The organism is Pradoshia sp. TA40_28, from assembly GCF_059694525.1.
This window is the reverse complement of the sequence record NZ_JCATZO010000002.1, coordinates 346,028-428,339: the sequence shown is the minus strand read 5'-3', so window position 1 is coordinate 428,339 and position 82,312 is coordinate 346,028. Positions and strand designations below refer to the sequence as shown.

Below are 82,312 nucleotides of genomic sequence, written 5' to 3'. Positions count from 1 at the left end.
TCAGACTGAATTTGGTTCAGCTGGACGCGATTTAACTCACCAGCAGAAAAATGATATTGAAGAATTAAATTTACCGGGAATAACCTTTGTCAAAGATACAAAAAGATTTTATCCTAATGGCATCTTTTCATCTCATGTAATAGGCTTTGTTGAAAATGATGAAGAAACTGGGAAAACAACTGGAGCTTTAGGACTCGAAAAAGAATTGGATCAGTACTTGCAGGAAAAGGATGGTTCAATCAAGTTCGAGGGTGATCTTTGGAGAAATATTCTTCCGAATAAAGAGACGGTAGTGAACGAACCTTCGGATGGAGCATCTGTTCAGTTAACGCTGGATAAGAAGATTCAAATCTTTTTAGAGGATGCGATGTCAGAGGTCAATAAGAAATACAGTCCAACCAAAATGATTGGGATTGTAGCGGATCCAAAAACAGGGAAAATATTGGCTATGTCGCAGCGGCCTACATTTGATTTAAACACACGTAATGGTTTAGCAGATACTTGGCAAAATCTGGCTGTTGAAGAGTCTTTTGAGCCAGGGTCTACAATGAAGATTTTTACGTTGGCTTCTGCAGTAGAAGAAGGGGTATTTAACCCTAATGAAAAATTTAAATCCGGCAGCTATAAGATTGAAGGTTCAAAACCGATAAGAGACCATAATGGCGGAGCAGGCTGGGGAGAGATTACCTATCTGGAAGGGGTGCAACGCTCTTCCAATGTTGCTTTTGCTAAATTGGCTGAAGATAAGATTGGTACAGATAAACTTTTAACCTACTTTGAGAGCTTTGGATTTGGTAAAAAGACTGGAATCGATCTGCCGAGTGAAACAACCGGAAAATTTGTCTATAAATATAAATCCGAAAAAATCACAACTGCTTTCGGACAGGGATCAACTGTAACACCGATACAAATGATTCAGGCGGCGACCGCCATTGCAAATGATGGTAAAATGATGAAACCTTATGTGGTAGATGCGATTAAGGATGCTAATACCAATAAAGTAATAAAAGAAACGAAACCTACTGTTGTCGGAACTCCTATTTCGAAAGAAACAGCTACTGAGGTTCGTGATATATTAGAAACGGTCGTAACCTCGAAAAACGGAACAGGAAAGCCGTATAAATTAGACGGATATGATGTTATCGGGAAAACTGGTACAGCGCAAATTCGCAGTCAAAGCGGAGCCGGCTATGCTACAGGCCATCAAAATTATCTATTTTCTTTCTTAGGTATGGCACCAAAAGATAATCCTGAGGTTGTCGTTTATGTTGCTATACAACAACCTCAGATTAAAGAAAGTGAATCGGGCTCTGCACCGGTTTCTCAAGTTTTTAACTCAGTAATGGAAAATACATTAAAGTATTTAAATATTAAGTCGGATGATACGAAGAAAAAATCTACAAGTGAAGTACCTGATCTAAATGATACGAATGTGGAGACAGCTAAAGCTCAGGTTGATGAGCTTGGTTTGGCACCTATCGTAATAGGTAATGGGACCAGAGTAACTAAACAATCGCCGAGTGCCGGAACCAAAATGATACAAGGGGAGAAGGTTCTTCTTCTGACAGATGGTGATTTAACGCTACCTGATTTTACGGGCTGGTCAATCAGGGATGTTATGAAGGCAGCTTCTTTAATGGATGTCGAGTTGAATACTTCAGGATCCGGCTATGCTATGACTCAAAAACCAAAAGCAGGCACGAAATTGAAGAAAGATGCGTTCCTGGTTGTCCAATTTGAGGATCCAGAAACGATTTATGAAAAATCAAAAGAGAAATCATCCAAAACAAAAGAAAAGGATGAAGTATCCGATTAGAACGACCATTCAAGGGCCTGACAGCCATTCTCAGCTGTCAGGCCTATTTTCTTTTCCTAATTATTTTGCATAGACATAAAGTGAAGTGTACAAGCATACAGTGAAAAAGGAGTCATGCATTGGAGGAGAGAAGGATGAGAGCATCAAATATTACTGTTCGTAAACGATTAATTGCGACACTGGTGATAGGATTGCTAGTATTTTTAGTTATTATTATCAGACTTGGATATGTTCAGTTTTATTTAGGTGATTTTTTGACTGGCTTAGCTAAAGATTCATGGAGCAGAAATGTACCATTTGAACCTAAACGAGGAGAAATTAAGGACAGAAATGGGGTGGTGTATGCGACAAATAAATCTGCTCCTACTGTCTATGTAGTCCCTCGTCAAATAGGAAATGCAGCGGAAACAGCTAAAGAGATTGCCTCAGTTCTAAATATGAGAACAGATAAAGCATTTAAACTAATAACATCAAATACGTCCATAGTCAAAATACCTGAAGGTCGAAAGATCAGTCATAATAAAGCAAAGCAAATAAGAGACTTAAACTTAAAGGGAGTTTATATTGCGGAGGATTCAATCCGTTATTATCCAAAAGGGTCAACACTGGCTCATGTCCTGGGATTTGCGGGTATTGATAATCAGGGATTAATGGGCCTTGAGCTGGCTTATGATGATGAGCTGAAGGGCCAAAAAGGATATGTGAAGTTTTATGCGGATGCCAAAGGTAAACGGATGGAAAATATGGCTGATGACTATAAGGCTCCGGAAAATGGATATGATTTAAAATTAACGGTGGATAACCGAATACAAACCATCATTGATCGAGAACTTGAAATCGCTCAGGAAACATATAATCCGGATGGTATCGTGGCCATTGCTGTGAATCCCAATACAGGTGAAATACTGGGGATGTCAAGTAGACCCACATTTAATCCGACAAACTTCAGAAATGTGGCGCCAGAGATTTATAATCGGAATCTGCCTGTTTGGAGTACCTACGAACCGGGATCTACATTTAAGATTATTACGCTGGCGGCAGCACTTGAAGAAGGAAAAGTAGATTTGAAAAATGATCATTTTTATGACCCGGGGTATACGAAAGTAGGCGGTGCTAGTTTAAGATGCTGGAAGCGCGGTGGTCATGGATCTGAAACCTTCCTCGAGGTTGTTCAAAATTCCTGTAACCCGGGATTTGTGGAGCTTGGTCAAAGACTGGGAAAAGAAAAACTATTTGATTATATTCATGATTTTGGATTCGGAGAGAAAACAGGTATTGATTTGCAGGGAGAGGGAAAAGGGATATTATTTAATATTGATCGAGTGGGGCCGGTTGAACAGGCAACAACTGCTTTTGGACAGGGTGTCTCGGTTACGCCAATCCAACAAGTTATGGCGGTGTCAGCTGCGGTAAACGGTGGTACACTTTATACTCCATACATTGCCAAGGAAATTGTCAATCCCTCTACCGGAGAGACCATCATTAAAAAAACGCCAAAGGCGAAAAGAAATGTCATATCCAAAGAAACATCAAAGGAAATACGTGAAGCCCTGGAAACAGTAGTGGCACAAGGATCAGGTAAAGGTGCTTTTGTCGATGGTTATCGAGTCGGAGGAAAAACTGGTACAGCCCAAAAAGCTCAAAATGGGAGATATTTAGAAAACAATTTTATCGTCTCGTTTATTGGCTTTGCGCCAGCAGATGATCCGCAATTAGTGATTTATTTAGCAATTGATAATCCAAAAGGGACAGTTCAATTTGGGGGAGTTGTAGCTGCTCCAATTGTAGGAAGAATGATGAAGGATAGTTTACCGGCCCTTGGTGTTGAACCGCGTAAAAATCAAGTAGAGAAAGAAAAAAACTATTTAGATCCAAGGATGGAAAAGGTTCCTGACTTGATTGGGATGACATTAAAGGATTTGGGTGAGCAATATTCTACGTTTAAAGTAGAAAAGTCGGGAAGCGGGAACCGAATTGTGCAGCAATCACCGGCTGCGGGTGTTAAGTTAACAGAAGGGTCTACGATACGAATTTATCTGGAGGAAGATGCTGCAGATGAATAACAGTGTCTGCATAGTACACACATGGCGGCTGATATTGTTTCCTTCAGCTGCCTCTTCGTTCATTAAAAAAAGATGAAAGCGGTTTTCTTTTAACCTGACGGAAGATTATATACTTTATTATTTCTAAACGCCTTGAATTACGATACAATAATGAAGATTGCTTTAAAAAAGAAAGGAACAGTTTTATGAAACTCGATGAATTAATCTCAAGAATACCGTTTAAACAGAAACAGGGAGAGGGAAACCCTCTTATTTCATCCGTTGAGAATGACCACCGTAGAGTAAAAGAAGGCAGTTTGTTTATCTGTATTAAGGGATATACTGTCGATGGTCATAATCTTGCAGAAGAGGCGGTTAGAAATGGAGCGGTCGCTATTCTTTCAGAAAAGCCGCTATCTCTAAATGTACCCGTTGTAATTGTGAAAAGCACCCAAAAAGTAATGGCTTTATTGGCCGATTTCTTTTATGGGCATCCTACTCAAAAGCTTAATCTGATTGGTATTACCGGTACTAATGGAAAAACAACAATTAGTCATCTGGTTGAAAAAATATTTCAGGATGCAGACTATACAACTGGTTTAATTGGAACCATGTATACGAAGATTGGATCTGAGAAATACGAAACCAAAAATACAACACCTGATAGTCTGACATTACAAAAAACATTTGCAGATATGGTTAATAATCATGTACATACTGCAGTTATGGAAGTGTCTTCACATGCACTCGATATGGGGCGTGTATTTGGTTGTGATTACGATATTGCTGTTTTTTCAAATTTAACCCAGGATCATCTTGATTACCATGGAACGATGGAGAATTATCGCTACGCGAAGAGTTTATTATTTTCTCGTTTAGGAAACACCTATCTCGATAATCAACCCAAATATGCTATCTTAAATGCAGATGATTCAGCATCCATTATGTTTGAAAAAGTAACTTCTGCCAGTGTAGTGACATATGGCATTATTCAAAAAGCAGATGTAAGAGCTACTGATATTGTCATTTCGGCAGAAGGAACAAGATTCACTTTGACAACGCCAGATCACAGTTGCCCAGTTACAATCCCGATGATTGGCAAATTCAATGTATATAACTGTTTGGCTGCAGTTGCTGTTGGATTGGTTTCAGGGCTATCAATTCAACAAATCCTTTCATCATTGCAGGATATTAAGGGAGTTACAGGCCGTTTTGAGCCGGTATATGGCGGACAGGAATTTACTGTTTTAGTCGACTATGCCCATACTCCGGATAGCTTGGAAAACGTTCTGAAGACGATTAATGAATTTGCTGCTAAAAAAGTGTATACCATAGTGGGATGCGGCGGCGATCGAGATCGTAGCAAACGTCCTATTATGGCAAGGGTGGCATGTGAATATAGTTCAAATCCAATTTTCACATCTGATAATCCGAGAAGTGAGGATGCCTTATCCATTCTTGCTGATATGGAAAATGGAGTGGCCGGTTATAATTACAAGGTAATTGCTGACCGTAAGGAAGCAATCTTTGATGCGATCCTCAGGGCAGAACCTGGTGATGTTGTCTTGATTGCCGGCAAAGGCCACGAGAATTACCAAATTATTGGTAAGGAAGTCCTTCACTTTGATGATAAGGAAGTAGCACTTGAAGCACTTGAACAAAAATTACATTTGAACCGAAAAGAAGAAAGGGAGTAGAACCATGCTGGAGCAAGTTTTATTTTTTACTATACTCGTATCATTCTTAATAACGGTTCTTCTTTCTCCTATTTTTATTCCGTTCCTGAGACGCTTAAAATTTGGCCAAAGTATTAGAGAAGAAGGACCAAAATCACATCAGAAAAAAACAGGCACCCCTACTATGGGTGGCGTTGTATTCTTATTATCGATCCTTGTTACAACTCTTGTGATGACAGGAAAATTTGGTGAACCAAGCACTGAAACTTATTTATTGTTATTTGTAACCATTGGGTTTGGGTTACTTGGCTTTCTAGATGACTTTATAAAAATCGCCATGAAGAGAAATCTTGGTTTAACATCCAGGCAAAAACTAATTGGTCAGATTGTGATCTCTTGTATCTTTTATTTCATTATGAGGCAAAGTAATATGTCTACTGAAATTAGTATCCCATTGACTGATTACAGTATCGATTTTGGCTGGTTTTACATTTTTATTATTATATTCTGGTTAGTTGGTTTTTCAAATGCTGTTAATTTAACGGATGGTCTTGATGGTTTAGTATCAGGGGCTTCTGCCATAGCATTTGGAGCATTTGCTGTATTAGCCTGGAATTTAAAAGAATACGATATTGCTTTATTCTGTGTTGCGGTCGTCGGAGCTGTACTGGGATTCCTTGTTTTTAATGCACACCCTGCAAAAGTATTTATGGGGGACACAGGATCACTTGCCTTAGGCGGAGCAATAGCCACAGTAGCTATCTTACTGAAATTAGAATTACTTCTCGTTATTATTGGCGGTATCTTTGTGATTGAGACTTTATCCGTTATTATTCAGGTAGCTTCTTTTAAAACAACAGGCAAACGTATATTTAAGATGAGTCCACTGCACCATCATTATGAATTGAGCGGTTGGTCAGAATGGCGCGTAGTTGTAACGTTTTGGACGGTTGGATTACTTTTCGCTATCTTGGGAATCTACTTAGAGGTGTGGTTATAATATGAAGCAAATCAACGATTATTTAAGAAAAAAAGTACTTGTCCTTGGATTGGCGAAGAGCGGTGTGAGTGCGGCTTCTCTTTTGCATAAACTAGGTGCATTTGTGACGGTAAATGACTTTAAGCCTTTGAATGAAAATCCAGAGGCTCAAGGGTTACTTGAAGAAGGCATTAAAGTAGTTTGCGGCAGCCATCCAATTGAATTGTTGGATGAAGGGTTCGAATTAATTGTAAAAAACCCTGGAATCCCTTATACAAATCCGATGATACAGGAAGCTCTAAAAAAGAATATAGAAATTATTACTGAGGTTGAGCTTGCCTATCGCATTTCTGAAGCCCCATTTATCGGGATCACCGGAACGAATGGTAAAACAACGACGACGACTTTGATCTATGAAATGCTTGAGCGTGGTGGAAAAAAGCCTCTAATAGCTGGAAACATTGGAACCGTGGCGAGTGGGGTTGCCCAGGAAGCTAAGGAAGATAATGTGATTGTGATTGAATTATCATCGTTTCAACTAATGGGTATTCAAACATTCAGACCGCATATTGCAGTCTACTTAAATCTTTATGATGCCCATCTGGATTACCATGGCACGAAAGACGAATACTCTTTTGCCAAAGCGCAGATAACGAGTAATCAAAACAATACGGACTTTTTTATTTATAATGCTAGCCAGGTGGATACAAGAAAAGCGGCTGAGCATTCAAATGCTGTTTCCATTCCATTCAATACAGAAGTCGCTGATGAAACTGGAGCTTATACGAAAGACGGATATATTTGGTTCAGGGATGAAAAAATAATTGCCCTTGATGAGGTTGTATTACCTGGTAAGCATAACCTCGAAAATGTTTTGTCCGCTGTTGCCGCAGTTAAATTGTATGGAGTATCAAATGAAGCGATTCAATATGTCTTAAAAACATTCAGAGGCGTTAAACATCGTATGCAATATGTTGCAGAAATAGATGGGCGGAAATTTTATAACGATTCAAAAGCGACGAATATTTTAGCTGCATCTGCTGCTATATCTTCGTTTAAAACTCCTTTAATTCTGTTAGCAGGGGGCTTGGACCGTGGTAATGATTTTGATGAATTAATTCCGCTCCTTACTCATGTTAAGGCGATGATCGTGTTTGGAGAAACAGCTGAAAAATTAACGGAAACTGCACAGAAAGCAGGGATAGCTATAATCAAACATGTCGATAATGTAGCTATAGCCGCCAATGAGGCATATAAGCTGTCTGAAATTGGTGATACTATTTTACTTTCACCGGCATGTGCTAGTTGGGACCAATATAAAACTTTTGAAGTCCGTGGAGACATGTTTATGGATGCCGTGCATAAGTTAAAATAGGGGCTTGTTCAAGAGAACGGTATTTCTTGGGAAATGGACTGCTTTTAGAGCAATAGAGACGATTTTTAGAAGTCGTCTCTTTTTGTTAGCATTCTCTTACCAAGATATACTTCCCTAATTTAAAACAAAGAGGTGCATGGAAGTGCCTGCAAAAAAATCTACTCCTGACTTTATTTTAATCATTGCTATGCTTTCTTTACTTTCAATAGGGCTGGTTATGGTATACAGTGCCAGTGCAATATGGGCTACTTATAAATTTGATGACACCTTCTTCTTTGCGAAAAGACAGTTATTATTTGCAGGTGTAGGGATTGTAGCCATGTTTGTTATTATGAATATCGATTATTGGAATTGGAGAAGGTGGGCAAAGCCTTTAATCATTATTTGTTTTGTGTTGCTGGTTGTCGTGTTGATTCCTGGAATAGGGACACTTAGGAACGGTTCCAGGAGCTGGATTGGTGTAGGCGCATTTTCCATACAGCCGTCTGAATTTATGAAACTAGCGATGATTGTCTTTCTTGCCAAATTTTTATCCGAAAGGCAAAAGTACATAACAACACTTAAAAAGGGTTTAGTACCCTCCTTAGGACTGGTTTTCTTAGCGTTTGGGTTAATTATGATGCAGCCGGATCTTGGGACGGGCACAGTAATGGTAGGCACTTGTATAGCGATGATTTTTATCGCGGGTGCGCGGATCAGTCATTTCGTCGGCCTTGGTATGCTTGGGGTTGCAGGTTTCGTTGTACTAATTATATCCGCTCCTTACCGTATGAAGAGAATCACATCTTTTCTCGACCCATGGCAGGATCCCCTTGGGAGTGGTTTTCAAATTATCCAATCTCTTTATGCCATTGGGCCTGGTGGGTTGTTTGGACTGGGACTTGGCCAAAGCAGACAAAAGTTCTTTTATTTGCCTGAGCCGCAAACTGATTTTATATTTGCTATTCTTTCGGAGGAATTGGGTTTTATCGGGGGTTCTCTAGTTATATTGCTATTTTCTCTTCTGTTATGGAGAGGGATCAGAATTGCGCTTGGTGCACCTGATTTATTCGGAGCTTTTTTAGCAGTTGGGATTATTGTTATGATTGCGATACAGGTGATGATCAATATTGGAGTTGTAACAGGTCTAATGCCTGTTACAGGCATCACGTTACCATTTTTAAGCTATGGAGGGTCCTCATTAACTTTGATGTTAATGGCAGTGGGTGTATTACTCAATATAAGCAGATATTCTAATTATTAGAATGACAGGAAGCTGATTCATTAAGCTTCTTTTTTTTACAGGTCATTATTATTTAAGTATAATTGTGTTTTCAGCAATATATATAACGAAGAACCTATGTAAACCTGGTTTAGAGTGTAGTAGAATATGGGTAAACCCTATAGTTAGTAACAATGTAAGTGAAAGGTGAATCGATCATGAAAATAGTACTGAGTGGTGGTGGTACAGGTGGACATATCTATCCTGCACTTGCCATGGCAAGAGAAATTAAAAAATTAAATCCGGAGGCATCCTTTTTATATATAGGTACAGAAAAAGGATTAGAAAAAGACCTTGTCAGTCGTGAAGGGCTTGAATTTAAGGCAATTGAGATTACGGGATTTAAACGATCTTTAAGCTTTGAAAATGTAAAAACAATTTGGCGTTTCTTAAAAGGTGTTACGAATAGCAAGAAAATCATAAAAGAATTTAAACCAGATGTCGTAATTGGTACAGGTGGATATGTATGTGGCCCGGTTGTTTATGCAGCAGCCAAAATGAAGGTACCAACGATTATTCATGAGCAAAACAGTGTGCCGGGCTTAACAAATAAATTTCTAAGTCGATATGTTAATAAGGTAGCGATCAGTTTTGAAGAGGCTTCGCAGTACTTTCCAAAGGAAAAAGTTGTTCTAACCGGTAATCCGCGTGGTTCAGAAGTTGTATCACATATTGGCTCAAATGCAATTCAGCAACTAGGGGTAAAAAAAGGTATGCCTTCTGTCCTGATATTCGGAGGAAGCCGTGGAGCAAGAGCTATTAATGAAGCCGTTCTAAAAAATATTGAAGTATTGAAAGATAAACCATACCAAATTATTTATATAACAGGTGACGTCCATTACGAATCTGTAAAAGAGGAACTTGATTTAGTAGGGACACCGGATAATGTCATTGTAAAACCTTTTATACACAATATGCCGGAGATCCTGCCTTCAATTGATTTGGTTGTATCGAGAGCTGGAGCAACAACATTGGCAGAATTAACAGCATTGGGTATCGCCAGCATCCTTATTCCAAGTCCATATGTAACAAATAATCATCAGGAAAAGAATGCGCAGGCTTTAGTATCCAATGGAGCTGCGTTGATGATAAAAGAGAGTGAATTAAATGGTAGCTCTTTAATAAAAGCAATGGATGAAATTATACTGAATCAAATCAAAATTGAATCTATGAAAAAGGCAGCAAAGGAAATGGGCATGCCTGATTCTGCAGAACGTTTATTGCAAATCATTAAGGACTTGCAATAAAGATAAAGTAACAGAGCGGGGACGGATACAATTAAGATTAGAATAGTGGAGCATGCCAGTCATTTTTAATAAAGATTGGCATGGCTTTCGTTTGACGACTTACACGTAATCCTTTTCTTCCTTTGTGATTACGATCTGTTTAGTCGGGTCTTAACTCTTAACTTATGATTCGTACGTACTCTGTATAGCCTTAGAAATATTCGTATATCTATCCGCTTTTAAAAGTGAAGGTTTTTTTATCTTGACTCTTTTTATTTGGATAGTTTGGAAGAAGGAAGCATCATTCTCTCTTTTAAAAAAAGCAGAAAAAAGCAGGAGATTATATGTTATAATTTTCTCATAATTGATATCTGTATCGATTGTCTTTTTTTAGATGAATAGGATTAAATATTTGAACATAGAGTCTTCAACTATTCGATATTCATTGCGATAAGGTCATATATTATGGGATAAAATTACTATACGTATGTAATCCACCTGAAGGCATACAGATTCTTAGTTGTTGTTTAAAAAGAGGTGTTTGGATTGGATAAGAATTTGGTATCTCTTGAAGACCGGATTCCGAAATTGAAACAAATGAGGAAAAAGAAGGCAAACAGGCGCTTAATTGGACTTTTGGCGATCTTCTTTTTACTTATATTCAGTATTATCTATCTACAATCTCCATTAAGCCGAATTCAATCAATCCGTGTGGAGGGCAATACGTATTTGACGGATCAAGAAATCATTAAACAAAGCGGTTTGGAAATTGATGATAATATTTGGGAGATTAAAACGGACAAGATTGAAGCAGCGATAAAGAAACATACCGAGATAAAGGATGTTACGTTGCAAAAGAAGTTTCCTAACCATATAAAAATAAAAATCAATGAGTACGAATACACGGCTTATGTACAAAAAGGAAAGGAATATTATCCGGTTTTATCTAATGGGAAAATACTAGATAAGAAATTGCAGCATATTCCTGATTCCGGTCCGTTACTCGTATCTTTTAAAGAAGGGAAACCTTTGGCTATTATTATTGAGCAGCTTGAAGAAATGCCTGAGGATGTCATGAATTCAATATCAGAGATTCATCATAATCCATCGAAGACAGATAAAACGAAAGTAACACTTTATATGAATGATGGATATGAAGTGACTGCAAGCGGAGAAACTTTAGCTGACAAACTGGTGCATTATGCTGCCATTGTGAGTCAATTGGAGGAAGGCAGCAAAGGAATCATTGATCTTGAAGTTGGTTCGTATTTTCGTTCTTACAAAACGGACTCAAAAAGCGAATAAAGTATTCTAAAAGATGTGAAATACCATGTGCAGTAAGTCATCTAGTAAGGTATTAAATTCACTTATTATGGCAGCCCAATAAATAATCTATTTTATTGGGATATCATATTATATTAGTAGCTTCATCTTTCAATAATAAACCGAATCAGATTGAATAGATGTAAGAAAATTCATTTTTTATATAATTTAAGCTATAAATTTGACTTTTCTAGGCGTTCATATTGGTGTAGACTTGTATTTATCAAGGTAATTTGAAATCACAAAATGTTTTTCTGAAATATTGCTAATTTATTTAAAAACAAACACTCATTTATTAACCCTGATGTTTTTTAAGATAAAATGACAGGATAATAAGGTGTTTTGGCGAATAGTTGTTTTGTAGGGTTTAAAAGTCAATCATAATTAGATAGCTATTAAAGGAGGTGCCAAAGGGTGCACAACAATGAAATATATGTTAGCCTTGACATCGGTACATCCACTGTGAAAGTGATAATAGGAGAAATGGAGAATGACTCCTTGAACATAATCGGTGTGGGTAATGCAGCATCTGAAGGCTTGAGGAAAGGTCAGATTGTTGATATAGATGAAACTGTTAAATCCATTCGTAAAGCTGTTGAACAAGCTGAGAGAATGGTAGGTATGGAGATTCGTAAAGTGATTGTGGGAATAAGTGCCAATCATATTATGCTTCAGCCATGCCATGGAGTGGTCGCTGTTTCTAATGACAATCGTGAGATAACGGAAGAAGATAAAATCCGTGTGAGGGAACAGGCTGAGTTAGTTACAATCCCTTCTGATCGAGAAATTATTGATGTTATTCCGGTTCATTACAAGGTTGATGAAATAGATGAGATCAGTGATCCAAAGGGGATGACTGGAGTCCGTCTGGAAATGAGAGGCGTCTTGATTACAGGACTCAGAACCATTTTACATAATACGCTTCGTGCTGTTGAACACGCAGGACTAGAAATAACGGATATTGCTTTGCAGCCAATGGCAGCTGGCTCACTTGTATTGTCCAAAGATGAGCGGAATTTAGGAATAGCGCTTGTAGATATAGGTGGCGGTTCTACATCAGTTGCTGTATTTGAAGATGGAGAGCTGAAAGGTGCAACTGTTATCCCGCTCGGCGGTAATATTATTACGAAAGATATCAGTATTGTCCTGAAAACACCGACTGAGGTATCTGAGCAAATTAAAATCAGGCATGGCCATGCATTCATTGATGATGATGCGGAAGAAGAAACATTTACCATTCCTGTCATTGGCAGTGAAAAACAACAGACCTGCAATCAATTTATTGTTTCTGATATTATGGAAGATAGATTAACAGAGATTTTTGAACTGGTCGAAGATGAAATAGCTAAAATGGGTGTAAATGATTTGCTGGGAGGCTATGTTCTCACTGGTGGAGTAGTGAAAACCCCTGGTATACTAGATTTAGCGCAAAATATCCTGCAAAATCGTGTTCGTGGAGCAGAACCTAATTACATAGGTGTCAGAGAACCGCAGTATACAACCTCTGTCGGTCTTATCACATATGCATGTAATAAAGCCAGATCTCAAGGAATGAAACTAGGATCGCACACTGTTGCAGCAACTAAAGAAGTAACAGAAAAGCGTCCAACTAAAAACACAGCTCCAAAAGAAAAAGCACCAAAAGATCCGGAAGATAAAATGAGTACAAAAATGAAAAAATTCTTCGGAGTATTTTTCGAATAGGGGAAACACTTTACCGAAAATAATAGGAGGACTTTCCATGCTAGAATTTGATACAAATATTGATTCATTAGCAACGATTAAAGTAATCGGTGTAGGGGGTGGCGGAAATAACGCAGTTAACCGAATGATTGAACATGGTTTACAAGGAGTAGAATTCATTGCGGTTAACACAGATGCCCAAGCTTTAAATCTATCAAAAGCTGAAACAAAAATGCAAATAGGCGGTAAATTGACGCGTGGACTTGGTGCTGGTGCCAATCCTGAAGTTGGAAAGAAAGCTGCTGAAGAAAGTAAAGAGCAAATTGAACAAGCTCTTCAAGGCGCAGATATGGTATTTGTTACCGCTGGAATGGGCGGTGGTACCGGGACGGGTGCTGCTCCTGTAGTAGCTCAAATTGCGCGTGAATTGGGCGCTCTGACTGTTGGTGTTGTCACAAGACCGTTTACATTCGAAGGCCGCAAGCGTTCCACACAAGCACAAGGTGGAATTGCATCGATGAAAGAATCAGTTGATACTTTAATCGTCATTCCAAATGATCGATTATTGGAAATCGTGGACAAAAGTACACCGATGCTTGAAGCGTTCCGTGAAGCGGACAATGTTCTACGACAAGGTGTACAAGGTATCTCTGATTTAATCGCCGTACCGGGATTAATTAACCTGGATTTCGCCGATGTTAAAACAATTATGTCCAATAAAGGATCCGCTTTAATGGGAATTGGGGTTGCTTCCGGAGAAAGCCGTGCTGCAGAGGCAGCTAAAAAAGCAATTTCAAGTCCACTTCTTGAAACATCGATTGATGGTGCTCAAGGGGTGTTAATGAACATCACTGGTGGAACAAATTTAAGTCTATTCGAAGTTCAGGAAGCAGCTGATATTGTAGCTTCAGCTTCTGACCAAGAAGTTAATATGATCTTTGGATCTGTTATTAATGAGAATTTGAAAGACGAAATTGTGGTAACCGTGATTGCTACAGGCTTCAATGAAGTGGAACAACAGCGTCCAGCCACAGCACGTCCGAACTTTGGTCAAACACGCCCTGCTCCACAAAGCAACCCGGTTAAGCGTGAAGTTCCAAAACGTGAAGAGACCTATACATCAGAACCAAGCAGAAGTACCCAAGTGAGCAGCAATAATTCCGATGACACACTAGATATTCCTACTTTCTTAAGAAATCGGAATCGCCGCAGATAATATCATAAGAGGAAGATGTGAGCAACAGTATTTTGCCGAACATCTTCCTCTTTTTTATGTTTGACTGTTTTTCAAGCACCTTCGTTAACGAGCTTCCTTTAATCTCTATGTGAAATGCTCCTCCGGATCAATAATAAATTTTCTCCTATTCCTAATTACTTACCTAGTTTACTAGTTAAAACATTTTTCGAATGCGTCAGTAGTTTTATTGGTATTCAATAAAAAATATGGACTGATAAATAAAGAGAACATCTATTTGTGAATCTCTAAGAATACAGGGAAACTATCGACAAATATTGATGAAAATATAAATAAAAAACACTCTCTCCCATTACAGGAAGTGACAACCTTTTGGAGTCTGTCAGGTTATAATTTCTCATATGTTCTATTAAAAAAATTATGAGGACACAGTATGACTATTTATATGGATGCCATTTGGTTTCTCAATTGGATTTTTGATACGTGTTTATTGGTATGGACAGCTGTATTATTAAAGAATCAATTTAATTGGATCAGAATTGTATGCGGAGGTTTTATTGGTTCATCGATTGTTTGGCTCTATATCACTCCCTATTCCTATTTAGCTGACCAAGTTTGGCTAAAAAGTATGATTTCCATCCTAATGATTTTAACAGCATTTGGTTTTAAAAGTATTCGAGCTTTTATTAAGAAACTAATTATTTTATATGGTGTGACTTTTACTTGCGGTGGGATTCTGCTAGGCAGTCACTATTTTTTTAGTTTTAAGGTGACTGAATATTTTGACGGATTTGCGAATGGCTCTGGAAGTTTTGGCGATCCGGTCAGCTGGATTTTTGTCATGATTGGCTTTCCATTGGCCTGGCACTTTTCGAAAAAGCATATTAACATTCTGGAACTTGCCAAATGGAATAAGGAACAGCGGGTTACGATGAAGGTAGAAATCAATGGGGTATCATTTGATTGTGAAGGCCTTGTTGATACTGGAAACCAATTACTTGATCCAATATCTGGAGCTCCTGTGGCGATTATTTCTCTTTATGGAAGGGAAACGTTACTGCCAGTCCCTGTTACCAAATTAATTGAGAATGGTATACAAAATATGAACAGTGATTTTACAGGTTTTCCTGATGGATGGCAGGAAAAAATGAGGATTATTCCATGCAAGGTTGTAGGTAATGAAAGTCAATTATTAATAGCGTTTAAACCGGATGTCCTAGCTATTAAATCAGCTGATGATTATCGTACAGTTCAGAAATGCTTAATTTCGTTTTCAATGCAGGAATTATCCGGTGAAGGGCTTTTCGATTCTATTGTTCATCCGAAAATGGTAGCGGTCGTTGATTCAGCATCTGCCTCATAAGGTGATAGATACTTTACTAAATTCCAGAAAGAAATAGACTTTGAGGATTAGGAAAGGGGTTAAACAATTGAAGAATTTCCGCTTTAGATTATCATATTATTGGACAAAAGTATTGGTTAAATTAAAGCTGAAATCGGATGAAATATACTATATTGGCGGAAGCGAAGCCCTTCCACCGCCGCTTAGTAAGGAAGAAGAAGAAATTTTGATTCATAAACTGCCAAAGGGTGATGAAACGGCTAGATCCATGCTTATTGAAAGAAATCTTCGATTAGTTGTATACATAGCTCGTAAATTTGAGAATACAGGAATCAATATCGAAGATTTAATTAGTATTGGTACAATTGGACTTATTAAAGCAGTGAACACGTTCAATCCTGAAAAGAAAATAAAGCTGGCTACATATGCGTCAAGGTGTATAGAAAATGAAATTCTGATGTACTTGCGAAGAAACAGTAAAACACGTTCGGAAGTTTCATTTGATGAACCATTAAATATTGACTGGGATGGGAACGAATTGCTCCTCTCTGATGTACTTGGGACGGATGACGATATCATCACGAAAAATTTAGAGACAAGTATTGATAAAAAGCTCTTGGCTAAGGCGCTGGAACAATTAAATGATCGCGAGAAACAAATTATGGAACTGAGATTCGGTCTGGTTGGTGGAGAAGAAAAAACCCAAAAAGATGTTGCCGATTTACTAGGGATTTCCCAGTCCTATATATCGCGACTTGAAAAGCGGATTATTAAAAGACTAAGAAAAGAATTTAATAAAATGGTTTGAGGAATGGCAGAAAAATTTTTTATCAGGTAAACCTTTAAGTTATAAGGATTTCAGCATAAACACTATGCGGAAATAATTTTTATATGCATATAATTTCCTCCCGCGGAGATACTTTACTTTGTACAGCAGCTCCTGCTAGGAGGGAATGGATTGACACGAAATAAAGTAGAAATATGTGGTGTGGATACATCAAAATTACCTGTTTTAAAAAATGATGAAATGCGGGAATTGTTCAAACAGATGCAATCGGGAGAATCATCATCAGCGCGGGAGAAGTTAGTTAACGGTAATCTTCGACTTGTCCTGAGTGTCATTCAGCGTTTTAATAACAGGGGTGAGTATGTTGATGACCTCTTCCAGGTTGGGTGTATCGGTTTAATGAAATCCATTGACAACTTTGACTTAAGCCAGAATGTTAAATTTTCTACGTATGCTGTACCGATGATCATAGGGGAGATACGCCGTTATTTACGGGATAATAACCCGATTAGGGTTTCTAGGTCGCTAAGGGATATTGCGTACAAGGCGTTACAGGTCAGAGAGCGGTTAATGAGTGAAACATCGAGAGAACCTACATCAGAAGAAATTGCAAAAGCACTTGACGTTACTTATGAAGAAGTTGTGTTTGCCCTTGATGCAATCCAGGATCCGGTGTCTTTATTTGAACCAATCTATAACGATGGAGGCGATCCGATTTTTGTGATGGATCAACTCAGTGATGAAAAGAGCAAAGACAGCACTTGGATTAATGAGATTGCCTTAAAAGATGGCATGCGCAGGTTAAATGATCGGGAAAAAATGATCCTAAGGAAACGTTTCTTCCAAGGGAAAACACAAATGGAAGTCGCTGAGGAAATTGGAATTTCACAAGCGCAGGTGTCCCGTCTGGAAAAAGCGGCTATTCGCCAAATGAATAAAAATATCTAGCTGCTGATTATGAACTTATAATTAAATATGTTATGCCTTTTAAGCTATCCTCGTGGAGGGTGGCTTTTATTATTGTAAAGTCACTACGTTTCAGGTTCTTGTACCAGCTAATGATCAAGGCTGATTGTAAAGGTATCTTGAATATAAGATCATTCATCAGAATTAGTAATGATAGATTTATTGGTATAGTTAGGTGGGATCCGCAAATACAAATTACAATCCATAATCAAGATTTAATTAAAAAAGGACAGAAGATAGGCGGTTCTTTATTACTATATTTATTCATATAATGCCAGTAACCATAAAAATCCCGGTTGGGGGTAGAGACGAATGATAAAAATTTCGGAATTGCAGGTTAAAGAAATTGTAAATACATTGGATGGTAAACGTTTAGGAAATGTTGAAGATATTGAAATCAACCTTAGGACAGGTAGAATTGAAAGCATAACGGTAGCCAATAGTAAAATGCTTTCATTTATGAATAAAGATGAAGATATTGTCATTCCGTGGAATAAAATTAAAATGATTGGGGAAGATATTGTACTTGTGGAACACAAGGGAAATGGAAGTTTCAATGAATAGAAGAAAACTATATCCGTTTATGGTAAAATGAAAGAAAAATTGAGGGGTATTAATTTGGAACCATTTGTACAAACTTCCGAATCATTTTTGTCGATAAAAGATTGGAATGAACGGCATCCGAATTTATTGGCTGGTTTTACAGCAAAAAACGGCGGTGTTAGCGAATTTCCGTTTCATTCGATGAATACAGCTTTCCATGTCAATGATATGGATCAAAAAGTGATGGAAAATAGGCGTATATTGGCTAATCAAATCCATTTTCCTGTGGAAACATGGATTGGAGCGGAACAAACACATGAATCAACCATTAGGAAAATAGACAGAAAACATGCAGGGCTGGGGTCTATGGATTACCAAACGGCATTAAAAGCAACAGATGGCTTATATACAAAAGAGACTGGTTTATTACTGACACTTTGCTTTGCCGATTGTGTACCTGTTTATTTCGTTGCGCCAACCCATCATCTAGTTGGGATTGTACATGCTGGCTGGAAAGGTACAGTTGCTGGCATCAGCTCATCGATGGTTCGTATTTGGGCGCAAGCTGAAGGTGTGCAACCTAATGAGATATATGCAGCAATTGGGCCATCTATTTGCCAAAACTGTTATACGGTCGACAAAAAAGTCATTAACTTATTAGAGGTTATACTAGAAGAACAGACAAAAACCGCTTATAATCAAATTATGGAGAATAAATATCAGCTTGATTTAAAGATTGCAAATGCTTTAATTCTTCAGAAAGCTGGTATTTTACCAGAGAATATCATGACAACCAATTTTTGTACAAGTTGTGATGATTCTTACTTTTTCTCTCACCGACGTGATCAGAGGAAAACTGGTCGAATGATGGGGTTAATCGGCTGGAAGGAGGAGTAAGAGGATGGAAGTAGCGAAAAACCTGCATATAATCCAAGAAAAAATAGAAAATGCTGCAAAACGTGTGGGTCGAAATCCAAAGGATATTCAAATTATTGCTGTTACAAAATATGTATCAACAAAACGTGCTCAGGAAGCCTTAGAAGCTGGTATTACAAACTTTGGGGAAAATCGCCCCGAGGGATTAATCGCCAAACAAGAGGGTATAAAAGAACAACTAGTGTGGCATTTTATCGGATCCCTTCAAACGAGAAAGGTGAAGACGATTATAGATCGTGTGGACGTTCTTCATTCTTTAGACCGTTTATCTTTAGCTGAAGAAATAGAGAAAAGAGCATCTCGCCAGATTGACTGTTTTGTTCAGGTAAATGTAAGTGGTGAAGATACTAAACATGGGATACAGCCTCAGGATGCAATAGAGTTTGTACAACAACTTGCTGGATTTGAGAAAATTAGGGTAATGGGACTTATGACGATGGCTCCTTTAACAGATGATGAAGAAGAAATACGTACATGTTTCCGTAAACTAAAAGAATTGCAAGTGAAGATACAAAATAGGATGTTGCAAAATGCCCCGTGCACAGAGCTTTCAATGGGTATGTCTAATGATTATGAGATTGCCATTGAAGAAGGTGCAACCATGGTTAGAATTGGAACGGCCTTGGTAGGGAATGAATAAGAAAGAGGTGTAAATGATGTCAATCGTATCGAAAATGAAAACATTTTTTGCGCTCGAGGATGATGAATATGAATATGAAGAGCGATATGTGGAGGAAGAAACAGTTCCGGCAAAAGTAAATAAACAAACTCAACAGCAACAGAAACAACAAAATATAGTGAGTCTTCAAAGTATACAGAAATCGTCCAAGCTAGTGTTATTGGAACCAAGAGCATATGCAGATGCTCAGGAGATAGCCGATCATTTGAAAAATCGCCGTGGTGTTGTGGTAAACCTGCAAAGAATCTCACCCGACCAGGCCAGAAGAATCGTTGATTTTCTAAGTGGGACTGTGTATGCAATCGGCGGTGATATTCAGCGTATTGGATCGAACATATTCTTATGTACTCCTGAAAATGTTGATGTTTCAGGTTCCATTTCTGGATATGCGCAAGAAGATGATCTGGAGGATATAAGGTGGTAAGTAAATAATGGATATGTTTTTTTATATACTTTATAAAGCAGTGGACATTTATTCCTGGGCCTTGATTATATACATATTAATGTCATGGTTTCCAAATGCAAGGGAAACAGGAATTGGGTCGTTTTTGGCACGTATATGTGAGCCATTTTTAGAACCGTTCAGGAGAATCATACCTCCGCTTGGCATGATTGATTTATCTCCGTTGGTAGCGATTCTTGTCTTAAATATGGCTAGAGTGGGAATCAGTGCGTTGTCAGGAATATTTTAAAGGTAATAGTCAGCTCCCTTTTAAAATGAGGGAGCTGACTTATTTTTAGCTGGAGGATGTAAATGAATATTTATCAGCATTTTCGTCAGGAAGAACGCGAATTTATCGATCAGGTGCTTGGATGGGTTGAGCAGGTACAGGTGCAATATGCGCCAAAATTAACGGATTTTCTTGATCCCAGAGAATCGGAAATTGTCAGAATGCTAATTGGTACGAATGAAGATGTCCGAGTTTCCTTTTATGGAGGAAACGAAATGGCCGAACGCAGACGAGCATTCATTTACCCGGACTATTATGAACCTCAAATAGAAGATTATGAATTAACCATTTATGAATTATTCTATTCTGCCAAATTTACTACGCTTCAGCATAGGCAAATCCTTGGCACATTGATGTCGGTTGGACTGAAGAGAGAAAAATTTGGTGATATTTGGATTGAAGGCGAGCGGGTTCAATTTGTTGTAGCCAAAGATGTTGCGTCTTACTTGGAAATGAATATTTCTAAAATAGGCAATGCAGGTGTGAAGTTTAAGGAAATTCCTTCAGACAAAGTCATGAGGGTGACTGAGCAATGGAAAGAGAGCCAGGTTACGGTTTCTTCCATGAGATTGGACACCATTTTGTCAGCAATTGCGAATATTTCCAGACAAAAAAGCCAAATGCTCGTTCAACAGGGGCGTGTTAAGGTAAACTGGAAACAGGTTGAAAATCCTTCGTATGAAATCAGAGAAAGTGATGTACTATCCGCGCGAGGAATAGGGAGAATGAAAGTTTTTTCTATTGATGGAAAAACGAAGAAAGATAAATGGAAAATAAAGTGTGGTATACAAAAATAATCAGGAATTTAGAAGGAATATCACCATTCGTGTCGAAAGCATAGTATAATAATTAAGAGAAGAATCAGTATTCGGAGGTGCAGTCTATGCCATTAACACCGCTAGACATACATAACAAGGAATTCGGCAGAGGATTCCGCGGTTACGATGAAGATGAAGTAAATGAGTTTCTTGACCAAATAATTAAAGATTATGAGTTGGTCCTTCGCGACAAGAAAGATTTGGAAGCGAAAGTAGAAGAATTGGAACAACGTCTCGAGCATTTCTCCAGTATCGAGGAAACACTGAATAAATCGATCGTCATCGCTCAGGAAGCTGGCGAAGATGTCAAACGAAATTCTCAAAAAGAAGCTAAACTGATTATGAAGGAAGCAGAAAAAAATGCTGACCGAATTGTCAATGAAGCTTTATCAAAAGCAAGAAAGATTGCCATTGAGATTGAAGATCTTAAAAAGCAATCTAAAGTATTCAGAATGCGTTTTAAAATGCTTGTTGAAGCCCAGCTTGATTTATTAAACAGTGAAGATTGGGATAAACTTCTAAAATATGACGTTGATGCCACGGAACTTGACATCGACCTGCATGAAGAAGAAATGTAAGGTCTTGACTTTTTCGTGAATTATTGAATATAATATTTTAACAAATCTAATCCAAATAACATGTTAAATCGAAGACGGGAACAGTACATCAGATCAATCTTTTTATAGCGAGCCGGGGAGGGTGGGAGCCTGGTAAAAGAAACTGAATGGAAGATCGTCCCTGAGTCTGCTTTTGAACCCACTTTAGTTGGCATTAAAAAGCGGCGAGTCATTCACGTTACGAATACCAAGAGGAGTATTGATAAGTCAGTATTCTAAAAGGGTGGTACCGCGGAAATCTAGCCTTTTCGTCCCTTTACCGGGATGAAAAGGCTTTTTTGTATTTATTTAGCAGTAATGTTCAACGGAAACTTAAGGAGTGAATGTAATGGAATTTAAAGACACATTATTGATGCCTAAAACGGAATTTCCGATGCGCGGAAATCTTCCTAAAAGAGAACCGGAAGTTCAGGCAGCTTGGGAAGAAAAAGATCTATATAAACTAGTACAGGAACGCACAAAAGATTTTCCTAAATTCGTGCTTCATGATGGACCGCCATATGCAAATGGCAACATCCATATTGGCCATGCGATGAACAAAATTTTAAAGGATTTTATCGTCCGTTTTAAATCCATGAATGGATTTAATGCTCCGTATGTGCCGGGCTGGGATACTCATGGTTTACCAATTGAAACAGCTTTAACGAAAAATAAAAAAGTAAATCGTAAGGAAATGACGATTGCGGAGTTCCGTAAACTTTGTGAGGAATATGCATATTCGCAAATCGATCAACAGCGTAACCAATTTAAACGTTTGGGTGTAAGAGGAGATTGGGAAAATCCATATATCACACTAAAACCTGAGTATGAAGCTGAACAAATCAAGGTTTTTGGAGAAATGGCGAAAAAAGGCTATATCTATAAAGGACTTAAGCCAGTTTATTGGTCTCCTTCAAGCGAATCTGCCTTGGCAGAAGCGGAAATCGAGTACCATGATAAGAAGTCAGCATCCATCTTTGTTGCATTTGATGTAAAGGACGGCAAAGGAGTAGTGGAAGAAGGGGCTAAGTTCATCATTTGGACAACGACACCTTGGACAATTCCTGCCAACCTTGGGATAGCTGTTCATCCACGCCTGGACTATGTGGTCGTAAATGTAGAAGGTACAAAATATGTTGTTGCTGAATCATTATTGCCATCTGTTAAAGAAACGCTCGGATGGGAGAATACAATTGTTGAAAAAACGGTGAAGGGCAGCGAATTGGAATACGTAGTTGCCAAACATCCATTATATGATCGCGAGTCACTTGTTATCTTAGGTGAACATGTAACAACTGATGCAGGTACAGGCTGCGTTCATACAGCTCCAGGACACGGTGAAGATGACTTTATCGTAGGTCAAAAATACAATCTTGGTGTACTCTGTCCAGTAGATGGAAAAGGACATATGACTTCTGAAGCTCCAGGATTTGAAGGGTTATTCTATGATAAAGCCAATAAAGAAATCACAGATAAGCTTGAGGAAGTTGGGGCCCTGTTAAAGCTTGATTTCATTACCCACTCCTATCCGCATGATTGGAGAACAAAAAAACCAACCATTTTCCGTGCAACGGACCAATGGTTTGCATCAGTAGCTGATATTCGTGAAGAATTATTAGACAAAGTTAAAGAAACTAAATGGGTTCCCGCTTGGGGAGAAACCAGATTATATAACATGATTCGTGACCGCGGAGACTGGTGTATTTCCCGTCAGCGTGCATGGGGCGTACCAATTCCAGTGTTCTATGCAGAAAATGGGGAAGCCATTATTACGGATGAAACGATTAAACATGTATCTGATTTATTCGGTAAATATGGATCCACTGTTTGGTTTGAAAGAGAAGCAAAAGATCTTCTTCCGGAAGGATTTACACATGAAGGAAGTCCAAATGGTCAATTTACAAAAGAAACAGATATTATGGATGTATGGTTTGACTCCGGATCCTCTCATCAATCTGTCCTTGAAGCAAGAGAAGAGTTGAGAAGACCGGCAGACTTATACCTTGAAGGTTCTGACCAATACAGAGGTTGGTTTAACTCTTCCTTGATCACATCTGTTGCTGCTTCTGGTGAAGCTCCTTACAAGGAAGTATTAAGCCATGGCTTTACCCTTGATGGAGAAGGCCGCAAAATGAGTAAGTCCTTGGGCAACACGATTGATCCATTAAAAGTTATCAACCAAATGGGCGCTGATATTCTTCGTTTATGGGTGGCAAGTGTTGATTACCAAGCTGATGTGCGGGTATCCGATAATATCCTGAAACAAGTATCTGAAGTGTATCGTAAAATCCGCAACACATTCAGATTCCTGCTTGGTAATCTGAGCGGCTTCAATGCGGAGCGCGATTCCGTTTCTTACGAAAATCTACGTGAAGTAGACCAATATATGCTGATTAAATTAAATGACTTGGTCCGTCAAGTTAAACAATCCTATGACAATTATCAATTTGCCGATATCTATAATGGCATTAATAATTTCTGTACACAGGATTTAAGTTCCTTCTATCTTGATTATGCAAAAGATATTCTTTACTGTGATGCAGAGAATGGTGAAGAAAGACGTGCCATCCAAACTGTATTGCATGAATGTGTTATGAAATTAGTTAAATTGATTGCACCGATTCTTCCGCATACAGCTGATGAAGTATGGAGTTTTATCGAGGATAAAGAAGCGATGAGCGTACAATTAACAGATATGCCAGCTGAAGAAAACTATGCAAACAGTACAGCTGTTAAAGCGAAATGGGATCATTTTATGGATGTACGTGATGATGTTCTTAAAGCACTTGAAGAAGCAAGGAATGCAAAGGTGATTGGTAAATCATTAAATGCAAAAGTAGCCTTGTATGTAAATGAAGAAACAAAAGAATTGCTTGAGGGCATTGAAGAAAGACTTGAACAATTATTTATTGTATCTGAAGTGGAAGTGGCCGGCTCCATTTATGATGCACCAGAAGAAGCTATTAAATTAGAACATGCGGCTATTGTCGTAACGAAAGCAACTGGAGAGACTTGTGAACGTTGCTGGAATATCAGTGAAGAAGTTGGTACGGTTGAGAAGCATCCAACTTTATGTGAACGCTGCTCCACAGTGGTCGATCAGGAATATCCGGAACTTGGATAAGTGGGTTTAATCATTCAGGAGTAAAGGTAGGCTGTAGACTAATCAGCGTGACCAAGAAAGCCATACTCATCTGATTCCCCTTAAGTATGAAGGATAAGTGCTTGTGCAGTTATGGATTTATGACTGACTAGGGAATAATCCATGGACTAAAAACAAGCGATATACACTCAGGAGCTCAGTTCTCACATAGGCCCTTTCATCATATCGAAAGGGCCTGTATTTTTGTAGAAGTTCTCATCATTTGTAAGATAGGCTACACTTTTTTTACGAAATGGATATTCTAATCAGGTAGGGGGCACATGAATGGTATCTATTTATTATGTGATTGCATTACTGATCATTCTAATCGACCAATTCACCAAATGGCTAGTTGTTAAGTATATGACTTATGGGGAAAGCATACCGGTTATTGAAAACTTTTTGTATATTACCTCTCACAGAAACCGCGGGGCGGCCTGGGGGATTCTTCAAGGGCAAATGTGGTTTTTCTATATCGTAACAACCGCGGTTATTATTGGGATAGTTTATTACATAAAGAAATACAGTGCCGATAAGTTGACGGGAGTATCCCTTGGACTTATCCTTGGAGGAGCTATTGGTAATTTTATCGATCGGATTTTCCGTAATGAAGTAGTAGATTTTGTGCATACGTATATATTCTCATATAGTTTTCCTGTCTTTAATATAGCTGATTCTGCTCTTTGTATAGGAGTTGGATTATTGGTGATTGCTATGTTTTTGGAGGAAAAAAGAGCTAAGGAGTTAAATAATGGATAGTCAAAAACTGAACGTAACAGAAGAACATAAAGGTGCAAGGCTTGATAAAGTCCTTTCCGTATTAAATGAAGAATGGTCACGTTCTCAAATCCAGCAATGGATTAAAGAAGGTAACATCCTGGTTAATGGAAATCAAATAAAAGCGAACTATAAATGCCAGCCAGGCGACACGATTGAAATCACACCATCAGAGCCAGAGGAACTTGATGTAGTGGCTGAGAATATTCCTCTTGATATTTACTACGAAGATGCTGATGTCATCGTGGTGAATAAACCAAAAGGTATGGTTGTACATCCGGCGGCGGGACATGGATCAGGAACATTGGTGAATGCCTTGATGTACCATTGTAAGGATTTATCTGGAATCAATGGAATTATGCGACCGGGAATTGTACACCGTATCGACAAGGACACTTCGGGATTGCTCATGGTAGCCAAAAATGATATGGCGCATGAGAAATTAGTTAAACAATTAACGGAAAAAACAGTTACACGGAAGTATAAGGCACTTGTACACGGTATCATTCCACATGATGCAGGTACGGTAGATGCGCCAATTGGCCGTGATAAACGTGACCGCCAAAGCATGACGGTAACAGATGAAAATTCACGCCATGCTGTTACTCATTTTCATGTTCTGGAAAGATTTAAGGATTTCAGCTTTATTGAATGCCAGCTTGAAACTGGACGTACACATCAAATCCGTGTCCATATGAAATATATTGGTTATCCGCTTGCCGGAGATCCAAAATATGGTCCAAGAAAAACACCGGATTTAAATGGACAGGCCTTGCATGCAGCCGTACTTGGATTTGTTCATCCGCGAACAGAAGAATATTTGGAATTTGAGGCACCTTTACCATCCTATTTTGTCGATTTTTTAGAAACTTTAAGAATTGACTGTTGACAAGGGGTTCAATCCTAAAGTAATATAGAAACAACTTAATAAGGTCCTTTAATACAGTCCTGTGAGGCTGAGAAGGTACGTGATAAACATATGGAGAAAGTCTATCTATTTTTCTATGGTTCATTATATCCTTTTGCCCACACGGCAAAAGGATTTTTTAGTTTTTTAGGAAAGGAATGATCAAATGTTAGAGAAAGCAACCTTACTTGATGAGAAGGCAATCTCAAGAGCATTAACGAGAATTGCGCATGAAATCATCGAGAAAAATAAAGGTGTTGGTGACTGTGTATTAATCGGTATACGCACCCGCGGTATTTTTCTCGCGAAGCGCCTGCAACAAAGAATTCATGAAATTGAAGGAGCGGATATTCCGGTTGGTGAACTGGATATCACCCTGTACCGGGACGACTTAAGTACAAAGACAAAGAGTGGAGAGCCACTTGTAAATGGGTCAGATGTTCCTTTTAGCTTGAAGGATAAAAAGGTCATTCTCGTCGATGATGTTTTATACACGGGCAGAACAGTAAGAGCAGCCTTGGATGCTCTTGTAGACATCGGCAGGCCTGCTCAAATTCAATTAGCTGTCCTGATCGACAGAGGGCATAGGGAGCTTCCAATCCGTGCTGATTATGTAGGAAAAAATATTCCTACCGCCAAAAATGAAAAAATTGTCGTCAAATTAAAAGAAATGGATGACGGTGAACAAGTCTCCATTTTCGAATAAATAATTCCTTTTTAAATTCAGTCCAGTGAGGCTGAAAAGGGGGAGAAAATGATTCTAAACCAATGCTTTAGAATCATCTCCCTTCGAAACTCATTATTTCTTCAGGGAGGCAACAATTATGACTTCATCAGAAACAGTAACCAATCCTCAAATTAGATACGATGTCAATGAGAAACCAACTCCGAAGCAATGGCTTATATTAAGTTTGCAGCATTTATTTGCCATGTTTGGCTCGACCATTCTAGTACCGATTTTAACCGGTCTTGATCCGGGAATTGCCTTACTAACAAGCGGTATTGGTACACTGGTTTATATCTTGATTACGAAAGGGCAAATACCAGCCTATCTTGGTTCATCCTTTGCCTTCATCTATCCTATCACCTTATTAAATGAAAGCAGCGGAGTTGGCTCTGCATTAGTAGGCGGATTTTTAATCGGACTTGTGTATGCACTTGTAGCCCTATTGGTTAAAAAACTGGGTACTAAAACGATCCTGAAATTCTTACCGCCTGTTGTTGTAGGTCCAGTCATTATGGTAATTGGACTGGGTCTTGCCTCAACAGCAGTCAATATGGCGATGTATGAAAATCCAAATGCTGAAGTGCTTGTTTATAGTACAAAACATATACTAGTAGCATTAATTACGCTAGCAATCACCATAACATGCTGTGTCGTCTTTAAAAACTTCTTATCGCTTATTCCAGTTTTGATCGGTATTATTGGCGGATATATTGCAGCCTGTTTCTTTGGAATTGTAGATTTCACTCCAGTAAAAGAAGCAGCCTGGTTCCAGCTTCCAAACTTCACAGTGCCATTCGTGGACTATACGCCAGCATTAACATGGGAGATTATTCTGATCATGATTCCAATCGCCATCGTTCCTATATCAGAACATATCGGTGATCAATTGGTTCTTGGTAAAATAGCGGGACGTAATTTTGTTGAGAAACCAGGCTTGCATCGTTCGTTATTCGGAGATGGAGTTTCTATCATGATTGCATCCTGTCTGGGTGGTCCTCCGAATACAACCTATGGAGAAAATATTGGTGTTATGGGCCTTACAAGAGTATTCAGTGTTTATGTAATAGGTGGCGCAGCGGTATTTGCGATCCTGTTCGGATTTATTGGTAAAATTTCTGCTCTTATTCAATCCATTCCATCAGCCGTAATGGGAGGGGTCTCCATTCTTCTTTTCGGTATCATCGCATCAAGTGGTTTGCGTATGTTAATCGATAGTAAAATAGATTTATCTAAAAATAGAAACTTAGTCATATCCTCTGTCATTTTAATCATTGGTGTAGGTGGAGCAATGCTCAAAATCACCGAACATGCCTCCATTTCTGGAATGGCATTAGCCGCCATTGTAGGTGTCATCTTAAATCTTGTGCTTCCAGGTAAAGAAACCAACGAGAGTCAAGGTTGATAATAGATCATCCAATTCATAGACAGGGATTAGGTTAAGTAGAATAATTCCAATATCGTATGGGATCATTCGATAAATAAACTAAAACCCTGATTCGTCAAAGCGAATTAGGGTTTTTTTTTAGAATATAGGAGGCTGGTTGACTATGAAACACTTGCTTACGATGACGGATTTATCGAATGAGGAAATTTTAAATTTGCTTTCGGATGCGGAGGCATTTGCTAGTGGGGAGACATGGACGCCGTCAAAAAGGCACTTTGTAGCCAATCTATTTTTTGAACCAAGTACGCGGACAAAAGTCAGCTTTGAAATGGCAGAGCGGAAATTGGGTCTCGATGTAATCCCGTTTGAAGTGCAAACATCGAGTGTGCTAAAAGGTGAAAGTCTGACAGATACAGTGAAAACTTTAGAGGCACTTGGAGTGGAAACGGTAGTAATTCGTCATACGGAAGATAATTATTTTGCAAATTTAATACAAAGTGGTGTATATTTATCCATAATGAATGCTGGTGATGGATGTGGTCACCATCCTACGCAATGTTTACTTGATTTAATGACCATTAAGCAGGAATTCGAAACGTTTCAAGGATTAAAAGTAGCTATTATAGGCGATATAAGACATAGTCGTGTGGCACGCTCAAATACAGAAACATTAACGAGGCTCGGTGCAAGGGTAGTATTCTCAGGCCCACCCAATTGGGCTAACTTTGTAGGTAGCACTATTGCGTATGAACCCATTGATGATGTCATTAAAAATTCTGATGTAGTGATGCTGCTCCGCATCCAGCATGAACGTCATACTGAGGAAATGCCGATTAGCAAAATGGAGTACCTAAACAGATATGGATTGACAATTGAAAGAGAAAACCGCTTGAAGAAAGGATGTATAATTATGCATCCAGCTCCGGTAAATAGAGGCGTGGAGATCGATGATTCATTAGTTGAATGTGAGCGTTCACGAATATTTAAACAAATGGAGAATGGAGTATACGTGAGAATGGCTGCTTTAAAAAAAAGTATCGAGCATAGGGAAGGAGCGGTAAATCATGAATACAATTATCAAAAGCGCGCGATTTTTTTCTGAGGATGGCAGGCAAGTGACCAAGGATATTTTAATCAAAGATGGAGTCATCATCGATATCCAGGATGAATTGCATAATCAGCAGGCAAAGATCATCAACGCGGATGGATACTTGCTTGCTCCAGGGTTTATTGATTTACATGTCCACTTAAGAGAGCCGGGCGGAGAGCACAAGGAAACAATTGAAACGGGTACAAAAGCTGCTGCAAAGGGTGGTTTTACAACGGTTGCTGCTATGCCGAATACACGTCCTGTTCCGGATTCAGCCGAACAAATGCATTGGTTAAATACTAGAATACGAGAAACAGCAAGCGTAAGGGTATTGCCCTATGCCTCGATTACTGTGCGAGAACTGGGAAATGAATTAACTGATTTTGATGCTCTTAAGAGTTCCGGAGCATTTGCTTTTACAGATGACGGTGTCGGTGTTCAATCAGCTGGAATGATGCTTGAGGCGATGAAAAAAGCTGCCAAGCTTGATATGGCCATAGTTGCCCATTGTGAGGAAAATACGTTAATTCAGAAGGGATGTGTACATGAAGGAAACTATTCGAGGGAACATCATTTACCTGGTATCCCCTCAGTTTGTGAGGCTGTGCATATTGCAAGGGATGTTTTACTGGCTGAGGACGCTGGATGCCATTATCATGTCTGTCATATCAGTACAAAGGAGTCTGTAAGAACCGTACGTGAGGCTAAGAGGGCGGGTATTCGTGTTACAGCAGAAGTAACGCCCCACCATCTGTTATTGTCTGAAATGGATATAAAGGGGCTCGATCCCAATTTTAAAATGAATCCTCCTTTAAGAGGTGAGGATGACAAAATGGCTTTAATTGAAGGTTTGTTAGATGGAACGATTGATTTTATCGCAACCGATCACGCGCCCCATACAGAAGAGGAAAAATTACAGAACATTGAGCTGGCGCCGTTTGGCATTGTTGGCTTGGAGACAGCCTTCCCGCTGCTGTATACATATTTGGTGAAAAAGGGAGTAATGACCCTGAAACAATTAATTGATTTCTTAACAATCAAACCAGCGGAAGCATTCAACCTTGAATACGGAAAAATGAATATAGGGATACCGGCAGATCTCGTCCTGCTTGATTTAGAGGAGGAACAAGTGATTAATCCAGAAACCTTTCTTTCTAAAGGAAAGAACACCCCATTTGCGGCCGTGAGCTGTCAAGGCTGGCCTGTAATGACGATGGTGGAAGGAAATATAGTTTGGCAGAAAGGAAGATGATCTGAAGATGAAACGACAATTAATTTTAGAAGATGGAACTATTTTTATCGGTGAAGCATTCGGTGGAGAGAGCGATAAAATAGGAGAGATTGTATTTAATACAGGGATGACTGGCTATCAGGAAATTTTATCGGACCCATCCTATTGCGGCCAGATTATTACGATGACCTACCCTTTAATTGGCAATTATGGAATCAACCGTGATGATTTTGAATCCATTACCCCCAGCCTCAGTGGTTTAATTGTGAAAGAAGTGGCTGACTTTCCTTCTAATTGGAGAAGTGACTTTTCACTGGATGAATATATGAAATTAAAAAACATTCCCGGAATCGCAGGCATTGATACAAGAAAATTGACAAGGATGATCCGTGAAAAAGGGACGGTAAAGGGTGTTATTTGTTCAGTAACAAAAGATGCAGAAACAATGCTTCATCAAGTAAAAGCAACGGTACTTCCACGGAATCAGGTTCAGAAAGTTTCTGCCAAAAAAGCGTATCCAAGTCCAGGACGCGGTTATCGAGTAGTCGTGGTGGATTTTGGAATGAAGCATGGAATACTAAGAGAATTAAATAATCGAGATTGTGATGTAATCGTTGTCCCTTATAACACGACTGCTGAAGAAATACTGACACTCCAGCCGGATGGGATCATGCTGACCAATGGACCGGGAGATCCTAAAAATGTTCCGGAAGCGATTGAAATGATAAGAAAAATTATCGGAAAAGTTCCAATGTTCGGGATATGCCTTGGGCATCAGCTATTTGCTCTGGCATGTAATGCTGAAACTGAAAAATTGAAATTTGGGCATCGTGGCTCTAATCACCCAGTTAAAGATTTAACAACAGGTAAAGTAGCATTGACATCACAAAACCATGGATACACCGTAAAGGATGAGTCTATTGAGCAAACGGATTTGGAAGTTACCCATATTGCTTTAAATGATGGCACGATAGAAGGGTTAAAACATAAATATCACGAGGCGTTTACAGTGCAATATCACCCGGAATCATCCCCTGGCCCAGAAGATACAAACTATTTATTCGATCAGTTTATCACAATGATTGAAAGATCCAAGCTAAAGGAGACGGTAAAATGAGTAAACGCACAGATATTAAATCGATTTTGGTTATTGGATCCGGACCAATCGTCATTGGTCAGGCGGCAGAATTTGATTATGCAGGTACGCAAGCATGCCTGGCATTAAAAGAGGAAGGCTATCGTGTCATTTTAGTAAACTCCAATCCGGCTACGATTATGACAGACACGGAAATTGCTGATGCTGTATACATTGAGCCACTAACGTTAGAGTTTGTCAGCAAAATCATCCGTAAAGAACGCCCTGATGCCCTGCTGCCGACACTTGGAGGGCAAACCGGATTGAATCTGGCTGTAGAACTGTCCCAATCTGGAGTGCTTGAGGAATGCGGTGTAGAAATTCTGGGAACAAAGCTATCTGCAATTGAACAAGCTGAGGACCGTGAACTATTCCGAAGTTTAATGAAAGAGCTTAGTGAACCGGTTCCTGACAGTGCGATTATTCATACGTTGGAAGAAGCCCAGGTTTTTGTTGAAAGGGTGGGATATCCAGTAATCGTACGCCCCGCTTATACTCTTGGAGGAACAGGCGGCGGAATCTGTTCAAACGAAGAAGAATTACATGAAATTGTTGCAGGTGGGCTAAAGAGCAGTCCGGTAACCCAGTGTTTGCTGGAAAAAAGCATTGCAGGGTACAAGGAAATTGAATATGAGGTCATGAGAGACTCAAATGATAATGCGATTGTTGTTTGTAATATGGAGAATATTGATCCTGTCGGAATCCATACTGGGGATTCGATTGTAGTGGCACCGAGCCAAACGTTGAGCGATCGCGAATATCAATTATTGCGCAATGTTTCGTTGAAAATTATCCGTGCTTTAAAAATTGAAGGAGGCTGTAATGTTCAGCTTGCTCTCGATCTGGATAGTTTCAACTACTATATTATTGAAGTCAACCCACGGGTAAGTCGTTCATCTGCTTTAGCATCAAAAGCAACCGGCTATCCAATCGCGAAGCTTGCAGCTAAAATTGCAGTTGGTTTGACACTAGACGAGATGATCAATCCCGTTACGGGTAAAACCTTTGCCAGCTTTGAACCGGCACTTGACTATGTTGTAACAAAAATACCACGCTGGCCTTTTGATAAATTTGAGGAAGGTAATAGAATCCTAGGAACACAAATGAAAGCAACCGGAGAGGTAATGGCGATTGGTAGAACATTCGAGGAATCCCTATTAAAAGCAATTCGCTCCCTTGAGGTCGGGATCTTGCACTTTGAATTACCGAAGGGAGAAATGGTCACAAATGAAGAAATAGAAAACCAAATTAAAGTAGCAACGGACGAAAGATTATTTTACCTTGCTGAAGGGTTGAAACGTGGATTAACGATTGAGGAGATTCATAAATGGTCGGGAATTGATCTATTCTTCCTGCATAAGTTCTCAAAAATCATCGAAATTGAGAAAAAAATTAAACAGGCTCCATTTCATCCGGAATGTACACTCGAGGCCAAGAAACTTGGATTTTCTGATCATCGTTTAGCTAGTCTTTGGAACAGCTCTGAACTGGAAGTGTATCAGTGGAGGATAGAAAATCAAATTAAACCTGTTTTTAAAATGGTGGATACATGTGCGGCTGAGTTTGAATCTGAAACACCTTACTTTTATTCCAGTTATGAGGATGAGAATGAGTCAATTGTAACACCCAAAAGAAGTGTGGTCGTACTTGGTTCAGGACCGATTCGAATCGGGCAGGGAGTAGAATTTGATTACGCAACGGTTCATTCCGTTTGGGCGATTAAAGAAGCCGGCTATGAAGCAATTATTATTAACAGTAATCCGGAAACGGTCTCGACGGACTTTAGTATTTCTGACAAACTCTATTTTGAGCCATTAACGATTGAAGATGTCATGAATGTAATAGATTTAGAGAAACCAGAAGGAGTCATTGTGCAATTTGGCGGCCAGACTGCCATTAATCTTGCCTCAGCTCTTGTAGAAAGAGGAGTTAAGATACTAGGTACATCTCTTGAAGATGTTGATCGTTCTGAGAATCGTGATATGTTCGAGCATGCCTTAACAGAATTGAATATCCCGCAGCCAAAAGGAAAAACAGCCCTGTCAGTAGATGAGGCAGTGAAAGTGGCTGATGAGATTGGATACCCTATTTTAGTAAGGCCTTCCTATGTTCTTGGCGGAAGAGCGATGGAGATCGTAGATGATCGGGAGGATTTGCTTCACTATATGAAAAATGCTGTGAAGGTAAATCCAAAACATCCGGTTTTAATCGACCGATATTTAACAGGTAAAGAAATTGAAGTAGATGCGATTTCCGATGGGGAAACAGTTGTCATCCCTGGAATAATGGAGCATATTGAGCGGGCTGGTGTCCATTCAGGTGATTCTATTGCTGTCTATCCTCCGCAAGATCTATCAGAGGAAATAAAAGGGACAATCGTAGATTATACGATTAAACTCGCAAAGGGTTTAAATATCATTGGGCTGTTTAATATCCAATATGTTGTTTCCAACAATGAAGTATATGTGATTGAAGTAAATCCTCGTTCAAGCAGAACGGTACCGTTTTTGAGTAAAATCACGAATGTCCCGATGGCGAACTTGGCTACTAAAGTTATTTTGGGCCAAAAGCTTCAAGATTATGGGTTTGAAAATGGGCTCGTACCTGAAAAGGCGGGTGTATACGTGAAAGTCCCTGTATTTTCATTCGCTAAGCTTCGCCAAGTTGAAATTACGCTTGGTCCGGAAATGAAGTCAACTGGTGAAGTGATGGGGAAAGACAATACATTGCAAAAGGCACTATATAAAGGTTTGATTGCGTCAGGAATTCATATTAAACAATATGGATCTGTTCTCTTGACAGTGGCAGATAAAGATAAAGAAGAAGCAGCAAGACTGGCGGAACGCTTCAATGAAATCGGCTATCAAATTATAGCGACAGAGGGGACAGCGCAGGTACTGGATCAAGCAAATATCCCGTGCCAAATTGTTGGGAAAATTGGCAGTGAAGAGCCTAATTTATTGGATATGATTCATAATGGCAAAGCACAGTTGGTGATCAATACTTTTACGAAGGGCAAACAGCCTGAACGTGATGGTTTCCGGATTCGCCGGGAATCAGTTGAAAACGGGATTCCATGCTTGACTTCATTGGATACCGCCAATGCCATTTTAACCGTGTTGGAATCATTAACCTTTTCCACAACAAAAATGACTCATATGGAAGCGGCCAAGGAGGCAATCAGCCTATGATTCAAAAAGAAATGATGACCGTCATCAGCCACAATTCGATTGCTCCTAACATATATGAAATGACCATGGAGGGGACACTTGTCTCCTCCATGACAATGCCCGGGCAATTTGTACATATTAAAGTATCGAATGGAATGGATCCTTTGCTCCGCAGGCCAATCAGTATATGCCAGGTTGATCCTGAGCAATCCCGTTTCACGATTGTTTACAGAGTAGAAGGAAAAGGAACCAGAATTCTTTCTGAAAAAAGGCCTGGGGAAAAAGTGGACGTAATTGGCCCGCTTGGTAATGGATTTCCGGTAGGAGAAGTAAGCCGGGGAGGCAAGGCACTTTTGATTGGCGGAGGGATTGGGATACCGCCATTATTGCAGCTTTCACGGGACTTAATGAAAAAAGGTGTATCTGTAAGTCACATTTTGGGTCTTCGTACGGCAAAAGATATTTTTTATGAAAAAGAATTTGCTGAACTAGGGGAGACCATTATTACAACAGAGGATGGCACGTATGGAACAAAAGGGTTTGTAACGAGCGTTTCAGCTCCCTTTGATAGTGATGTGGTGTATACATGCGGTCCAACACCAATGCTGAAGGCGGTTATGGAGAAGTATAAGGGAAAAAAGATGTTTATCTCACTTGAAGAGAGAATGGGTTGCGGGATAGGAGCCTGCTTTGCCTGTGTATGCCGTACACCGGAAAATGGGTACCGGAAGATCTGCAGTGATGGCCCGGTATTTCGTTCTGAGGAGGTAGTTATATGAATAATCCATTGAGCATACAGCTGCCCGGATTAGATTTGAAAAATCCGATTATGCCGGCATCAGGTTGTTTCGGCTTTGGCAAGGAATTTAGCCAGTTTTATGATCTCGGCAAACTGGGTGCAATCATCATTAAATCAACTACTCTTGAACCGCGTTTTGGGAATCCGACCCCAAGGGTTGCGGAAACGAATGCAGGAATGCTGAATGCCATCGGGCTTCAAAATCCTGGTTTGGATAAGGTGATGAATGAGGAGCTTCCCTGGCTTGAACGTTTTGACGTGCCAATCATTGCAAATGTGGCAGGAACGATGATGGAAGATTATGTGGAAACAGCGAAACAAATCAGTAAAGTTTCAAATGTCCATGCTCTTGAATTGAATATTTCCTGTCCGAATGTGAAATGCGGGGGAATTCAATTCGGTACCGATCCGACTATCGCTAAAGAGTTAACAAAGGAAGTTAAAGAAGTATCCTCTGTGCCAGTCTACGTTAAATTATCTCCAAATGTAAGTGATATTGTTTCGATTGCGAAGGCAGTAGAAGAGGGCGGTGCCGATGGGCTGACGATGATTAATACCCTTATCGGAATGCGTATTGATCTTAAAACTGGGAAGCCCGTTTTAGCGAATCGGACCGGTGGCTTGTCTGGACCTGCCATTAAACCGGTTGCGATTCGAATGATTCATGAGGTGAGTTCACATGTTTCAATTCCCATCATTGGCATGGGTGGCATAGAAACAGCAGAGGATGTGATTGAATTCCTTTATGCAGGAGCGAGTGCAGTTGCGGTTGGAACAGCAAACTTTATTAATCCGTTTGTAATGTCTGAGATTATTGATGATCTGCCGGAACTTCTAACATCGCTTGGCATTGATCATATATCGGAATGTATAGGAAGGAGCTGGAGAAAGAATGCGCAATACACCGGTCATCGCGCTTGATTATCCGAATAGAGAGCTTACTCTGCATTTTTTACGAGAATTTAAGGATGAAAAATTGGCTGTCAAAGTAGGTATGGAGCTTTATTACGGAGAAGGTCCGTCCATTATTACCGCGATTAAAGACTTAGGGCATGACATTTTTTTGGACTTAAAATTACACGATATTCCCAATACGGTAGGGAAGGCGATGGAGAGAGTGGCAAGTTTGGGAGTCGATATGGTTAATGTTCATGCAGCAGGCGGAAGAAAGATGATGGAATATGCGCTGGAAGGTCTTGAGAAGGGAACGGTTTGGGGCGAAAAAAGACCGCTTTGTATAGCTGTTACGCAATTGACGAGTACAAGTGAAGAACAGATGCGAAGAGAGCAATTAGTTCAGGCAACATTGGCCGAAAGTGTCATTCAATACAGCCGATTAGCAAAAGAATCGGGCCTTGATGGCGTGGTTTGCTCCGTGCATGAAGTACAACAGATTAAAAAACAGCTTGGTCCGAACTTCTGTACAGTCACACCTGGAATTCGTCTTGCCGAGGATGCCACAGAGGATCAGAAAAGAGTAGGTACCCCATTTATGGCTAGTGAGCAGGGGAGTGATTATATCGTAGTGGGCAGAAGTATTACCATGGCTGAAAATCCGGTAGCGACTTATCATGAGATAGTAAAAGAATGGGAGAGATCAATGTGAAAAGACAAATAGCGGAACACTTATTATCTATTCATGCTGTGTCCTTACAGCCAAGCAATCCTTTTATATGGGCATCCGGTATCAAATCCCCCATCTATTGTGATAATCGATTAACGATGTCATATCCGGAAGTTCGGAAGGACATAGCAAAAGGATTGACTCAATTAATTACTGAAAAACTCCCTGAAACAGAAGTGGTTGCTGGAACAGCCACGGCAGGAATCCCGCATGCTGCTTGGGTAAGTGAACGGATGGAATTGCCGATGATTTATGTTCGTTCAAGTGCAAAGGGCCATGGAAAAGGAAATCAGATTGAGGGAAAAGTGGCAAAGGGGGATAAGGTAGTCATCGTAGAGGATTTGGTTTCGACAGGCGGCAGTTCAATTGCGTGTGTCCAAGCACTACGTAATGTCGGTTGTGATGTACTTGGGGTTGTATCGATTTTTACTTATGAAACGGAAAAAGCCAAGCAAGCATTTGCTGATATCGAGATTCCGTATTATTCCTTAAGTGATTATTCAACTCTTATTAATGTCGCAGAAGAACATCAGTATGTGACAAAAGAAGATTTGAATAAACTTCGCAAATGGAAGCAAAACCCTTATGATGAAAGCTGGATTCTTTAAATCTATACCGAACCGCCTGGATAAAGTCTAATCAATAGGGTTTTATCCCTATATTTTTATAGATGCAAGCTCCATTCTCTTTGCACTGCTAATAGTACCTATAAATATCTAAAATAGGCTGACTAATATCCTCTTCACTTTCATTATAATTATTTTGGAAATCAATAATCCGCCTATTTACAAGATTGTTAAATCTATTTATAATTTAAGTAATTACTTAAATACTTATTTACATCAAATACGGGGGAAATGAAATGAATGAGACTTTTAAAGCTTTATCAGACCCCACACGCAGAAAAATTCTTGATTTATTAAAAGATGGTGATTTAACAGCTGGGGAAATACATGAGCATTTTGATATGTCTAAGCCAAGCATTTCTCAGCATTTAAAAATTTTAAAAGGCGCGGGTTTGGTTCACCATATTAAAAAGGGGCAATATGTGTATTATTCTTTAAATACAACTGTTTTGCAGGATCTGATCAGTTGGGTATATGGAATTACTCAGCCCCCAAAAGAAGAAAGATGATAAAGGGATAGGGGATGAATATGAAAAAACATTTGTTTCCAATAGTTTTAATTGCAATTTCAGTGATTAGTTGGCTGGTCAATTTCCCATCGTTACCTGAAGAGGTGCCGGTTCACTGGGGGACGGATGGCGTGGATGGCTATCAATCAAAAGGAGCGGCCTTTATCAGCCTGCATGCCATTATGATTTTTATATATGTTTTAATGGTGGTTATTCCAAAAATAGATCCGAAAAAGAGAAATTATCACTATTTCTCAAAAGGTTATATAATCATTAATTATGCTCTTATTTCATTATTTTTTGTCATAAATACAATTATACTGCTTATTTGTCTGGGAATTAATATTCCAATGGAACGTTTGGCAGGTCCGTTTGTTGGAGTATTATTTATGATTTTGGGCAATTATCTTCAGCAAGCAAGGACCAATTATTTCATTGGAATTCGTACACCATGGACACTTAGCAATGATGAAGTTTGGAGGAAAACGCATCGGTTAGGCGGTAAATTATTTATGGGCGGAGGTCTGCTCATTTTCCTGACGTACTTTATGCCAATGGAATGGGAGTTTTATGTAATCATGGGTGTGGTTGCTATTATCGTAATTGTACCAACAGCTTATTCTTACTTTGTATTTAAAGCTCTTACAAAAGAATCCTAAAACAAAAGGAAAACGCAGCGGTTCTTATCCGCTGCGTTTTTATCTATGCTTTTAAGGATAAAATCACTTCTTCATCCGGCGTAACATAATAGGTTGTTTGATTATCATAGGTGACAAAGCCTGGTTTTGAGCCGGCTGGTTTTTTGACATGTCGAATTAAAGTGGAGTCAACCGGTACTCGGCTCGATTGGCGGGCCTTGCTAAAATAGGCTGCCAGGATCGCTGCTTCTGTTATGGTTTGTTCGGGAGGATTTGCATCGCGGATAACGACATGGGAACCCGGGATATCCTTCGTATGAAACCAAAGTTGATTTTTAGCTGCTAAGCGATTGGTTAAATATTCATTTTGCTTATTATTTTTACCGACTAGTATTTCAATACCGTCACTGGATAGATAAGAATCTAGGACAGGTTTTAACTCTTTTTTCTTATTCTGCTTTTTGGTATATCTTTTTTTCACATACCCGCCTTCTTCAAGCTCTTCGCGTATTTCCTGCAAATCTCTCGGAGATGCTGTGTTCATTTGGTGAATAAGATTATCGAGATATAGAATTTCTTCATTTGTTTTTCCGATTTGTTCGATTACAAATGATTTAGCATTCTTGGCTTTTTGATACTTTGAAAAATACCACTGAGCATTTTCAGAAGGTGTTTTTCTGGGATCAAGATCTATGGTGATCGCAGGTTGATTTTCATCATAGTAATCAATGACTTCGGCACTGTTCATTCCTTTATTTAAAGCATATATATAGCCGGTTATCAGTTCACCGTATTTCTTGAATATGTCCGCTTTCTCCGAATCCTCGAGCGTCTCTTTTAATTTAATCAATTTCTTTTCATTTTTTTCTTTTTCGTTTGAAAGAATCCGTTCCAGATCATGCGCCTGTTGTTTGACACGATCCCGATCTGCTTTTTGATAATAAAAGCGATCCAGAAGTGAGCTTAGTGAAGGGAAGCTTTTTGTACTTCCTTTCAGATGTTCAAGAGGTATGAGGTAGAAAGCTTCCTTATTACCTGCTACCAATGTCGGTGTGTATTGATGTGACTTTAATTGTTCAATCGTTTTCGTAAAACTGGCTGGAACAGTTTCTCTATTGACTAAGCCGGCCCGGTAGGTTACTTCTTTTGCAAGTAAGGGGGACACACCAGCAAACTGAGTGACTAGTTGTTTATCAATCTTTCCGGCCATATAGTCAATATATTGAAGGCCTTTCTCACTATCATGAAGCGGATTGAACTTGTTCTGATTTGGCGGCAAAACATAGGGATGACCTGGCAATAGTGTCCTGTAGCTGTTTAAAGCTGGGGGTACATGCTTGATACAGTCGATAATCATGTTCCTGTCTTTATCTACAAGGATGATATTACTGTGCTTGCCCATAATTTCGATGATTAGTAATTTTTGAGTGATGTCGCCAATTTCATTGCGTCCTCTAATTTCGAATGTAATGATTCTTTCCAATTCAGGTTGTTCGATTCTTTCTATGAAATACCCTTCCAGATGTTTGCGAAGGAGCATACAAAACATAGGGGCTTCTGAAGGGTTATCCGTATTTTCTGCCGTTAGTTGAACGCGTGCGTAACTTGGATGTGCCGATAAAAGCAGTTTATGATTGGTTCTGCCTGCACGAACAACCAATATTAATTCGTTTTTATAAGGCTGATGAATTTTAGTTATTCGTCCACCAGTTAATGTTTGGGAGAGCTCTTCAGTCATAGCTCTTGTGAAAAATCCATCAAAGGACATAAGTGTGACACCTTCTTCTATTAAATAAGTAATTTTTTGAGTTATAAATTCCAGTCTAACAAGTATAGCATTTTTTAGGACAACTCTGAATAAACATGTACAAAAGAAAGTTATTCGGATTGTCAAGGAGGTTGTAATCATCACATGAAGCTGGTAGAAATGGACAAAGATAAGCTGCAATCCGCTTTTGGGGTACATACAAACAAAGGGTTAAGTCACCAGGAAGCAAAAAAGAGGATCAATCAATATGGAAAGAATGAATTGGCAGAGGGAGAAAAGCAATCCGCTTTAATACTGTTTTTTCAACAGTTTAAAGATTTTATGGTGCTGATCTTACTTGCGGCCACCCTTGTTTCAGGGTTGTTAGGGGAGTATGTTGATGCGATTGCCATTATCATGATTGTCTTGATAAATGGTCTGTTGGGTTTCTTTCAGGAAAGGAAAGCAGAAAAGTCGATGCAAGCTTTAAAGGAAATGGCTGCACCGCAAATGATTATTCTGCGGGATGGTTTATGGTCAAAAATCCCTGCTAAAGACTGCGTGCCGGGGGATATTGTTAAGTTTTCCAGCGGAGACCGGATTGGTGCAGATATGAGAATTATCCATCAGTATAATCTAGAAATAGAAGAGTCTGCGTTAACTGGCGAATCTCTTCCTGTTGTTAAAACGGCAGATCCGAGGAGTGGTGAGCAAGAAGGAATCGGTGATCAGGTTAATATGGCCTTTATGGGAACGATGGTCACACGAGGATCAGGTGAGGGAATTGTTGTTGCAACAGGTATGAAGACTGCAATGGGTCAAATTGCAGATTTATTGCAAAAAGCCAATACTCAACAAACTCCATTACAGCTTCGTTTGGAACAATTGGGGAAAATCCTCATTATTGCTGCTTTGCTTCTGACTGTATTGGTTGTCGGCATCGGGGTTTTACAAGGCAATAATCTATATACGATGGTTCTTGCCGGAGTTTCTTTGGCTGTTGCTGCCATTCCGGAAGGGTTGCCCGCGATTGTTACGGTTGCTTTATCCCTTGGAGTCCAGAGGATGATTCGTCAAAAGGCCATTGTTCGTAAATTGCCGGCTGTGGAAACATTAGGGTGTGCATCTGTTATTTGTTCAGATAAAACAGGGACAATGACGGAGAATAAGATGATGGTGACCAAGGTATGGTGTTCTGGGCAGCAGTGGTCAGTATCCGGTAAAGGGTTTGATCCAACAGGTGATTTTGAAAGTTTGAGCGGTCATAAGGATGATACGGAGCTAAAGCAATTGCTCACCTACGGAATCCTATGTAACAATGCTGAGCTTAAATTAAAAAAGAAAAAGTATTATATAGATGGAGATCCCACGGAAGGTGCCATGTTGGTTGCGGCTATGAAAAAGGGGATCGACCGTCAACATTTATTCGAAAAATACACAATTTTAAAGGAATTCCCTTTTGAGTCGGAACGTAAATTAATGAGTGTACTTGTAAAAGATAACAACGGAAGGCAGTTTGTTATAACAAAGGGTGCCCCGGATGTTCTACTTGGAAAATGTACATCCGTTATGAGCAATGGCAGAGTGCAACATATGGATCAGCCCATCCTTGATTCCATTGTAAATACAACTGACCAACTGGCTGAGCAGGCACTGCGAACAATCGCGGTTGCTTATAAAAGTGTACCGGCCAATACAGCTATATTGGATCAAAGAGATGCGGAAAATGAATTGATATTCCTTGGTTTGGAAGGAATGATGGACCCTCCTCGACCTGAAGTGAGGAATGCGGTGATAGAGTGCAGGGAAGCTGGCATAAAAACGGTTATGATAACGGGTGATCATATGGTTACCGCAAAGGCAATCGGGAAGCAGTTAGAGGTTTTCCGAGAGGGAGATCGGGTGCTGACTGGAAAAGAGCTGGACAGAATGTCTGTTGAAGAATTAGAAAATATTGTGGATGAGACAACCGTTTTTGCCCGTGTATCCCCAGAACATAAATTGAAAATTGTCAGCGCTTTTCAGAGAGTAGGCCATATCGTTGCCATGACTGGGGATGGTGTGAATGATGCTCCGGCAATAAAGGCAGCGGATATTGGAATAGCGATGGGAATCTCAGGTACGGACGTGGCTAAAGAAACATCCTCTTTAATTTTATTGGACGATAATTTTGCCACCATAAAGTCAGCCATTAAAGAAGGCAGAAATATTTATGAAAACATTCGTAAATTCATACGATATTTATTAGCTTCAAATGTTGGGGAAATTTTGGTCATGCTGTTTGCCATGATTATCGGACTGCCATTACCTTTATTGCCCATTCAAATTCTTTGGGTAAACTTGGTCACTGATGGATTACCGGCTATGGCGCTTGGTTTGGACCAGCCTGAAGAGGATGTAATGAAGCGTGGACCTCGTCATCCAAAAGAGGGAGTATTTGCAAGGGGCTTAGGGTGGAAAATCATCTCAAGGGGATTCTTGATTGGAATTGCCACCTTGCTCGCGTTTATTACTGTCTATAAGTCGAATCCTGAAAACCTGGAATATGCGCAAACAGTAGCTTTCGTGACCTTGGTGCTCGCACAATTAATCCATGTATTTGATTGTAGAAGTGAAAAATCAATTTTTTCAAGGAACCCATTTGGAAATAAGTACCTTGTCGGGGCTGTTCTATCATCCTTGCTTCTCATGGTTATTGCTCTGTATTACCCGCCTTTACAGTCTGTTTTCCATACGGTGCCTATAGCTCCGCATGACTGGCTATTAATTATCGGTATGGCTTCCATTCCAACTTTTTTATTGGCAGGTACATTTTATGTAAGTAAATCCAAATAAATTGTGATATAATTTTTAAGGTAGTAGAGTGAGCTCTATTACCTTTTTATTTTTATATTAGAGTGTATAATGTTACTGATTGGAGCTGGGGCCGGATGATTTTAAGCATGACAGGGTATGGAAGAGCAAAAACAGAAAACGATGCATTGTCCATAACTATTGAGATGAAAAGTGTAAATCATCGTTTTTTCGAATGCAGTATCCGATCACCTCGACAACTGCTCATGTATGAAGACAGAATAAAAAAGATTATTCAGCAAAAGTTGAATAGAGGTAGAATTGAAGTCTTTATCAGCCTGCACGGGGATGGAAACTTTAAGAGAACAATGACACCTAATTGGGATTTAATTGATCAATTTATGAAAATAACTACTGAATTCAATGATAAATACAGTGCATATACAGAACCTGAGATGACAGATTTGCTACATCTTGAACACATTATTCATATCGATGAGAAGGAAGAAGTTAATGCTGATCTCGAAAATATGCTGATGGGTACGGTTGAAGAAGCTGCTTCCCGGTTATTTCATATGAGGGAAACAGAAGGTTCCTTTTTGAAAAGTGATTTAACGGTGCATGTCCTCATGCTTGAAGCAGAAGTTGAAGCTGTCAAGGAACGGGCACCGGAAGTTGTAAAACTGTATAGGAGCCGACTCAAACAAAAACTAGATGAAGCAGTTGGTGATACCTTTGATCAAAACAGACTCTTAACGGAAATAGCCTTATTTACAGATAAAGCTGATATCCATGAAGAGATTTCAAGATTAAAGAGCCATATTGCACAATTTTTAGAATCATTAGAGGCTAGTGGCCCGATTGGAAGAAAGCTTGATTTCCTCATCCAAGAGATGAATCGGGAAACAAATACAATCGGATCTAAAGCTAATGATGCAATAATTGCAAGAAAAGTCGTCGAAATGAAAACAATCCTTGAGAAAATGAAGGAACAGGTTCAAAATGTAGAATAATGCAGTTTATGACAGTACATACAAGCATACACTAGGTAAGAGGGATGGAGGCTGCTTCAATGTCCATAAAGTTGATTAATATTGGATTTGGGAATATTGTTTCTGCTAACCGTATTGTTACCATTGTTAGTCCTGAATCGGCGCCTATTAAAAGGATTATTCAGGATGCCCGTGACAAGGGTTCGCTCATAGATGCTACATATGGAAGAAGGACGCGCGCTGTTATCATAACGGATAGTGATCATGTCGTCCTGTCTGCGGTACAACCGGAGACAGTTGCTGCGAGGTTACATGACCGTGATGAGAGCGTGTTGGAAGGATAGGTGAAAGTTTTGGAAGAAAAAGGATTATTAATAGTTTTATCAGGCCCATCTGGCGTGGGAAAAGGAACTGTCAGAAAGGCGATTTTTTCTCAGCCGGATGTTGATTTTCAATATTCGATTTCAGCAACTTCTAGGAAACCTCGTGAGGGAGAAGTTGATGGAGTGGATTATTTCTTTAAATCCAAAGAACAATTTGAAGAAATGATTGCCAATGATGAACTTTTGGAGCATGCAGAATACGTAGGAAATTACTATGGTACACCGATTGAATATGTCCGCAAAACGTTGGATGAAGGTAAGGATGTATTTCTTGAAATAGAAGTACAGGGAGCACGTCAGGTTCGTGAAAAGTTTCCTGACGGATTATTTATTTTCCTTGCACCACCAAGCCTAAAGGAACTCGAAAATCGTATCGTGACAAGAGGTACGGAAACAGATGAGTTGATTCGTAACAGGATGAAAGCGGCACGTGAAGAAATTGAAATGATGAATCTCTACGATTATGTAGTTGAAAATGATCGCGTGGAACATGCATGCGAGCGTATCAATTCAATCGTAGTGGCTGAACACCTTCGTCGTGAACGAGTGGAAAAAAGATATAAAAAATTGTTGGAGGATGATAAATAATATGTTGTATCCATCTATTGACGCATTATTAACTAAAATCGATTCTAAATATTCTTTGGTTTCCGTTGCTGCTAAACGCGCACGTTATATGCAGGAATCCGGTGAAAGTACAAGAATTGCAAAGCCAGTATCTCATAAACATGTTGGAAAAGCGCTTGAGGAAATCCATTCTGGTGATTTAACGTATCGTGTGGATACTGAAGGTCGTATTGACTACTAACAGAGACAGTGCTGAAAAAAACAACCTTAGAGATTATAATAAGGTTGTTTTTTTATTGGCTGATGATATGTTTTCGAATTATAGTAAAACATATTAGTGCAAATTTAATTGTTAATATATGATATAAAAGATGTATATACAGGAATTCTTAAGAATACGAGTTATGGAGTGATTTGATGCTTGATAATAAGAAGGTACTTGTTTGTGTAACAGGTGGAATCGCTGTATACAAATCGGCCGCATTAACAAGTAAACTTGTTCAGGCTGGTGCGCAAGTTAAAGTTTTAATGAGTGAATCAGCAACTAAATTTGTGGCGCCGCTAACCTTTCAGGCTTTATCCAAAAACGATGTTTATATAGATACGTTCGACGAGAAAATCCCTGGTAAAATCGCACATATCGAGCTCGCTGATTGGGCGGATGCCATTTTAGTTGCGCCTGCCACAGCGAATATCATAGGAAAGTTGGCCAATGGGCTGGCTGATGATATTATTTCTACCACTTTACTGGCAACTACGGCGCCTGTTTTTATTGCTCCAGCGATGAATGTCCATATGTATCAACATAAAGCGGTGCAGCGAAACATGGCACGTCTTCATGAAGATGGCTATTTATTTATGGAACCATCTGAAGGCTATTTAGCTTGCGGGTATGTTGGTAAGGGCAGGCTGGAAGAACCGGAAACAATCGTTGCCAATTTGCAGAACTATTTTGCTGATAACAACAAACCTTTAGGCGGAAAAAAAGTTTTGATTACAGCAGGTCCAACGCGAGAACGCATAGACCCTGTCCGTTATATCTCTAATTTTTCAACCGGAAAAATGGGATATGCTCTGGCAGAGACAGCAAGCAGGTTGGGGGCAGACGTTACCTTGGTATCAGGTCCAGTATCGCTTAAACGTCCAAGAGGCGTTAAAGTGATTGATGTTGAAAGTGCTTCTGAAATGTATGAAGCAGTTATGGACATTATGGACCATCAGCATATTATTATTGGTACAGCGGCTGTAGCTGACTATAAACCAGCTGTTTATGAAAACCAGAAGGTCAAGAAACAAGAAGGAGACAGTACGCTCGAACTGACTCGTACAAAGGATATTCTCGCAGAAGTCGGTAAACGAAAAACGAATCAAATTTTAATCGGCTTTGCAGCTGAGACGAATCATGTGGATGAATATGCAAAGAAAAAGCTAGTTAAGAAAAATGCGGATATGATCGTAGCTAATAATGTGACTGAGGAAGGTGCCGGATTTGGAACCGACACCAATATTGTCACCTTATATAAAAAGGATGGCAGTTTTAGAGAACTTCCTTTATTAAGTAAAGCAGAAGTGGCTGCAGAAATATTCAAAGAGATCGAATCCATACAAATAAAAGAGGCGCCTTTATTATGATTGCAGAAGTGATCGTGGATGTACCGGCCCAGCAAACGGACCGTCCATTCGATTATAAAATACCAGCAAAATGGACAGGCATTATCAGGGAAGGTATGCGAGTGACCGTCCCTTTTGGTCCAAGAAAATTACTAGGCTTTGTAGTTAGACTGAAAGATTCTACAGAAGTTAAAGGGTTAAAATCAATCAGCAGTTTATTGGATATTGAGCCTGCTATAAATAATGAATTACTAGATTTAGGGCATTGGCTGGCAGATGAGACGATGTGCTTTAAAATTTCGGCTTTCCAGGCAATGCTGCCGGCCGCATTAAAAGCAAAATATGAAAAACAAATTCGACTTGCTCCCGGAAAACAAATAGTTGACCTTCCGAAACAAATTCAGCATTTGTTTAGTAAAGCGGAGGCGATTAGCTGGATAAAAGTGCAAAATGATGATTTGTTATCCCCTATAAAGGAAGAGATTGATAAGGGCAATCTGGAAATCTCTGTTCAGGTTTCTAATAAGACAAGCATAAAGAAGCAAAAATATATTGCTTCTTTGTTAACAAAGGAAGAATTGCTGGAGCAATTGGCTCATTTAAATACGAATGCCAAGAATCAAAAAAAATTATTATCCTATTTGATTGAGCATCCAGAGGAGCAAATGCTCTCAAAAGTATTAGAAGAAACGGGCATAAACGGTACAGCAGCCATTAGACCGCTCATTTCAAAGGGCATGGTAAAGATTATTGAAAAAGAAGAATATCGCAGTCCTTTTGCCGAAGGGCAATTTACACGAGATCAAAGCCTGAAGCTAACCACTATTCAACAGGCAGCGATGGATCCAATCACCTTGGCCATAAATGAAAATCGAAATGAAAATTTCCTGTTGTATGGGGTAACGGGAAGCGGTAAAACTGAAATATATCTTCAATCAATCAAGCAAATTGTAGATAGAGGAAAGGAAGCCATTGTTCTCGTACCGGAAATCTCTTTAACACCGATGATGGTAACCAGATTTAAAAGGCGATTTGGAGATTTGGTGGCTGTGTTACATAGTGGGCTTTCACATGGTGAAAAATATGATGAATGGCGTAAAATCCAACGCGGAGAAGTTAAAGTCGTGGTTGGTGCCCGTTCAGCTGTCTTTGCTCCATTCACGAATTTAGGTCTGATTATTATTGATGAGGAGCATGAAGGCAGTTATAAGCAAGAGGAAACACCGCGTTACCATGCACGTGATGTAGCACTAAAACGGGCGGCTTATCACAATTGTCCGGTTGTGCTCGGTAGTGCCACTCCTTCACTTGAGAGTTTTGCAAGAGCAAAAAAAGGCGTATACACACTTTTAACATTAAAAAGTAGAGTAAACCAGCAGGCTATGCCAACTGTTTCAGTTGTTGATATGAGGGATGAAATGAGAGGGGGAAACCGCTCGATGTTCTCCCATTTATTATTTGAAAAGCTGAAGGACCGTGTAGATAAAGGGGAGCAAACCGTTCTGTTATTAAATAAACGAGGCCATTCCTCCTTTGTCATGTGCAGAAATTGTGGGTTGGTTGTAACATGTCCAAATTGTGATATATCAATGACCTATCACCGTGCCCAATCACTAATGAAATGCCATTATTGCGGCCTTGAAGAACGAGTGCCGGAAGTATGTCCCGACTGTGGCAGTGATCATATTCGTTATTTTGGTACTGGGACTCAAAAAGTAGAAGAAGAGTTGGGGAAATTGCTGCCTCACGCCAGGGTTATCAGAATGGATGTAGATACAACACGGCGTAAAGGGGCGCATGAAGCATTACTGAAAAAGTTCGAAGAAGGACAGGCTGATATTCTTCTCGGAACACAGATGATTGCCAAAGGGCTCGATTTTCCAAAAGTAACTTTGGTTGGTGTTCTTACTGCAGACACGATGCTTCACTTACCTGACTTCCGATCGTCAGAGCGAACCTTTCAGCTTTTAACACAGGTCAGCGGACGTGCTGGAAGACATGAATTACCAGGTGAAGTCGTTATCCAAACCTATACGCCTGAACATTACAGTATCCAACTGGCAGCAGAGCAAGATTATGATGGTTTTTTCATGAGAGAGATGTTTTTAAGGAAACAAAGTGATTATCCACCCTATTTTTATATTGCTCTCTTAACTGTTTCACATGAGGATGTTTTAAAAACAATTGAGGCTGCAGAAAAAATAACAGCCTTTATTAAGCGGCAGGTAGGCCCGGAAACGGTTGTGTTTGGCCCATCGGCTTCTCCGATGTCCAGAATCAATAATAGATATAGGTATCAATGTTTGATAAAATACAAGCGGGAACCTAATTTAACCACGATTTTAAAAAAATTGAATGAAACATATGGACGTAATGCTACTCAATCTGGTTTACAATTATCGATTGATGTCAATCCGTTCATTATGATGTAAATAGAAAGGCGGAAACAAATAAGTGGCAGTACTACCTATTGTAAAACACCCAGATCAAATTCTTGAAACTCCCTGTAAAAAGGTTGAAGTGTTTGATCGTAAATTAGCCAAGTTACTTGATGATATGTATGACACAATGATTAACGCAGATGGTGTGGGATTGGCTGCTCCGCAAATTGGCCAAAATATACGAGTGGCGATTGTTGATATAGATGATGAGTCAGGTACATTTGAACTGATTAATCCAATTATCCTTTCTTCGAGAGGTACAGATCGAGATGTTGAGGGTTGTTTGAGCTTCCCTAATCTGTATGGAGAGGTTGATCGCCCTTCATATGTTAAAATACAAGCACAGGACCGTAATGGAAGAACCTATATTTTAGAAGCTGAAGAATATTTGGCAAGAGCGATTCAGCATGAGATGGATCACTTGGAAGGGATCTTATTTACTTCAAAAGTTGTCCGTTATATTAGTGAAGAAGAGTTAGAAGGGTATGAAGTTGAATGACTAAGATAGTATTTATGGGAACACCGGATTTTTCTGTCGGTGTTTTGGAACGATTAATAAAGGATGGGTATGAGATTGTAGGTGTGGTGACGCAGCCTGACCGCCCGGTTGGACGCAAGCGCATTTTAACACCGCCTCCTGTAAAGGTGACAGCAGAAAGGTATGGGATACCTGTTCTGCAGCCGGAAAAAATTAGAGTGGATTCAGAAGTAGACAAGGTACTTGCCTTAAACCCTGATTTAATTGTTACGGCAGCATTTGGGCAAATTTTGCCGAACCGTTTATTGGAGGCACCAAAGTTTGGCTGTATAAATGTACACGCCTCCTTACTGCCTGAATTACGAGGTGGTGCACCTATTCACTATGCGATTATGCAAGGAAAAGAGAAAACTGGTGTTACCATTATGTATATGGTAGAGAAGTTGGATGCTGGTGATATGCTGGCAAAGGTGGAAGTTGCGATTGAAGAGACGGACCACACTGGCAGTTTACATGATAAATTAAGCGAAGCTGGAGCTGAATTAGTTTCAGAAACCATTCCGAAATTATTGAATGGAGAAATTACTCCAATCAAACAAAATGAAGAAGAAGCAACTTTCGCTTACAATATTAAAAGAGAACAGGAATTAATCGATTGGACAAGGACCGGCGAGGAGATTTATAATCATATCCGCGGAATGCATCCGTGGCCGGTAGCTTACACTGTATTAAATGGAACGGTATTAAAAGTATGGTGGGGCGAAAAGGTGGAGAGCGATAAGCAAGGAAATGCCGGTGATGTACTTGAGATTGTAAAAGATGGATTTGTTGTGCAAACGGGCAACGATACCGCAATCAAAATTACTGATTTGCAATTGGCCGGCAAGAAAAGAATGACTGCCGAGCAGATGCTTCGAGGTACTACGGTCATATCAACAGGAATGAAATTGGGAGATTAAAGAATGCCACAAAAAAAGAATGTTAGAGAAATAGCGCTTGATATCCTGGTTTCTGTCGAAAAAAGCCAGGCATACAGCAATCTGTCATTGAACCATGCCATCAAAGAAAATAACCTTTCTCCACAGGATGTAGGGTTATTGACCGAGCTGACATATGGGACTATTCAACGGAAAATGACACTGGAATACTATGTGAGACCTTTTGTTAAAAATCCTAAGAAGCTAGAACCTTGGGTGTTATCGCTTATTGAAATGACCGTTTTTCAAATGCATTTTCTGGACCGAGTACCTGATCGGGCTGCGATTCATGAAGCAGTGGAAATTGCTAAAAAACGCGGACATCGTGGAATTGCCTCTTTGGTTAATGGTGTACTTCGATCTATTCAGCGTGAAGGAGTTCCATCAGTGGATAGCTTAACGGATCCTCTTGAAAAAATCGCGATCTCAACAAGTCATCCATTATGGCTTGTAAGAAAGTGGGCAGATGAATTCGGCGTTGAGCAAACAGAGAAAATGTGTGAAGAAAACCTGCATGCTCCTGTGCAAACTGGCAGAGTAAATGTTACGAAAATCAGCAGAGAAGAATTGATGGAAAAGCTGAAAAGTGAAGGGTATATGGTTGAACCGAGTCTCTTGATAGAAGAAGGGATCCGTTGCCTTAAAGGAAATATGGCTATGTCCGAGAGCTTTAAGGAAGGACTATTTAGCATACAGGATGAGAGTTCTATGCTCGTGGCCTATGCTTTAGCTCCGAAAGAAAACGAAATCATTTTGGATAGCTGTGCAGCACCAGGCGGTAAAACGATGCATATCGCTGAAAAAATGAATAAGACCGGCCAAATATACGCACTTGATCTTCATGCACATAAAACAAAACTAATTGATACGCAGGCAAAACGACTTGGTTTAACGAATATTGAAACTAAGCAAATGGATGCAAGGAAGACACCTGAATTTTTTGATACGGATATGTTTGATAAAATCCTTGTGGATGCTCCTTGTTCTGGTTTGGGCGTGTTAAAACGAAAACCGGATGCCAAGTATACCAAAAGTGAGCAAGATTTGAACTCGCTTGCGAAAATTCAATTCGATATTTTACATCAAGTATCCCAATTGGTAAAAAAAGGCGGTACAATCGTTTATAGTACATGTACTGTTGGCCATGATGAAAATAATGCGGTTATTGATGCATTTCTTCAAGCGCATCCTGAGTTTGAGAAGGATCTTACACTTAAAGACAGAATGCCTGAAAAGGTGAGACCTTATATTATAGATAATAGTTTACAAGTACTACCTCAATATTTTGGAAGCGATGGATTTTTTATTGCTTCAATTCGAAAGAAGGCGTAAGGAATGAAACAAACGACAACTAAGGAAGTAAAGAAGCAGGATAGCCCCCCATCTATTTATTCCTTGCAATTAGATCAGCTGAAAGAATGGCTTGTGGAAAATGGAGAAAAAGCATTCCGTGCAACACAGATTTTTGAATGGTTATATGAAAAAAGAGTTTCCTCTTTTGAAGACATGACTAACCTCTCGAAAGAGTTACGTACAAAATTAGCAGAGGCATATACATTAACGACATTAAATACACTGGTTCAGCAAACATCAAAAGATGGTACGATTAAATTCTTGTTTGAATTACAGGATGGTTATTCCATCGAGACTGTGTTAATGCGTCATGATTATGGAAACTCAGTTTGTGTGACTACACAGGTTGGCTGCCGTATCGGCTGTACATTCTGTGCTTCTACCCTTGGCGGATTGAAGCGAAATCTAGAAGCCGGAGAAATTGTTGCTCAAGTTGTAAAGGTTCAACAGGCTCTTGATGAAACAAATGAACGAGTTAGTTCAGTTGTTATTATGGGTATCGGAGAACCATTCGATAACTATGACAATATGATGTCATTCCTGCGAATCATCAACCATGATAAAGGGTTAAATATCGGAGCACGTCACATAACGGTTTCGACAAGTGGAATTATCCCTAAAATTTATAAATTTGCAGATGAGAAATTACAAATCAACTTTGCCATTTCATTGCATGCTCCAAACACTGAGCTTCGCAGTAAGCTTATGCCTATTAACAGAGCATACAAACTTCCTCAATTAATGGAAGCCGTTAAGTATTATGTGGATAAAACAGGCAGAAGGATTACATTTGAATATGGACTTTTCGGTGGTGAAAATGACCAGGTTGAGCATGCGCTCGAGCTTGCGGCTTTAATAAAAGATATTAAATGTCATGTCAATTTAATACCAGTTAACTATGTCCCTGAACGGGAATATGTAAGAACACCGAGAGAACAAATTGATCTTTTTGAAAAAACATTGAAAGATCAAGGGATAAATGTCACAACCAGAAGAGAGCAAGGTCATGATATTGATGCTGCTTGCGGACAACTGAGAGCAAAAGAAAGGAAAGAAGAGACGAGGTGAAGGGATGAAGGCAGTTTTTAGAACAGACCGGGGCAAAGTGAGAATCCATAATGAAGATCAGGGTGGTATATTTTATAAGGAAAATCCTTTTATGATTTTTGCTGTCATTGCCGATGGAATGGGTGGTCACAAAGCAGGTGATGTAGCAAGTGAAATGGCTGTTTCCAAACTAAAAGAAGCATGGGAAACCGAGTTGCATGCAGATTCACCAAGTTCTATTGAATTGTTTTTGGAAGAGCAAATCAAACGTGTTAACCGTGAAATTTACGAGCACTCCATGACACATGAAGAATGTGAAGGTATGGGGACAACCATTGTCGGCGTGATTTGTACAGATAAAACAGCCACAATTGTAAATGTAGGAGATTCGAGATGTTACCTTTTGAATGACAGTGGCTTTAAACAAGTAACTGAAGATCATTCCCTGGTTAATGAGCTTGTGCGTTCCGGTCAAATTTCTAAAGAAGATGCTGCACATCATCCTAGAAAAAATGTCATTCTTCGTGCACTTGGAACAGAAAATAGTGTGGATGTTGATATAAAGACAATCAGTTTTGAAGAAGGAGATCGTCTGTTATTATGTTCAGACGGTCTCTCTGATAAACTTTCCGAATCAGAAATAGAAACCATTATAACAGGCAATGAATCCTTAGAACAAATTGCAGGTACATATATTCAAAAAGCTAATGAAAACGGGGGAGAAGATAATATAACTCTAGTAATCCTTCTGCACAGCTTTGAAAGTGAAAGTGGGTGAGTTATATGTTGACCGGCAAAAGAATTAGCGACAGATATAAGATCCTCCGCATGATTGGTGGAGGCGGAATGGCTAATGTATACCTGGCAAGAGATATGATACTTGATCGGGACGTTGCCCTAAAAATTCTTCGTATGGATTTTTCCAATGATGAGGAATTTATTCGACGATTTCATCGGGAGGCCCAGTCCGCTACAAGCCTGACTCATCCAAACATAGTGAGTATCTATGATGTTGGAGAGGAAGGGGATATTTATTATATTGTGATGGAATATGTCGATGGCATGACATTAAAACAATATATCCAGGCATATGCGTCTATTCCAGTTGAAAAAGCATTGGATATAATGAAACAAATTACATCGGCTGTATCGCATGCCCATCAGAACAATATTGTACATAGAGATATTAAGCCGCACAATATATTGATTGATCATGACGGTAATGTCAAAATCACTGACTTTGGAATCGCGATGGCTCTTAGTGCAACTTCTATAACTCAGACGAACTCTGTCCTCGGGTCTGTTCATTATTTATCTCCTGAGCAAGCAAGAGGTGGAATGGCGAATAAGAAATCAGATATTTATTCACTTGGAATCGTAATGTTTGAATTGATTACCGGCCGATTGCCTTTTTCAGGCGAGTCTGCTGTTTCAATAGCTCTGAAACATCTTCAATCAGAGACTCCTTCTCCAAGAAGATGGAATCCATCGATACCACAAAGTGTGGAGAATATTATTTTAAAAGCAACGGCCAAGGATCAATTTCATCGATATGCCAGTGTGGATGAAATGAAAGAAGATATAGAGACCGCTCTGAATCCTGAAAGATTAAACGAAAGTAAATTTTCCATACCAAATGATGATGATGTTACAAAAGCGATTCCGATTATTACGAATGACCAATTATTTGAGGATTACGATGATACGAAAGTTATCCCAATTGATGAAGATACCGTATTGATGGAGCAGGTTGATGAGTCTGTTGGGAAAAAAGGTTCACTAAAAAAGAATAAGAAAATCAAAAACAAAAACAAAGATAAAACAAAAAAGCAAAAACAGCAGCCTAAGAAAAAGAAAAAATGGCTTAAGGTAATCGGAATTATTTTGGCAACTCTCATTTTGCTTACGATTCTGGCTATTTTGTTTTTACCTGGAATGTTAGCCGCAAAAGATGTTTTGGTACCTGATGTAAATGACAAACAATTGGAAAAAGCTATGTCTACACTGATTGAGCAAGGTTTCGAAATTGGGGAAACAATCGAGAAACCGGATGAGGATATTCCAGCAGGAAATGTGATTAAAACAGACCCTGAAGCAGGGGATACCGTTAAAGAGGGTTCGGTCATTAATGTCTATTTCAGTAGTGGAAAAGCGCAGGTAAACGTCCTCGACTATGTGGATCGTCAATATGAGGACATTAAGTCGCTCATAGAAGGTTTTGGCTTTAAAGATATTGAAATCAATCGGGTAAATGATGATTCTGAAGCAGGGACTGTACTTGAACAGGAGCCGCGACAGGGTGAAGAAGTCATCCCTTCAGAGACAATATTGACATTAACACTAAGCAGCGGTCCGGCTAAAATCACTCTCAAAGATTTAACGGATTATAATCAGAAGGCACTGGATGATTATGAGGCTGATACAGGACTTCAGGTCACCATTGCAAGAGAAGAATACAGCTCGACAATTAAAGAGGGACAAGTGATTTCTCAGGAGCCTGCAGCAGGCACAGCTGTGGAGATTGGGTCAGAGGTCAAAGTAACTATTTCCAAAGGGGAAGAAGAAATTCCGCCCAAGGAAACGAGTAAAGAAGTGACCATAACGTATGATGAAGAATTAGCTGGTGTGCCTCAATCTGTGACAATATTGATCGAGGATTTAAACAACAACATGACTGAACCAGTAGAAACATTCGAAATAACGAAAACTGTCAAAAAAACATTGCAATTTACCATCCCTCATGATGGTAAAGCAGGGTATAAAATCATAAAGGATAATAGTGTTTATGATGAAGGAGTCATTAGTTATTCGGACAGTTAATAGTAAAGGAGGGAATATATGCCTGAAGGAAAAATTATTAAAGCATTGAGCGGCTTTTATTATGTAATGGATGAGGGGCAAGTTATCCAATGCAGGGGCCGTGGTGTTTTTAGAAAACAAAAAGTTACGCCTCTTGTTGGAGATACAGTTATTTATCAAGCGGAAAATCCGACAGATGGATATATAATGGAAATTAAAGAGCGCAGAAATGAATTAGTGCGTCCACCCATTGCCAATGTAGATCAAGCAATTCTCGTATTTTCAGCTGCAGAGCCTGAGTTCAGTACCACTTTATTAGATCGATTTTTAGTATTGGTTGAATCGAAGGACATTGAACCAATCATTTGCATCAGTAAAATGGATTTGCTGAATTCAGAAGAAGAGAAAAAGATACATGATTATGCAGAACAGTACAGAGAAATTGGTTATGATGTTATTTTAACGTCTTCTTTGAAGGAATCAGGGATAACGGAGTTACAGCCTTTCCTAAAAGGAAAAACCTCCGTATTTGCTGGACAATCCGGAGTGGGCAAGTCTTCTCTGTTAAATGTTCTTGATCCTACTCTAAATATAAAAACCAATATAATATCCTCTCATTTGGGCCGAGGAAAGCATACAACAAGACATGTAGAGCTTATTGATCTTGGAGATGGTTTATTAGCTGATACACCGGGATTCAGTTCTCTTGATTTTACCGAGATTGAAGCCGAAGAGCTAACTGGCTGCTTTCCGGAAATGAGAGAAAAAAGCTCGGAATGCAAATTCAGGGGTTGTCTCCACGTTAAGGAGCCCAAATGCGCTGTTAAACAGGGTGTTGAAACGGGCGCTATAGAGGAATATAGATACAATCATTATTTGCAGTTTCTGGAGGAAATAAAAGATAGAAAGCCGAGGTACTAACTATGGTTAAAATTGCTCCATCAATACTATCAGCTGATTTTTCAAAATTGGGAGAGGAAATCCGCGATGTTGAAAGAGGGGGAGCAGATTGGATCCATATTGATGTTATGGATGGCCACTTTGTTCCTAATATAACGATTGGACCACTCATTGTTGATGCCGTGCGTCCTATTACCAAATTAACGCTTGATGTTCATCTGATGATTGAAAATCCAGATCAATATATTGAAGCATTTGCGAAAGCGGGTGCCGATTATATTACGGTCCATGCAGAAGCTTGTACACACCTGCATCGCACCATTCAGTTGATAAAATCCTTTGGGGTTAAAGCCGGAGTGGTATTAAATCCCGCGACTTCTCCAGATGTATTGGATTATGTCTTAGAAGACCTTGATATGGTTCTTTTAATGTCGGTAAATCCAGGCTTTGGTGGACAAGCCTTTATTCCAAGTGTTCTTGATAAAATAGAACAAGTGGATAAGATGATCAAGGAAAAAGGTTTATCCATTGAAATTGAGATTGATGGCGGTGTAAATGAGGAGACGGCCAAACTATGCATGGATAAAGGTGCTACGGTGCTTGTAGCGGGATCTGCTATTTATAATAAAGAAGACAGGAAGAAAGCAATCGAAGCCATTCGCGGCGAGTAATCTTTGATTGTGGCTCGGCTAGGAGAAGTGCGTAATCACTTACTTGGCCAGGGTCCTAGAAACATGTTAAATAGAATTTGATTCTTTTAACCTAATGGCATTTATGTCTTGAATATTGAAAGAATACCGTATAAATAAGGAAAGGGTTGTCCATCAAGTTAAAAGAGGATAACCCTTTTTTTGTATGACAAATAAGTAAAGGAGCAAAACTTATGGAAATCAATATCGTTGCCGGTGGACCCGCTATGTATATTCCTGATTTAAGAATGTTAGATAATAAAGGAAGTGAAGCAATCTGGATTGGGGTGGATCGTGGCTCATTACGAATTTTGGAGGCAGGTATTCATCTTAATGCTGTATTTGGAGACTTTGATTCAATTTCTAAGGGAGAATTGAAGATCGTTCAGGAAAATTGCGATCATTTTTTTGAGTTCCCACCAGAAAAGGATGCAACCGATCTGGAATTGGCTCTTGAATGGGCTTATACCCAAAGTCCGGAGAGAATTACGATTTATGGAGCAAGCGGCGGCAGGATGGACCATGCAATCGCCAATATCATGATACTGTCAGGAGAAGAACATATTCGACATGGAATTCAGACAAGTATAGTGGATCAGAATAATATACTCACCATATATAAACCAGGATCTTATGTGCTGGAAGAAACCGAGTTCAAATACATATCCTTTATACCAATTACCGATGAGGTAGTGGGAATGACGCTTCTAAACTTTAAATACCCTTTAACAGATTTTACACTTCACCGAGGCAGTACATTGTCAGTCAGTAATGAATTAAATTTCAAAACTGGTACTTTTTCGTTTTTGAATGGCATATTATTGGTGGTAAGAAGCAGAGATTAATTTACTTGTTGAACTTTTTCCTCTATATATGAATAAAAATGAATAATGAGAACTGGCAGAGCTAAGGAGGGACACAATGAAATTTTATACGATTAAGTTGCCCCGATTTTTGGGAGGAATCGTTAAGGCTATGTTAGGAGCTTTTAAGAAAGGGTAAATTTCATATATGGCACCCTGCAATGGGGTGTTTTTCTTATGCAGGTGAGGTTATTTCTTTACTATGTATGATGCACTCCAAAAAAAACTGACTCTCTTTGGAACGATTCTTTTATCATTAATCTTCATGATAAATGTGAAATATTATCAAAATCATAAGACTAAATAGGGGGAATTAAGGGAAAAATGAACAAGCATCCTTTAAAAGGATGCTTGTTTTCGTTTATTATACGCGTTCAACTTTACCAGATTTTAACGCTCTTGTAGAAACGTATACTCTTTTCGGTTTTCCGTTAACAAGAATACGAACTTTTTGAACGTTAGCTTTCCATGTACGTTTGTTAGCGTTCATGGCATGAGAACGATGGTTTCCGGAAGTTGTTTTTCTGCCGGTAATAACACATTTGCGTGACATAGCCCAATTCCCTCCTTACTGCCTATATTAATCATTCTTTTTTAGTCGGTCTCTTCAAAAGATACTTTAATAATTTAACATACCTATCGCTATAATGCAATACAATTGAAGCGGTCTTTCAAGAAAAAAACCTTGACATACGATTTTAACTTTGGTTAATTGGTATAGGATAAAGGCTTTCCATTCAAAAGTGATTATAGTAAAATGGTTATAGCTATGGTTACCATAAAGGGGGAACAAATATGTCCATTGAAATGAGTACGAAATACGGACAAATAGATATTTCAAATGATGTACTAGCAATCATTGCAGGTGGTGCAGCCGTAGATTGTTACGGGATTGTCGGTATGGCATCCAAAAATCAAATTAAAGACGGAATTAGTGAAATCTTGCGAAAAGAGAACTTCTCCAAAGGAGTAGTAGTCAGACAGGTTGAAGATGAGTTACATATTGATATGTACATCATTGTAAGTTACGGAACTAAAATTTCCGAAATTGCTCATAATGTTCAATCTAAAGTTAAATATACATTAAACCAAACTGTTGGACTATCGGTAGAATCCGTTAATATTTTTGTTCAAGGGGTTCGTGTTACGAATCCGTAATTTAAGGAGGAAATTTGAGTGGCTATAACATCTATTGACGGCAAAAGATTCGCCGAAATGGTCATACAGGGCGCGAACAGGCTGTCTGCCAATGCTAAATTAGTTGATTCGTTAAATGTATTTCCTGTACCGGATGGTGATACAGGAACAAATATGAATCTATCCATGACATCAGGAGCTAAAGAAGTAAAAAATAATGTACAGGATCATATCGGAAAGGTTGGTTCATCTTTAGCAAAAGGATTACTGATGGGTGCGCGTGGGAACTCAGGCGTTATTTTATCCCAGTTGTTCAGGGGTTTTGCGAAAAACATCGAACCAAAAGCGTCCATCAACAGCAAGGAATTTGCCTTGGCATTTGAAGCTGGTGTGGAAACAGCTTATAAAGCAGTTATGAAACCTGTTGAAGGTACAATCCTGACTGTTGCAAGGGAAGCTTCTAAGGCAGGTTTGGCGGCAGCTGAAACGGAAACAAATGATGTGATCGCAGTAATGGAGGCTGTTGTAAAAGAAGCAAAAGCTTCGTTAAAACGTACTCCTGATTTACTGCCAGTACTTAAAGAAGTAGGGGTAGTCGATAGCGGCGGTCAAGGATTAGTCTTCGTTTATGAAGGATTTTTGGCTGAGTTGAAAGGTGAAAAGCTTGCTGAAACACCTGAGAACACACCTAAAATGGACGAACTTGTGAAAGCTGAACATCATATTAATGTTCAGGGACATATGAAAACAGAAGATATTGAATTCGGCTATTGCACTGAATTTATGGTCCGTTTTGAATCTGAAAAAATAGCTGTAAATCCGTTTAATGAAGAGCAGTTTAGAAATGATTTAAGTGAATACGGTGATTCCCTGCTTGTGATTGCTGATGATGATATCGTAAAAGTCCATGTCCATGCAGAAAACCCAGGGGACTGTTTGAATTACGCACAAAAATACGGCAGCTTAATTAAAATTAAAATTGAGAATATGCGTGAGCAGCATTCAACCATTTTAAATGAAACGGCGAATGAGCTGCGTGAATCAGCTGCACCTGCCAAAAATGAAAAGAAAGATTTTGGTGTAGTAGCAATTGCCATGGGTGAAGGAATTGCAGAGTTGTTCAGAAGTATTGGTGCTGATGTGGTCATTGAGGGTGGACAAACGATGAACCCATCCACAGAGGATATCGTAAAAGCAATTGAATCCATTAATGCGGATCATGTTTACATCCTGCCAAATAATAAAAATATTATTATGGCAGCAGAACAGGCTTCCGATGTCATTGAAAATCCTGTTACGGTAATCCCTAGTAAAACGATTCCTCAAGGATTGACTGCTTTGTTATCCTTTAATCCTGCTGCTCCAGCGAGTGAAAATGAGGATATGATGAAGGATGCCTTAGCGAATGTTATTACGGGACAAGTTACGTTTGCGGTACGTGATACAAGCATTGAGGGTCTTGAAATCGAGAAAAACGATTATATGGGTCTGATTGATGGTAAAATTAAAGTGAAAAACAAGGATAGAGTAGAAGCAGCTAAACAAGTGCTGGAAAACATTCTTGACGATGCAGAAATCTTAACCATTTTGTATGGTGAAGAAAGTTCTCAAGAGGAAGTAGATCACCTTGTTCAATATTGCGCAGATGCCTATCCAGATCTAGAAGTAGAAGTGCATAACGGTAAACAGCCGTTGTATTCCTATATATTTGCAGCTGAATAAAAATTAATATCAGTCATTACAATAATAGAAGGGGGAAACCCCTTCTATTTCAGTATGTAAAGATTTTTTATCAATTTGTACTGGAGAGGGTAGGTAATGAAATATAAAAGTGTATTTGATATAATCGGTCCAATTATGGTTGGTCCTTCCAGTTCTCATACAGCCGGAGCTGCCAGAATAGGAAGAGTAGCGAGAAGTCTTTTTAACAGACAGCCTAAATGGGCAATCATTTCATTTTATGGATCATTTGCTAAGACGTACAAAGGGCATGGTACAGATGTGGCCATTGTGGCTGGATTGCTTGATTATGATACGGCAGATCCACGTCTTATTCAATCTCTTGAGATTGCCAAAGAGAATAACATAGAAATTACATTTATAGAAGAAGATGCGATAACGGATCATCCAAATACCACCAGAATCCAAATGGGTGATGATGAAGGTGAAATGGAATTGGTTGGCATTTCAATTGGCGGCGGGAAAATAGAAATCCTGGAATTGAATGGATTTGAACTGCGCTTGTCAGGTCATCATCCAGCTATTTTAGTTGTCCATGATGATCGATTCGGTGCGATAGCAAGTGTTTCCAATATACTTGCCAAGCATGAAATCAATATAGGGCATATGGAAGTATCACGAAAAGATGTAGGGAAAATGGCATTGATGACTATAGAGGTCGATCAAAATATTGGTCAGAATATTTTAGAGGAAATTTCATTATTAGACCATGTAACACAAGTAACAAAAGTATCGGATTAAAGTGCAGATTATCCTTTATAAGGAGGTTGCTATATGTTTTGCAATGTTGCCGAATTGGTTGAACATGCTGAAAGAAAAGGTGAGAAGATATCTAATAATGTGATAATTCACGACGAAATGAAGTTCATGGGTAGTTCAAAAGCTAGGAAGATGCGGCGATTGCAACAGAATCAGACGGTTATGAAAAAAGCGATTGAAAGAGGAATGGATGGTGTCTGTGCTTATTCAGGGTTAAATGGCGATGATGTTGTGTTGTTGAAGGAATGTATTAAAAAAGACAAAGTTTTGTCTGGAGAAATCCAGCATAATACAGTAAGCAAGGTTGTAACTACAAATGAGGTTGATGCTGCTATGAGAAAAATTTGTACTACACCAATGGGCTGTATAGAAGTGAAAATATTTGGAGTTTCAGCGAACAATGGGTAGCCTAAATGATTTATCCATAGATACGGTGAAAGGGATAGGACCTGAGTCCGCTATGCAGTTGAATAATCTTGGCATCTATTCAGTTGCGGACTTGCTTGAGTATTTTCCGTTTCGCTATGAAGATTATCGGATTAAAGATATCGTGGAAGCAGCCCATGATGAACGGATAACTGTCGAAGGGGTTATTCAATCAGCTCCTAATTTAACTTATTTTGGAAGAAAGAAATCCCGCTTGAATGTAAAGCTTTTAACAGGCCGCCATATCATCACAGTCACTTTCTTTAATCAGCCATATATAAAAAATAAATTGAAGCTAAATGAAACCATAACGGTTACGGGGAAATGGGATAAAAACCGTTTAACTCTGACGGCATCTGAATATAAACTTAATGATCAGGCAAGGGAGCAGGAATTCGAGCCAGTTTATCATACCAGGGGTGATATCTCTGTCAAATCATTGCGTAAATGGATTAAATCAGCTTATCTTGCTTACCATGACAGTATCGTAGAAATATTACCCGAACATTATCTTGAGCAATATAAATTACCAGAGAGAGGTCTGGCCTTACGTTACTTGCATTTTCCACAAAATGCAGCTGAAGTAAAGCAAGCTCACAGAAGATTTGTTTATGAGGAATTCCTCTTGTTCCAAATTAAAATGCAAGCCCTAAGGAAAGTGAAACGGGAAAATTCAAATGGCCAGGTGTATGCCTATGATAATCAAAAATTAAAAAAATTCATATCTTCCTTACCATTCGAACTGACAGATGCGCAAAAAAAGGTCGTTAATGAAATTGCACAAGATTTACGATCTCCATACCGCATGAACAGATTGCTTCAGGGAGATGTTGGTTCCGGAAAAACGGTGGTGGCCGCTATCCTGCTGTATGCTGTTGTAACTTCCGGATACCAGGGAGCTTTAATGGTGCCTACGGAAATTTTGGCAGAGCAACATGCGAATTCCCTCTTTGAATTACTGCAGCCTTTTGGGGTGAATGTAGCTCTTCTAACATCAAGTGTGAAAGGGAAACGTCGTCGTGAAATGATGGAGCTGCTTGAGCAAGGGGAAATTGATATCTTAATAGGTACGCATGCCTTGATCCAAAAAGATGTTAATTTTAAAAAGTTAGGCCTTGTGATTACCGATGAACAGCATCGTTTTGGTGTGGAGCAGCGTCGTATCTTACGAGAAAAAGGGGAAAGCCCAGATGTACTATTCATGACAGCTACACCTATACCAAGGACGCTAGCGATAACGGTCTTTGGTGAAATGGATGTATCGATCATAGATCAAATGCCGTCCGGAAGAAAGAAAATAGAAACATATTGGGCCAAGCATAATATGTTGGACAGAATCCTTGATTTTATGAGTAAAGAATTAGAACAAGGGCGGCAGGCTTATGTGATTTGTCCTCTTATTGAGGAGTCTGAAAAGCTCGATTTACAGAATGTATTAGATGTTCATACAGCCATGTCTCAGTATTTCAGTCCAAAGTTTTCTGTTGGGCTAATGCATGGGAAGCTGCCAGCAGATGAAAAAGATGAAATCATGCGTGGTTTTGGGAATAATAGCATTCAGGTACTTGTGTCAACGACCGTTGTCGAAGTAGGTGTAAATGTACCTAACGCCACCGTTATGGTCATCTATGATGCTGAACGATTTGGATTATCGCAGCTCCATCAATTAAGAGGTCGTGTAGGACGGGGAGCTGACCAGTCTTATTGTATTTTAATAGCAGACCCGAAGACAGAAGTAGGAATCGAACGATTAACTGCGATGTGCGATACAACAGATGGTTTCGCATTAAGTGAGAAAGATCTGGAACTAAGAGGTCCTGGAGATTTCTTTGGCAGAAAACAAAGCGGAGTGCCTGAGTTTAAGATAGCGGATATGGTTCATGATTATCGAGCACTTGAAACAGCCAGAAAAGATGCTGAAGAATTAATTTCGGGTTCTGAATTCTGGACGGATGAAAAGTATAAGTACCTTAGGGATTACTTATCGAACTCAGGAGTTCTCGAAGGTGAGAAATTAGATTGATAGACAGATTGCTTGTTGGAGTCCGAAAAAATCTTGCAATCTGTTTTTCGAAATTATATACTACTATTAGTACCTAGTCATAACACTTCGGAAGGTGAAGGCTTTTGAAACGAAACAAGAAGGATAGACAAGCTATATTAAAGGATATGATCGAGAAAAATCCTTTTATTACCGATGAGGAATTGGCTGAACAATTAAAGGTTAGCATACAAACGATTCGCTTGGATCGTTTGGAATTATCCATACCGGAATTGAGAGAAAGAATAAAGTCTGTTGCTGAGAAGAGAATGACTGATGAGATCAAATCTCTGCCTGTAGATGAAATTATTGGAGATATTATTGATCTTGACTTGGACAACAGTGCTATTTCTTTATTAGATATAAAATCTGAACATGTTTTTAAACGAAATAAAATTGCCAGAGGTCATTATTTATTTGCCCAGGCTAATTCACTGGCTGTGGCGGTAACGAATGAGGAATTGGCATTAACAGCAAAAGCTGCCATTCACTTCACAAAATCTGTATATGAAGGTGATCGCGTGATTGCGAAAGCTAAGGTTATAGAAGTGGATAGGGATAAAGGAAGATCCCTGATTACGGTACACAGCTATGTAGGTAAAGAGCTGGTCTTTAAAGGGGAATTTTCCATGTACCGGACGACTACAGAAAAAAAGGATGAAAAAGAATGAAAATTGCATTAGACGCTATGGGCGGAGATCACGGACCAAAGGAATCTGTAAAAGGCGCAGAAAAGGCGATTAAAGCTTTTCCAGATTTAGAAATCCTGCTTATTGGTAATGAGGCTGAAATTAAAAATCATTTAACTTCCGCAGAACGGATCACGATTATTCATACAGATGAAGTGATAACTGGAGAAGATGAACCGGTGAGAGCAGTTAGAAGAAAGAAAAATGCAACAATGGTGCTTGCTGCTCAGTATGTTAAGGATGGACAGGCTGATGCATGTATCTCAGCTGGAAATACGGGCGCGCTAATGGCCGCAGGTCTCTTTGTGGTTGGAAGAATTGATGGGATTGATCGTCCTGCGCTCAGCCCGACATTGCCGACAATCGATGGCAATGGATTTGTACTCTTAGATGTAGGGGCAAATGCTGATGCGAAGCCAGAACATTTATATCAGTATGGATTAATGGGGTCTGTATACGCTGAAAAGGTTCGTAATATTGAAAAGCCTCGTGTAGGGTTGTTGAATATTGGCACAGAGGATAAAAAAGGGAATGAGCTTACCAAGCAGGCATTTGCTTTATTGAAGGATGCTGACTTTAATTTTATCGGTAATGTAGAAGCCCGGGACTTGTTAAATGGGGTAGCAGATGTTGTCGTAACAGATGGGTTTACCGGAAACATGGTCCTCAAAACAACTGAAGGCACGGCTTCCGCATTATTCAAAATGCTAAAAGACGCCATGATGGTTGATTTAAAGAGCAAACTTGCAGCGGCTGTTTTAAAGCCGGGTCTTAAAGAGCTGAAAAATAAGCTGGATTACTCTGAATATGGTGGTGCAGGTCTATTTGGATTAAAGGCTCCAGTCATTAAAGCACATGGTTCCTCAGACGCCAATGCATTCTATAATGCTATACGTCAGGCGAAAATTATGGTTGAACATCATGTTGCGGAAACGATTCATGAGGCAATAAAAGAATAGTAAGGGGAACGAATATAAGGGGGATATGATGACTAAATTAGCTTTTATTTTTCCGGGTCAGGGGTCACAAACAGTTGGGATGGGAAAAGATGTTTACGATAATTTTCCGAATGCAAAAAACCTCTTTATGAGAGCGGATGAATGTTTGGGTGAGGAATTTAGTAAGCTGATTTTCGAAGGTCCACAGGAGAATTTAACACGTACATATAATGCACAACCAAGTCTTTTGATTACCAGTTTGGCACTTCTTAGCGTATTTCGTGAAATGTCTGATGTAAAACCAGATTATATGGCCGGTCACAGTCTTGGCGAATATACAGCTTATACAGCTGCTGGATCTTTTCAATTTGAGGATGCAGTTAAATTAGTGCGCAATCGAGGCTTGTATATGGAGCAGGCTGTTCCATCCGGGATGGGAACGATGAGCGCTGTTCTTGGTATGGATGAGTCAAAGTTAGAAGAAGTAACAAGGACGATCACTAATCAAGGTGAACCTGTACAATTAGCGAATTTAAATTCTCCTGGTCAAATCATTATCTCCGGAACAACTGAGGGAGTAAGATTGGCAGGAGAGCTTGCGAAGGAAAAAGGAGCAAAGAGAGTGCTTCCTCTGGAAGTGAGCGGTCCTTTTCACTCCTCATTGATGAAACCTGCAGCAAGTAAGCTTGCGGAAAATCTAAATGGTATCGATATTAGGATTCCTGAATATCCGATTATCTCGAACTATACAGGCACTGAAGCAGGAACTGGCAGTGAAATAAAAGAAAGCCTAGTTAAACAGCTGTACTCTCCAGTAAAATGGCAGCAATCAGTTGAGTATATGATCAATGAAGGTGTGACGACTTTTATCGAGTTTGGTCCAGGGACTGTTCTCTCAGGTTTAGTCAAGAAAATCAACCGAAGCGTAAAAATACACTCAATCAAAGATATTGAAACATGTAAAAATGTGGTCACTTCACTTGAAGCGGAGGTTAAAGCAAATGGGTAAATTGGATGGGAAAGTTGCACTGGTTACGGGTGCTTCCAGAGGAATAGGCCGTGCCATTGCCATTGCTCTGGCGAAAGAAGGAGCCTCCGTGGCTGTGAATTACGCCGGGAACAGCGAAAAAGCTGGACAGGTGGTCAGTGAAATAAAAGAAATTGGCAGTGAGGCGGTTGCTATTCAGGGAGATGTGACGGATGCTGATTCGGTTACTGCTATGGTAAAAAGTGTTGCTGAACAATTTGGTAAAATTGATATTTTAGTAAATAACGCTGGAATCACACGTGATAATCTGTTAATTCGCATGAAAGAAGATGACTGGGATTCTGTTATTAATACGAATTTAAAAGGTGTTTTCCTTTGTACGAAAGCAGTTTCCAGACTGATGATGAAACAAAGGCAAGGTCGAGTTATCAATATTTCTTCTGTGGTAGGTGTGAGCGGCAATGCTGGTCAGGCTAATTATACAGCTGCAAAAGCAGGTGTCATCGGTCTAACCAAGACATCCGCCAAGGAATTAGCCGCGCGTGGAATTACGGTAAATGCAATTGCCCCCGGTTTTATTGAAACAGATATGACTAATGATTTAAATGAGGAAGTTGGCGAACAAATGCGGAAACAAATTCCGCTGGGCCGCTTTGGAAGTCCTGAAGATGTGGCTAAAACAGTCGTTTTCCTGGCTTCCGAAGATTCCAGTTATATTACAGGTCAAACGATTCAGGTCGATGGTGGAATGGTCATGTAGTATAAGTGATTGAATATATCCACCAACCCTTGTACAATGGATTAGGGTATAATGCTTGAAGGGAGGTGAAGTTGTGTCAGACGTACTAGATAAAGTAACTAAAATAATCGTAGATCGCCTTGGTGTAGATGAATCCGAAGTTACACTTGAAGCTTCTTTTAAAGATGATCTTGGTGCTGATTCACTTGATGTTGTTGAATTAGTAATGGAACTTGAAGATGAATTCGGTATGGAAATTTCAGATGATGATGCTGAAAAAATTTCAACTGTTGGCGATGCTGTGAACTACATAAAAAGCCAAAACTAATTAGTTTCCTTTGGAGAGCTCCGTATAAATACGGAGCTTTTCATGCTATTATAAAAGATGCTTGTATATATGAAAAACACTGAGATTAGAGAATGACGTTTTCATTTTGTGCCTTTTCCATTTCTATGGATTTATATATACTAAAATGTGAGAAACTTTTTAGTCAGATTAGCAGGGGGTCAATATGCAAAAAAGTAAAAAAAAGACAAATACTGATGCGGATTTTATGGCATTTCAGGACAAGCTTGGTGTATCATTCAACGACATCAACCTATTAAAACAAGCATTTACACATTCATCCTATGTGAATGAGCATCGTCGAAAACCATACGAAGATAATGAAAGGCTGGAATTTTTAGGGGATGCGGTGCTGGAATTAACTGTCTCTCAGTTTTTATATAAAAAGTTTAGCACGATGAGCGAAGGAGAACTAACAAAACTTAGGGCTGCTATTGTTTGTGAACCTTCCCTTGTTAAATTTGCGCTTGAATATTCTTTTGGCCCTTTAATTTTATTGGGTAAAGGGGAAGAGATGACTGGCGGTAGAGAACGCCCGGCTCTTTTGGCAGATGTCTTCGAAGCGTTTATCGGTGCCTTATATTTAGATCAGGGATTAGATGTTGTAATTGAGTTTCTAAAAAAATCTGTCTATCCCAAAATCGACGACGGTGCTTTTTCTCATGTGATGGATTTTAAGAGCCAGCTACAGGAATTGGTTCAAAAAGATGGTATTGGTACATTGGAGTACAAAATACTGAACGAAAAAGGCCCTGCTCATAATAGAGAATTTGTTGCCAGAGTTTCCTTGAATGGGAAAGAATTTGGTGCAGGTAAGGGCAAATCAAAAAAAGAAGCAGAACAGCATGCTGCACAGCAAGCACTGATTAACTTGCAGAAAAGCAGTAAATAAAAAATTAAAAGGCAGTTGGGTACCATGTCAGAAGATAAACAATTGTTCTTGAAACGATTGGATATAGTAGGTTTTAAATCTTTTGCTGAACGTATTTCCGTTGAATTTGTCTCAGGTGTAACTGCTGTGGTGGGTCCGAATGGGAGCGGCAAAAGTAATATAACAGATTCAATTCGTTGGGTGTTGGGCGAACAATCTGCAAGATCGTTAAGAGGATCCAAAATGGAGGATATCATCTTTGCTGGAAGTGACTCCAGAAAAGCTCTTAACTTTGCAGAAGTTACGCTAACTTTAAATAATGAGAGTCAGTTCCTTCCGATTGATTTCCATGAAGTTAGTGTCACAAGAAGGGTAACCCGTTCTGGTGACAGTGACTTTTTCATTAATAAAAAGCCATGTCGACTTAAAGACATTGTTGATTTATTCATGGATTCAGGTCTTGGGAAGGAAGCTTTTTCAATCATTAGCCAGGGAAAAGTAGAAGAAATTTTAAGCAGTAAAGCGGAGGAACGCCGCACGATATTTGAAGAAGCTGCCGGTGTATTAAAATATAAAACAAGGAAGAAGAAAGCGGAAGTTAAGCTAGAGGAAACAAGAGCTAACCTGAACCGCGTTCACGATATACTGCATGAGTTGGAGGGGCAGGTGGAGCCGCTTAAAATCCAGGCATCCATTGCCCGCGATTATCTTCAGCAAAAAGAGGAGCTTGAGGAATTTGAAGCTGCCTTACTTGTATATGAGATAGAAGTTCTTCATGAAAAATGGACGGCTTTATCAAAACAGCTGGAAGATCATCAAGCAAAGGATTCTCAATTCGGATTATTAATTCAGAAAAAAGAATCTGAGGTAGAGGCGATCCGATTGCAACTATCAGAGCTTGATAATCGTATTCAATTACTGCAGTCTACCCTGTTATCTGTCAGTGAAGAACTTGAAAAGGTAGAAGGACGTAAACAAGTTCTCATTGAAAGAATGAAGAATGCAAGCCAAAACAAACAGCATCTCGAAAAAAGTTTGCAAAACTGGAGAGATAAATTAATTCAGGTTACCAATGTTCGGGATGAGAAAATGAGCAGATTGCATCTTCTCCAAGCAGAAACAAAAAAATCAAAACAGAAATTGCAAGAGAAACAAAGCCTGCTCAGTAACTTTGATGGAGATCTGGAAGCGAAGATTGATGCATTAAAAAGTGAGTATATTGAACAGTTGAACCAGCAGGCAGCGGCAAAACATGAGCTAACCTATTTGGAACAGCAATTAAGCCAGCAGCAAAATAAGCATGCAAAGCTGGATCAGGATAATGAAAAATTATTGTCTTCAAGGGAACAGGTGACGGCTCGTTTGAAAGAAACGGAAATACGCCTGCATGCTGTTCAGCATGATTTGGAGAATCAAATACACCGTTATCGTGATTTGCAACGTTCGCATGAAAACTTGAAAACACAATATGAAAAACAAGAAAAAACTCTTTATCAGGCTTATCAATACCTGCAAAAAGCAAAATCAAGAAAAGAAATGCTTGAAGAGATGGAAGAGGATTACTCCGGATTTTTCCAGGGTGTAAAGGAGATTCTTAAAGAGAAGAATAAAAATTTACACGGAATTGAAGGAGCTATTGCTGAATTGCTTCATGTGCCGAAGGATTATGCTGTTGCGATTGAGACTGCATTGGGCGGAGCTTTACAAAATATCGTTGTAGAAGAAGAACAGCATGCCCGTTCTGCGATTGCTTTCTTAAAAAGGAACCGCTTGGGCAGAGCTACCTTCCTGCCTTTATCAACTATTAAAGGGAAATACGTGCCAGCTCAAGTTTTGCAGACATCCGCATCCCATCAGGCCTTTATTGGACTTGCTGCTGATCTTGTGCAGTTTGATGAGAAATATAAAGATGTCATGATGAGCCTTTTAGGCAATGTTTTCATTGTGAAAGATTTAGTCGGAGCTAATGAAATTGCCAAACTTGCTGGGTATCGATATCGAATTGTCACCCTTGAAGGAGATATTGTCAGCCCTGGTGGAGCGATGACTGGTGGAGCAAACAGGCAGTCTGGTTCTTCTATTCTTTCGCGTAAAGGTGAAAAAGAAGAGTTGGTTGATAAAATTACGCAAATGGAAGAACAGACAGCTAAACTGGAAGCTCATGTCAAGAAAATAAAAGCAGATTTAGCTGAGTCTGAAAAACAAGTCACCCGCCTTCGAGAAGCTGGGGAAACTCTTCGCCTGAATGAAGAATCCATTAAAGGGCAAATACGGGAACTTAAAATTGAAGAGCGCAATGTCAATGAACGATTGACCATTTATGATATGGAAAAATCTTCTCTCGATGAAGAGCGTCATCTAAAAGAAAAACGGAAAATAGAATTGATAAACAGCCTTTCTTCCTATGAAATATCTATAAAACAAATGGATACCGATATTAGTAGGTATACAGAACAAAAGCAGATGGACCAATCGAGCAAGGATGTCCTGGTTGAGGAATTAAATGAATTAAAGATTCAATTAGCCTCAAAAACGGAACAACTTCAGCACCAGCAAAATGAAGTGGAGAGATTGACATCCGAAATGAATGAAGTGAAACAAAACATTCGTGAGAATGAGGAAGATCTTGCCTTGTTAGATGGCGAAATGTCATCAAGCTCTACAGGAGAAACCAGTCTGGAACAAACAGCTGCAGAAAAGCTGGAACAGAAGGAAGAAGCGGTTCGTGAAATTAATGTTTTACGGACAAAGCGACAAGAATTATTGGAGCTTGTTGAGGAAAGTGAAGCTGAACTAAAAGAGTGGAAGCGTCAATATAAAGGCTTATCTGAAACATTAAAAGATGAAGAAATCAAGTTGAATCGATTAGATGTGGAGATGGATGCCCGTTTAGATACACTGAGAGAAGAATACACGCTCACATTTGAAGCGGCTAAAAAGCAATATCAGCTTTCGGTTGAACCTGAAGAAGCGAAGCGTAAAGTTAAATTAATTAAGCTTTCTATTGAAGAGCTGGGAACCGTAAATATCGGCGCAATTGAAGAATACGATCGTGTTTCTGAGCGATATGAATTTTTAACTGCCCAGAGAGATGATTTGCAGGAAGCGAAAGATACATTGTTTGAGGTTATCGATGAAATGGATGAAGAAATGAAGCGCCGTTTCGAGATTACCTTCAATGCGATTAAAAAGGAATTCAATGTGGTGTTCCCATCGCTGTTTGGAGGGGGACGTGCTGAACTCAAATTAACAGATCCGAATGATATACTGAATACTGGTGTGGATATTATTGCTCAGCCGCCAGGTAAAAAGCTGCAAAATCTCAGTTTATTATCTGGTGGAGAACGTGCATTAACAGCCATCGCCCTCCTATTTGCGATTTTGCGCGTAAGACCGGTACCGTTTTGTATACTGGATGAAGTGGAAGCAGCGCTTGATGAAGCGAATGTATACCGTTTTAGCCAGTATCTAAAGAAATATAGTAAAGAGACCCAATTTATTGTGATTACTCACCGTAAGGGAACAATGGAGGAAGCTGACGTTCTGTATGGTGTTACGATGCAGGAATCAGGAGTTTCAAAGCTGGTGTCTGTCCGTATGGAGGAATCCAGGCAATTGATTGAATCAACATAAAGGTGGTAAATACATGAGTTTTTTTAAGAAGCTAAAAGAAAAGTTTACTGAACAGACAAGCACTACATCTGAAAAGTTTAAACAAGGATTAACTAAAACAAGGAATTCATTTTCGGAGAAGGTCAACGATTTAGTTGCTCGTTACCGAGAAGTGGATGAAGATTTTTTTGAAGAGCTTGAAGACGTCATGATTCAGGCAGATATCGGTGTCGAAACTGTTATGGAATTAATTGATAAATTGAAATTCGAAGTTAAACGCCGCAATATTAAAGACACAAAAGATGTGCAAAGCGTTATTTCTGAGAAGCTAGTGGAAATTTATCAATCTGGTGAGGAGCAATCCAATGCGGTTAACATTCAGGACGGTCAGCTGACAGTCATTCTATTTGTTGGCGTAAATGGTGTTGGTAAAACGACAACGATTGGGAAGCTTGCTCATAAATATAAAAGTGAGGGCAAAAAGGTACTTATGGCAGCGGGGGATACATTCCGTGCTGGTGCAATCGAACAATTGGAAGTATGGGGAGACCGGGTTGGTGTAGATGTGATTAAGCAAGGAGCCGGTTCAGATCCTGCTGCGGTTATGTACGATGCCGTACAGGCTGCCAAAGCACGTAAAGCAGATATCCTTCTATGCGACACAGCGGGTAGATTGCAAAATAAGGTTAATCTTATGAAAGAGCTTGAGAAGGTTAAAAAGGTTATTGAACGGGAAGTCCCGGGTGCACCACATGAAGTGCTCCTAGTTCTGGACGCTACAACAGGTCAGAACGCGCTGATTCAAACGAAAACCTTTAAGGAAGCGACGGATGTTTCCGGAATTGTTCTGACAAAGCTGGATGGGACAGCAAAAGGCGGAATCGTTATTGCGATTCGAAATGAGCTTGGAATACCGGTTAAATTTGCAGGTTTGGGAGAGCAAATGGATGATTTGCAGGTATTTGATGCTGAACAATTTGTGTATGGTTTGTTTGCTGAATTAGTAGATAAAGCTGAAGAATAAACATGTTTGAAGGAAGAGCTTGTGGTCAATCACAGGCTCTTTTTTGTATGTAATAAGGATCCCAAATAGATTAGTAACCTGGAGGCTCCTATAGGGTGTAACGTGAATTACGTTGGCTCTCTCTAAGAATCGATATTAAGAGAGTAGAACGCTAATTCTGAAATTAACGCTTGTTTAATAAAAGGGGTAAAATCAATTTTTACATTCTGACTTGTATGTGACAGCGCCCCTCTAAAACCTTGATAAAACAAGCTTTATCTCTTTGGGAATGGGTTCTTGACATTCTTTGATTTACCGATTAAACTTGTATTTGTAAAGGTATTTCACTTAACAGAGTTGGAGGGTCAGTAATGCTCGAGAAAACAATGCGGATGAATTACCTATATGACTTCTATCAATCATTGCTGACACCAAAACAAAAAAGTTATATGTCTCTATATTATCTGGACGATTATTCCCTGGGTGAAATTGCCGATGAATATGAGGTGAGCCGCCAGGCCGTTTATGATAATATTAAGCGAACAGAAGCGATGCTTGAAGAATACGAGGCTAAGCTTTTACTGTTTGATAAATCACAGGAACGCAGCCTTTTGCTCAATAAGTTAGGAAGTTTAGCAGAACAGATTAATGAAGAACATGTTAAAGAACAACTGATTGAGATTATAGCATCTCTTGAAAAGTTAGATTAGGAGGCGGCATAATGGCATTTGAAGGTTTAGCCGACCGACTGCAGGGCACATTGCAAAGAATTCGAGGCAAGGGTAAAGTTACGGAAGCTGATGTAAAAGAGATGATGAGAGAAGTAAAGCTCGCACTTCTTGAAGCCGATGTTAACTTTAAAGTAGTTAAGGATTTTATCAAGCGTGTCAATGAAAGGGCTATTGGTCAAGAAGTTTTAAAAAGCTTGACACCTGGTCAGCAGGTAATCAAGGTTGTTAAGGAAGAATTGACGGAATTAATGGGCGGAGAGCAAAGTAAGATTGCTGTATCAAACCGTCCGCCAACAGTTATCCTTATGGTTGGTTTACAGGGTGCAGGTAAAACAACAACTACCGGTAAACTGGCGAATCTGCTCCGTAAAAAATATAACCGTAAACCAATGCTCGTTGCTGCCGATATTTATCGTCCCGCAGCGATTAAGCAGCTTGAAACATTAGGCAGTCAACTTACTATGCCGGTATTTTCTTTGGGAGATCAAGTAAGTCCCGTAGAGATTGCCAAGCAGGGTGTTGCGAAAGCTAAAGAAGAGCATTGCGATTATGTGTTAGTCGATACGGCAGGGCGTTTGCATATTGATGAGAATTTGATGGGTGAACTGACTGAAATTAAAGAAGCAGTAAAACCTGATGAGATTTTCTTAGTTGTAGATGCAATGACAGGTCAGGATGCAGTCAATGTAGCTAAAAGTTTTAACGACCAACTCGAGATCACCGGTGTTATTTTAACTAAATTGGATGGAGATACACGTGGTGGTGCAGCATTATCTATTCGCTCAGTAGCTGAAAAACCGATTAAATTTGTTGGTATGGGTGAGAAGATGGACGCACTTGAGCCATTTCACCCTGAACGAATGGCTTCCAGGATTCTCGGGATGGGCGATGTCCTCACATTGATTGAGAAGGCCCAGACGGATGTGGATGAAGAGAAAGCGCGTGAACTTGAGAAGAAGATGCGTACAGCCTCATTCACATTTGATGATTTCCTGGAACAGCTTGCACAGGTCAAAAAAATGGGACCGCTGGATGATATATTAAAAATGCTTCCAGGTGCAAACAAAATCAAAGGTATGAACAATCTTTCCATTGATGATAAACAAATTGCTCACGTTGAAGCCATTATTAAATCAATGACTAAGAAAGAGAAGGAACAGCCTGAAATTATTAATGCCAGCAGGCGTAAACGGATTGCTAAAGGAAGCGGAAGACCGATCCAGGAAGTAAACCGCCTTCTGAAACAATTCGAAGACATGAAAAAAATGATGAAGCAAATGACTGGCATGCAGCAAAAAGGTAAGAAAAAAGGCGGCTTTAAGCTACCTTTTATGTAAAAAAATAAGGGTGTTAAGAAAAAACACTTTACAAGGGTATATAGATTTGGTAATATACTATCTTGTGTGATACTATTCGGAGGTGCAAGTATAAAATGGCAGTAAAAATTCGTTTAAAACGTATGGGAGCTAAAAAGTCTCCTTTCTATCGTATTGTAGTAGCAGATTCTCGTTCTCCTCGTGACGGTCGTTTCATTGAAACAGTTGGAACTTACAACCCAGTTGCTAACCCAGCTGAAGTGAAAATTGACGAGGAACTAACTTTACAATGGCTTCAAAACGGTGCTAAACCATCTGACACAGTTCGTAACTTGTTGTCTAAAGAAGGCATCATGGAAAAATTCCACAACGCGAAGCAAAGCAAGTAATATAAAGGTCCGTTATGATAGAACTGATTGAAACAATCGTAAAGCCTCTTGTTGATCATCCGGATGACGTGACCGTATCAATGGATGAACAAGCCAACAAGATTGTTTATATCCTTTCTGTTAATCAGAATGACATGGGTAAAATAATCGGCAAACAAGGGCGTGTAGCTAAAGCTATTCGAACGGTAGTGTATACCGCTGCATCCAAGAATGACAAAAAAGTCTATCTGGAAATACGCGATTGAAAAAAGGAGGGAGCAATCCCTCCTTTTTCTTATATACTCATGAATTTTAAGGTCAAGCACTTAGGGGTGATTGATGCCCTTAACATCCCTACGTGCCTTCCTTGTGCGTATCTCAGGTTTTCTGGGTGGATTGACGAATGTAGGGGGTTCGTTCCTTAATACAGTCGTTTCAGCTTTTTGTTTAATCCAGCTTCAGGGCCTAGGAGTTCGGGACATAAGCATAGCCTCTACAGGGAAAATCCCCCTTCCGAGCCTCTGTCTTATGCTCCTCACTCCTGAACGAGCTCTTTCAGCTTTTTGTTCAATCTAGCTTCAGGGCCTAGGAGCTCAGGACATAAGCAAAACCTCTACGGGGGAAGGTCATCCCCTCCGTGCCTTTGTCTTATGCTCCTCGCTCCTGGGCGAGGCCCTTCAGCTTTTTGTTGTCTTTTTAGGTGGTTTCGGGATAGTATTAACTTATGAATGTTGATGGGGTTTTGTTTGATATATAAGTGAAGATATCCTTACATATGATTGGAAAAGAAAGTAACTATAATGATGACGCTTATCATGGATGGTTTTAAGATTCCTTTAGTGCCGTAATAAAATTGTTTGATTGGTATGTAGGAAAGAGGTGCCCTAATGAAAATACTTCAAAATATTATAGTGAAACAGGTGCTGACAGAAAGGAGCAAGCTGCAGCTATTGGAGCAATTTGAATCTAAGAAAAGCGTGTTGAACAAAGAATGTGATCAGTTACGTTTTGAATTGAAAAAATTAGAAAAAACAAAGAAATTCCAGCCAGCCAGTTTGAAAACTCATTTCGAGAAAGAGATTGAGATACGTAAAGAAAAGGTGAAGTTGGTCGACTTTCAGATACAACAGCTTGATATTCTTCCGTATGGAAGTGAATTAAAGGAACGTGAAGTTCAAGCGATAATTGATATTGAAGTAGGGCAAAATTGGGAAGAAGTTGTACAAACTAAGACGATCATCGTTAAAGATGGTATCATTGATGAATTTAAATAGAGGTGAACATAAAGAAATGCAAAAGTGGTTTAAAGTTGGCAAGATCGTTAATACTCACGGAATCAAAGGTGAGGTAAGAATTATTTCAAGTACAGATTTTCCGGAAGAAAGATATAAGAAGGGAAGCACTTTATATATCTTCAAAAAGAATTCCAATCAGCCTATTGAAGTAACTGTAGAAGCTTCAAGACAACACAAGAACTTTTATTTATTGACATTTGCAGGTCATGACACAATTGAGGCAGTGGAGGCTTATAAAGAAGGAGTTCTAAAAATAACAGAAGAACAAATGGGTACCCTTGAAGAAGGTGAGTATTATTACCATGAAATCATCGGATGTACGGTGTGTACTACAGAGGGTGCCGAACTTGGTGTGGTAAAAGAAATTCTATCACCGGGTGCAAATGATGTATGGGTCATTCAAGGGACAGGCGGTAAAGAAGTTTTAATTCCCTATATTGATGATGTCGTAAAAGAGATTGATGTAGATACTAAAATGATTACAATTGAGCCTATGGAAGGATTGCTGGACTAATGAGAATCGATATCCTTACATTATTTCCGGAAATGTTCAGTGGGGTCTTTGGGTCATCAATCCTTAAGAAGGCTGCTGAGAAAAAAGCAGTTGAATATCATACACATAATTTCCGTGATTACTCCGATAACAAGCATCAATCTGTAGACGATTATCCATATGGCGGCGGAGCTGGAATGGTATTGAAGCCTCAGCCAATCTTTGATTGCTTAGAAGAAATTACCCCAAAAGAACAGGATAAGAAGCCACGGGTTATTCTTTTATGCCCGCAAGGCGAACGCTACACTCAAGCCAAAGCAGAAGAGCTAGCGAAGGAAGATCAGCTTATTTTTGTATGCGGACATTATGAAGGGTATGACGAGAGGATCCGTGAGTATGCGGTGACTGATGAAATATCAATCGGGGACTTCGTTTTAACTGGCGGAGAGCTCGGAGCAATGGTCATTATTGATAGTGTAGTCCGATTATTGCCAGGTGTGTTGGGCAATGAGGATTCGCCAGTATTGGATTCCTTTAGTTCAGGGCTTCTTGAGCATCCTCATTATACCCGCCCAGCTGATTTCCGCGGAATGAAAGTACCGGATGTTCTTGTATCAGGCAATCATAAATATATTGATGAGTGGAGAAAAAAAGAATCTCTACGCAGAACCTGGCAAAGGCGTCCTGATCTTCTGGAGCTATACGATCTATCTCAGGAAGAAAAAAAATGGCTTGAAGAAATAAAAAGTGAAGATAGGTAGTTGCAAATCAGGTGTTTTATGTGATAAGATAAATTTTGTGAGTTAAGGTGTAAAACCTTTGCTCTTATAACAATGTTCCGCTGTCATGATCCTAAAAGGCTGATATGAGCATTGGGTGGAAGGAGTTGAATACGATGCATAAATTAATCGAAGAAATCACGAAGGATCAATTAAGAACTGATCTTCCTTCTTTCCGTGCCGGTGATACTGTAAGAGTACACGTTAAGGTTGTTGAGGGAACTCGTGAACGTATTCAGGTATACGAAGGCGTAGTAATCAAGCGTCGTGGAGGCGGAATCAGTGAAACTTTCACAGTCCGCAAAATTTCCTATGGTGTAGGTGTTGAACGTGCATTCCCAATGCACACACCACGTATCGCTAAATTGGAAGTTATCCGTCGCGGTAAAGTACGTCGTGCTAAGCTTTATTACTTGCGTAACCTACGCGGTAAAGCAGCGCGTATTAAAGAAATCCGATAATTACGTGTGTAACGTGAGTGGATAGAGGGAGCTTGTGCTGGCACAAGCTCCTTTTTCACATTATATATTAAATTATTGGCTTTTTAATGGGAAATGTATATATTTATACATATACAGAGAAAGATATAGGCGGTGTTTCGAAAATGGCTAAGTCAAAAGGGAAGAATGAGATCTTTGAATGGATTAAAGCTTTAGTTATAGCAATTATATTAGCAGCAGTCATCCGATATTTCCTATTTGCACCTATATTGGTTGATGGTTTATCGATGATGCCGACCCTGCATAATGAAAATAGAATGGTAGTCAATAAAATATCCTATAAAATCGGTGAACCTGAGCGATTTGATATAGTTGTTTTTCATGCAACGGAAGAAAAAGATTACATTAAAAGAGTAATTGGTTTGCCTGGTGATAAAATAGAATATAAAGATGATACGCTCTATATTAATGGAAAAGCTTATGAGGAGCCTTATTTGGATGAAGCTAAGGAACAAGTTATTGATGGACCTTTAACTGAACCGTTTACTCTGGAAGAGATTATTGGTCGTGAAACCGTTCCTGAAGGTGAAGTGTTTGTTATGGGGGATAATCGAAGATATTCTAAAGATAGCCGCCATATAGGAACAATCAAGCAAAGTGACATTCTCGGTAAGACGAGTCTTGTTTACTGGCCGTTAAGTGAATTTAGAATTGTTGACTAAAGACTGAAAAGGTGAAAGTATGACGATACAATGGTTTCCCGGGCATATGGCGAAAGCCCGTCGTGAAGTAACAGAAAAATTAAAGCTTGTTGATATTATATTTGAATTGGTGGATGCAAGGTTACCTCAATCATCAAGAAATCCGATGATTGATGAAATCATCCAGCATAAACCTCGGCTGGTTATTTTGAATAAAGCTGATATGGCAGATCAAAGTAAAACAAATCAATGGTTGGCCTATTTTGAAGCTAAAGGAATTAAAGCAGTGGCGGTAAATGCACATCAGGGAACCGGGTTGAAAAGCATTATGGCTGGGGCTCAGGAAGTGCTCAAAGATAAAATAGAAAAAATGAAATCAAGAGGAATTAAACCACGTGCAATCCGAGCTATGATTGTCGGAATTCCGAATGTTGGAAAGTCTACTTTAATAAATAGGCTAGCCGGGAAAAATATTGCTAAAACAGGAAATATGCCTGGTGTCACAAAAGCCCAGCAATGGATAAAAGTTGGTAAGGAGCTGGAATTATTGGACACGCCAGGAATTTTATGGCCGAAGTTTGAGGATCAGGAAGTAGGCTATAAACTAGCTGTAACTGGTGCTATTAAGGATACTATACTGAACCTGCATGATATTGCCATCTATGGACTAAAATTTTTGGAACGGGAATATCCTGCGCGTTTACAGCAAGGATATAAGCTTGATACCATCCCTGAAGAAATTGTAGAAGCTTTTGATCATATAGGGCAATTCCGTGGTTGTTTAGCTGGTGGCGGTATGGTTAACTATGATAAAACAGCCGAATTGATTATTAGAGACATCCGTTCACAAAAACTTGGAAGATTGACTTTTGAATCTCCATCTGATTTAGAAACTGATGTATAATAAATAAACTGCAGACCCCCTGAAATGGGGGTCTTTACATTTGCAAGGGTAAACCGATAGTAATTAGGAAGGAAACTGGACAATGACGAAATCACTTACGATATCAGAAATAAAAAATAAATTGATGGAGTTACAAACTATGGAGGATCCTTTCATCGAGATATGCCGCCAGGATCAGCGTAAAGGTGTCCAGACAGCTCTGTCAGGCTTTGAAAAGTCGATAGCAAGAAAGGAAGCGGAAAGACGTCATTTTGAGTCTATATCCATCTATGAGAACCAATTAAGGGCAGAAGGCTATAAATATATTGTAGGAATAGATGAAGCGGGTAGAGGACCGCTTGCGGGCCCTGTGGTAGCTGCAGCCGTTATTTTGCCTGAAAAGTTCTATTTAGCCGGTCTCAATGACTCCAAACAACTCTCTGCGGCAAAAAGAGAACAGTACTTCCAGTACATACAGGAAAGGGCGCTTGCGGTCGGAGTTGGTATTATCCACAGTCAAGAAATAGATGAAATAAATATATATCAAGCAGCGAAGAAAGCGATGCTAACCGCTGTGAATCAGTTAAAGATATTCCCTGAATATGCCTTGATTGATGCGATGGAACTGGAATTACCTATTCCTC

At 39.4% G+C, this 82,312-nt stretch carries 78 protein-coding genes and 1 other annotated feature (1 of these 79 only partly in view); of the genes, 76 read left to right on the top strand and 2 right to left on the bottom strand.

The features are described from left to right. The 35 genes from AC58NB_RS04085 to AC58NB_RS03915 all read left to right on the top strand — a co-directional run. Window positions 1-1,816: penicillin-binding protein (locus AC58NB_RS04085; RefSeq protein WP_497425537.1), on the top strand; the 1,816-nt coding region annotated here is incomplete at its 5' end. Between the two features lie 134 nt (window positions 1,817-1,950). Continuing rightward, window positions 1,951-3,879, top strand: a complete 1,929-nt coding sequence (locus tag AC58NB_RS04080) for a stage V sporulation protein D (protein ID WP_497425536.1) — start codon at window positions 1,951-1,953, stop codon at window positions 3,877-3,879. Window positions 3,880-4,064: 185 nt separating this feature from the next. Further along, entirely contained in the window at window positions 4,065-5,555 is a 1,491-nt protein-coding gene (locus AC58NB_RS04075) for a UDP-N-acetylmuramoyl-L-alanyl-D-glutamate--2,6-diaminopimelate ligase (protein WP_497425535.1), read from the top strand. A 4-nt stretch (window positions 5,556-5,559) separates the two neighbouring features. Continuing rightward, window positions 5,560-6,534, top strand: coding sequence for a phospho-N-acetylmuramoyl-pentapeptide-transferase (gene mraY / locus AC58NB_RS04070; RefSeq protein WP_497425534.1), 975 nt, complete (start codon window positions 5,560-5,562; stop codon window positions 6,532-6,534). A gap of 1 nt (window position 6,535) precedes the next feature. After that, window positions 6,536-7,888 carry a UDP-N-acetylmuramoyl-L-alanine--D-glutamate ligase gene (gene murD / locus AC58NB_RS04065; protein WP_497425533.1) on the top strand — a complete coding sequence of 451 codons (1,353 nt, stop codon included), beginning with the start codon at window positions 6,536-6,538 and terminating at the stop codon, window positions 7,886-7,888. A gap of 142 nt (window positions 7,889-8,030) precedes the next feature. After that, the gene (spoVE, locus tag AC58NB_RS04060; protein ID WP_497425532.1) at window positions 8,031-9,131 is read left to right on the top strand and encodes a stage V sporulation protein E; all 1,101 of its coding nucleotides are present in this window, start codon (window positions 8,031-8,033) and stop codon (window positions 9,129-9,131) included. Window positions 9,132-9,307: 176 nt separating this feature from the next. Further along, entirely contained in the window at window positions 9,308-10,396 is a 1,089-nt protein-coding gene (gene murG / locus AC58NB_RS04055) for an undecaprenyldiphospho-muramoylpentapeptide beta-N-acetylglucosaminyltransferase (RefSeq protein WP_497425531.1), read from the top strand. A gap of 516 nt (window positions 10,397-10,912) precedes the next feature. Then, window positions 10,913-11,680, top strand: a complete 768-nt coding sequence (locus AC58NB_RS04050) for a cell division protein FtsQ/DivIB (RefSeq protein WP_497425530.1) — start codon at window positions 10,913-10,915, stop codon at window positions 11,678-11,680. A gap of 432 nt (window positions 11,681-12,112) precedes the next feature. Next, window positions 12,113-13,402 carry a cell division protein FtsA gene (gene ftsA, locus AC58NB_RS04045; RefSeq protein ID WP_497425529.1) on the top strand — a complete coding sequence of 430 codons (1,290 nt, stop codon included), beginning with the start codon at window positions 12,113-12,115 and terminating at the stop codon, window positions 13,400-13,402. A 37-nt stretch (window positions 13,403-13,439) separates the two neighbouring features. Further along, complete coding sequence (gene ftsZ / locus AC58NB_RS04040) at window positions 13,440-14,597, top strand: cell division protein FtsZ (protein WP_497425528.1); 1,158 nt, start codon at window positions 13,440-13,442, stop codon at window positions 14,595-14,597. A 412-nt stretch (window positions 14,598-15,009) separates the two neighbouring features. Beyond that, entirely contained in the window at window positions 15,010-15,939 is a 930-nt protein-coding gene (spoIIGA, locus tag AC58NB_RS04035; protein ID WP_497425527.1) for a sigma-E processing peptidase SpoIIGA, read from the top strand. A 67-nt stretch (window positions 15,940-16,006) separates the two neighbouring features. Beyond that, complete coding sequence (gene sigE, locus AC58NB_RS04030) at window positions 16,007-16,726, top strand: RNA polymerase sporulation sigma factor SigE (RefSeq protein WP_497425526.1); 720 nt, start codon at window positions 16,007-16,009, stop codon at window positions 16,724-16,726. Between the two features lie 150 nt (window positions 16,727-16,876). Beyond that, window positions 16,877-17,653 (top strand): RNA polymerase sporulation sigma factor SigG, encoded by a 777-nt coding sequence (gene sigG, locus AC58NB_RS04025; protein ID WP_497425525.1) that lies wholly within the window; start codon window positions 16,877-16,879, stop codon window positions 17,651-17,653. Between the two features lie 330 nt (window positions 17,654-17,983). Continuing rightward, window positions 17,984-18,235: a YlmC/YmxH family sporulation protein gene (locus AC58NB_RS04020; RefSeq protein WP_497425524.1), complete on the top strand. Its 252-nt coding sequence runs from the start codon at window positions 17,984-17,986 to the stop codon at window positions 18,233-18,235. Between the two features lie 54 nt (window positions 18,236-18,289). Next, a complete protein-coding gene (pgeF, locus tag AC58NB_RS04015; protein WP_497425523.1) occupies window positions 18,290-19,111 on the top strand; it encodes a peptidoglycan editing factor PgeF in 822 nt (273 codons plus the stop codon). Window positions 19,112-19,115: 4 nt separating this feature from the next. Then, entirely contained in the window at window positions 19,116-19,790 is a 675-nt protein-coding gene (locus tag AC58NB_RS04010) for a YggS family pyridoxal phosphate-dependent enzyme (protein WP_497425522.1), read from the top strand. A 16-nt stretch (window positions 19,791-19,806) separates the two neighbouring features. Further along, on the top strand, window positions 19,807-20,253 hold the full coding sequence (locus AC58NB_RS04005) for a cell division protein SepF (protein WP_497425521.1): 447 nt from the start codon (window positions 19,807-19,809) through the stop codon (window positions 20,251-20,253). 7 nt (window positions 20,254-20,260) lie between these two features. Further along, complete coding sequence (locus AC58NB_RS04000; protein WP_497425520.1) at window positions 20,261-20,521, top strand: YggT family protein; 261 nt, start codon at window positions 20,261-20,263, stop codon at window positions 20,519-20,521. 62 nt (window positions 20,522-20,583) lie between these two features. Further along, window positions 20,584-21,357, top strand: coding sequence for a YlmH family RNA-binding protein (locus AC58NB_RS03995; protein WP_497425519.1), 774 nt, complete (start codon window positions 20,584-20,586; stop codon window positions 21,355-21,357). Between the two features lie 86 nt (window positions 21,358-21,443). Beyond that, a complete protein-coding gene (locus AC58NB_RS03990) occupies window positions 21,444-21,956 on the top strand; it encodes a DivIVA domain-containing protein (RefSeq protein ID WP_497425518.1) in 513 nt (170 codons plus the stop codon). A gap of 62 nt (window positions 21,957-22,018) precedes the next feature. Next, window positions 22,019-22,254 (top strand) — a binding site (T-box leader). A 69-nt stretch (window positions 22,255-22,323) separates the two neighbouring features. Next, a complete protein-coding gene (gene ileS / locus AC58NB_RS03985; protein WP_497425517.1) occupies window positions 22,324-25,098 on the top strand; it encodes an isoleucine--tRNA ligase in 2,775 nt (924 codons plus the stop codon). Window positions 25,099-25,401: 303 nt separating this feature from the next. Next, entirely contained in the window at window positions 25,402-25,875 is a 474-nt protein-coding gene (lspA, locus tag AC58NB_RS03980; RefSeq protein ID WP_497425516.1) for a signal peptidase II, read from the top strand. Next, window positions 25,868-26,782 (top strand): RluA family pseudouridine synthase, encoded by a 915-nt coding sequence (locus AC58NB_RS03975; RefSeq protein ID WP_497425515.1) that lies wholly within the window; start codon window positions 25,868-25,870, stop codon window positions 26,780-26,782. The genes lspA and AC58NB_RS03975 overlap by 8 nt, the downstream gene beginning before the upstream one ends. Before the next feature lie 184 nt (window positions 26,783-26,966). Continuing rightward, window positions 26,967-27,506 (top strand): bifunctional pyr operon transcriptional regulator/uracil phosphoribosyltransferase PyrR, encoded by a 540-nt coding sequence (gene pyrR / locus AC58NB_RS03970; RefSeq protein WP_497425514.1) that lies wholly within the window; start codon window positions 26,967-26,969, stop codon window positions 27,504-27,506. Window positions 27,507-27,624: 118 nt separating this feature from the next. Then, complete coding sequence (uraA, locus tag AC58NB_RS03965) at window positions 27,625-28,929, top strand: uracil permease (protein WP_497425513.1); 1,305 nt, start codon at window positions 27,625-27,627, stop codon at window positions 28,927-28,929. Between the two features lie 145 nt (window positions 28,930-29,074). After that, on the top strand, window positions 29,075-30,013 hold the full coding sequence (locus AC58NB_RS03960) for an aspartate carbamoyltransferase catalytic subunit (protein WP_497425512.1): 939 nt from the start codon (window positions 29,075-29,077) through the stop codon (window positions 30,011-30,013). After that, window positions 29,976-31,253, top strand: a complete 1,278-nt coding sequence (gene pyrC, locus AC58NB_RS03955) for a dihydroorotase (protein WP_497425511.1) — start codon at window positions 29,976-29,978, stop codon at window positions 31,251-31,253. The genes AC58NB_RS03960 and pyrC overlap by 38 nt, the downstream gene beginning before the upstream one ends. A gap of 7 nt (window positions 31,254-31,260) precedes the next feature. After that, complete coding sequence (locus tag AC58NB_RS03950) at window positions 31,261-32,349, top strand: carbamoyl phosphate synthase small subunit (protein WP_497425510.1); 1,089 nt, start codon at window positions 31,261-31,263, stop codon at window positions 32,347-32,349. Further along, window positions 32,346-35,558 (top strand): carbamoyl-phosphate synthase large subunit, encoded by a 3,213-nt coding sequence (gene carB, locus AC58NB_RS03945; protein WP_497425509.1) that lies wholly within the window; start codon window positions 32,346-32,348, stop codon window positions 35,556-35,558. The genes AC58NB_RS03950 and carB overlap by 4 nt, the downstream gene beginning before the upstream one ends. Continuing rightward, window positions 35,558-36,316 (top strand): dihydroorotate dehydrogenase electron transfer subunit, encoded by a 759-nt coding sequence (locus AC58NB_RS03940; protein ID WP_497425552.1) that lies wholly within the window; start codon window positions 35,558-35,560, stop codon window positions 36,314-36,316. Before carB ends, AC58NB_RS03940 begins: the two co-directional genes overlap by 1 nt. Next, a complete protein-coding gene (locus AC58NB_RS03935) occupies window positions 36,313-37,257 on the top strand; it encodes a dihydroorotate dehydrogenase (RefSeq protein ID WP_497425508.1) in 945 nt (314 codons plus the stop codon). Before AC58NB_RS03940 ends, AC58NB_RS03935 begins: the two co-directional genes overlap by 4 nt. Next, on the top strand, window positions 37,229-37,942 hold the full coding sequence (gene pyrF / locus AC58NB_RS03930; RefSeq protein ID WP_497425507.1) for an orotidine-5'-phosphate decarboxylase: 714 nt from the start codon (window positions 37,229-37,231) through the stop codon (window positions 37,940-37,942). The genes AC58NB_RS03935 and pyrF overlap by 29 nt, the downstream gene beginning before the upstream one ends. After that, window positions 37,939-38,568, top strand: a complete 630-nt coding sequence (gene pyrE / locus AC58NB_RS03925) for an orotate phosphoribosyltransferase (protein WP_497425506.1) — start codon at window positions 37,939-37,941, stop codon at window positions 38,566-38,568. Before pyrF ends, pyrE begins: the two co-directional genes overlap by 4 nt. A gap of 254 nt (window positions 38,569-38,822) precedes the next feature. After that, complete coding sequence (locus AC58NB_RS03920; protein ID WP_497425505.1) at window positions 38,823-39,095, top strand: autorepressor SdpR family transcription factor; 273 nt, start codon at window positions 38,823-38,825, stop codon at window positions 39,093-39,095. A gap of 20 nt (window positions 39,096-39,115) precedes the next feature. Next, window positions 39,116-39,754, top strand: coding sequence for an SdpI family protein (locus AC58NB_RS03915; protein ID WP_497425504.1), 639 nt, complete (start codon window positions 39,116-39,118; stop codon window positions 39,752-39,754). 43 nt (window positions 39,755-39,797) lie between these two features. Here AC58NB_RS03915 and AC58NB_RS03910 read toward each other — a convergent pair whose 3' ends face one another. Continuing rightward, the gene (locus tag AC58NB_RS03910) at window positions 39,798-41,501 is read right to left on the bottom strand and encodes an Rqc2 family fibronectin-binding protein (protein ID WP_497425503.1); all 1,704 of its coding nucleotides are present in this window, start codon (window positions 41,499-41,501) and stop codon (window positions 39,798-39,800) included. 144 nt (window positions 41,502-41,645) lie between these two features. Here AC58NB_RS03910 and AC58NB_RS03905 point away from each other — a divergent pair, with 144 nt between their 5' ends. The 17 genes from AC58NB_RS03905 (at window position 41,646) to spoVM (ending at window position 59,512) form a co-directional block, all read left to right on the top strand. Continuing rightward, window positions 41,646-44,315, top strand: coding sequence for a calcium-translocating P-type ATPase, SERCA-type (locus AC58NB_RS03905; RefSeq protein ID WP_497425502.1), 2,670 nt, complete (start codon window positions 41,646-41,648; stop codon window positions 44,313-44,315). Window positions 44,316-44,377: 62 nt separating this feature from the next. Then, a complete protein-coding gene (locus AC58NB_RS03900; protein ID WP_497425501.1) occupies window positions 44,378-45,286 on the top strand; it encodes a YicC/YloC family endoribonuclease in 909 nt (302 codons plus the stop codon). Window positions 45,287-45,345: 59 nt separating this feature from the next. Beyond that, entirely contained in the window at window positions 45,346-45,609 is a 264-nt protein-coding gene (remA, locus tag AC58NB_RS03895) for an extracellular matrix/biofilm regulator RemA (protein WP_066100607.1), read from the top strand. A 9-nt stretch (window positions 45,610-45,618) separates the two neighbouring features. Then, a complete protein-coding gene (gene gmk, locus AC58NB_RS03890; protein WP_497425551.1) occupies window positions 45,619-46,236 on the top strand; it encodes a guanylate kinase in 618 nt (205 codons plus the stop codon). Window position 46,237: 1 nt separating this feature from the next. Next, window positions 46,238-46,456: a DNA-directed RNA polymerase subunit omega gene (gene rpoZ, locus AC58NB_RS03885; RefSeq protein WP_497425500.1), complete on the top strand. Its 219-nt coding sequence runs from the start codon at window positions 46,238-46,240 to the stop codon at window positions 46,454-46,456. 176 nt (window positions 46,457-46,632) lie between these two features. Next, entirely contained in the window at window positions 46,633-47,847 is a 1,215-nt protein-coding gene (coaBC, locus tag AC58NB_RS03880; RefSeq protein ID WP_497425499.1) for a bifunctional phosphopantothenoylcysteine decarboxylase/phosphopantothenate--cysteine ligase CoaBC, read from the top strand. Continuing rightward, the gene (gene priA, locus AC58NB_RS03875) at window positions 47,841-50,258 is read left to right on the top strand and encodes a primosomal protein N' (protein WP_497425550.1); all 2,418 of its coding nucleotides are present in this window, start codon (window positions 47,841-47,843) and stop codon (window positions 50,256-50,258) included. The genes coaBC and priA overlap by 7 nt, the downstream gene beginning before the upstream one ends. A 22-nt stretch (window positions 50,259-50,280) precedes the next feature. Next, window positions 50,281-50,766, top strand: a complete 486-nt coding sequence (gene def, locus AC58NB_RS03870) for a peptide deformylase (RefSeq protein ID WP_497425498.1) — start codon at window positions 50,281-50,283, stop codon at window positions 50,764-50,766. Next, entirely contained in the window at window positions 50,763-51,704 is a 942-nt protein-coding gene (gene fmt / locus AC58NB_RS03865; RefSeq protein WP_497425497.1) for a methionyl-tRNA formyltransferase, read from the top strand. Before def ends, fmt begins: the two co-directional genes overlap by 4 nt. A 3-nt stretch (window positions 51,705-51,707) precedes the next feature. Further along, window positions 51,708-53,054, top strand: coding sequence for a 16S rRNA (cytosine(967)-C(5))-methyltransferase RsmB (gene rsmB, locus AC58NB_RS03860; RefSeq protein ID WP_497425496.1), 1,347 nt, complete (start codon window positions 51,708-51,710; stop codon window positions 53,052-53,054). A gap of 3 nt (window positions 53,055-53,057) precedes the next feature. Next, entirely contained in the window at window positions 53,058-54,143 is a 1,086-nt protein-coding gene (gene rlmN, locus AC58NB_RS03855) for a dual-specificity RNA methyltransferase RlmN (RefSeq protein WP_497425495.1), read from the top strand. Between the two features lie 4 nt (window positions 54,144-54,147). Beyond that, a complete protein-coding gene (locus tag AC58NB_RS03850; RefSeq protein ID WP_497425494.1) occupies window positions 54,148-54,900 on the top strand; it encodes a Stp1/IreP family PP2C-type Ser/Thr phosphatase in 753 nt (250 codons plus the stop codon). Window positions 54,901-54,905: 5 nt separating this feature from the next. After that, window positions 54,906-56,942 carry a Stk1 family PASTA domain-containing Ser/Thr kinase gene (gene pknB / locus AC58NB_RS03845; protein WP_497425493.1) on the top strand — a complete coding sequence of 679 codons (2,037 nt, stop codon included), beginning with the start codon at window positions 54,906-54,908 and terminating at the stop codon, window positions 56,940-56,942. Window positions 56,943-56,960: 18 nt separating this feature from the next. Continuing rightward, window positions 56,961-57,842, top strand: a complete 882-nt coding sequence (rsgA, locus tag AC58NB_RS03840; RefSeq protein ID WP_497425492.1) for a ribosome small subunit-dependent GTPase A — start codon at window positions 56,961-56,963, stop codon at window positions 57,840-57,842. Window positions 57,843-57,844: 2 nt separating this feature from the next. After that, entirely contained in the window at window positions 57,845-58,492 is a 648-nt protein-coding gene (gene rpe / locus AC58NB_RS03835; RefSeq protein WP_497425491.1) for a ribulose-phosphate 3-epimerase, read from the top strand. Between the two features lie 212 nt (window positions 58,493-58,704). Continuing rightward, window positions 58,705-59,355 (top strand): thiamine diphosphokinase, encoded by a 651-nt coding sequence (locus AC58NB_RS03830; RefSeq protein WP_497425490.1) that lies wholly within the window; start codon window positions 58,705-58,707, stop codon window positions 59,353-59,355. Between the two features lie 76 nt (window positions 59,356-59,431). Then, window positions 59,432-59,512 (top strand): stage V sporulation protein SpoVM, encoded by an 81-nt coding sequence (gene spoVM, locus AC58NB_RS03825; RefSeq protein ID WP_049671465.1) that lies wholly within the window; start codon window positions 59,432-59,434, stop codon window positions 59,510-59,512. 225 nt (window positions 59,513-59,737) lie between these two features. On the opposite strand, the gene rpmB is transcribed toward spoVM, so the two are convergent. Further along, window positions 59,738-59,926: a 50S ribosomal protein L28 gene (rpmB, locus tag AC58NB_RS03820; protein WP_066100570.1), complete on the bottom strand. Its 189-nt coding sequence runs from the start codon at window positions 59,924-59,926 to the stop codon at window positions 59,738-59,740. Window positions 59,927-60,168: 242 nt separating this feature from the next. On the opposite strand from rpmB, the gene AC58NB_RS03815 reads away from it, so the two are divergent. The 24 genes from AC58NB_RS03815 to rnhB form a co-directional block, all read left to right on the top strand. Continuing rightward, window positions 60,169-60,531: an Asp23/Gls24 family envelope stress response protein gene (locus AC58NB_RS03815; RefSeq protein ID WP_497425489.1), complete on the top strand. Its 363-nt coding sequence runs from the start codon at window positions 60,169-60,171 to the stop codon at window positions 60,529-60,531. Between the two features lie 18 nt (window positions 60,532-60,549). Next, complete coding sequence (locus tag AC58NB_RS03810) at window positions 60,550-62,232, top strand: DAK2 domain-containing protein (protein ID WP_497425488.1); 1,683 nt, start codon at window positions 60,550-60,552, stop codon at window positions 62,230-62,232. A gap of 96 nt (window positions 62,233-62,328) precedes the next feature. Then, window positions 62,329-62,991 (top strand): L-serine ammonia-lyase, iron-sulfur-dependent subunit beta, encoded by a 663-nt coding sequence (sdaAB, locus tag AC58NB_RS03805; protein WP_497425487.1) that lies wholly within the window; start codon window positions 62,329-62,331, stop codon window positions 62,989-62,991. Window positions 62,992-63,024: 33 nt separating this feature from the next. Then, window positions 63,025-63,417, top strand: coding sequence for a hypothetical protein (locus tag AC58NB_RS03800; protein ID WP_497425486.1), 393 nt, complete (start codon window positions 63,025-63,027; stop codon window positions 63,415-63,417). Next, window positions 63,410-65,458 carry an ATP-dependent DNA helicase RecG gene (gene recG, locus AC58NB_RS03795; RefSeq protein ID WP_497425485.1) on the top strand — a complete coding sequence of 683 codons (2,049 nt, stop codon included), beginning with the start codon at window positions 63,410-63,412 and terminating at the stop codon, window positions 65,456-65,458. Before AC58NB_RS03800 ends, recG begins: the two co-directional genes overlap by 8 nt. 104 nt (window positions 65,459-65,562) lie before the next feature. Then, on the top strand, window positions 65,563-66,147 hold the full coding sequence (gene fapR / locus AC58NB_RS03790; protein ID WP_497425484.1) for a transcription factor FapR: 585 nt from the start codon (window positions 65,563-65,565) through the stop codon (window positions 66,145-66,147). Then, window positions 66,144-67,124, top strand: coding sequence for a phosphate acyltransferase PlsX (gene plsX / locus AC58NB_RS03785; protein WP_497425483.1), 981 nt, complete (start codon window positions 66,144-66,146; stop codon window positions 67,122-67,124). Before fapR ends, plsX begins: the two co-directional genes overlap by 4 nt. A gap of 28 nt (window positions 67,125-67,152) precedes the next feature. Then, on the top strand, window positions 67,153-68,112 hold the full coding sequence (gene fabD / locus AC58NB_RS03780; protein WP_497425482.1) for an ACP S-malonyltransferase: 960 nt from the start codon (window positions 67,153-67,155) through the stop codon (window positions 68,110-68,112). Further along, a complete protein-coding gene (fabG, locus tag AC58NB_RS03775; RefSeq protein WP_497425481.1) occupies window positions 68,105-68,851 on the top strand; it encodes a 3-oxoacyl-[acyl-carrier-protein] reductase in 747 nt (248 codons plus the stop codon). The genes fabD and fabG overlap by 8 nt, the downstream gene beginning before the upstream one ends. A 73-nt stretch (window positions 68,852-68,924) precedes the next feature. Further along, complete coding sequence (locus tag AC58NB_RS03770) at window positions 68,925-69,158, top strand: acyl carrier protein (protein WP_497425480.1); 234 nt, start codon at window positions 68,925-68,927, stop codon at window positions 69,156-69,158. A 184-nt stretch (window positions 69,159-69,342) separates the two neighbouring features. After that, window positions 69,343-70,068, top strand: coding sequence for a ribonuclease III (rnc, locus tag AC58NB_RS03765; RefSeq protein WP_497425479.1), 726 nt, complete (start codon window positions 69,343-69,345; stop codon window positions 70,066-70,068). Between the two features lie 42 nt (window positions 70,069-70,110). Then, window positions 70,111-73,680, top strand: coding sequence for a chromosome segregation protein SMC (smc, locus tag AC58NB_RS03760; RefSeq protein WP_497425549.1), 3,570 nt, complete (start codon window positions 70,111-70,113; stop codon window positions 73,678-73,680). Between the two features lie 13 nt (window positions 73,681-73,693). Further along, window positions 73,694-74,683 carry a signal recognition particle-docking protein FtsY gene (ftsY, locus tag AC58NB_RS03755; protein ID WP_497425478.1) on the top strand — a complete coding sequence of 330 codons (990 nt, stop codon included), beginning with the start codon at window positions 73,694-73,696 and terminating at the stop codon, window positions 74,681-74,683. A gap of 350 nt (window positions 74,684-75,033) precedes the next feature. Next, on the top strand, window positions 75,034-75,372 hold the full coding sequence (locus tag AC58NB_RS03750) for a putative DNA-binding protein (protein WP_497425477.1): 339 nt from the start codon (window positions 75,034-75,036) through the stop codon (window positions 75,370-75,372). Window positions 75,373-75,383: 11 nt separating this feature from the next. Continuing rightward, window positions 75,384-76,730 carry a signal recognition particle protein gene (gene ffh, locus AC58NB_RS03745; RefSeq protein ID WP_497425476.1) on the top strand — a complete coding sequence of 449 codons (1,347 nt, stop codon included), beginning with the start codon at window positions 75,384-75,386 and terminating at the stop codon, window positions 76,728-76,730. A gap of 95 nt (window positions 76,731-76,825) precedes the next feature. Next, entirely contained in the window at window positions 76,826-77,098 is a 273-nt protein-coding gene (gene rpsP, locus AC58NB_RS03740) for a 30S ribosomal protein S16 (RefSeq protein ID WP_490995913.1), read from the top strand. 14 nt (window positions 77,099-77,112) lie between these two features. Then, window positions 77,113-77,343, top strand: a complete 231-nt coding sequence (locus tag AC58NB_RS03735; RefSeq protein WP_497425475.1) for a KH domain-containing protein — start codon at window positions 77,113-77,115, stop codon at window positions 77,341-77,343. 621 nt (window positions 77,344-77,964) lie between these two features. Then, the gene (locus AC58NB_RS03730; RefSeq protein WP_497425474.1) at window positions 77,965-78,351 is read left to right on the top strand and encodes a YlqD family protein; all 387 of its coding nucleotides are present in this window, start codon (window positions 77,965-77,967) and stop codon (window positions 78,349-78,351) included. Window positions 78,352-78,367: 16 nt separating this feature from the next. Next, window positions 78,368-78,886 (top strand): ribosome maturation factor RimM, encoded by a 519-nt coding sequence (gene rimM / locus AC58NB_RS03725; protein WP_497425548.1) that lies wholly within the window; start codon window positions 78,368-78,370, stop codon window positions 78,884-78,886. Continuing rightward, window positions 78,886-79,626, top strand: coding sequence for a tRNA (guanosine(37)-N1)-methyltransferase TrmD (gene trmD, locus AC58NB_RS03720; protein ID WP_497425473.1), 741 nt, complete (start codon window positions 78,886-78,888; stop codon window positions 79,624-79,626). Before rimM ends, trmD begins: the two co-directional genes overlap by 1 nt. 134 nt (window positions 79,627-79,760) lie before the next feature. Beyond that, on the top strand, window positions 79,761-80,105 hold the full coding sequence (gene rplS, locus AC58NB_RS03715) for a 50S ribosomal protein L19 (RefSeq protein ID WP_491076871.1): 345 nt from the start codon (window positions 79,761-79,763) through the stop codon (window positions 80,103-80,105). A gap of 143 nt (window positions 80,106-80,248) precedes the next feature. Next, a complete protein-coding gene (gene lepB / locus AC58NB_RS03710) occupies window positions 80,249-80,806 on the top strand; it encodes a signal peptidase I (RefSeq protein WP_497425547.1) in 558 nt (185 codons plus the stop codon). Between the two features lie 19 nt (window positions 80,807-80,825). Beyond that, entirely contained in the window at window positions 80,826-81,689 is an 864-nt protein-coding gene (gene ylqF / locus AC58NB_RS03705) for a ribosome biogenesis GTPase YlqF (protein WP_497425472.1), read from the top strand. An 82-nt stretch (window positions 81,690-81,771) separates the two neighbouring features. After that, window positions 81,772-82,312 carry the 5' portion of a ribonuclease HII gene (gene rnhB, locus AC58NB_RS03700; RefSeq protein WP_497425471.1) on the top strand. The gene runs 227 nt beyond the window's last position, so 541 of the gene's 768 nt are visible here — the first part of the coding sequence; it begins with the start codon at window positions 81,772-81,774; its stop codon lies beyond the right edge, outside the window.

What these genes read in the sequence shown, in the direction of transcription:
- AC58NB_RS04080 (WP_497425536.1), top strand. Translation starts at nt 1,951, where the DNA reads ATGAGAGCATCAAATATTACTGTTCGTAAACGATTAATTGCGACACTG.
- AC58NB_RS04075 (WP_497425535.1), top strand. Translation starts at nt 4,065, where the DNA reads ATGAAACTCGATGAATTAATCTCAAGAATACCGTTTAAACAGAAACAG.
- mraY (WP_497425534.1), top strand. Translation starts at nt 5,560, where the DNA reads ATGCTGGAGCAAGTTTTATTTTTTACTATACTCGTATCATTCTTAATA.
- murD (WP_497425533.1), top strand. Translation starts at nt 6,536, where the DNA reads ATGAAGCAAATCAACGATTATTTAAGAAAAAAAGTACTTGTCCTTGGA.
- murG (WP_497425531.1), top strand. Translation starts at nt 9,308, where the DNA reads ATGAAAATAGTACTGAGTGGTGGTGGTACAGGTGGACATATCTATCCT.
- ftsZ (WP_497425528.1), top strand. Translation starts at nt 13,440, where the DNA reads ATGCTAGAATTTGATACAAATATTGATTCATTAGCAACGATTAAAGTA.
- spoIIGA (WP_497425527.1), top strand. Translation starts at nt 15,010, where the DNA reads ATGACTATTTATATGGATGCCATTTGGTTTCTCAATTGGATTTTTGAT.
- AC58NB_RS04020 (WP_497425524.1), top strand. Translation starts at nt 17,984, where the DNA reads ATGATAAAAATTTCGGAATTGCAGGTTAAAGAAATTGTAAATACATTG.
- AC58NB_RS04010 (WP_497425522.1), top strand. Translation starts at nt 19,116, where the DNA reads ATGGAAGTAGCGAAAAACCTGCATATAATCCAAGAAAAAATAGAAAAT.
- AC58NB_RS04005 (WP_497425521.1), top strand. Translation starts at nt 19,807, where the DNA reads ATGTCAATCGTATCGAAAATGAAAACATTTTTTGCGCTCGAGGATGAT.
- AC58NB_RS04000 (WP_497425520.1), top strand. Translation starts at nt 20,261, where the DNA reads ATGGATATGTTTTTTTATATACTTTATAAAGCAGTGGACATTTATTCC.
- AC58NB_RS03995 (WP_497425519.1), top strand. Translation starts at nt 20,584, where the DNA reads ATGAATATTTATCAGCATTTTCGTCAGGAAGAACGCGAATTTATCGAT.
- AC58NB_RS03990 (WP_497425518.1), top strand. Translation starts at nt 21,444, where the DNA reads ATGCCATTAACACCGCTAGACATACATAACAAGGAATTCGGCAGAGGA.
- ileS (WP_497425517.1), top strand. Translation starts at nt 22,324, where the DNA reads ATGGAATTTAAAGACACATTATTGATGCCTAAAACGGAATTTCCGATG.
- lspA (WP_497425516.1), top strand. Translation starts at nt 25,402, where the DNA reads ATGGTATCTATTTATTATGTGATTGCATTACTGATCATTCTAATCGAC.
- AC58NB_RS03975 (WP_497425515.1), top strand. Translation starts at nt 25,868, where the DNA reads ATGGATAGTCAAAAACTGAACGTAACAGAAGAACATAAAGGTGCAAGG.
- pyrR (WP_497425514.1), top strand. Translation starts at nt 26,967, where the DNA reads ATGTTAGAGAAAGCAACCTTACTTGATGAGAAGGCAATCTCAAGAGCA.
- uraA (WP_497425513.1), top strand. Translation starts at nt 27,625, where the DNA reads ATGACTTCATCAGAAACAGTAACCAATCCTCAAATTAGATACGATGTC.
- AC58NB_RS03960 (WP_497425512.1), top strand. Translation starts at nt 29,075, where the DNA reads ATGAAACACTTGCTTACGATGACGGATTTATCGAATGAGGAAATTTTA.
- pyrC (WP_497425511.1), top strand. Translation starts at nt 29,976, where the DNA reads ATGAATACAATTATCAAAAGCGCGCGATTTTTTTCTGAGGATGGCAGG.
- AC58NB_RS03950 (WP_497425510.1), top strand. Translation starts at nt 31,261, where the DNA reads ATGAAACGACAATTAATTTTAGAAGATGGAACTATTTTTATCGGTGAA.
- carB (WP_497425509.1), top strand. Translation starts at nt 32,346, where the DNA reads ATGAGTAAACGCACAGATATTAAATCGATTTTGGTTATTGGATCCGGA.
- AC58NB_RS03935 (WP_497425508.1), top strand. Translation starts at nt 36,313, where the DNA reads ATGAATAATCCATTGAGCATACAGCTGCCCGGATTAGATTTGAAAAAT.
- pyrF (WP_497425507.1), top strand. Translation starts at nt 37,229, where the DNA reads ATGCGCAATACACCGGTCATCGCGCTTGATTATCCGAATAGAGAGCTT.
- AC58NB_RS03920 (WP_497425505.1), top strand. Translation starts at nt 38,823, where the DNA reads ATGAATGAGACTTTTAAAGCTTTATCAGACCCCACACGCAGAAAAATT.
- AC58NB_RS03915 (WP_497425504.1), top strand. Translation starts at nt 39,116, where the DNA reads ATGAAAAAACATTTGTTTCCAATAGTTTTAATTGCAATTTCAGTGATT.
- AC58NB_RS03910 (WP_497425503.1), bottom strand. Translation starts at nt 41,501, where the DNA reads ATGTCCTTTGATGGATTTTTCACAAGAGCTATGACTGAAGAGCTCTCC.
- AC58NB_RS03905 (WP_497425502.1), top strand. Translation starts at nt 41,646, where the DNA reads ATGAAGCTGGTAGAAATGGACAAAGATAAGCTGCAATCCGCTTTTGGG.
- remA (WP_066100607.1), top strand. Translation starts at nt 45,346, where the DNA reads ATGTCCATAAAGTTGATTAATATTGGATTTGGGAATATTGTTTCTGCT.
- rpoZ (WP_497425500.1), top strand. Translation starts at nt 46,238, where the DNA reads ATGTTGTATCCATCTATTGACGCATTATTAACTAAAATCGATTCTAAA.
- coaBC (WP_497425499.1), top strand. Translation starts at nt 46,633, where the DNA reads ATGCTTGATAATAAGAAGGTACTTGTTTGTGTAACAGGTGGAATCGCT.
- fmt (WP_497425497.1), top strand. Translation starts at nt 50,763, where the DNA reads ATGACTAAGATAGTATTTATGGGAACACCGGATTTTTCTGTCGGTGTT.
- rsmB (WP_497425496.1), top strand. Translation starts at nt 51,708, where the DNA reads ATGCCACAAAAAAAGAATGTTAGAGAAATAGCGCTTGATATCCTGGTT.
- rlmN (WP_497425495.1), top strand. Translation starts at nt 53,058, where the DNA reads ATGAAACAAACGACAACTAAGGAAGTAAAGAAGCAGGATAGCCCCCCA.
- AC58NB_RS03850 (WP_497425494.1), top strand. Translation starts at nt 54,148, where the DNA reads ATGAAGGCAGTTTTTAGAACAGACCGGGGCAAAGTGAGAATCCATAAT.
- pknB (WP_497425493.1), top strand. Translation starts at nt 54,906, where the DNA reads ATGTTGACCGGCAAAAGAATTAGCGACAGATATAAGATCCTCCGCATG.
- rsgA (WP_497425492.1), top strand. Translation starts at nt 56,961, where the DNA reads ATGCCTGAAGGAAAAATTATTAAAGCATTGAGCGGCTTTTATTATGTA.
- rpe (WP_497425491.1), top strand. Translation starts at nt 57,845, where the DNA reads ATGGTTAAAATTGCTCCATCAATACTATCAGCTGATTTTTCAAAATTG.
- AC58NB_RS03830 (WP_497425490.1), top strand. Translation starts at nt 58,705, where the DNA reads ATGGAAATCAATATCGTTGCCGGTGGACCCGCTATGTATATTCCTGAT.
- spoVM (WP_049671465.1), top strand. Translation starts at nt 59,432, where the DNA reads ATGAAATTTTATACGATTAAGTTGCCCCGATTTTTGGGAGGAATCGTT.
- rpmB (WP_066100570.1), bottom strand. Translation starts at nt 59,926, where the DNA reads ATGTCACGCAAATGTGTTATTACCGGCAGAAAAACAACTTCCGGAAAC.
- AC58NB_RS03815 (WP_497425489.1), top strand. Translation starts at nt 60,169, where the DNA reads ATGTCCATTGAAATGAGTACGAAATACGGACAAATAGATATTTCAAAT.
- sdaAB (WP_497425487.1), top strand. Translation starts at nt 62,329, where the DNA reads ATGAAATATAAAAGTGTATTTGATATAATCGGTCCAATTATGGTTGGT.
- AC58NB_RS03800 (WP_497425486.1), top strand. Translation starts at nt 63,025, where the DNA reads ATGTTTTGCAATGTTGCCGAATTGGTTGAACATGCTGAAAGAAAAGGT.
- recG (WP_497425485.1), top strand. Translation starts at nt 63,410, where the DNA reads ATGGGTAGCCTAAATGATTTATCCATAGATACGGTGAAAGGGATAGGA.
- plsX (WP_497425483.1), top strand. Translation starts at nt 66,144, where the DNA reads ATGAAAATTGCATTAGACGCTATGGGCGGAGATCACGGACCAAAGGAA.
- fabD (WP_497425482.1), top strand. Translation starts at nt 67,153, where the DNA reads ATGACTAAATTAGCTTTTATTTTTCCGGGTCAGGGGTCACAAACAGTT.
- fabG (WP_497425481.1), top strand. Translation starts at nt 68,105, where the DNA reads ATGGGTAAATTGGATGGGAAAGTTGCACTGGTTACGGGTGCTTCCAGA.
- rnc (WP_497425479.1), top strand. Translation starts at nt 69,343, where the DNA reads ATGCAAAAAAGTAAAAAAAAGACAAATACTGATGCGGATTTTATGGCA.
- ftsY (WP_497425478.1), top strand. Translation starts at nt 73,694, where the DNA reads ATGAGTTTTTTTAAGAAGCTAAAAGAAAAGTTTACTGAACAGACAAGC.
- AC58NB_RS03750 (WP_497425477.1), top strand. Translation starts at nt 75,034, where the DNA reads ATGCTCGAGAAAACAATGCGGATGAATTACCTATATGACTTCTATCAA.
- ffh (WP_497425476.1), top strand. Translation starts at nt 75,384, where the DNA reads ATGGCATTTGAAGGTTTAGCCGACCGACTGCAGGGCACATTGCAAAGA.
- rpsP (WP_490995913.1), top strand. Translation starts at nt 76,826, where the DNA reads ATGGCAGTAAAAATTCGTTTAAAACGTATGGGAGCTAAAAAGTCTCCT.
- AC58NB_RS03735 (WP_497425475.1), top strand. Translation starts at nt 77,113, where the DNA reads ATGATAGAACTGATTGAAACAATCGTAAAGCCTCTTGTTGATCATCCG.
- AC58NB_RS03730 (WP_497425474.1), top strand. Translation starts at nt 77,965, where the DNA reads ATGAAAATACTTCAAAATATTATAGTGAAACAGGTGCTGACAGAAAGG.
- rimM (WP_497425548.1), top strand. Translation starts at nt 78,368, where the DNA reads ATGCAAAAGTGGTTTAAAGTTGGCAAGATCGTTAATACTCACGGAATC.
- trmD (WP_497425473.1), top strand. Translation starts at nt 78,886, where the DNA reads ATGAGAATCGATATCCTTACATTATTTCCGGAAATGTTCAGTGGGGTC.
- rplS (WP_491076871.1), top strand. Translation starts at nt 79,761, where the DNA reads ATGCATAAATTAATCGAAGAAATCACGAAGGATCAATTAAGAACTGAT.
- lepB (WP_497425547.1), top strand. Translation starts at nt 80,249, where the DNA reads ATGGCTAAGTCAAAAGGGAAGAATGAGATCTTTGAATGGATTAAAGCT.
- ylqF (WP_497425472.1), top strand. Translation starts at nt 80,826, where the DNA reads ATGACGATACAATGGTTTCCCGGGCATATGGCGAAAGCCCGTCGTGAA.